The sequence below is a fragment of the Listeria sp. MAN/IMW/UF555 genome (genome assembly GCF_058684075.1).
In genome coordinates this window covers 57,672-173,014 of record NZ_JBZWZS010000003.1, presented here as the reverse complement: position 1 = coordinate 173,014, position 115,343 = coordinate 57,672, and the positions used below count along the sequence as shown (strand labels likewise).

98 protein-coding genes, 1 tRNA gene, 3 pseudogenes and 1 riboswitch (1 of these 103 only partly in view) are annotated in these 115,343 nt (G+C 37.5%); of the genes and pseudogenes, 89 read left to right on the top strand and 13 right to left on the bottom strand.

The annotated features are described in order from the left end of the window. From AC4PG8_RS10625 to AC4PG8_RS10540, 18 genes are all read left to right on the top strand, one after another. Nucleotides 1-380, top strand: partial view of an accessory gene regulator ArgB-like protein gene (locus tag AC4PG8_RS10625; RefSeq protein WP_003764750.1) — the 3' portion only. Its footprint begins 235 nt before the window's first position; only the last 380 of its 615 coding nucleotides appear in the window; the start codon falls outside the window, past its left edge; the stop codon is at nt 378-380. Beyond that, a complete protein-coding gene (locus AC4PG8_RS10620) occupies nt 364-525 on the top strand; it encodes a cyclic lactone autoinducer peptide (protein ID WP_003721672.1) in 162 nt (53 codons plus the stop codon). The genes AC4PG8_RS10625 and AC4PG8_RS10620 overlap by 17 nt, the downstream gene beginning before the upstream one ends. A 95-nt stretch (nt 526-620) precedes the next feature. Beyond that, nucleotides 621-1,916, top strand: a complete 1,296-nt coding sequence (locus AC4PG8_RS10615; protein WP_010990170.1) for a sensor histidine kinase — start codon at nt 621-623, stop codon at nt 1,914-1,916. Nucleotides 1,917-1,934: 18 nt separating this feature from the next. After that, a complete protein-coding gene (locus tag AC4PG8_RS10610; protein ID WP_003759538.1) occupies nt 1,935-2,663 on the top strand; it encodes a LytR/AlgR family response regulator transcription factor in 729 nt (242 codons plus the stop codon). 166 nt (nt 2,664-2,829) lie between these two features. After that, a complete protein-coding gene (gene pdeA / locus AC4PG8_RS10605) occupies nt 2,830-4,803 on the top strand; it encodes a cyclic-di-AMP phosphodiesterase PdeA (RefSeq protein ID WP_003772681.1) in 1,974 nt (657 codons plus the stop codon). Between the two features lie 2 nt (nt 4,804-4,805). Beyond that, complete coding sequence (gene rplI, locus AC4PG8_RS10600) at nt 4,806-5,252, top strand: 50S ribosomal protein L9 (protein ID WP_003772680.1); 447 nt, start codon at nt 4,806-4,808, stop codon at nt 5,250-5,252. Nucleotides 5,253-5,276: 24 nt separating this feature from the next. Next, a complete protein-coding gene (gene dnaB / locus AC4PG8_RS10595; protein WP_003721677.1) occupies nt 5,277-6,629 on the top strand; it encodes a replicative DNA helicase in 1,353 nt (450 codons plus the stop codon). Between the two features lie 258 nt (nt 6,630-6,887). Continuing rightward, the gene (locus AC4PG8_RS10590) at nt 6,888-8,180 is read left to right on the top strand and encodes an adenylosuccinate synthase (RefSeq protein WP_492170344.1); all 1,293 of its coding nucleotides are present in this window, start codon (nt 6,888-6,890) and stop codon (nt 8,178-8,180) included. 325 nt (nt 8,181-8,505) lie between these two features. Next, complete coding sequence (locus AC4PG8_RS10585) at nt 8,506-8,799, top strand: WXG100 family type VII secretion target (protein WP_003759554.1); 294 nt, start codon at nt 8,506-8,508, stop codon at nt 8,797-8,799. Between the two features lie 148 nt (nt 8,800-8,947). Continuing rightward, nucleotides 8,948-12,103, top strand: a complete 3,156-nt coding sequence (gene esaA, locus AC4PG8_RS10580; protein ID WP_492170343.1) for a type VII secretion protein EsaA — start codon at nt 8,948-8,950, stop codon at nt 12,101-12,103. A gap of 37 nt (nt 12,104-12,140) precedes the next feature. Next, on the top strand, nt 12,141-12,653 hold the full coding sequence (gene essA, locus AC4PG8_RS10575; protein WP_010990172.1) for a type VII secretion protein EssA: 513 nt from the start codon (nt 12,141-12,143) through the stop codon (nt 12,651-12,653). 17 nt (nt 12,654-12,670) lie between these two features. Then, nucleotides 12,671-12,922 (top strand): EsaB/YukD family protein, encoded by a 252-nt coding sequence (locus tag AC4PG8_RS10570; RefSeq protein ID WP_003759563.1) that lies wholly within the window; start codon nt 12,671-12,673, stop codon nt 12,920-12,922. Nucleotides 12,923-12,943: 21 nt separating this feature from the next. Next, nucleotides 12,944-14,140 carry a type VII secretion protein EssB gene (gene essB / locus AC4PG8_RS10565; RefSeq protein ID WP_492170342.1) on the top strand — a complete coding sequence of 399 codons (1,197 nt, stop codon included), beginning with the start codon at nt 12,944-12,946 and terminating at the stop codon, nt 14,138-14,140. A 13-nt stretch (nt 14,141-14,153) separates the two neighbouring features. Further along, complete coding sequence (gene essC / locus AC4PG8_RS10560; RefSeq protein WP_492170341.1) at nt 14,154-18,644, top strand: type VII secretion protein EssC; 4,491 nt, start codon at nt 14,154-14,156, stop codon at nt 18,642-18,644. A 25-nt stretch (nt 18,645-18,669) separates the two neighbouring features. Then, on the top strand, nt 18,670-19,539 hold the full coding sequence (locus tag AC4PG8_RS10555; RefSeq protein ID WP_160464682.1) for a DUF1672 family protein: 870 nt from the start codon (nt 18,670-18,672) through the stop codon (nt 19,537-19,539). A gap of 17 nt (nt 19,540-19,556) precedes the next feature. Continuing rightward, entirely contained in the window at nt 19,557-21,545 is a 1,989-nt protein-coding gene (locus AC4PG8_RS10550; RefSeq protein WP_185540995.1) for an SA1320 family protein, read from the top strand. 412 nt (nt 21,546-21,957) lie between these two features. Then, nucleotides 21,958-22,731 (top strand): isocitrate lyase/PEP mutase family protein, encoded by a 774-nt coding sequence (locus AC4PG8_RS10545; RefSeq protein ID WP_185540993.1) that lies wholly within the window; start codon nt 21,958-21,960, stop codon nt 22,729-22,731. Then, nucleotides 22,728-23,780 carry a bifunctional transcriptional activator/DNA repair enzyme AdaA gene (locus AC4PG8_RS10540; protein ID WP_185540991.1) on the top strand — a complete coding sequence of 351 codons (1,053 nt, stop codon included), beginning with the start codon at nt 22,728-22,730 and terminating at the stop codon, nt 23,778-23,780. Before AC4PG8_RS10545 ends, AC4PG8_RS10540 begins: the two co-directional genes overlap by 4 nt. A gap of 21 nt (nt 23,781-23,801) precedes the next feature. Here AC4PG8_RS10540 and AC4PG8_RS10535 read toward each other — a convergent pair whose 3' ends face one another. Next, nucleotides 23,802-24,440, bottom strand: coding sequence for a pentapeptide repeat-containing protein (locus AC4PG8_RS10535; RefSeq protein WP_033838317.1), 639 nt, complete (start codon nt 24,438-24,440; stop codon nt 23,802-23,804). A 131-nt stretch (nt 24,441-24,571) separates the two neighbouring features. Here AC4PG8_RS10535 and AC4PG8_RS10530 point away from each other — a divergent pair, with 131 nt between their 5' ends. The 20 genes and pseudogenes from AC4PG8_RS10530 (at nt 24,572) to AC4PG8_RS10435 (ending at nt 52,404) form a co-directional block, all read left to right on the top strand. Beyond that, nucleotides 24,572-25,528 carry a 2-hydroxyacid dehydrogenase family protein gene (locus AC4PG8_RS10530; RefSeq protein ID WP_185540989.1) on the top strand — a complete coding sequence of 319 codons (957 nt, stop codon included), beginning with the start codon at nt 24,572-24,574 and terminating at the stop codon, nt 25,526-25,528. Between the two features lie 85 nt (nt 25,529-25,613). After that, nucleotides 25,614-25,686 (top strand) — tRNA-Lys (locus AC4PG8_RS10525). Nucleotides 25,687-25,858: 172 nt separating this feature from the next. Continuing rightward, nucleotides 25,859-26,215, top strand: a complete 357-nt coding sequence (locus AC4PG8_RS10520; protein WP_492170340.1) for a hypothetical protein — start codon at nt 25,859-25,861, stop codon at nt 26,213-26,215. 388 nt (nt 26,216-26,603) lie between these two features. Then, nucleotides 26,604-27,263 carry a cyclic nucleotide-binding domain-containing protein gene (locus AC4PG8_RS10515; protein ID WP_010990230.1) on the top strand — a complete coding sequence of 220 codons (660 nt, stop codon included), beginning with the start codon at nt 26,604-26,606 and terminating at the stop codon, nt 27,261-27,263. A gap of 113 nt (nt 27,264-27,376) precedes the next feature. Further along, nucleotides 27,377-33,217, top strand: coding sequence for an ATP phosphoribosyltransferase regulatory subunit (locus AC4PG8_RS10510; protein ID WP_492170339.1), 5,841 nt, complete (start codon nt 27,377-27,379; stop codon nt 33,215-33,217). Then, nucleotides 33,214-35,493, top strand: a complete 2,280-nt coding sequence (locus tag AC4PG8_RS10505; protein ID WP_070752057.1) for a cell envelope integrity TolA family protein — start codon at nt 33,214-33,216, stop codon at nt 35,491-35,493. Before AC4PG8_RS10510 ends, AC4PG8_RS10505 begins: the two co-directional genes overlap by 4 nt. Before the next feature lie 56 nt (nt 35,494-35,549). Next, nucleotides 35,550-35,792 (top strand): ATP synthase subunit c family protein, encoded by a 243-nt coding sequence (locus AC4PG8_RS10500; protein WP_003721714.1) that lies wholly within the window; start codon nt 35,550-35,552, stop codon nt 35,790-35,792. A gap of 11 nt (nt 35,793-35,803) precedes the next feature. Continuing rightward, entirely contained in the window at nt 35,804-36,835 is a 1,032-nt protein-coding gene (locus AC4PG8_RS10495) for a F0F1 ATP synthase subunit delta (RefSeq protein WP_077957545.1), read from the top strand. Beyond that, a complete protein-coding gene (locus AC4PG8_RS10490; RefSeq protein WP_070752053.1) occupies nt 36,832-38,328 on the top strand; it encodes a F0F1 ATP synthase subunit alpha in 1,497 nt (498 codons plus the stop codon). Before AC4PG8_RS10495 ends, AC4PG8_RS10490 begins: the two co-directional genes overlap by 4 nt. Then, nucleotides 38,325-39,197 (top strand): F0F1 ATP synthase subunit gamma, encoded by an 873-nt coding sequence (locus AC4PG8_RS10485; protein ID WP_045553699.1) that lies wholly within the window; start codon nt 38,325-38,327, stop codon nt 39,195-39,197. The genes AC4PG8_RS10490 and AC4PG8_RS10485 overlap by 4 nt, the downstream gene beginning before the upstream one ends. Next, nucleotides 39,198-40,568, top strand: a complete 1,371-nt coding sequence (gene atpD / locus AC4PG8_RS10480) for a F0F1 ATP synthase subunit beta (RefSeq protein ID WP_003772623.1) — start codon at nt 39,198-39,200, stop codon at nt 40,566-40,568. It begins immediately after the preceding gene. Nucleotides 40,569-40,580: 12 nt separating this feature from the next. Beyond that, entirely contained in the window at nt 40,581-40,898 is a 318-nt protein-coding gene (locus tag AC4PG8_RS10475) for a F0F1 ATP synthase subunit epsilon (protein ID WP_070752049.1), read from the top strand. Beyond that, nucleotides 40,895-41,455 carry a hypothetical protein gene (locus AC4PG8_RS10470; protein WP_492170338.1) on the top strand — a complete coding sequence of 187 codons (561 nt, stop codon included), beginning with the start codon at nt 40,895-40,897 and terminating at the stop codon, nt 41,453-41,455. The genes AC4PG8_RS10475 and AC4PG8_RS10470 overlap by 4 nt, the downstream gene beginning before the upstream one ends. Nucleotides 41,456-41,598: 143 nt before the next feature. Beyond that, nucleotides 41,599-47,579 (top strand): annotated as a pseudogene (gene lcp, locus AC4PG8_RS10465) (putative cellulose-binding protein LCP). 161 nt (nt 47,580-47,740) lie between these two features. Next, complete coding sequence (locus AC4PG8_RS10460; protein ID WP_070752043.1) at nt 47,741-48,379, top strand: mpt operon Crp-Fnr family transcription regulator; 639 nt, start codon at nt 47,741-47,743, stop codon at nt 48,377-48,379. A 296-nt stretch (nt 48,380-48,675) separates the two neighbouring features. Beyond that, entirely contained in the window at nt 48,676-49,641 is a 966-nt protein-coding gene (locus AC4PG8_RS10455) for a mannose/fructose/sorbose PTS transporter subunit IIA (protein WP_012582142.1), read from the top strand. Nucleotides 49,642-49,664: 23 nt separating this feature from the next. Further along, nucleotides 49,665-50,471, top strand: coding sequence for a PTS mannose/fructose/sorbose transporter subunit IIC (locus AC4PG8_RS10450; RefSeq protein ID WP_003764836.1), 807 nt, complete (start codon nt 49,665-49,667; stop codon nt 50,469-50,471). 21 nt (nt 50,472-50,492) lie between these two features. After that, nucleotides 50,493-51,404, top strand: coding sequence for a PTS system mannose/fructose/sorbose family transporter subunit IID (locus AC4PG8_RS10445; protein WP_492170337.1), 912 nt, complete (start codon nt 50,493-50,495; stop codon nt 51,402-51,404). Between the two features lie 126 nt (nt 51,405-51,530). Beyond that, the gene (locus AC4PG8_RS10440) at nt 51,531-51,920 is read left to right on the top strand and encodes a DUF956 family protein (protein ID WP_003728941.1); all 390 of its coding nucleotides are present in this window, start codon (nt 51,531-51,533) and stop codon (nt 51,918-51,920) included. 133 nt (nt 51,921-52,053) lie between these two features. Further along, nucleotides 52,054-52,404, top strand: a complete 351-nt coding sequence (locus AC4PG8_RS10435; RefSeq protein ID WP_185323911.1) for a DUF2200 domain-containing protein — start codon at nt 52,054-52,056, stop codon at nt 52,402-52,404. 39 nt (nt 52,405-52,443) lie between these two features. Here AC4PG8_RS10435 and AC4PG8_RS10430 read toward each other — a convergent pair whose 3' ends face one another. Together AC4PG8_RS10430 and AC4PG8_RS10425 are read right to left on the bottom strand one after the other, a co-directional pair. Next, nucleotides 52,444-53,961: a polysaccharide pyruvyl transferase family protein gene (locus tag AC4PG8_RS10430; RefSeq protein ID WP_492170404.1), complete on the bottom strand. Its 1,518-nt coding sequence runs from the start codon at nt 53,959-53,961 to the stop codon at nt 52,444-52,446. A 106-nt stretch (nt 53,962-54,067) separates the two neighbouring features. Further along, nucleotides 54,068-54,361 carry an ArsR/SmtB family transcription factor gene (locus AC4PG8_RS10425; RefSeq protein WP_003759790.1) on the bottom strand — a complete coding sequence of 98 codons (294 nt, stop codon included), beginning with the start codon at nt 54,359-54,361 and terminating at the stop codon, nt 54,068-54,070. A 111-nt stretch (nt 54,362-54,472) separates the two neighbouring features. Between AC4PG8_RS10425 and AC4PG8_RS10420 the strand changes: the two genes are divergently transcribed. The 5 genes from AC4PG8_RS10420 to AC4PG8_RS10400 all read left to right on the top strand — a co-directional run bounded on the left by AC4PG8_RS10420 (nt 54,473) and on the right by AC4PG8_RS10400 (nt 62,032). Continuing rightward, the gene (locus AC4PG8_RS10420; RefSeq protein WP_492170336.1) at nt 54,473-54,763 is read left to right on the top strand and encodes a putative quinol monooxygenase; all 291 of its coding nucleotides are present in this window, start codon (nt 54,473-54,475) and stop codon (nt 54,761-54,763) included. 13 nt (nt 54,764-54,776) lie between these two features. After that, the gene (locus AC4PG8_RS10415; protein ID WP_492170335.1) at nt 54,777-55,409 is read left to right on the top strand and encodes a nitroreductase family protein; all 633 of its coding nucleotides are present in this window, start codon (nt 54,777-54,779) and stop codon (nt 55,407-55,409) included. Nucleotides 55,410-55,503: 94 nt separating this feature from the next. Beyond that, nucleotides 55,504-55,875: a hypothetical protein gene (locus tag AC4PG8_RS10410; protein WP_045553696.1), complete on the top strand. Its 372-nt coding sequence runs from the start codon at nt 55,504-55,506 to the stop codon at nt 55,873-55,875. Between the two features lie 293 nt (nt 55,876-56,168). Beyond that, the gene (chiB, locus tag AC4PG8_RS10405; RefSeq protein WP_492170403.1) at nt 56,169-58,439 is read left to right on the top strand and encodes a chitinase ChiB; all 2,271 of its coding nucleotides are present in this window, start codon (nt 56,169-56,171) and stop codon (nt 58,437-58,439) included. A gap of 638 nt (nt 58,440-59,077) precedes the next feature. Continuing rightward, the gene (locus AC4PG8_RS10400; protein ID WP_492170402.1) at nt 59,078-62,032 is read left to right on the top strand and encodes a MucBP domain-containing protein; all 2,955 of its coding nucleotides are present in this window, start codon (nt 59,078-59,080) and stop codon (nt 62,030-62,032) included. A gap of 136 nt (nt 62,033-62,168) precedes the next feature. Here AC4PG8_RS10400 and AC4PG8_RS10395 read toward each other — a convergent pair whose 3' ends face one another. Both AC4PG8_RS10395 and AC4PG8_RS10390 read right to left on the bottom strand, forming a co-directional pair. Continuing rightward, on the bottom strand, nt 62,169-63,950 hold the full coding sequence (locus AC4PG8_RS10395; protein WP_185570893.1) for an ABC transporter ATP-binding protein: 1,782 nt from the start codon (nt 63,948-63,950) through the stop codon (nt 62,169-62,171). Next, complete coding sequence (locus tag AC4PG8_RS10390; protein WP_492170334.1) at nt 63,943-65,685, bottom strand: ABC transporter ATP-binding protein; 1,743 nt, start codon at nt 65,683-65,685, stop codon at nt 63,943-63,945. Before AC4PG8_RS10390 ends, AC4PG8_RS10395 begins: the two co-directional genes overlap by 8 nt. A gap of 142 nt (nt 65,686-65,827) precedes the next feature. Between AC4PG8_RS10390 and AC4PG8_RS10385 the strand changes: the two genes are divergently transcribed. Continuing rightward, a complete protein-coding gene (locus AC4PG8_RS10385; protein ID WP_003772584.1) occupies nt 65,828-66,661 on the top strand; it encodes an AraC family transcriptional regulator in 834 nt (277 codons plus the stop codon). A 150-nt stretch (nt 66,662-66,811) separates the two neighbouring features. Next, on the top strand, nt 66,812-67,510 hold the full coding sequence (locus AC4PG8_RS10380; RefSeq protein WP_003759821.1) for an EAL domain-containing protein: 699 nt from the start codon (nt 66,812-66,814) through the stop codon (nt 67,508-67,510). On the opposite strand, the gene AC4PG8_RS10375 is transcribed toward AC4PG8_RS10380, so the two are convergent. The 3 genes from AC4PG8_RS10375 to AC4PG8_RS10365 all read right to left on the bottom strand — a co-directional run bounded on the left by AC4PG8_RS10375 (nt 67,480) and on the right by AC4PG8_RS10365 (nt 69,142). Further along, a complete protein-coding gene (locus AC4PG8_RS10375; RefSeq protein ID WP_033838289.1) occupies nt 67,480-68,175 on the bottom strand; it encodes a Crp/Fnr family transcriptional regulator in 696 nt (231 codons plus the stop codon). The genes AC4PG8_RS10380 and AC4PG8_RS10375 overlap by 31 nt on opposite strands. A gap of 173 nt (nt 68,176-68,348) precedes the next feature. After that, a complete protein-coding gene (locus tag AC4PG8_RS10370) occupies nt 68,349-68,801 on the bottom strand; it encodes an ImmA/IrrE family metallo-endopeptidase (RefSeq protein ID WP_003764863.1) in 453 nt (150 codons plus the stop codon). Nucleotides 68,802-68,806: 5 nt separating this feature from the next. Beyond that, the gene (locus tag AC4PG8_RS10365; RefSeq protein WP_003764864.1) at nt 68,807-69,142 is read right to left on the bottom strand and encodes a helix-turn-helix transcriptional regulator; all 336 of its coding nucleotides are present in this window, start codon (nt 69,140-69,142) and stop codon (nt 68,807-68,809) included. 216 nt (nt 69,143-69,358) lie between these two features. On the opposite strand from AC4PG8_RS10365, the gene lmaD reads away from it, so the two are divergent. From lmaD to AC4PG8_RS10290, 15 genes are all read left to right on the top strand, one after another. Beyond that, on the top strand, nt 69,359-69,787 hold the full coding sequence (gene lmaD, locus AC4PG8_RS10360) for a protein LmaD (protein WP_003759825.1): 429 nt from the start codon (nt 69,359-69,361) through the stop codon (nt 69,785-69,787). 11 nt (nt 69,788-69,798) lie between these two features. Further along, a complete protein-coding gene (locus AC4PG8_RS10355; protein WP_003759827.1) occupies nt 69,799-70,215 on the top strand; it encodes an ArpU family phage packaging/lysis transcriptional regulator in 417 nt (138 codons plus the stop codon). Between the two features lie 279 nt (nt 70,216-70,494). Beyond that, nucleotides 70,495-70,884: a DUF5072 family protein gene (locus AC4PG8_RS10350; protein WP_010990245.1), complete on the top strand. Its 390-nt coding sequence runs from the start codon at nt 70,495-70,497 to the stop codon at nt 70,882-70,884. Nucleotides 70,885-70,896: 12 nt separating this feature from the next. Next, nucleotides 70,897-71,409 carry a protein LmaA gene (gene lmaA, locus AC4PG8_RS10345; protein WP_003759830.1) on the top strand — a complete coding sequence of 171 codons (513 nt, stop codon included), beginning with the start codon at nt 70,897-70,899 and terminating at the stop codon, nt 71,407-71,409. A 47-nt stretch (nt 71,410-71,456) separates the two neighbouring features. Then, nucleotides 71,457-71,759 (top strand): hypothetical protein, encoded by a 303-nt coding sequence (locus AC4PG8_RS10340; protein WP_003759832.1) that lies wholly within the window; start codon nt 71,457-71,459, stop codon nt 71,757-71,759. Nucleotides 71,760-71,869: 110 nt separating this feature from the next. Beyond that, entirely contained in the window at nt 71,870-72,205 is a 336-nt protein-coding gene (locus AC4PG8_RS10335; protein WP_003759834.1) for a hypothetical protein, read from the top strand. Beyond that, nucleotides 72,192-74,060, top strand: a complete 1,869-nt coding sequence (locus tag AC4PG8_RS10330; RefSeq protein WP_492170333.1) for a phage tail protein — start codon at nt 72,192-72,194, stop codon at nt 74,058-74,060. The genes AC4PG8_RS10335 and AC4PG8_RS10330 overlap by 14 nt, the downstream gene beginning before the upstream one ends. After that, the gene (locus AC4PG8_RS10325) at nt 74,057-74,875 is read left to right on the top strand and encodes a phage tail family protein (RefSeq protein WP_492170332.1); all 819 of its coding nucleotides are present in this window, start codon (nt 74,057-74,059) and stop codon (nt 74,873-74,875) included. The genes AC4PG8_RS10330 and AC4PG8_RS10325 overlap by 4 nt, the downstream gene beginning before the upstream one ends. 9 nt (nt 74,876-74,884) lie before the next feature. Next, on the top strand, nt 74,885-76,021 hold the full coding sequence (locus tag AC4PG8_RS10320) for a phage tail protein (RefSeq protein ID WP_492170331.1): 1,137 nt from the start codon (nt 74,885-74,887) through the stop codon (nt 76,019-76,021). Next, entirely contained in the window at nt 76,011-76,310 is a 300-nt protein-coding gene (locus tag AC4PG8_RS10315) for a hypothetical protein (RefSeq protein WP_010990249.1), read from the top strand. Before AC4PG8_RS10320 ends, AC4PG8_RS10315 begins: the two co-directional genes overlap by 11 nt. A gap of 14 nt (nt 76,311-76,324) precedes the next feature. Further along, nucleotides 76,325-76,900, top strand: coding sequence for a hypothetical protein (locus tag AC4PG8_RS10310; protein ID WP_010990250.1), 576 nt, complete (start codon nt 76,325-76,327; stop codon nt 76,898-76,900). 14 nt (nt 76,901-76,914) lie between these two features. Continuing rightward, entirely contained in the window at nt 76,915-77,394 is a 480-nt protein-coding gene (locus AC4PG8_RS10305; RefSeq protein ID WP_492170330.1) for a hypothetical protein, read from the top strand. Continuing rightward, nucleotides 77,391-77,927: a hypothetical protein gene (locus AC4PG8_RS10300; protein ID WP_070752025.1), complete on the top strand. Its 537-nt coding sequence runs from the start codon at nt 77,391-77,393 to the stop codon at nt 77,925-77,927. The genes AC4PG8_RS10305 and AC4PG8_RS10300 overlap by 4 nt, the downstream gene beginning before the upstream one ends. Before the next feature lie 18 nt (nt 77,928-77,945). Then, nucleotides 77,946-78,368 carry a phage holin family protein gene (locus AC4PG8_RS10295; protein ID WP_010990253.1) on the top strand — a complete coding sequence of 141 codons (423 nt, stop codon included), beginning with the start codon at nt 77,946-77,948 and terminating at the stop codon, nt 78,366-78,368. Then, the gene (locus AC4PG8_RS10290) at nt 78,349-79,077 is read left to right on the top strand and encodes an N-acetylmuramoyl-L-alanine amidase (protein ID WP_112120335.1); all 729 of its coding nucleotides are present in this window, start codon (nt 78,349-78,351) and stop codon (nt 79,075-79,077) included. Before AC4PG8_RS10295 ends, AC4PG8_RS10290 begins: the two co-directional genes overlap by 20 nt. 34 nt (nt 79,078-79,111) lie before the next feature. Here AC4PG8_RS10290 and AC4PG8_RS10285 read toward each other — a convergent pair whose 3' ends face one another. After that, a complete protein-coding gene (locus tag AC4PG8_RS10285) occupies nt 79,112-81,469 on the bottom strand; it encodes a bifunctional metallophosphatase/5'-nucleotidase (protein ID WP_185540962.1) in 2,358 nt (785 codons plus the stop codon). Between the two features lie 187 nt (nt 81,470-81,656). On the opposite strand from AC4PG8_RS10285, the gene AC4PG8_RS10280 reads away from it, so the two are divergent. Continuing rightward, complete coding sequence (locus AC4PG8_RS10280; RefSeq protein WP_070752019.1) at nt 81,657-82,406, top strand: EAL domain-containing protein; 750 nt, start codon at nt 81,657-81,659, stop codon at nt 82,404-82,406. Between the two features lie 70 nt (nt 82,407-82,476). Here the strand turns inward: AC4PG8_RS10280 and AC4PG8_RS10275 are convergent, their stop codons facing one another. Beyond that, a complete protein-coding gene (locus AC4PG8_RS10275) occupies nt 82,477-83,985 on the bottom strand; it encodes an IMP dehydrogenase (RefSeq protein WP_033533703.1) in 1,509 nt (502 codons plus the stop codon). A 166-nt stretch (nt 83,986-84,151) separates the two neighbouring features. On the opposite strand from AC4PG8_RS10275, the gene AC4PG8_RS10270 reads away from it, so the two are divergent. The 10 genes and pseudogenes from AC4PG8_RS10270 (at nt 84,152) to AC4PG8_RS10225 (ending at nt 91,594) form a co-directional block, all read left to right on the top strand. After that, nucleotides 84,152-84,385 carry a (4Fe-4S)-binding protein gene (locus tag AC4PG8_RS10270; protein ID WP_003772567.1) on the top strand — a complete coding sequence of 78 codons (234 nt, stop codon included), beginning with the start codon at nt 84,152-84,154 and terminating at the stop codon, nt 84,383-84,385. Nucleotides 84,386-84,396: 11 nt separating this feature from the next. Beyond that, nucleotides 84,397-84,675 carry a GNAT family N-acetyltransferase gene (locus AC4PG8_RS10265; RefSeq protein WP_033533702.1) on the top strand — a complete coding sequence of 93 codons (279 nt, stop codon included), beginning with the start codon at nt 84,397-84,399 and terminating at the stop codon, nt 84,673-84,675. A gap of 140 nt (nt 84,676-84,815) precedes the next feature. Continuing rightward, nucleotides 84,816-84,918, top strand: a riboswitch (SAM riboswitch). A gap of 85 nt (nt 84,919-85,003) precedes the next feature. Beyond that, the gene (locus tag AC4PG8_RS10260) at nt 85,004-86,578 is read left to right on the top strand and encodes an ABC transporter substrate-binding protein (protein WP_492170329.1); all 1,575 of its coding nucleotides are present in this window, start codon (nt 85,004-85,006) and stop codon (nt 86,576-86,578) included. Between the two features lie 101 nt (nt 86,579-86,679). Beyond that, nucleotides 86,680-87,630 carry an ABC transporter permease gene (locus AC4PG8_RS10255; RefSeq protein ID WP_003724034.1) on the top strand — a complete coding sequence of 317 codons (951 nt, stop codon included), beginning with the start codon at nt 86,680-86,682 and terminating at the stop codon, nt 87,628-87,630. A 10-nt stretch (nt 87,631-87,640) separates the two neighbouring features. Next, complete coding sequence (locus tag AC4PG8_RS10250; RefSeq protein WP_003724035.1) at nt 87,641-88,534, top strand: ABC transporter permease; 894 nt, start codon at nt 87,641-87,643, stop codon at nt 88,532-88,534. 201 nt (nt 88,535-88,735) lie between these two features. Further along, on the top strand, nt 88,736-89,020 hold the full coding sequence (locus AC4PG8_RS10245; protein WP_492170328.1) for a DUF3130 domain-containing protein: 285 nt from the start codon (nt 88,736-88,738) through the stop codon (nt 89,018-89,020). After that, nucleotides 89,021-89,389, top strand: a complete 369-nt coding sequence (locus tag AC4PG8_RS10240; RefSeq protein ID WP_160464711.1) for a DNA double-strand break repair Rad50 ATPase — start codon at nt 89,021-89,023, stop codon at nt 89,387-89,389. Continuing rightward, a pseudogene (locus AC4PG8_RS10235) lies at nt 89,386-90,822 on the top strand (T7SS effector LXG polymorphic toxin). Before AC4PG8_RS10240 ends, AC4PG8_RS10235 begins: the two are co-directional and overlap by 4 nt. Nucleotides 90,823-90,835: 13 nt before the next feature. Further along, entirely contained in the window at nt 90,836-91,243 is a 408-nt protein-coding gene (locus AC4PG8_RS10230; RefSeq protein WP_160464713.1) for a hypothetical protein, read from the top strand. A gap of 135 nt (nt 91,244-91,378) precedes the next feature. After that, nucleotides 91,379-91,594, top strand: a complete 216-nt coding sequence (locus AC4PG8_RS10225; protein ID WP_492170327.1) for a hypothetical protein — start codon at nt 91,379-91,381, stop codon at nt 91,592-91,594. A gap of 62 nt (nt 91,595-91,656) precedes the next feature. Here the strand turns inward: AC4PG8_RS10225 and AC4PG8_RS10220 are convergent, their stop codons facing one another. Beyond that, the gene (locus tag AC4PG8_RS10220; protein WP_010990264.1) at nt 91,657-93,312 is read right to left on the bottom strand and encodes a peptide ABC transporter substrate-binding protein; all 1,656 of its coding nucleotides are present in this window, start codon (nt 93,310-93,312) and stop codon (nt 91,657-91,659) included. A 440-nt stretch (nt 93,313-93,752) separates the two neighbouring features. On the opposite strand from AC4PG8_RS10220, the gene AC4PG8_RS10215 reads away from it, so the two are divergent. From AC4PG8_RS10215 to AC4PG8_RS10205, 3 genes are read left to right on the top strand one after another with little or no spacing between them, the layout of a single operon-like run. Beyond that, on the top strand, nt 93,753-94,697 hold the full coding sequence (locus tag AC4PG8_RS10215) for a metal ABC transporter substrate-binding protein (RefSeq protein WP_492170326.1): 945 nt from the start codon (nt 93,753-93,755) through the stop codon (nt 94,695-94,697). A gap of 13 nt (nt 94,698-94,710) precedes the next feature. Beyond that, complete coding sequence (locus AC4PG8_RS10210) at nt 94,711-95,415, top strand: metal ABC transporter ATP-binding protein (RefSeq protein WP_003759876.1); 705 nt, start codon at nt 94,711-94,713, stop codon at nt 95,413-95,415. Beyond that, the gene (locus tag AC4PG8_RS10205) at nt 95,364-96,170 is read left to right on the top strand and encodes a metal ABC transporter permease (protein ID WP_160466668.1); all 807 of its coding nucleotides are present in this window, start codon (nt 95,364-95,366) and stop codon (nt 96,168-96,170) included. The genes AC4PG8_RS10210 and AC4PG8_RS10205 overlap by 52 nt, the downstream gene beginning before the upstream one ends. A 3-nt stretch (nt 96,171-96,173) precedes the next feature. Here the strand turns inward: AC4PG8_RS10205 and AC4PG8_RS10200 are convergent, their stop codons facing one another. After that, nucleotides 96,174-96,854, bottom strand: a complete 681-nt coding sequence (locus tag AC4PG8_RS10200; RefSeq protein WP_003759883.1) for a Crp/Fnr family transcriptional regulator — start codon at nt 96,852-96,854, stop codon at nt 96,174-96,176. 272 nt (nt 96,855-97,126) lie between these two features. Between AC4PG8_RS10200 and AC4PG8_RS10195 the strand changes: the two genes are divergently transcribed. The 9 genes and pseudogenes from AC4PG8_RS10195 to AC4PG8_RS10155 all read left to right on the top strand — a co-directional run bounded on the left by AC4PG8_RS10195 (nt 97,127) and on the right by AC4PG8_RS10155 (nt 110,027). Beyond that, nucleotides 97,127-99,466, top strand: a complete 2,340-nt coding sequence (locus tag AC4PG8_RS10195; RefSeq protein ID WP_492170325.1) for an ATP-dependent DNA helicase — start codon at nt 97,127-97,129, stop codon at nt 99,464-99,466. 44 nt (nt 99,467-99,510) lie between these two features. After that, nucleotides 99,511-100,323: a sugar-phosphatase gene (gene yidA, locus AC4PG8_RS10190; RefSeq protein ID WP_003772536.1), complete on the top strand. Its 813-nt coding sequence runs from the start codon at nt 99,511-99,513 to the stop codon at nt 100,321-100,323. Between the two features lie 230 nt (nt 100,324-100,553). After that, nucleotides 100,554-101,636, top strand: a complete 1,083-nt coding sequence (locus tag AC4PG8_RS10185) for a dipeptide epimerase (protein ID WP_492170324.1) — start codon at nt 100,554-100,556, stop codon at nt 101,634-101,636. 16 nt (nt 101,637-101,652) lie between these two features. Next, nucleotides 101,653-102,531 (top strand): C40 family peptidase, encoded by an 879-nt coding sequence (locus AC4PG8_RS10180; protein WP_492170323.1) that lies wholly within the window; start codon nt 101,653-101,655, stop codon nt 102,529-102,531. A 9-nt stretch (nt 102,532-102,540) separates the two neighbouring features. Continuing rightward, complete coding sequence (locus tag AC4PG8_RS10175; protein WP_492170322.1) at nt 102,541-103,320, top strand: serine hydrolase; 780 nt, start codon at nt 102,541-102,543, stop codon at nt 103,318-103,320. 21 nt (nt 103,321-103,341) lie between these two features. After that, a complete protein-coding gene (locus AC4PG8_RS10170; RefSeq protein ID WP_492170321.1) occupies nt 103,342-104,991 on the top strand; it encodes a peptide ABC transporter substrate-binding protein in 1,650 nt (549 codons plus the stop codon). A gap of 14 nt (nt 104,992-105,005) precedes the next feature. Further along, nucleotides 105,006-105,824, top strand: a complete 819-nt coding sequence (gene dppA / locus AC4PG8_RS10165; protein ID WP_492170320.1) for a D-aminopeptidase DppA — start codon at nt 105,006-105,008, stop codon at nt 105,822-105,824. A 210-nt stretch (nt 105,825-106,034) separates the two neighbouring features. Then, a pseudogene (locus AC4PG8_RS10160) lies at nt 106,035-108,079 on the top strand (SpaA isopeptide-forming pilin-related protein). Between the two features lie 187 nt (nt 108,080-108,266). Further along, nucleotides 108,267-110,027: a SpaA isopeptide-forming pilin-related protein gene (locus AC4PG8_RS10155; protein ID WP_492170319.1), complete on the top strand. Its 1,761-nt coding sequence runs from the start codon at nt 108,267-108,269 to the stop codon at nt 110,025-110,027. Nucleotides 110,028-110,074: 47 nt separating this feature from the next. On the opposite strand, the gene AC4PG8_RS10150 is transcribed toward AC4PG8_RS10155, so the two are convergent. Continuing rightward, on the bottom strand, nt 110,075-110,911 hold the full coding sequence (locus tag AC4PG8_RS10150; protein WP_003759910.1) for an STAS domain-containing protein: 837 nt from the start codon (nt 110,909-110,911) through the stop codon (nt 110,075-110,077). Between the two features lie 213 nt (nt 110,912-111,124). Between AC4PG8_RS10150 and holB the strand changes: the two genes are divergently transcribed. Genes holB through rsmI form a run of 6 tightly spaced genes read left to right on the top strand, consistent with a single transcriptional unit; the run spans nt 111,125 to nt 115,300 of the window. Continuing rightward, nucleotides 111,125-112,117: a DNA polymerase III subunit delta' gene (holB, locus tag AC4PG8_RS10145; RefSeq protein ID WP_070751981.1), complete on the top strand. Its 993-nt coding sequence runs from the start codon at nt 111,125-111,127 to the stop codon at nt 112,115-112,117. 5 nt (nt 112,118-112,122) lie between these two features. Next, a complete protein-coding gene (locus tag AC4PG8_RS10140) occupies nt 112,123-112,956 on the top strand; it encodes a PSP1 domain-containing protein (RefSeq protein ID WP_003772526.1) in 834 nt (277 codons plus the stop codon). A gap of 10 nt (nt 112,957-112,966) precedes the next feature. Beyond that, entirely contained in the window at nt 112,967-113,356 is a 390-nt protein-coding gene (yabA, locus tag AC4PG8_RS10135) for a DNA replication initiation control protein YabA (RefSeq protein ID WP_010990275.1), read from the top strand. Between the two features lie 57 nt (nt 113,357-113,413). Next, the gene (locus AC4PG8_RS10130) at nt 113,414-114,166 is read left to right on the top strand and encodes a tRNA1(Val) (adenine(37)-N6)-methyltransferase (RefSeq protein WP_010990276.1); all 753 of its coding nucleotides are present in this window, start codon (nt 113,414-113,416) and stop codon (nt 114,164-114,166) included. After that, entirely contained in the window at nt 114,150-114,422 is a 273-nt protein-coding gene (locus AC4PG8_RS10125; protein WP_003759922.1) for a GIY-YIG nuclease family protein, read from the top strand. Before AC4PG8_RS10130 ends, AC4PG8_RS10125 begins: the two co-directional genes overlap by 17 nt. Then, nucleotides 114,419-115,300: a 16S rRNA (cytidine(1402)-2'-O)-methyltransferase gene (gene rsmI, locus AC4PG8_RS10120; protein ID WP_185547557.1), complete on the top strand. Its 882-nt coding sequence runs from the start codon at nt 114,419-114,421 to the stop codon at nt 115,298-115,300. The genes AC4PG8_RS10125 and rsmI overlap by 4 nt, the downstream gene beginning before the upstream one ends. Nucleotides 115,301-115,343 lie beyond the last annotated feature (43 nt).

Below are 115,343 nucleotides of genomic sequence, written 5' to 3'. Positions count from 1 at the left end.
TTGGATTACATGCGACCAAAACATTGAACTGTACACTAATTAGCTTAACAATGTTTGTGCTTGCACCTTTTATTTTCCAAAATATACCTTCTAATAATTGGATTGTTTTAGGCACATTTGCATTTATACTACTCAACATGTTTTTATTCGCTCCGGCAGACACAGAAAGTTTGCCTTTAATCGGTGAAGAACACCGGAAAAAACTAAAAAGAAAAGCGATGATAGGAACGCTAATTTTAACGGGAATTGCGTTACTAATACCATTCGCAGAGATGAAAACATTAATCATGGTAGGATCTTTGTTTCAGGTGATAAGTATTAATCCACTTACTTACAAACTATTGAAAAGGAGGTATCGGAACTATGAAAAATATGAATAAATCAGTTGGTAAATTCCTTTCTAGAAAGCTAGAAGAACAATCCATGAAAGTTGCGGATTCTTCTATGAGTAAAGCTTGTTTCATGTTTGTATACGAACCAAAAAGTCCATTTGTGAAAATGCAAGAAAAAAACGAAAATAAATAAATTTAAAACTGTATAACATCAAAATTCATGCTAAAATAAAAAGAAGGCAAACTTACATATTTAAACATAGATATTTTAGACAGTGGAGGATTAATATGTTTAGTATTTTGATGGCAATTATACAGATAACGGGTATTTTTATAGCAATCCAGATTTTGACAAACAAAGTTTTTTCAATTAAAGAGGGATTGGTTACTATAGCAATTGCTATGCTAGCCTTCCCTTTATTTACATTAGTTCAATACTGGTCGATGATTTTTGTGTTGATTGTTTTTGTAAGTGCCTTATATTGGAAAAATAAAAATGTGATAGTTTCAGGTTCTATTACGCTTGTGGTCATTATTTTGCTTACTATCAGTGATTCTATAGTAGGTTTTATTTTAGTACCGGGCTTGAACTTTAAATATGATGAAATATTTAATGAATTGTTACCAACACTAATTTACTGTGCGGGAATGCTGGCGAACTTGTTGGTATTTTCGTTTATTCTTAGAAAATTGATTGAAAAAGTTAATATTTCTAGATTTGTTGAACATAGAAAATATGCGTACATTATTTTTTCTATCGTGGCTCTTACTGTCTTAGCGTTCTATATGAACATATATGCAGGGTCAATCGCAGGTTTCGATGGATCAGTTTTGAAAATTAATACGCTTATTTTTACAGGATATACCATTTTGTTAATAGTTATTGTGACGGTTGTGATTAACACTGCAACCAATGAACTTAAAGTACAGAATCAGAAGGAACAGCTAGAACAGTTACAGGATTATGTTACTACATTAGAGTCCCTGCATAGAGAAATGCGCGTTTTTCGTCATGATTATGTGAATATCCTGTCAACGCTTGTAGGATATATTGATAACGATGATATGCCGGGTTTGAAGTATTACTTTGAAAATAATATCGTACCTATAAATAAAACAATTGAATCTAACAACTATAAAATTTCTTTGCTTCAAAATATTCATGTGATTGAACTGAAAGGCTTATTGGCGGTTAAGTTAATACGAGCCCAAGAGTTGAAAATTGATGCAATTTTAGAAGTAGTTGAACCGATTGATAAGATTTCGATGGATAGCATAGATTTATGCAAAGTTGTCGGGATTTTACTGGACAATGCTGTTGAAGCGGCGCTAACTTGTGAAAATCCAGTTATTCGAATCGCGTTTGTGAAGAAGGGTGATAGCATTATTATTGTGTTTGCGAATAGCTTGCCAGTAAATATGCCACCGATTTATAAAATATTTGAAGAAGGTTTTTCCACAAAAGGAGAGGGTCGTGGTTTAGGACTTGCTAGTTTGCGGGAGATTATGAAGAAATATTCGCACGTTGCCTTAGATACAAAAGTGACTAATAGAGAAGTTATTCAAGAATTAGAAATTATGTAGAAGAATGGGGATGATTTTATGCTACCGGTTTTTATATGTGAAGATAATAGGATGCAGCGAGAAAGGTTAACAAAATATATTGAAGACTATATAATGGTTGAACATTTTGATATGAAGTTGGAACTTTCAACAGGTGATCCGTTTGAGTTAGTATCACGAATGCCTAGACATCAAGGTATGGGACTGTATTTTCTTGATATTGATTTAGGTCAACCGGACATGAATGGCTTTGAATTAGCTCAAGAAATCCGGAAATTCGATCCACGCGGTTTCATCATTTTCATTACGACACATGCTGAACTAAGTTATATGACTTTCACGTACAAGGTGGAAGCGCTTGATTACATTATTAAAGATGATATTGATATGTTGCATGACCGTGTTTTAGCTTGTATGAAGCAGGCAGAAGAACGAATCTCTAACGACCAAGATATGCAGAAGTATTTTACCTTTAAAGTTTCCGATAAAAAGATTATTCATGAACTTTTAGACGATATTTTGTTTTTCGAAACAGCGCCTACGATTCATAAAGTGATTTTACATGGCAAAAATCGCCAAGTGGAATTTTATGGTAAGTTGAAAAGTATTGAGAAAATGTTGGATGAATCTTTTTATAGGTGCCATCGCTCGTATATTGTGAATAAGAAAAATATCCACGAACTCGATACGACAAAAGGCGTGGTGAAGATGTCTAACGGAGAAAATTGTTATGCATCATCGAAACTAATTAAAAGTTTGAGTTTATAAAAGTGGCCTTAAGGGTCGCTTTTTTTGTACGAACGTCAGCTTGAATTTGATGAAATGGGGAATTATAGGTAAAATAATAGTGATGAATTGTTAGTTAATTTTATGTTATGATATAGATACTCAAATTCAGACAAAAGGTATGTAAAAAAATGGGGAGCTGGATGAAATGTCAGGCTATTTTCAAAAACGAATGCTTAAATATCCATTATACGGTCTGATTGCAGCGACAATTATTTTGAGCGTAATCACGTTCTTTTTTTCGTGGTGGTTATCGGCGTTAGTAGTTGTTGGCGGAATTATTCTTACAGTTGCGATGTTTTACTTTGAATATCGCCTAAATGAAGACGTTCAATTGTATGTGTCTAATTTAACGTATCGGATTAAGCGCAGTGAAGAAGAAGCGCTAGTTGAAATGCCGATGGGGATACTTCTGTATGATGAACATTATAAAATCGAATGGGTTAACCCGTTCATGTCCAAATACTTTGATAAAACTGAGCTAATTGGTGAATCTTTGGAAGAAGTGGGACCGGAATTTCTGGATGTAATAACTGGAAATGATGAAAAAGGAATTATGTCAATTGCTTGGCGTGAACATCGCTTTGATACGATTGTAAAGCGTAAAGAGCGAATTTTGTACTTATACGACCGAACGGAGTATTATGATTTAAATAAGAAATTTCAAGCGAATAAATCAGTATTTGCGGTTATTTTCTTAGATAATTATGATGAATGGGCGCAGGGTATGGATGATAGACGCCGTAGTGCCCTAAATAACTTAGTGACATCGATGTTGACTAACTGGGCCAGGGAGCACCGTATTTATTTGAAGCGAATTTCGACAGACCGATTTATGGCTTTTTTGACCGAAGAAATGTTGAAGCAATTGGAGGAAGAGAAGTTTCAAATCTTGGACCGAATTCGTGAGCGGACGTCAAAACAAAATATTCCGCTGACTTTAAGTATTGGGATTGGTTATAAGGAAGATGATTTGATTAAGTTGGCAGATTTGGCTCAGTCAAGCTTGGACCTTGCTCTAGGGCGAGGCGGAGATCAGGTCGTAATCAAACAACCTGAAGGAAAAGTTAGATTTTATGGTGGGAAAACGAATCCGATGGAAAAACGGACTCGAGTTCGGGCACGCGTTATCTCGCAAGCTTTGCAAGAACTAATTACGCAAAGTGACCAAGTTTTTGTTATGGGGCATCGCTATCCGGATATGGACGTAATTGGGTCAAGTCTAGGTGTAATGCGAATTGCTGAAATGAACAATCGGAATGCTTATGTGGTCGTTGAACCTGGCAAAATGAGTCCTGATGTGAAGCGACTAATGAATGAAATTGAAGAATATCCAAATGTGATTAAAAACATTGTGACTCCACAAGTTGCGCTGGAAAATATCACAGAGAAGAGTTTGCTTGTCGTAGTTGATACGCACAAACCTTCGATGGTTATTAATAAGGAACTGCTTGATTCTGCTACGAATGTGGTCGTTGTCGATCATCACCGTCGTTCAGAGGAATTTGTTGGTAATCCGGTTCTGGTTTATATTGAGCCATATGCGTCATCTACAGCGGAACTTATTACGGAGCTATTTGAGTACCAGCCTGATTTAGAACAGGTTGGGAAAATTGAAGCGACAGCATTACTTTCGGGAATTGTTGTTGATACGAAAAACTTTACGCTTCGAACTGGTTCAAGAACATTTGATGCGGCGAGTTATTTACGATCGCTTGGAGCAGATACAATTTTAGTGCAACAATTTTTAAAAGAGGATATAACTACTTTTACACAGCGGAGTCGTTTAGTAGAGTCGCTTGAAATTTATCATGATGGTATGGCAATTGCGACTGGACATGAAGACGAGGAATTCGGCACGGTTATTGCAGCTCAGGCAGCAGATACGATGCTTTCAATGGAAGGTGTGCAGGCATCCTTCGTTATCACGCTACGTCCAGATAAATTAATAGGAATTAGTGCAAGGTCGCTTGGACAAATCAATGTGCAAGTCATTATGGAAAAACTAGGCGGTGGTGGACATTTATCGAATGCAGCCACACAGCTTAAAGATGTTACAATTGCAGAAGCAGAAAAACAATTAATTAGCGCCATTGATGCGTATTGGAAGGGAGAAACATAATTATGAAAGTTATTTTCTTAAAAGACGTAAAAGGTAAGGGTAAAAAAGGTGAAACAAAAAATGTTGCAGATGGTTATGCAAACAATTTTTTAATTAAAAATGGTTACGCGGTTGAAGCTAGCAATGCGGCTTTAAGCACACTTTCCGCTCAAAAGAAAAAAGAAGATAAATTAGCTGCTGAAGAATTAGCTGAGGCAAAAGCTTTGAAAGAAAAAATGGAAAAATTAACAGTGGAATTAAAAGCGAAGTCTGGTGAAGGCGGTAGATTGTTTGGTTCCATTACATCTAAACAAATTGCTCAAACACTTGAAAAAACGCATGGTATTAAGGTAGACAAACGCAAAATGGATCTACCAGAAGCAATTCGAGCTTTAGGACACACAAAAGTGCCTGTGAAGCTGCACCACGAAGTAACGGCAACACTTGATGTACATGTAAGTGAAGAATAATTTTTCTTAAGGGAGCGTAAGACAGTGGATAATAATTTCCAGGACAGAACACCACCACAAAATATTGAAGCCGAACAAGCTGTACTGGGCGCGATATTTCTTGAGCCAAATGCGCTGATTACTGCTTCTGAAATTTTAATGCCGGATGATTTTTATCGAACTGGTCACCAAATCATTTTTGAAACGATGCTTGATTTGAATGACCACGGGAAGGCTGTCGATGTTTTAACAGTATATGAGGCACTTGCTGCCAAAGGTAATTTAGAAGATGCGGGCGGTTTGCCTTATTTAACGGAATTATCCGGTGCTGTACCAACTGCGGCTAACTTGGAATACTATGCCCATATTATCGAGGACAAGGCACTTCTGAGACGTTTAATTAGAACTGCTACCCAAATTGCAACAGATGGTTATTCGCGCGAAGACGAGCTGGACATGCTTATGGACGAAGCGGAAAAGAGTATCTTGGAAGTTTCGCAACGTAAAAATGTTGGTGCATTTAAGAATATTAAAGATGTCCTAGTTAAAACTTATGATGATATTGAAATTTTGCATAATCGTAAAGGTGATATTACTGGTATTCCGACTGGATTTAACGAGCTGGATAAAATGACAGCTGGATTTCAGCGGAATGATTTAATTATTGTTGCGGCGCGTCCTTCTGTTGGTAAAACAGCATTCGCCTTAAATATCGCACAAAATGTTGCAACAAAAACAGACGAGAATGTAGCCATTTTTAGTTTGGAAATGGGTGCGGAACAACTTGTTATGCGTATGCTTTGTGCGGAAGGTAATATTAATGCGCAGAATTTGCGGACAGGTGCTTTAACGAGTGATGATTGGCAAAAACTGACAATTGCGATGGGTACACTTTCTAATTCTGGTATTTATATTGATGATACGCCGGGTGTTCGGGTGAATGAGATTCGTTCCAAGTGCCGTCGTTTAAAACAAGAAACAGGTCTTGGTATGATCGTAATCGACTACTTGCAACTTATTGCGGGGAGCGGTCGTGGCGGTGAAAATAGGCAACAAGAGGTTTCTGAGATTTCTCGGTCGTTAAAAGCTTTGGCGCGGGAACTTGAGGTACCAGTAATTGCCCTTTCACAGTTGTCTCGTAGTGTAGAGCAACGTCAAGATAAACGTCCAATGATGTCAGATATTCGTGAATCGGGTTCGATTGAGCAAGATGCGGATATTGTAGCCTTTTTATACCGGGAAGATTACTATGATCGGGAAGGTGAAAATGACGGTACGATTGAGATTATTATTGCAAAACAACGTAATGGTCCGGTCGGTGACGTGAAATTAGCCTTTGTAAAAGAATACAATAAGTTTGTGAATTTAGAAGTGCGTTACGATGACGCAATGGCTTAATAAGGAAACCTTGTGAAATTCTAATTAGATTTGGAGTTCGCAAGGTTTTTATTTTATGCAAAAAGGTATCGTATTACTATTAATGGACTTTGAAATTCCCGTAAAATGATTAAAAAAGCGAACGATAAAATTACCTTACAAATCAATGTTCGTAAATCCATTGACTATTTTGGTGGCAAACGGTACAATGTATAGTGGAAAATGAAGAGGCTATGAAAAAATCATAGCTATCAAAGACCAATTAAATGAGGTGTTTAAATGTCTTCAGTTGTTGTTGTAGGAACACAGTGGGGCGATGAAGGAAAAGGGAAGATTACAGATTTTCTTTCCGAGAATGCAGAAGCGATTGCTAGATATCAAGGTGGGAACAATGCGGGCCATACAATTAAGTTTGATGGCGTAACGTACAAATTGCACTTAATTCCATCAGGTATCTTTTACAAAGAAAAAATTAGTGTTATTGGTAACGGTATGGTTGTTGATCCAAAAGCTTTAGTGGAGGAATTAAAATATCTTCATGACAAAGGCGTGGATACTTCTAATTTGCGTATTTCTAACCGCGCGCACATTATTTTACCGTATCACATTCGGATTGATGAAGCTGACGAAGAACGTAAAGGCGCAAACAAAATCGGTACAACGAAAAAAGGTATCGGGCCGGCATACATGGATAAAGCAGCTCGTGTTGGTATTCGTATTATCGATTTACTAGATAAAGAAACTTTTAAAGAAAAATTAGAGCATAATCTTGGTGAGAAAAACCGTTTACTAGAACGTTTTTATGAGCTAGAAGGCTTTAAATTAGAAGATATTTTAGATGAGTACTACGAATATGGTCAACAATTTAAAAACTATGTTTGTGATACGTCAGTTGTTTTAAATGATGCATTAGATGATGGTAAACGTGTGTTATTTGAAGGAGCGCAAGGGGTTATGCTTGATATTGATCAAGGAACATATCCATTTGTAACTTCAAGTAATCCGATTGCTGGTGGCGTAACAATTGGTAGCGGTGTTGGCCCATCGAAAATCAATCATGTGGTTGGTGTTGCAAAGGCATATACAACTCGTGTTGGAGATGGTCCTTTCCCAACTGAATTATTTGATTCTATTGGTGACACTATCCGTGAAGTTGGCCATGAATATGGTACAACTACTGGTCGTCCGCGTCGTGTAGGTTGGTTTGATAGTGTGGTTGTTCGTCATGCTCGTCGTGTGAGCGGATTAACCGATTTATCCTTAACTCTACTGGACGTTTTGACAGGAATTGAAACACTTAAAATCTGTGTAGCGTACAAGTTAGACGGAAAAACAATTACAGAATTCCCAGCAAGCTTGAAAGACTTAGCTCGTTGTGAACCTGTTTATGAAGAACTTCCTGGTTGGACAGAAGATATTACTGAAGTGCAATCATTAGATGACCTACCAGTAAATTGTCGTCATTACATGGAACGCATTGCTCAACTTACAGGTGTGCAAGTTTCTATGTTCTCTGTAGGTCCTGACCGCGCGCAAACTCACGTTGTTAAAAGCGTGTGGCGTTTAGCTTAATATTACTACAACCTAAACTCTCTGAGGATTTTCCTTGGAGAGTTTTTTTGATGTTATTAATAGGAAATATTGCTCCTGGCAAGGACTTTTTCTTTAAAATCACTGTGTATCATTTGTATATTTAAAAGTTGTAAAAGTTAACAAAAATAAGTTCTGTTTGTGAAAAACGCATCTTTTTATAGAAATAGGATTCCACAAAAATACCTAATAACGTTGAAATGAAGTGGTTTTGTTCGTTTTTATGTCACAATTTCTTTTGTGAATTCATGATATAATTTGATTGTGATAGCTTATTCACAATAGATAATAAGAGGAGATGAAGTGAATGTCAGGTCAAATTCGTATGAGTCCAAGCGAACTACGTGATCGCGCGAAAACTTACGGTCAAAGTGGTCGAGATATTGAGGATATTCTAAGTCGTTTAAGTCAACTACAAGATCAACTACGTAGCGAATGGGAAGGTCAAGCTTTTATGCGTTTTGATGATCAATTTGAGCAATTAAAACCAAAAGTAACTGAATTCGCAAACTTAATGGATCAAATTAACGATCAACTTGAGAAGACAGCAAACGCAGTAGAAGAGCACGATCAACAACTTTCTCAAAACTTCGGATTCTAAAAATCATTAAACAGTAAAGCATACATACAAATACCGTTGGATGCTTTACGAAAAGCCATGCAGTTTTTTGCATGGCTTTTTCTAAAATAGAAAGCTTATGTCTAAAAAGGCATTTATATAAAAAAAGACACAGCGGGAGTGGACATGAATGAAAAAAGTAAAATGGAGTATTTTACTCTTTTTAGTCTTGGCGATTTTTTTATCGGCAGGAATTACTTATTTAGCCTTGAATCAAGGGGCTAGTAAGGGTGATAAAAATAATACGGAAAAAGCGCATAAAATGACTATCGCGCTTGTTAATGAGGACCAAGGAGACACATTCCAAGGAAAACGGGCAGAATTTGGAAATCAATTTGTTAAAAGTGTTGAAAAAGACGAAGAACATGAATGGTACGTTGTAAGTCGCGGTGTTGCGGAGAGCGGCTTAAAACGAGATGTATACAATATGATGATTGTTATTCCGAGTGATTTTTCTAAAAAAGCATTATCTATGACATCAGAGGCGCCAGAAAAAGTAACCATTAGTTACAAAGTAAATGACGTTGGAAATAGCGACCTAAAAGCAGAAGCAGAAAAAACAGCTGCGTCTGTATTGGAAGATTTCAACACGCGTATTATTGATGTTTATTTTGCGAGCATTTTAACCACGTTACAAGAAGCACAAGACAATATTGGCACATTAGTAAAAGAAGAGAAAAAATATGATGCAATTTACAACAAAGATATAAACAATCCCCTTTCAAATTACACAAAACAATTTAAAACAGTAGAAGATTATACCGGAGCCTCCAAAGAGAGTTTTCAGGGTTTCCAAGAGATTATGAAGGCTTTTGAAGAAAGCTTAAATCTCGCTAAAAAAGAAAATGCGGAACATATGAAGAATATGGATGCTTTTACAAAAACGCAAGAGGAAAATGGTCCACTTCGAGCCGGATTCGCGGAAAATTTACAGACATTTGATGGAACTTTGACTGCGGAAGATATTAGAACGCAAACAGTCGCTTTAGAAAGAGCCAATGATCAGATGACTTCAGAATTCCAGATTATAGAAGGAAACAATTCGTTACTCACCCAGACTCAAGCGTTACAAAGCTACATTGCAGAAACGAATGCTCGTATTGAAGCGTTAGATGCTGAGATCATCGGAACGCTCGAAAATGATTTCCGTACAGCAGTATATAACGACTTGTTACGCATTCTACAAGAAAACGAGTACTCTGATAGATTGAATGAAATTGGTCTTAAAGATTTAGCTGGCGAGGATATTAATGCTGGTTTTAACAATATGATTGTGAAAACTATCAAGGCTTTACCGACATACAATACGGACCAATTAGCTTCAATCGGACTTGACGAGGAGTTATATAAAAATATTGTAACCATTTCAAAAAAATATTATAGCAGTCATCGCAATGCTTTTGGTGATAATTTCAGCATCACAAATGAAATGAAAACTCTACCAACAGATACGCTAAAAAGTGACGCTATAAACAAGCTGAAATCAGAAGGCGTGGCGCTAGAAAGTAATGCAATTACTTTAGAAGGAAGTGAATATGCTTCTGAAATTCTCCTAACATTAGATGAAAATTTTTCATTTGAAAATGTTGTTGGGGTTGTAAATGGAGATGCTCAAACGGGATTAGTTCAAGTGGCTCCTTATGGTGAAAATGGCTTAAGACTTACTATTCCAGCTCTAGGGACGCTGGTTGAAATTAAGGTTACGGGGACAGCGAAATTAAAAGAGGGCGCAAGTGTGCCTTTAGTTGGGGCAGTGAATTGGACAGCTTCCTTGCAACAATATGAAAAACAAGAATATCCTCAAATGCCAACGATTCCAATTGGTTTAGATCCCTCTACTCCAGAAAGTTCGCTCGTAGTTAGAAAAGAAGTTGTACCTATTAAAGTCACAGAGCCTACGTATCTTAACGAAACAAAAACCTCTGTAAAAGCTATTACTAATACAGTGAAAGATTATTATAAGTTGCAGGCGTTGTTTGATTTGTATTACGGAATTGACGCAAGTGACTCAGCACAGCTACCGGATTTTAGTAATTATAGTATTACCTTAGAAAACTCTGCGAAAACGTCTTCGTATTACTACATTTTTAATAAGGAAGATGTTATTAGTAATTTTGTAAATCTTACAACAGACCGATTTGTAGCGGATTATAAGAAAAAAATTAATGCATTCAAACAACGGATTGATGATTATAAATATACAATGGCCGAAGCGAATTCGCGCTCAGAAGATGTCACTAACAGGCTCACTGAGACAACCGAACAGGCAATAAATTTAAATACCAATTTAGCGCTAACTTTAGAAAATCTAGAATCTTGGCGAAATGCAAGTAAGGATTTAATAAAAGAAAATGATGTAGTTTTAGATAAAACGGGTGAGGAAGCTACGATGGCGCTTCAACTAAATTCTGAATTTGCCGGACTTTTAGCGGAAAGTGAATCACTTGCTGGGACGTCTGAAGGCAACTTAAAGTCGGCGGAAGTTGTCTATGAAACTTTTGATGCGATTGATAAGGAAGCGAAGAATATTCAGCAAAGCGGTGAAACCCTAGTTAAAGAAGCTTCTACTTTATCGGAGGACTTAGGAGAAAAACTGAAAGATGATGAAACTTTCCAGAAAAATTTCGCTAAAGTTATGGAAAATAGCCGTATTGGCGATCGGCAAAATGAAAATCTCTACAGTTTCTTAAGTAATCCAGTAGATAAAATGAATGCGGGAACTATTGTCGCTGGAGATAAATCAATGCCGTACTTCATGGTTCTAATTTGTACAATTTTGGCGATTTTCACAAGTTATGTTATTTCTCACCAAGAGAAGAAACGCCAGCAACTAAATGAATTTGAAAAAGAAATGTCCATTGTCTTTAAAAATATTCCAATCACGTTTTTGATGATATGTGTTGGAATAATTGAAGGCTTAGTAATCGGCGCTATTTCTGGCTTTATTTTTGATTTAGGCGAAATTGGGATTTTCCTATGGATTGGGGTTTGTTTACTGATTATGATGGCGCTTGTTACTGCATTTTCGTACGTACTACGCCAATTAAACATGATTGGAATGTCGATTGTTTTACTCGTTTTGAGTTTGTATCTATTTTTAACAGATGCGGTTGGACTTAATATCGATAATGAATCAATTTTTGCGACCTTTAGGAAATTTTCGCCACTACAATATATGGAACAGTTGCTGAATGGAATTTTAAGTATGCAACAAGATTACATTATTATTGTATACAGTTTGATTGGCGCGACACTAGTGTTTACGGGGCTTAACCTTTTCGTTTGACACCGTTCTAATAAAGAAGATGCAGAGGAGGATTCAGATGAAATTTAATATTGCAGTATTTATTGTATTGATTTGTTTCGCTTTTTCTCCTAGTGTCCTCGCTGCGGATTCGGATAGTTATCTTGAAAATAGTGGAAAAATGGACATTAAAACAGATCGTCTTCAAAAGACAAATGAAGAAAAGACCAAAGAACTGGAAGACATGGAAGAAACAGAGCTTGATAAACAAGGTATTCCACTTTTTACAGATGAAATGGATGAAAAGATAGCGAAACAAAAAGCAACAGAAAAAGCTGAGTATGACCGGATTAAAGAGTCGTTGTTTGAAGAAGAGCCAACTGCTGGTGAAACGGTTAAAAAGACAAAAGAAAAATTATTTGCTGAAGAATATGAAACGAAGGCTGCAACAAATGAAACGACGGTTACGGAAACAATCACAGAAGATGAAACTAAAAAGACAAAGCAAAAAACAGTTGGTGGAGCAATTGCTGGAACACTTTTGGCTTTAGCTGGCGGAATTTATGTGGCGGCGCGTAATGTATTTGAATAGAAAGCGGGGAAAACGAAATGGCTAAAAATACACATATGAATGTGACGGTTGATTTCACTAATTGGGGTGCGGATAAGTATGATTTACGCATCCCAGTCCATCAACCAATTAAAGCATTAATTATTAATTTGGCAGAAACACTCAAAATAGAATATAAAGATTTATCCAAATGTACGATAAAAACGACGAATAAAGCTATTTTACTAAGCGATGATGATAAATTAACTAATTTTCAAATTGCTGATGGCGACATTTTAGAAATTTTATAGAAAAAAAGGAGAATGAAAACGATGAATAAGACAACAGAAATGGACGGAACAGCTTACGATTTTACTTATGAGGATTTAGCGTGGAGTGTAACGTTTCCTAAATCAAAAACACATGCAAAAGAACTAGCGCAACTAGAATTATTAGAAAAACCAGCTGCTCATTTTGTTCCGGCAAAAATTACGAGCGATAGCGATTCCTATACGATTTCTTATGAGATTGCTCAACATACATATGGCTTTGAGCAAGTTCGCAAAATGGAACGTGAGGACAAGCTACGAGCGTTGCGGAATATTGCGGATTTAAGTGAATTACTGAATACACGCTATACTTTTTTCTTACATCCCGATAATTTGATTTTTGATATAAATTTAGTCCCGAGTGTTGTTCACCGCGGGATTAAGAATATTTTACCACCATATGAATTGACCGAAGAAATGTTCTTTAAGCAATATCAGTGTTTTGCGATTGCGCTGTTTTCCAAGAAGTTTTCTTTTGAAAATTTATATAATGGCTCGCTTTCGGGTGCTAGAGGAACTCAGTTTGAAAAAAGTATTTTAGATGCAAAAACGATTCAAGATATTGCTGATATTTTAGAAGAAGCTTATGTGAAAGAAAATAAAACTGTGAAAAAGAATATGGCAATTGTTCCAAAGAAAAAATACGGAACTTTTCGCGGACTTGCGGTTGGTTTTATTATTGTAGCGATTTTACTTGCCATTCCAGTGAGCTATTTCGCGTTCATCAAAGTGCCTCTTCAAAACGATTTACTCACAGCGAACGAAAATTTTCTTAAAACAGACTACGACAAAGTAATTACGGGGCTTGAGAATGTGGATCCTGAAAAAATGCCGCAATCAGTGCAGTACGAACTTGCTTATTCCTACGTTAACGGCGAAAAAATGAGTGATAAAAAGAAAGAAAACATTATGAATACCATCAGTTTGAAATCAGATCAGAAAAATTTACTTTACTGGATTTATAATGGTCGCGGTGAATTTGGTAAGTCACTAGATATTGCGAAACTTTTAGATGACCCAACACTTGCAATGTACAGCTTAACGAAACAAATTGAACAAGTACAAAGTGATACAAAACTTAGCGGCGATGAAAAAGTAGAAAGACTAAAAACGCTAGAAGAAAATTTAAAAGAATATGATGAAAAAGTAAATGCAAAAACGAAAGAAACAGATGCATCAACAAATACAGAAGCAAAATAAGGGAGACTGAACCATGAATAGAGAGGCTTTATTAATTGTTAGTAACGGGCAGCAATGTCATAAACACCATTTGTCCCCTGAAAAAGTCGTGACAATTGGTAATACAATCGAACACGAAATTACTTATCCAGAACTAGTTGAATCAATGGAAGTTAAATATGACGAAAACTCGTGGAATGTCGGTACAACAGCGCTTCAAGTGAACCAATCCGTGAAAGTGGACAATCTAGCGTTTTATCTTTGCCAAGATTTGGATACGCAAGTGTATGATGTCGTCATGAACATTTCTGTAGCATTTGGCGCGGGAACGGAGAATGATGTTACGATTGATGGCACAAAATCAGACTTTTTACTTTTGCGTGATGCGAAGGAGAAACTGTTTAAATTACAAGTTTTAAATGGCGAAATTTATCATAATTTTTCTTTAGTAACAGAAGACTGCGTTCTAGAACCGGGTGATCAGCTCTATACGGACGGTGTGACGATTACAATCGGAAAAGAAGATATTAGTGTGCTTGCTGTGAAAAATCGCGTGACGAGCAAATTAGCGCCTTTATTCGCTGCGGACAATTCGTTTGGTGAAGACTATCCAGATTATCACCGTTCCCCGCGGATTATTTACCGTGCTCCAGAAGAAAAAATCAGCATGGCGAAACCTTCTAGTAAGCCCTCCAAACCAACAGATGGCTTAATTAAGATAATTTTACCGCCGCTTATCATGGTTGCGATTACTGTGATGATTTCTATTTTCCAACCTCGCGGGCTGTATATTATTATGACCATCGCGATGTCGGCCGTAACGATAACGATGGCGATTATTAATTACGTAAAATCACGCAAAAAATACAAAATTGATTCAAAACAAAGAATCGAGAGCTATGATCTATATTTAAAACGAAAAACAAAAGAATTACACGAAACAAGCGAAAAGCAACGCCATGCCTTAACTTACCATTATCCGGATGTAACTGAACTGGAAAAAATGGCGTTACGCATGGATTCACGTATTTATGAAAAAACAATGTTCCACCATGATTTCTTGACTTTCCGAGTTGGACGTGGCGCCGAAGCAAGTAGTTTTTCCGTCGAATTTCAACAAGAAGAATTTAGTCAGGACAAAGATGAACTTATTGATGAAGCTGTGAAAATCAAAGGACAATATTTATCTATTAATGAAGTGCCAGTTGCGACAGATTTAATGCACGGACCAGTGGGTTACATTGGACCGCGCCGTTTAGTGTTAGAGCAACTTCAAATGTTGGTAATGCAAACATCCCTTTTCCATAGTTATTATGATTTACAATTTATTACCATTTTCCCAGAAGAAGAGAAGGCGGATTGGGACTGGATGCGCTGGTTACCGCATGCGAATATGCGTGATGTGAATGTGCGTGGTTTTGTTTACCATGAACGTTCGCGCGACCAAGTGCTGAACTCGCTTTATCAAATTTTAAAAGAACGTAAACAAGCGCTTACTGAACAAGCGAGTAAGCAGGAAAAATTATATTTCACGCCACATTATGTAGTTTTGATTACCGATGAAAAATTAGTACTCGACCACACAGTGATGGAATTCTTTAATGAAGATCCAAGCGAACTAGGTGTTTCTTTAGTATTCGTGCAGGATGTGATGGAGAGCTTGCCAGAACACGTGAAGACGGTCGTGGATATTCGTGATGCGAAGAGCGGGAACATTATTTTGGAACAAGGCGATCTGGTAAACCGAGCATTCGTGCCTGACCATTTGCCAGCAGATTTTGACAAAGAAGTAATCAGCCGTGCTCTTGCACCACTGAACCATCTACAAAACTTGAAAAACTCTATTCCAGAATCCGTCACTTTCCTTGAAATGTACGGTGTGGAGCGTGTCGAGGAGCTAAACATTGCAGGACGCTGGGCGAAAAATGAAACGTATAAGAGCCTTGCTGTACCACTAGGCTTGCGCGGGAAAGACGACATTGTTCAACTGAATTTACATGAAAAAGCACACGGGCCGCATGGTTTGGTAGCCGGAACAACTGGTTCTGGTAAATCAGAAATCATTCAGTCTTACATTATCTCACTGGGCGTCAATTTCCACCCATATGAAGTCGCATTCTTGCTAATTGACTATAAAGGCGGCGGAATGGCGAACTTATTTAAAAACATGCCCCATTTACTTGGAACAATTACAAACTTGGACGGCGCGCAATCCATGCGTGCACTAGCTTCCATCAAAGCCGAATTGCAAAAAAGGCAACGGTTATTTGGCGAGCACGATGTTAACCACATCAACCAATACCAAAAACTATACAAACAAGGAAAAGCGACCGAACCAATGCCGCATTTATTCCTTATTTCAGATGAGTTCGCCGAGTTAAAATCAGAACAACCAGAATTCATGAAAGAACTCGTTTCGACAGCACGTATTGGGCGTTCACTCGGAATCCATTTAATCCTAGCAACCCAAAAACCAAGCGGCGTCGTGGATGACCAAATCTGGTCCAACTCCAAATTCAAACTGGCCCTAAAAGTACAAAACGCCAGCGATTCAAACGAAATTTTGAAAACACCAGACGCAGCAGAAATTACACTACCAGGTCGTTCATACTTGCAAGTTGGTAATAACGAAATTTACGAATTGTTCCAGAGTGCTTGGAGTGGCGCGGATTATGTGCCAGATAAGGAAAGCACGGATTATATTGATACGACGATTTATGCAATTAATGACTTGGGTCAGTATGATATTTTGACAGAGGATTTGAGCGGATTAGATAAGAAGGATGATTTGACGAAACTGCCGAGTGAACTTGATGCGGTTATTGATCATATTCATGCGTATACGGAGGCTTCTGGGATTGAGGCGTTGCCGAGACCTTGGTTGCCGCCTCTGGAGGAACGTATCTCGTTAGAAAGCATCAGTACTGTTGATTTTGAAGCAAACTGGCGAAAAGATGAAAAGGATTTAGAACTAACATTAGGAGTACTGGACCAACCGCAGTTACAAGCACAAAACGTTCTGCATTGGAATTTAGAAAAAAATGGACATATGGCAGTATTTTCTAGTCCTGGTTTTGGAAAATCAACGTTCATGCAAACAGCTATATTTGATTTAGCAAGAAAAAATACACCAGAATTTTTCCATGCATACCTATTAGATTTTGGCACAAATGGTTTACTTTCACTTAAAGGTTTACCACATGTTGCAGATACATTTTCCATTGATGAATCAGAGAAAACGTTAAAATTAGTAAGGCTTCTTAGTCGAGAAATTAAAGAGAGAAAACAATTACTAAGTAAATTTAGCGTAGCCAGTTTGAAAATGTATGAAGAAATAAGTGGCGATAAAAAGCCAATTATTCTACTAGCAATTGATAACTATGATGCAATTAGAGAAGTGGATGATTTTGTAGCAAACCTTGAACCAACAATCGTTCAGATAGCAAGGGAAGGGGCTAGCTTAGGCATTCATTTAATGATTACAGCTAATAACCAAAATGCTATGCGTCTACAGCTACTGTCTAACATTAAAACGCAAATAGCTTTACACCTGAATGAGAAAAATGAAGTAAGCGGTATTGTAGGTAGAAGTGACTACACCATTGAAGAATTACCAGGTCGAGGTTTAATTAAGGTAGAAGAACCAACATTGTTCCAAATGGCGCTCCCAAATAATGGAGCCGAAGCAATCGAAATAATCAAGAACAATCAAGATGAAGCAGAGAAAATGGCTGAAATTTGGGCAGGCAAAAAACCGCAATGTATACCAATGGTTCCAGAAACATTAAGTTTTACTCACTTTACCGATCATATGCAAACCAAGAAAATGCTTGAAATGAAATCAATACTACCAATTGGTTTAGAGTATGAGTATGCTAGCCCTGTAGAAATATCATTAGAACAGCACAATCTAGCTATCATCATGCCAACCATAGAATTAGTTCAGCAAATTATCACAAACAGTAGTCATCTACTTGTCAAAAAAGAATTAAGAGAGTTAGTTGTCTTTGATATTCCTTCAATGGAATTAATGAAATTAAAAGAGCTGCCACTAACTTACATTACAAATAGTGAACGAATAGAGGGTAAAATTGATCTTCTCTACGGAGCGTTTAAAACGGCAGAACAAGCATATTTAGAAGAATTACAATCAAACAATACAATAACAAAAGAAGAATACTTCAAAAATATGCCACCTGTAGTCGTTGTTATCTATTCAACTGTTCAGCTATACAACCAACTATCATCAAACGCGCAAAAACAATTACTAGAGATGTTAAAATCAGATGGTAAAATGGGAGTACAATTCATTATAGGAAATGACTTGGGAAGTATGGCGAAAGAGTACAGCCCAATTGGAGATACTATTCGCAATTCCAAACAAGTTTTACTAGGCGCTCGATTTGCAGACCAAGCAATTTACAGCCCAACAATCAGAATTGTACAAGAAAAACCACTAGCTCCTCAAGAACTGTATTTACTAATAGAAGGAAATGCAGAAAAACTTAAGATACCAAAAGGATAAAATACCGAAGCAGATAGGAGAACAAATGAAGAGAAAAATCATCGGTTTATTGGCAAGTTTATTATTATTAGGAGGATGTTTCAATATGAATGAGAAAACAGAGCAAGAGAAAGCGCAAGAAGGCACTACGCCCGTGCAGGATTATGTAGGACAGGGATATTCATTTGTAGATGGGGATAAATCGGCAGAAAGAGTGAAGAAGCATGAGGAAGAGATTAAACAAGTAGCTATTGATTACATGAAAACAAAATACAAAACAAATGTAAAAGTAACTAATGTGGTACCAGCTCGCAATGCAGCAGTTGTTATTGTGGAATGCAAGAAACCAATTCAATTTACGACATCTGTTACGGTGGGCTTTATTTTAAACAAGGACGAGGTAGGATTTCCTAAAGAAGAGGAAGGCGAAATTGAGCAGGCTGTTATAGGAGGCTTATATGCAAAGGCGTATGAGACAGAATTTAGACATTTAAATGACTTTGCAGAAGAAGCAGCACAAAAATATAATCTACTTGGAATGACTGATGAGGCTTTAGTTAAAGCATCTCCCTATGGGAATCAAGGAAAGTACTATTTTATTACACTAGCATATCGTGAGTTTTTAAGTGTATATAATGCGTATTTAGAAAATCCTCAAATTTCAGTAGAAGAATTACGAGCTTTATTCAAAAAAGATGATTCGACCAGTGAAAATATAACCATTGCAATGAATTTCTTTTCAGAAGAGGACAAGCTACCTAAACAAGACGTGGTGGATAATTTAGCTAAAGATTTCGAACGAGAATTAGGATTACCCAAAGGTAACTATCCTTTCGTAATATATAAGAATTTTATAGTAAACAGAGTAGGGTTGCCAGATGGAGAGAATATAGAGGCAGAAATATCAGTTAAATGAGAAGGAGTTAATCATAGATGACAACAAATTTAAAAACACCAGATACTGATTTAATTGAATTAAGTGGGAAATGGGTATATACACACCCCAAAAAAAATCGAAAACTATATGTTAATGAGACGGTGTATAAAGTTATAGAAGGTGAATACAACAAATCTTCTGGTCTCGACTACATGGTCGTAGAAAACCTAGCCACAGGCGAAATCAACATGGTCTTCGAAGGCACGCAAGGCACCCAAGATTTCCTAACAGATGGAACACTCCCTGGGTCTATTCCCAACACTCAATTAAGAGAAGCTGACGCAGCATACAAAAAAGAAAGTCAAAAATATAATATTAAAAATGTCGCAGGAAACTCTCTAGGCGGTGGTTTATCTAATTATGTAGCTTCTAAAAATGATGGCATAAGGAGTGTCACATACAATCCAGCTATCCTACCAAAAGGAACGTACGACAAAAATAATTCGAGAATTACTAACTATTTAAGTGAATATGATCCACTAACCTTAGGGGAACGTGGGGCAGGATATGGAGATCGGCTACCAGGAGAATCACACATTCTTCAAAATAATGTCCCTTGGCTGCAAACCATTCTTTCTAATCATACGGGTTATGATGATGCAGGTGTCACTGTTAATGGTAAAAAAATTCCCATTGATGCGGATGCTTATCTTCCAGTCGGTATTTGGAGTGGAAAGGTTTTGACGGGTGGAGGAAAAGGGCAGAAAATCGATATGAATCCGGACAATATTCGAATTTTAGCCAATAGTTTACGGACGCGAATGACAGAGCAAGTAAATGCAGGGCAGTTTTATTTAGATACAGCTGTTGACTTAGTGAATAATGAGGGAAGTCATTTGGATGATAGAACGGTTTCTTTACAGAAATCATTTGAAAACTTGTTGGGGGAAGGAGAATTTGGAGGAATTATTACTTCGTTTGCTAATTATGCTGAGTTTCGAGATGGAATGGAAGAAGCTAATCCAGTATGTTTTGCGGCATTAGATGTGATGCAGAGAGTGAGGACTTTACCAATATTAGGAGAGTTGCTAGATGTGGTTTCAGGTACTTTCTTAAGTGTTGGAGGTTTTTTGAGTGATATTCCGATTCTTGTTGGAGACCTTGCTTTAAAGATAGAGGATACAATGGATCAAGTATCGAAAGTCAAAATGCAGGCTATACCGGAACTGTTTAAAGGAATTGATAATCAGTACTTGAGCGATGGAATGGTGGCAGAACTAAAAGAACATTACAAAATAGTGGACGAAAATAAAGATTTGGTCGTTAAACAAGTATTAACTTTTAGCTCTCAAGTCACGTATGTATCGAATGAACTTGAAAAAGCAGATAAACTTTTAAGCGCAACGCAAAAAGTACAAAGTGTTGGAGCGCCGCCAGCGACTCAAGCGTATGGTTTAAAAGAATCAAAGGCCTTGAAAGACGGGATGGGGAAGAAACAGCGCTTATTAGATAGAAACTATAAAGCATTCACTAATAAAACAACTAGCTTATTAATACCAGCATTAAGTGGGGTTTATAGTATTGTCAATCAATTAAAACAAGCCATTAGATCAGCTATACAGCACTTGAAAAATCTTCAATCGGGCTTTTCAATGGTGAAAATCCCCTTTACAGATGTAGACAATCAAGTAAGAGAGCAAATAAGCGAATATATTAGAAAACTCCAAGAAATCTTATTGACAGTAAAAGGTGTAGGAAGCGCAGTAAAAGATTTGCAATCAAATTTACCAAATGTGTTAGCTGCCTATCGTCCTTATATTGACACGGCATTATTTGATGGCACAAAATTCCGGGATGTTATTTTGTTAAATAAAGCAGCAGCAAATATCTTCCGCAGTGCGGAAATGATTTTTGGGGATATTAAGCATCAATTAAGTGGAAACGATTCAGCAGCTATTTCTGCATTAGATAAGTTAGCTGTAAAAACTAGTAAAAACATGAAAATTTTATTAGAGCAAATAAAGCGTGGGAGTATTAATGTTTAGTAGTTGAGAAATTAAATTGGTAAAAATTTTATTGGGGAAATATTTTCATGCTAAATTCACAAGGGACATGGACGGTATAGTCGCGGGAATTGTGTGTTTAAGCGTTTTATATCAGAAGTTAAAGGGATAGTGGGGCTGGCAAATATAAAGAGCGAAAAAGAGAAGAAATCGAAAGTTAACCGAAAAAATGAAATAGAATTTTTTCGACGAATTTCAAAGAGAGAACAGAAACTAACTATGTGCGGGAACAAGTAGTCTAAGATGAGGGGAAAGAATCTTAGGCTACTTAGCGTATGCAAGAGTTTACAGTTCTACATACATCTACCAAAAAACATCTATGTTAATTTTCCTGGTACCCCCAATCTCCCCACCTGCTATACTAACTCCATCCTAACAAATGGAGTTGAAACCAATGACAAAAAACTTTAAAAAACTAAAATCCCTACACGAACTCCCCGCCCCACTAATCCTCTACAACTGCTGGGACGTCGCTTCCGCCAGAGCAATTCAACAAGGAGGAGCATCAGTAATAGCGACAAGCAGTTATGCAATTGCAGAGTCACTCGGCGTAGTGGACGGGGAGCATTTAACTTTTGACGAGATGTTTTCAGTTATTTCGCGCATTGCCGAGAATGTGAGTTTGCCGCTGACGGTGGATATAGAGACTGGGTATGCTAGAAATTTGGAGGAACTGGCTCAGAATGTGGAGCGGTTGCTGGCGATTGATGTTTGTAGCGTGAACGTGGAAGATCAGCTTATTGGTGCTGCAAATCCGGGGTTATGCAGTACTGAGATGCAATGTGATAAAATCAAGACAATCAAAGAAACGGCAGCGAAAATGAGCACGGAAATTTTTATCAATGCGCGTACAGATGTCTTTTTCCAAGGGCGGGATGAGACGATAGACTTGGTGGAAGAAGCGATTGACAGGGCAAAGGCATACAAGGAGGCTGGGGCAGATGCTATTTTTATTCCGGGTCTGCTATCACCAAAATTAATTCGCGCATTTGTTGAGAAATCACCACTTCCGGTCAATGTCATGAGGATGGATGGGATGCTCTCAAACGAGGACTTACAAAAAATCGGTGTGAAAAGAATCAGTTATGGACCGTTTAGTTTTTTTCAGGCTAATTTAGCGATTCAGCAGGAAGTTGAGCGGATTTTCGAAGGAGGGAAAGTCTTGTGATAACGAATCAGCGGGATATTGATAAATATTACGACATGTTAGTGGAGAAAAATTCGAATTATGAAGGAGTATTCTTTGTCGGAGTAAAAACTACTGGAATACTCTGTCGCCCAACGTGTCCGGCGAAGAAACCTTTAAAAGAGAATTGTGAGTTTTTCAGTACAGCCAAGGAGGCGCTACTTGCATCTTACCGGCCTTGCAAGCGTTGTGAACCGCTCTCCAATCCGACGAAATTGTCGCCAGCTGTGAAGTTACTTGTCGATGCAATTGAGAAAAATCCGGAGAAAAAATGGACTGATAAAGATTTTGATGAATTATCCATTAGTGCAAATACGGCGCGGCGCCAGTTTAAGAAGCAATTTGGGATGACTTTTATTGAGTACGCGCGTTCGCGGCGGCTTGGACTTGCTTTTAAGCATATTCGGAGCGGGGATTCGATTATTAATGCGCAACTTGATAGTGGTTATGAGTCTGGAAATGGGTTCCGAGATGCTTTTTCAAAAACGATGGGAGATGTTCCTCATAAATCAAAAGATATAACCATTTTATACTCCGCTTGGCTTGAAACTAAACTTGGATCAATGCTCGCAATTTCCGATGATGATAGTCTATTGCTTCTGGAATTTGTTGATCGAAAAGGATTGGAAACAGAAATTAAAAAATTACGAATGCGCTTAAACGCGGCTATTACACCTGAAAAAACAGTAATAATTCAACAAATAGAAGCCGAATTAGCGCGATATTTTAATGGAGAGTTGATTGATTTTAAAACACCGATTCGCTATATAGGGTCAGATTTTCAACAAAATGTCTGGAAGGAACTGCGACGAATTCCGGTAGGTGAAACGATTTCGTACAAAAGGTTGGCAGAAAAACTAGGGCGTCCAACAGCGAGTCGAGCCGTGGCAAGAGCAAATGGGGCTAACCAATTATCCATCATCGTCCCGTGCCACCGTGTAATCAATACTAACGGAGCATTAGGAGGTTACGGCGGCGGTCTTGCCCGAAAAGAATGGCTAATTAAACATGAAAAGATGGTTCCAAAGTAACGCGGAACCATCTTTTTTCAATTATTTAACCCGTATTCCAAACAACGGCATCAAGGCAGGAGCATGAGAAAAATCAATGCTCACGCCCTTCAAATCTTGCGGCATCGCAGTAATAGACTCAAAAATGCAAGAACTAAGATCAATCCCATTTAGCGCACAATTCAAAAACTGAGCTTTATTCAAGTCAAGTCGTTCCAAATAGGTGTCGACCAGTTGAGCCCCGCTAAAATCGCTATTCGTATACGCACCCGCTTCAAATGCCACCCATTTCAAGTTAGCATAGCGAAAGGCAACATAATCCGCATAACAATCCACAAAAACGCAATTTCTAAGCGTAGCATCACTGAAATTCACACCAATTAATTTACAATTTTCAAAACGTACCCGATGAATAACGGCGCCCATTAAATCTAAATTCGACAAATCGCAATTTTTAAATACAACATCAGTCAAATTCGCACTTACAAGAGAAACCGAATCAAAAACACAACCATCAAAAATAATTGTTTCTAAATGAAAATGCTCGAAAATTTCCCCAGTTAGCGTCGTTTTTCTAAAGATTTGCTCACTAACTTCTCCAATATCTTCAATAAAATATGTATCATTCGGATAAACCGTCAAATCCCCATCAGGAATCCGCGGCGCAGTAATTTTTTTCATGATTTCAAACCTCGCTTCCGCTTCCATTATATCGTATTTTGCTTGGAAAAGGTGCGTAAAATCGTTTACCTTTCATAAAAAACGGATTACAATGAAATAAGGGTAAAAATGGCACTTGAGGAGTGAAAGAGATGACAGCAAGCGTATTTGTAGCAGGAAAATTACTACCAGAAACGATGGAAGCTCTAGATAAATGGGATGTAAAAACGTACAAAGGCAAAGAAAATATTACGGAGTCTGAGCTAATAAAAAACGTTATGGATGTGGAAGCAATCATTTGCCCACTTTCTTCACCAATTACAGCAAAAGTACTGGAATCTGCTAAAAATCTTAAAATCGTAGCGAATATTGGCGCTGGTTTTGACAATATTGATGTAAAAAAAGCGCAAGAGCTGGGCATCGCGGTAACTAACACACCGGATGTATCCACGGAAGCGACAGCGGAATTAACTCTCGGATTGATTTTAGATGTGGCGCGAAGAATTTCAGCAGGTGACCGTTTATGTCGTGAAACACCTGAGCAATTTAAAGGGTGGGCGCCGACATTCTTTTTAGGCACGGAATTAAGCGGTAAGACACTGGGAATTATAGGTTTAGGGAGAATCGGTCAGGCTGTTGCAAAACGCGCGGCTGCTTTTGGAATGAAAATCATTTACTCTGGGCACCACCCGAAAGATGCAGCGAAACAGTGGGATGCGGAGTTTGTAAGTCAGGATGAACTATTGAAGCGCAGCGATGTTGTGACGATTCACGCAGCATATAGTCCGAGCTTGAAACATTTGTTGAATGAAACAACACTAAATACAATGAAGTCGAGTGCTTTTTTAATCAATGCGGCTCGCGGTCCTGTTGTAGAAGAATCTGCATTAATTAATGCGCTCGAAACAGGTGTTATTGCTGGTGCTGCGCTTGATGTATTTGAATTTGAACCTAAAATTGGAGCTGAACTAGGCAAACTAGAAAATGTCGTTTTAACACCACACATCGGTAATGCGACCGTAGAAACCCGCACAGAAATGGGTCGAATGGCCATTTCGAACGTCGAAGCAGTTTTAGCCGGAAAACAACCATTACATTCCGTTTACTAAGTTAAGAAATACAGTCATGGCAAGGTGCTGTGGCTGTGTTTTTACACCAAATTATGGTATAATGTTTTTTGTCGGAATACGACGAGGGTTGTTAGCTCAGTTGGTAGAGCAGCTGACTCTTAATCAGCGGGTCGGGGGTTCGAAACCCTCACAACCCATATTGGAAAGCCGTTTAAACAATGTGTTTAGGCGGTTTTTTGTTTGCAAACTTTTAAAGTAGCTGGTATATGTCGAAAAACATTCCGTTCATCATATTTTAGTTGTACAGTTCGTCTTCCTGTTATATCCTTATATAAGTACATAAATACATCATAGAAAGAGAGCTAATCCATGAAGATGAAGAAATGGTTCACCGTAATTTTGGTAGTAGTAATTTGCTGTGCAGTAGTATTCGGAATAAAGTGGTTGTTATATAGAGACAACCTTGTAGAAATGATGAAAGTTGACGACGTTCTATATATAGTGACGTACGAGCCGGCACAAAAAGAGGATGCTTTGGAGAAAATTGGTGAGATAGAGCATAGAATTCGCCATTACCGAATACCAAATAAAAATTTCACCTCTAATTATTTAAGTGAAGGAACAGAACTTTATAAAGCGAAAAATGGGGATGAGATTCCAAGGACAATTCTGTTTAAAGAGAACGGAGAATATTACATTGCATCGGAAACTATGGAGCAAAAATAGCAGTTTTTTAGCAAATTTTGATTGAAGTCAAGCTTAAAAATGGGAATTATTAATAAAAATATAACAATATAAACTAATGGAATAGTACAATAGTGATGGTTTTAATAAAAAAAGAAGCGTTATTTGATGAAATTTTATCGAATATCGCTTCTTTTTTAGCTATTTTGATATTGTTTAAGGAAATCGTTTTTTTTTGGTTCTTTTTGTTAATTAAGTTCTATCAATGATTTTGGAGTTTTCTGAGATTTTGTTCAAATGGCAAATGTTACGAAATAGTGTCTAAGAGAGTCTCTTTTCTCGTAAATTAGGTGTAATTGCCTGTACGAAAATATTTTGTTTTCTAAGATAATAAGTTTGTGATGGAATTTCAGAAAGGATGATTACACAAATGAAGTATATTGAATACCATGATTACATTAAAAGAGATGCGATTATTTACGCTTATTTACTTGATAATTTTTCTTATGTCTGCAAGCAAATTAAAGCATGGGAAAGCATTACGATAGATAGAGAACACGTATTGTTAGTAAAAAGCGGAACATTAATTGAAGAAAGTGATGGAAAGAAAAAAGGAATCGTTCGCTGCTTCTTTCAAAAGAATCTCATTTTCCCAACTAGAAATCCAGTGGTATTAAAAGCTCTAGAAACTTCTGAAATTTGTTTAATAAGTGCAGAAGGTGTATTTGGAAAGTTGGAAGAAGATCAAATTTTATCAAACTTCTTCTTACAAATAGCAGAAAAAAATGAACAAGATTTAAAGAGGCAAGCGTTACTTGGTATTGAAAACTCGAAAAATAAAGTTGTCTCTACTCTCAATTTTTTATTAGAAAATAACTTATCTAATACCACATTACCAGTTTTCCCAGAATGGCTTCAAATAAATATTCTGGCCAAATTAGCAAACTGCTCCATTTCCACGATATCTTCTACCGTAAATGAATTACACAACAAAGGAATGCTGGATATTAAATCTTCTCCATGGAAACTTAAAGGACGCGAAATGAGACTTGAATACTTTGAACGAGATGTTCAAAAAGTAGCGGATTAATTTAAAAAGAAAACAAGAAATGAATGTTTTCTAATGGTACAAGACTTGAAGCAACATCTCAAGTTCTTTTCCAAGCATAAAAAATATACACACAAACGAGGTGGAAGTAGGACTTGAAGAAAAATATTTTAGTCGTAATTATTGTTTCAGTACTTGCTATAAGCGCAATTGTTTCAGCATTTTTTCTAACGCGAAATGATGCTTATGCTATTGAAACGGAAGGGTTTACCTACAGCCCTAAAGGAAAACTAGTTACTTTTTCACCGGATGCAAAGTACAACGATGCTTGGCTTAATAACGAAAAAACTATTTCGGATGGAAAAGAAGTAAAGCCGATCAATTTGGCGAGAACATTATTTTTAAAAGATGGACGAATTCAATTTTTAGGTAAAAGTGTAGCTATTAAAAGTGCATCAGACCTAATTGAGATGCCGTCAAAAACATCTGTCACTGAAAGCAAAGGAACGTATAAAGCAACAGACACAAAAGACAAAGCGATTGCACAACTTCCAAAAGGCACAGTAGTTAAGCTTGCTGAAGGACGTTACATTATTTTAGATAATGCCTATTTGAAGAACAAAAAAGGACTTAACAAAAAATTACCCAAAAACACAATAGTTTCCATTGACGAGAATAAGAAAGTTTTATTAATGGGAGAAAAAACTTTAGAAGAGTTAGCTGGCGATGATGCCTATATTGAGATGGAAAATAATCGTTATCAATTTGATTTAAGTAAAGAAATATTAGTTAGTCAAACGGATAATGAAGAAGATATTGATATTCGGTCGATTAAAGTCGAAATAGATGACAAAGCTGAAAACCGTAATCTAAAAGCGACAAAAGAAACAACAGATAAAACAACAAAAGATGAAACGAAAAAACAAGAAGAAAAAAACAACGAACAAACAAAAACAGAAACAAATACAAATCAAGCTACAAATGATAATACAAATAAGGCAGAGGGAGCAAACAGATCTGCTAATGGCGGGGACACTGGAACAACTACTAAGGGTAACGCAAATGAAGGTGGAACCACAAAAGACAACCAAAATACTACAGATGTCGATAAAGCGAATGAAATTATCAAAAAGCTAAACGAGGCTGAAGGACTAAAGACATTCCAAGTACCAATTGTCGATGTTGAATTAGCAGTTGAAGGACAAAAAGCTTCAGCAAAATTAAAGCTAACAGATTCTTCCGAACGACTGCAATCCTTGGAAGCAATTCTTTATGACAGTGAAAATAAAGTTGTGAAGAAAGTAGCATTAAGCTCTTCAAAAGCAAATCAAACTTTTGATTTTAATAGTTTGAAATACGGCGAAAGCTACCAAGTCGTTGTGCAAGGGAAATATAAATCCGCCAGCGACAAAATACAAGAGACGATCTTCTTCCGCCAAACAGTAGAAGCTAAACCAGTTGTATTAACGCCAAAAGTTATCGAACGCGGCGAAAATTATTTAACAGCTGAGCTAACTGCAACAGAGCTATACGGCAAAATAGATGAATTAGTCTTAAGAGTTAAAGAAAACAACAGTAATGTAGCTACTTCGAAAACGGTGAAAGTTGATGCTAATAAGCTAACGCAAAACGGCAAAGTAGACGTTAAATTTGATTCGTTAAATAGTAGTAAAGAATACATTATTGAGATGGAGAAATTAGTAGTTGATGGTAAAGAAGTAACTGATGATAATTGGTATTTCATTGCATCTACACTAAAAGCAAAACCATCAATGGCAGGAATAGACCTTTCATATAGTACTGAAAAAGGTGAATTCACTGCCGTACCAATCAATCTAATCGATACAGATAATTCTATTACTAACATACGCTATGTAGCTTATTTAGAAGAGGATTACAAAGCAAACGGCCAGAATGCAAAAGAATATGCTTATTCTGTTGTCAATGCAAGTCAAAAGAAAACGGCGGTAAAAGTTGGACGTACGGTTGATATGAGCGATGGAAATTACGTTTTTGTAGCGTACATTTCTGGTAATAATAATCAATCTGACTTTACGTTTGCTACACCAGTTTCTAATGCCGTAGTGGTCGGATTGAAAAGTAAACCAACTGTAGAATTTTCTTTGAAAGAAGCAGAGCAGGATAAACTAACAATCAATTATGAAGTTTTTGATGCAGATAATACATTACTTTACGATAATTTGACGCATCCAACCTTAAAACTTTATAAATCTGATGCACAAGGAATGTACGATGGAAGTCCAGTTGCTACTGTAGATCTTAGAAATAAAAACGAGATTACAAACTTACTTGAATTCGGCGGTTTAGAGAGTGAATCTTATTACGTTGTTGTTATGACAGCTTCTTATAACTTAGATGATGGTGCAGGAATTATGGTAGATCAGCTTATTGGTCAATCCGGAGTGTTCCAAACGAAAGAAATCGCGAAAGTTAATGCTACTTTCACGTTGAAATCCGTAACGACTAACCAAGCTGAAGTTAATATCAAATTATCTGAAGCCGCGAAGAAACTAAACTCCGCGAACTTAAAAATCTATGATAAGAAAAATAACACATTAGTAAAAACAGTTCCTCTAAATGATGATTTTAACAAGTTAATGACTGAAGATGGTGTAACCTATCTTTTTGAAGAACTAGCTATTAATAAAGAATATCTAGTAAAAGTAGAAGATGGTTTAGACAGCGGCATGAACCAAGTCCCAGTTGAAGGTCAACTTGTTTTCAAAACGAAAAAGACATCACCAATAACTGATAAAGTGCTACTTGATTATCAACCGAATAAATTGAAAGTAGGCGGACTAGCAGGTATTGAAGCTACAGAAAAACCACTGATTGATGATTATAATGCAGTTAGTTCCATCACTTATCGTATCTATAAAGTAGATGACTTAAATACGCCACTTGTTGAACAAGAAGTTTCAACAGCGGCTGAGTTTGAAAGACACTCTTACTTTGATCTAACAAATAATGCTTTAGGTCGTGGTTTTGATTACGTAATTAAAGCAGAAGTAATTTGGAACGATAATTATGAAGATCATCGTATTGAAATCAGTTCCGAAACAATTCAAATCAAAAAAGAAAAACCAACTGTTGAATATGAAATTTTAAGAAGAACAGCGACAGAAGTAAAACTAAATGTTTATGTAAGAGACATTGAGGGCGCTATTGTACCTGGAAAACTGGAAATTACTAGCTCAACTGGTGGTTCTGAACAACTTAAAAATGGTAAAAATACAGTAACATTGCCGCTTTCAAGTGAAGGCGCGACAACTATTAAAACAACTGGAGACTATGTTATTACAGCGGGCGAACCAGCAGTAACAACTGACTTTATGACAAAAACTTTAGTAGCGATGAATACTACTGCACCAAAAGCTAGTGCGCAAATCGCATTAGATGAAACTGGTCGGTCTCTAAAAATAACACCTGAACCTGATGATGTGGCAAAAAGTAATGTAATGAAAACAACCTACAGTCTTCAAGAAGCAAAAAGTACAAGCCCAGATTATACAGAGGCTAAAATTGGTGACGAGCAATTTGATCCACAAAACCTTAGCTTGCCATTCGGAAATGTGTGGTTTAACAAATCGCATGAGTTAACTCTCGATATGAAAATGAACTACTCAGAAAACCGAATGAACAATGAGAAGTTATTTGAAAACTATTATGTTTCTATTGATAATAGCTCGGCATTTGTAACCTCGTCTAACGGTGGCTTATCTACAACGAGAAACCTAAATCGTGCAGATGTCTACCGAGTAACGAAAGGTCCAACTGACTCAGAAGGTAATATCGCTGGTGTTAAATTCAAAAACATCTGGACAAACAAGTACATCGCATATCGCGGTGGGGTTATGATAAGCAACAGTGAAACAGCCGATCCATTTAGCTTTAGACGTCAAGAAGACGGAAGCTATGTAGCAGAACTAAATGGTCGTTATGTTGACTTCTCGTCAGGGCTTGTTTCTACGGAAGCAGCGGGCTCAAAAATTGATCTTTATACAGCACTAGAAGGCGTTTCACAAGTCTCGCAAGCAATTACTACTAAAGCTTTAGTAGAACCAGATATTACTGCTGAAGAGGTTAGTATTTATGACAGACGAGTTAAGCTAGATGTTGTTGGTGAAGATAAAGATAATACAACAGTTAAAAAAGATAACGAAAATGAGTTATTTGTTAATGCGTACAAAGAAGATGGAGAAACACTTGTCAAATCTGTTCGAATTGACGGCTTACCAACTCGAGACATTTTCGTTACAGACCTCTCTCCTGACAAAAAATATGTCATCAAAGTAGAAGGTAAATATGATTTGTTAGATGGTGAAGGTCCACAAAATAAAGTTTATTATACTGAAACAATAACTACAGAGAAAAGTCTACCGAGCATGGAATCAACAAGCTACTCATGGAGCCCAGCTTATGGAGCGAGAACAATCAAAGGAAATAACAATTTTATCGATGAAAGTAGCGTTTTAACTAATATTGAGTATCGTTTATATGATGCTTCAACAATAAATGCTGATTTATCCGATTTAGTAGCGCTGGAACAAGAATTAGGCACTAAGACGCCAGCTGCAACTTTTGAAAGTTTATCGAAAACGCCAGAATTTAATCTGTATAACAGTCTTGGTGCTCAGAACTATTCTTCCGGAAAAACTTATGTAATTGCAGCCTTTATGAAAACAAGCCTAGCTAAGGCACCAATTTTCTTAAGTAATGCACAAGCAATTTATATTAATCCGCCAAGAGCAGTTTCGGCACCAATCAAGCTAGAGAACGTTTCTACGAGAGAAGCAACATTGAAATTCTCTTATAACGATCCTGACAGTTACTTTGTTGGTGGAACAAATAAACAGTTCCAATATGTATTAAAAGAAACATCGAATGGTAAAACTGTTAAAAGTGGTGCCTTCACAGGTGGGAATACAGCAAGTTGGCTAAACACCTTCGAGAACTTAGAACCCGCAACAGGTTATACATTAACAATCAGTACAAAATACGATAACTTGGGTGGGGATGGAAGTCAGTCATGGAGTAATAGTTTAAACTTTACGACTGATGCTGAATATGTAACCTCGAACTCACTTACTATTCAACTTGATGCAGCAACTAAACAAATCAAGTTACAAGCAAAAGAAGTGAGTCCGGGATCAACAACCATTGAAAAAATCCAAATGGAGTTCTACGAGTTACTTGATTATGGTGGTAACAACGAGCGAACAAGTTTAGTTGAAAGAAAAACAGTTACTTTACCAAGTTCTTATCCTGGAACAGTTTCTGCAAACTTCAGTGTCGCTGGTAAGAAGCAAAATCAAAGTTTCTTAGGTAAAATGATCGTCACTTACCGCACACAATTAAATGAAGTTAAAACTTATGAAAAAATGTCCAACTTTATTACCTTGCAAGAAGATATTGCGGCGAACTTAAAATCGTTTAGAAAAGTACAAACTACTGACGAAAAAGTAAGCGTGGCATTAGATGCGAAGGAAATGGACAAAGAAGACAAACAAACTTACACGTTTGAACTAAAAGATGAAGCTGGCAAAGTACTAGATACAGAAAAAGTTGCAGCGGAAGATATTGCAAAAACAGTTGATTTATCGATTAAACCAATTAGCAATTATGCAATAACTGTTACTGATGAGAAAGATAAGCCAGTTGCTCTTTACCAAGGAAATAACGATGAAAATAACCTTAAAGCTAATATTACTAAAGATAGCTTTACATTGATGACCGAAGATACCGGTGATGCAAAAACAGAACTTACTGTCACTATTGAACCAAAAGAACTTACTACTATGGAGAAAGTGCAGTCATGGTTCGGAAAAGACTTCAAAGAAACAAAAACGATTAAAAAAGAAGATCTAGATGCCGGGGTCGAAATCGATGCAAATTATCATGATTCGAAAGTTACTGTTAAAGAAAAAGAATCAGGAAAAACTTTTGGGATTATCGAACTGGAGGCAAGTAAATGAAACCTACATGGAAAATAGGTCTAATCGTTGCAGCTGTTCCGTTAATCATTATTTCTGTAATCTTATGGGGGTCCTTTAAGGAGGCAAGATACGATCTTGTCTCCCTCCCTAGTAATGGTGTGGTTCTAAATAATGAACAAGAAACATTGCAATTTCAAAAAGGCCACACACTTTACCGAAGCTGGAATGATGACCAGCTAATCGCTAAAAATGATGAAGACGATACACGTAACCAAATTATGCAAAGCACGATCCTTTATTTAGACAAAGATGCATTAATGTTCACTAAAAACGTCCCAGTCATTGATATAAACGGCGTGAGTACTAAGTTAAAAGGAAGACAAGTATATGAACAAAAAGCTGCTTCCTATCTATATAAAAACTCCGAAATCGCTGAAAAAAGTGTTGTTAAACTAGCTAATCGTCAATATTTCTTGAATGCAGATGCAACACTGTACCTTGGTGGAAAAGAAATTAAGAAAGTTTCTAAACCGCTTCTACTAATAGATAAAACTGGTAGTGTCACTATTTATGAAAATAAAAAGAAAAGCCGTTATTTAGGCCATATGACATTAAAAGTTAACGATGAAACGGTTTTAGATGCTAGTAATGAAACTTATACAATTGGCGAACGCAAGATTGACCTTGCTAGTTTTGGTGGAACAGACAATAAAAAAATCGTTGTTAAAAAAGACGAAAAAGAAGCCGAAAATAAAAAAGCTGCTGAAGATAAAACCGAAGCAAGCGATAAAACAGCGGCTAATGACAAAGAATCAACCAATAAAGCAAGTAACCAAAATGGATCATCAAATGGTGGTCTAAATGCAACGAAGAAATACGGAAATGATTTAAAGGCTGGCAGTGGTTCATCAGAAACAGCCTCTAAAGGTAATACGGGTGGTTCACCTGGAAAAGCTCAAAAAGATTTAGAGGAAATTGATAATTACGAAGCAGTCCTTAAAAAAATCGAGGAATTGAACAAGAAATTGGAGCGAAATATTCCAGTACTCAGAATTGGATATATTGCGCCTGGCGTAACTAGTGCGAAAGTTAGCTATAGTTACTCGGATCCAAATAATACCTTGATTGGAGTAACTAAAATCAGTGTTGTAGACGAAAAAACTGGTAAAACAGTTAACACTCGCTATGTATCAGCTGTTGATACAGAAGCAACACTAACAGGTCTTTCTCCAAATGGGAAGTATCATCTTGAATTCACTTATCAGTACGATTTAGGAACAGATAAAGGCATTCAAGAAGTTAAAATGAAGAGCGAATCTTTTACAACCCAATCAGTTTCAGCAGTTTACCAAATGCAAAGTGTTACGAGTACGTCAATGAAAGTAAACATTTCTCTAGATGCACAAATAGAAGATGTTAAACGCGCTCGTATCAAAGTTAAACAAGCAAATGGTGATTCTTTCTATATGAATGTTGGTACAAACTTCATTAACGGCAACGGAGAACTTCTAAATGTAACAGACTTATCTCCAAGTACCGCATATCAATTCCAAGCCATCATTGAAATGAAAAATGGCGAAACAATTGAATTAAATAGCTCAGAAAAATACTACACAATGCAGGCAACTGTATTAAGAAGTTTACGAGCTAATTTATCAGTAAATAAAGTTGTTCAAGTTGAGTATGACTGGAATTCCACAGATTACACGATAAATCAAGCTACTGTTGAATTAAAGGATGAAAAAGATCAATCCAAAGTAGATTACAAAATCGTTAATCAAGAAAAAGGAAATATTCGCTTAGTACCAATTACTGATGAAGAAAAAGTTGATTTAGAAGCTAAATTAGTTCTTAAAACAACCAAAAACAATACAAATGAAACAAAAACTTTTGAATATCCAATTAAACAAGACATTGAATATGACAAAGATGCGAAATTCACTATTTCTCTAACACCGTTCCAAACAGAAGACAATAGTGTAAAACAAACAGAAGAAACGGAACAAGAAAAGGCACAAAATGGCGGCTTAACAACTCCAATAGAAGAAGTTCTGGCCCCGCAAAATGCCACTTATGACATGAAATTTACCATGCAGCGCAAAGCAGGCGAGACTTATCGGATTGCCATTGAAAGACGTGCAGCTGGAACAGAGAATAGTTGGACTGCATTCAGTAGTAAAGAACTGCAAGCTGACGAAGCTGGTCTAGTCAATCACATGGAGACAATCTCGAAAATTGCGAAAGAAAATTTTGATTACCGTGTTGCAGTTTATGACACTAATGGCGCACTGCAACTGTACGTATATCAAGAATAGTAGAGGGGCACATCTTCTTCGTGCCCCAATCTCAAACAGAAAGTAGGAAAATAATAATGGATTTAGTAGTTGCATGTAGCGTAATTGGCGCCGCACTAGCAATTGGGCTTGCGACTTTAGGAGCTGCAATTGGACAGGGAATCGCGGTTAGTAGAGCAACAGAAATTATCGGAAAAAACCCGAATGCAAAAAAAGAAGTTATGGGAGGTCTCTTTTTGGGACTCCTAATGATAGTTGCATTAATGCTTTTTGCACTGGCAATTGCAGTCATCTTGCTTTGGGTTAACCCGTTCATATGATAGGTGAGAGCATGGAAAAATTGATTCAAACAATAGTCCTTTACAGTATTTTTGGAGTGGGTTTCTTATATTTACTATATTTTACCTTGCAAAAACTGGAAAATATTTTAACTAGCTTTTTTTACGAAGTTAGCCAAGATAAGTCACTTGAAAAAGAAAGTTTATTACGTCGACTAAAAAGACAAAAGGTCGCTACAAACAAAGAAGAGCAGAAAAATAGGCAATTAGCTATTGAAGCTGAACAAAAAGAGACTATTTTTCTTGAAGAAATCGATCAGTTAGTTGCTCGAAATAGACAATACGAACAAGAATTACAAATGTGGCAAAATGAAAAACCTAAACAAATTGTTGAAGTTCCTAGTATTGAAACAACTCCACATGCACCGTATAAATCACTAAGTAGCTGTGTTAATGAAATCTTGCAAAAAGTATTTGTTGAGTCAGAAGAAGAGGAAGCGCAATTATTTACAGAAGCAATTCGTGAATTTGATGCACTAGTACGGACCGAAAAAATCCGTCTAGCACTTCCATATAAAGTACTTTTACGTTTGTTCGAATTGCATACTTCAGAAGAGCTACATGCATTTACAAAGTCGTTCGAAATGTTCCATGAGCGTGCAAGTAAGCTTTCTGTTAAACAAATTTATCAAAGTAGTTACTTGTCGCCGGAACAAAAGCTTAAAGTTATGCGTGAAGACGGCACATTAGATGAATTAAATCATGAATTTGTTGAGTTCCTATTCTATATGTTGACACATTTCTCTTATCGTCAAACTCGTGGACTTTACAGAAATTATTTAGAGGTTTATAACATTCACTTTTATACAGGGCTTATTCGTGTAGATGTGGCTAGTGATGATGCAGCAAATCATTTTGACAAGCTGTGGCAGCCAACCCATACAAACTATAAAATCGAATATCAAGTACAAAAAGAATTAATTGGTGGAGTTATTATCAATTATGGAACAAAGTCGATTGATATGAGCTATCAGGAACTAATCAAACGCACAACAGAAAAAATGGAAGCGGAAGTGAGACTTTGAAAAATATTCATTTTGATATAAACAAATACGAAGCCCATGTGGACTTGGAATATTTAAAAGAAAATGGCAGGGTTGAGAAAATCTCTGATGGTGTAATTTTTTCTTCAGGATTAGAAAATGCGGCACTCCACCAAGCCGTTACAATCGATGGCAGACATCGCGGCGTAATCCTAGAACTAAACGAAGAATTTGTTGGTATCGGCTTAATTGATAAAACAAATGACATTTTAGAAGGAATGAGTGTTTCTGTTACAGATCATTTTATAGAAGTAAATCTTTTTGAAGATATGGCTGGTCGTATTATTGATACTACAGGAAAAATGTTATACGACGTAAGCGATGAACAGCCAACTGCTAGCAGCCCGCTATTCTGTGTAACGCCAGCGATTATGACTATTGATAGTGTAACGCGTCCGCTCAATACAGGACTTGCGGTTATTGATTCGATAACACCGATTGGTCGAGGTCAGCGTCAGTTAATCCTTGGAAATCGCCAATCAGGAAAAACGCAGATTGCTGTAGATACAATAATTAATCAACACAATCAAAATGTGCACTGTATTTACGTAGCAATTGGGTTAAAAGCAGCCTATATTGCAGAGGTTATTGAAACCCTTCGTAAGCATGGCGCAATGGATTATTCCACAGTAGTAGCGACAGCAGCAAGTGATTCTCTTACTGCACAGTATTTAACTCCTTATGCTGGAATGGCCGTTGCAGAAGCGCTACGTGATCAAGGAAAAGACGTTTTAATTATTTTTGATGATTTAACTAAACATGCGGATGCTTATCGAGCGATTACGTTGCTCTTTAATCGTCCACCAGGAAGAGAAGCATATCCTGGAGATAGTTTTTATATTCACTCGAGTCTCTTAGAACGAGCGGTACAAATGAATCAGGATCATGGCGGCGGCTCAATCACAGCTATTCCAATGATTGAAACACTATCGGATGATGTAACAGCGTATATTCCAACAAACGTTATTTCTATCACAGATGGTCAGTTATTCTTAAAATCCGATTTGTTCAACCGTGGTCAAAAACCTGCAGTGGATGTCGGTGTATCAGTTTCCAGAATCGGTGGAGACGCGCAACATCCAATTATTCGTAAACTTAGTAAGAATTTAACGCTTATCCTTTCTCAGTACGAGGAATTAAAAGAATTACTTGATTTTGGTAATGCACTTGATGATGGAAGTATGAAAATGGTAACAGATGGCCGTATGCTAACAGAGTTATTTAAACAAAACATTTTGAGCCCACTATCTGTGACTGAATTAATCACCATTTTATATGCTTTCCAAAATGGCTTTTTAACAAAAATGGCGCCTGCTAATGTTCAATCGTTCAAAGGCTTGTTATTAGAAAAAGCTCATGCGCATCAGAATTTTGAAGAATTCTCGAACCAAATAGAGGAAATTAGTGAACTGAATGAATCACATGTCAAAATGTTAGAAGAGATTATTCAGGAAGCGGGGAGGCCTTTCAGTTGAGTAGCATAGATCAAGCGCGAAAAAAGATTAAAGCATTGAACTCAACTTATAAAATTGTCCACGTAACGGAATTAGCAACCCTTGGTAAACTTTCTGGACTACGGACAAAAGCCGAAGCAGCAGTTAGTTATTACGAAACTATCTTGAAAAGTTTGCGTTGGGTTAGAAAAACAATGTACAACGGTAATAATTTACAAACAACCGAAGAGAAGAACGTCACTGCCCTTGCAATTACATCTGAACGAGGACTATGCGGAGCCTACAACAGTGAAGTATTTGCTGAAATAGACCGGCTGATTGAAACACTTGGAAATCAAGTTACAATCAATTGGATCGTAGTGGGCGAACAAGGTCATCGCTATTTAACGAAACTAGGTCAGAATATTAGTGAATACTTGCAGTTCTCACTTGAAAATATTGATTTGGAAACAACTACAGAAGTAACAGCAGATTTTATTGACCAAATCAATAAACAAGAAATGGATGCTTTATACGTTATCTTCACGAAATACTTCAATGCAGTTCATTCAGAAGCAATGTGCGAAAAAATATATCCGGACATTCCTGAAGGACCAGATGCAGAAACCATTGAAGTTGATTATGTGCTAGATATTGAGACAGATGATGAACAAGTAGAGCAATTGTTACTAGAAAATTATCTATGTGGTCTGCTTTATAGTATGTTTCGTTATTCGGTTGCAAGTGAGTACTGTATGCGCCGGATTGCGATGAAACAAGCAAAAGATAATATTCATAAACAGCATGAAGAAGCCGTTTTTGATGCTAGAAAAAAAGCATTGCAACAAAAAACAGGCGAGCTATTAGATATTATCAGTGGCGCACAGACGATCAGGAAGGAAGAAGAATAAATGAAAAAAAACATAGGAACCATTATTAGTATTAGTGGTTTTGTTTTAAAAATCGAATTTAATGAGAGCGAACTACCTGAAATCAGCCATGCGCTTGAATATAAAACACATCAAGGCACCTATTTAGCAGAAGTTGTTCAACATACAGGAATTAACACTGTTTCAGCGATTGCGATTGGTGAAGTTAGTGGTCTAGCCCGAGGAGCAGAAGTTATTAATCTAGGGCATCCTATTGAAGTTCCTGTTGGAGAAACTGTACAAGGTCGTATGTTAAATGTTTATGGGAAGGCAATTGATGGCTTACCAGAACCAGAAGCAGAAGTTAAATGGCCAATTTTTCGGGAACAACCTTTACTTCGCGAACTTGATACAAATAAAGAAATTCTATATACAGGCATTAAAGTTATAGACTTGATTTGCCCCATTTTAAAAGGTGGTAAAACAGGACTTTTCGGTGGTGCTGGTGTAGGAAAATCAGTATTAATGCAAGAGTTAATTAACAATATCAGTATGATGGGCGGAAATTCCGTTTTCACTGGAGTAGGTGAGCGCGTCAGAGAAGGTATTGGTTTATATAATGAATTAGAATCAAGTGGGGTTTTACCTCAAACAACAGTTGTACTCGGGCAAATGAATGAATCGCCTGGCGTACGTATGCGTGTAGCACTTACTGGCCTTACGATAGCGGAATATTTGCGTGATGAAGAGAAAAAAGATGTTCTATTGTTTATCGATAATGTTTTTCGTTTCATTCAAGCGGGTTCTGAAGTATCTTCCTTACAAGGTAAAATCCCAATTACAGGTGGATATCAATCGACCCTTTCAAAAGAAGTTGGTGACTTCCAAGACCGCATCGCGTCGACTAAGAATGGTTCGATTACGTCCATTCAATGTGTATTTTTACCAGCTGATGATATTGATGACCCTTCCGCAGTTGCAACATTTAGCCATTTAGACTCAACGATTGTACTTGAGCGTTCGATAGCAGCATTAGGTATTTTCCCAGCTGTTAACCCGCTTCAATCGTTCTCACGGGCGCTTAATCCAACTTTTGTTGGGGAACGTCATTATCAGTTGGCAGTTCAAGTCAAATTTATTTTACAACGTTACATGGAGTTGCAAGAAATTATCAACGTTCTTGGTATGGCTGAGTTGAGTGATGAGGATAAAAAACTCGTTCATCGCGCAAGGAAAATTCGTAACTTCTTATCACAACCATTTTATGTTTCTGAAAAATTCACTGGTACAGAAGGAATATTTGTGGAAATTGAAGACTTGTTGAGTAGCGTTGAACGTATTTTGAATGGTGAATATGATGAACGTTCTGAGCGGGAATTCTTGTTTATCGGATCCTACAAAGATTTGAAATAGGAGGAGAGGCAAATGAAACTTAAAATCGTCTCGCCGATGGGCCAATTTTTTGAAGGTGATGTTGAGGGCTTTGTTATTAACACTAAAGAAGGCCAGCAAACTGTATTAGAAGAACACATCGATTGTTTAAGTTTTTTCGACTATAGTGAAATCATCATTTTAGATAGTGCAGCTACAGAGCCTATCTTTGTCGCCCTCGGTTATTTACATCTCGTTCAAAATGAAGCGAATATCATGGCTCAGTATGCTTCAAAAGATGCCGATCAAGCTGAACGAATTTTTGAAAGGCTCAACAAACGAAAACAAATGGAGAACAGGAGGATCACATGATAAGCGGATTTTTTGATACACTGCTACAAATTATTGCTCTTCTGTCCGCGTTTTTTCTTATTGTTTTGCTCCTTCTTACTGGTATTCGATATTTTCTATCAAAAGATGAAGTTCCATTAGAAAAAATTCAACGTTACCAATTGTGGCATAACCGCTACCAATTTGATGCAGAGGTGACAGCCTTTCTTGTCGTTATTACTGCGACACTTCTAGTATGTTTATCTGCAGTCCAAATAACCGCCATTCCGTTCCAATTTACATTATTAATGTTTTGGAGTAGCTGGCTGTTTCATCCATTTTCTTATTGGAAAAAAATGCGTACGCCACAAAAACTCAAAAAAGAAATTATGCAGCTACTCGGCTTAGTTTTAATTACAGCTTTGTACTTCGCTGGATACTTTGCACTTAAGTCAGTGTATTTAGTACTTGTGCAGGTAGCAGAAGCCCCTTGGCATATCCAACTCGGAGTAAGAAGTTATTTAATTATATGTAGTTTACTTGTAGCCAGTGGTGCACTAATTGTATGGCAACGAATTTACGCTAATTTACTGAAATAGTTTAATAAAAGTCTCTAAAAATCCTGTGTACAGACCGTTTCTTGCTAATGAAAACTTACGAGATTTAATGGGATTAATTAAAGAGAACGGGACTTATATCACTGGAAAAATGGTCTAAAAAATTTTAAAGGAGATAACTTTATATGATGAAACTTAAAAGCTTGAGGCGTCCATTATTATTTGTCATGGCAGCTTTACTGATTATCGGTCAATTGAATCTTTCGTCCTTCCGAGTATTCGCGGAAGAAAAAGGTAACGAATCAGTTTCTTATGAGATACAAAATGAACTTTCAAGCGACAAGAAAAAAGCTAAATTGAAGATTAAAACAACCCCTAAAAACGAGGAAGTTAAAATCTTAACGATACAAACACCAGATGGTAAAAAAGTAGAAGGTCAAGAAGCAGAATATACAGCTACGAAAAATGGTACTGTGGATTTTGTAATTAACTATCAAGACCAAGATAAAACAGAAAAAACTTATACTGCTTCTTATGAAGTAAATGATATTTCTGAAGAAGTACAAAATACACCGAAACCGACTGTCACGGAAGGAAATACTCCTAAAAAAGGATCTAACTTGCTTAAATCAAGCGCTCCTACCGTGTCAATGAAAATCCCTGATTATAACAAAACAAATTGGAATAATGGAGACATTAAAGACGTTTCTGTAACAGTTGAGTTTAACAACAACAATGCTTCTGGTAAAAAGATTAATTTCACCTTGCCCGACGGAATGCGTTTTGTTTCTCTACCCGTTCCAAGTAGTTATCAAGCACCTAGTAGCGTAGACTCGAATATCTTAAGTTATTTTGGCGCAGGTAATCCAGTTGGAGATTCGATTACTTCAGTAACTGTTCCAAATAAAGAAACAGGCTACAATAAAGCAACTTATGGTACTTTGAGTTATGAACTAGATCCAGCTACTGAAAAACTAACTCTAAACTTCTCTGTACAAGTAGATGCAGCTAAATACTATGGTCCTACTGACTTGAAGTCTCCAATTAAAGTTGATGCTTATATGGGAGAAGGAAGTACTCCAGCAGCATCCGCAGAGCAAAGCATTCGTGCTGAGGGTAAAACTGTTGTCGGTTATGCAAATCAAAAACAGGTAGACACAATGTTTAGAAACTGGTATACATCTTCATTTTTACCAGAAGTAAGTCCAAGTACAGCCACTGAAGATTCTTATAACTACACTAAACCTTATTCAGTTGTAAATGGTATCAGCCAAATGGATGGACGTGGTTCAAAAATCTTTGTTCCTAAAAACGTTAAAACTACTCTTTATTACCCAGAAGGTATGGAGTATGTAGGCGTAGTTAATGAAAACAAGAGTTTATTAACAAACAACGAAAATAGAACAATCACGCATTATCCAAACGAAAATAAAGTAGAAATTGACTTTAAACAAGAAAATTACTACGGTATTATTGAAACTATTTTAGCAGTAAAATACAAGGTACCAGAAGGAACAGAAGAAGGGACTTATACTTCTCCTAAAGTACCGCATGCTGTTATTACGACATATGATGATAAAGTGTTTGAAACAGATGCATTAACTAATGATGCAAGCGATACAACAACACTAGCAGCAAAAGACACATGTAAAGTAGTAGTAAAGCAGCAAATAAAATGGTTATGCTACCAAGAAACTACTATATAAATCCAGAAAACGAATCTTGGGCGGGACTTATTCAAATCAATAATAGGCAAACTGCCGGAGTGAAAACAAACCAAATTTACCAAATTAAATTTGATGAAAACTGGGAAGCCTATACTGTCAACATACCTTTTGATGGAACTTACCCAGGTAATAAAGTAAAAGACGTACAGTATAAAACGAACTTAAATTCGGAATATCGAACTTACGATGGTACTCTTCCGAAAACAAATGGTAATAAAATGCTTACTTTAGATTCGGCAGCAGTTGGACTTCAAGAAGGCGAGTACTTTACAGAAGTAAAAGCTAACGTTGGAGACTTCTCTGTAGGTTTTACTAATATTGACACAGCTGCTCCATTTAAAGCAGCAAATTCTGCTTCATACGGGATTGTTAAACCAGGTATTACATCTGTTCAATTTGATGTGAATGTTTGGGACGCAGATGATGAAGAAAAGACAAAAGTTTCAGGATCATCCACATATACAGTTTCTAACAATATAAGTACGGCAGCAAATGGTACAGCTTCATTCTATAATAGCGAAGGTTCGCCAATTAAAACTGCTCGTGCAGGAGAAACAGTAACAACTAAAGCATCATTAGTTATGCATGATTATCCTTATGGAACAAGATCTGTTCTTAATAATCCGGAAGTTTATCTACGCCAAATAGAAGGAACTACGGTTAAACCATCTTCCATTAAATTGACAGATCAAGATGGCAAAGAAGTTGATTTCACAGTAGAAGCAAAAACAGCTAAAACTGGTGATAAAGTTTATGTCATTAAAACAAAAGATGTAACAGTAGGGGAATTTGTTGGTTACCCATCCAAAAAACAATATTTGAATATCAGCTATAACACCACATTTGATATGACATTAAGTAAAAGCATTCACACTGATATTCAAGAATTACTTGCTTGGGGTGGAAGTAACGTAACTTCTGCACTAGGAGCGAACGTCTTCCCAGATAATGGATTAGATGTAAACCAAAATGGTAGAGATGCGGAACGTTTACTTTCAACTAATACAAGTACTCTAAGTGTTCCGAAACAAGATACAGTTGCCGTAGAGACTTTCTTAAATGTAGCCGGAGAAGGAATTAAAGCTGGTTATGTAGAAGGCGATGACAGTACTGTTTCCTATTTCACACCTGGAACTGACGCTGATTATATGGTTAAAATTACGAATACTTCTAGCGGTAGCGCAAGTAGCTTAGATATTTTTATCCCAATTCCAAAAACTGGACAAGACTTTGGTACAAAATTCCAAAGTGAACCTTTCAAATGGGACATGAAGCTAAACGGAGAAGTTCCTATGACAGCTCAGCAAAAATCTCAGTTTGATTTAACCTATACTGCTGATGCCACTGCAGATAATTATACGTCTGATAGCATTTACAGTAATACACTTACTGATTACGGAAAAGCTAATATGGTTCGCATCAAAGTTAAAACTAAAATTGAGTCAGGCGAATCTCAAACAATCAAAGTACCGCTGAAAGTAGATGAAACATTTGATTCTGCTACAGCTGGTAACAAAATTGGTGAACGTGATATATACAACCCTTACTATACAGTTGAAATTAACACTTATTCTGGTTCAATCGCAGGAACTCGAGTAGGAGCAGAGTTAGTAATTGTAGAAGTAGCAGGTAAGTTATTCAAAGATAAAAACGCGAGTGGTATTTATGAAACCGCACAAGGCGATACACCACTAGCAAATGAAACCGTTGAATTATACAAATGGGATGAAGCTACATCCACCTATGAACCATTCACCAAAGATGGACAAAATGTAACAACGACAACCGATGCTGATGGAAAATATAAGTTCGATTATAATTTAGGAATTGGTTACGGAAAATATGCTGTGAAATTCCCTGAAAAAGCAGGTTACAAGCATACGTTACAAAATGTTGGTAGAGATAAAGACTTAAATAGTGCAACACCAAATATGGGTACTGAAATTGGTTGGGTTAAAGATATTGATCCAGCACAACCAGATGCTCAGCACATTAATGCAGGGTACATTTCTTACGTTCCTGAAACAGATTTAAAAGTTAACTTGAATGAAAAAACAGTTCAAGAAGGTAAGAGCCTGAAAATCACTTTACCAAAAGTAGCTCCTACAAATGGTGAAGCAGCAGAAGATACAATTGAACCAGACATTTTCCAAAAAATCCAAGCTAACACAGATGGGTATAAGTGGACTACAGCTGATGCTTCCGTAGCAACAGCAAAAACACTAACTGATGGTTCTGTCGCAATTGTAGGTGGTTCTACGAATGGAAAAACAATTAGGGTTACAGATTTAACAATTGCTCTTAAAGATATTTTTGGCACAGAGAAAAAATCAACTGCCCCTCTTTATGTAACAACAGCAAACGGTAAAGTTGCTCAAAAAGATGAACTTAAAATTGGAGCAACTAACTTCACATTAGAATACAAAGATGCAGTTGTCCTTAGTGAAGCACAAGCAGTAACTAAAGCCAAAACAGCAGCATTTGAAGAAGTGAAAAACGGTGTGAATTCAGACGCTGAAGATCGCACTGATGTTGTCAAAGTAGACGAAAAACAATTAAAAGCTCTTAAAAACGGTTCTAACCGCGGTGGTACGTATCCACTAACGTTTACTCTTGAAAAAAATAGTAAAGAAGTTGAAACAGTTGTTGATGTAAAAGTAGAAAAAGACCTAACAGAAGTAAATGCTCATGATTCTACTATTTATGTTGGAGATAACTGGCGTGCGGCTGATAACTTTGATAGTGCGCTAAATAAAGAAGGCGAAACGCTTACTTTTGCGGACATCGAGGCTACTGGAACAGTTGATACAACAAAAGCGGGTGAATATCCGGTCACTTATAAATACAATGATACTACTAAAACAGTAACTATCACGGTAAAAGATGATGCGACCGAAATTAACGCGCATGATTCCACAATCTATACAGGCGATACTTGGAGTGCAAAAGATAACTTCGATAGCGCTGCAGATAGAGATGGAAATGAAGTAGCTTTATCAAAAGTAACAGTTACTAATACAGTTAATACAGCACAAGCTGGCACTTACCCAATCACGTATACGTATGGTGGTGTATCAAAAACTATTACAGTAACAGTTAAAGAAAATAAAAAAGGAATTAATGCCCATAACGCTACAATTTATGTAGGAGATAGCTGGACAGCAGAAGATAATTTCGATAATGCTGTTGATAAAGATGGCAATCCAGTAGAATTTTCAAAAGTGAAAGTAACTGAAACACCTAATGTTGATACTAATAAAGCGGGAACTTATCAATTGAAATATACTTTTGATGGAGCTTCCAAAACAGTTACTCTTACAGTTAAAAATATTCAAACTGCTGTTAATGCCCACGACTCCACAGTTTATGTAGGAGAAACATGGGAAGCGAAGGATAACTTCGACAGTGCACGAAATAAAGACGGAGAAACAGTCGCTTTTGCAGATGTAGAAGTAGAAGGAAATGTGGATATGACCGTAGCAGGAACATATTCAATCACATACAAATACGACGGTTTTTCTAAAACAATTAAAGTAACAGTTAAAAATCCACTAACTGCAATAACTGCACATGATTCTGTGGTTTATACAGGAGACAATTGGAGTGCTAAAGATAACTTTGATAGTGCAATTGATAAGGCTGGAAAACCAGTAGCTTATAGGGATATTACGGTGGAAGAAGATCCAACAGTAGACTTAAATACACCAGGAACCTACTCAGTAACGTATAAATATCAAGGTATATCTAAAGTAGTACAAATTACTGTGAAACCAAGACAAACTAAAGTAGAATCTCACGATAGCACGATTTATGCAGGAGCAAGTTGGAACGCCAAAGACAACTTCGATTCAGCGATAGATAAAAAAGGCGATGACGTCAAACTATCTGATGTGACTGTAATTGGCCGTGTTGATAACCAAACACCAGGCACATATGAAATCACTTATCGTTATGACGGTGTAACAAGCGTTTCTCGCGTGACAGTTTTACAAAATCATGCCAAAATCATTGTTAATGATAGTAAGCTGAAAACAAATGCAGATTGGGATGCGAAAGATAATTTCGTTCGCGCAATGTCTAGAGACGGTAGCGAAATTCCAATGTCTAAAGTAAAAGTTGAAGGTAAAGTTAATACGAAAAAAGCTGGGAAATACCAAGTAACTTATACAATTGATCCTAATGAAGGAACAGTAGATGCTGGAAAAGAAGAGCTTTCTGTTACAGCTACAATCGAAGTAGTAGAAGGAAAAGTAGCGATAACTCCATCAGAAAATAGCAATTCAGATGTAAAACCTGGTAAGCAAAAGACAGCAACATACCAACAAGCAATACCAAGAACAGGTGACCAAATGAATTTATGGGTTGTTGTAATGGGCGCTTGCCTAGTAGGATTTGCGTTGTTCTTATGGACGTTTAGACAAAGAAGACGTCACGGATAATTGAAAGAATAGTTTCGGGGAGGTAGGTATGTCAGGTTTAGACTAGCCTACCTTTTCCGGACATTTAAACAAGTTTTTCTATAGAGAGTTAGTTATACAGATAATACGGTTCAACCGATAGCCAAGGGTTTTAGACATCTAGGAGGAAAGGAAGTAGAAAAATGACCTTTTTAGAATTTCATCAACTAATCAGCCAAGATTCACTGATTTATTCATGGATTAGGAAAAATTTTTCTTTTGTTCACCAGGAGTTGGAGGCAGGTAAGGAACTTAAAATGCAACATGAACAACTAATCATCATGGAAAAAGGTCTGCTGATACAAAAAAGCGAAGAAGATAAGAAAAATACGATTCAACGAGTATTCGCGGATCAACGGATTATTTTTACGACAGGTGGAAGCCTTACGCTAGCTGCTCTAGAAGATACGGTTTATAGCGTTATCCCTACAGACGAATTGTTTGAGAAATTGGATGAGGATCAATTGTTACCTAATTTCTTTTTACAAATAGCTGAAGATTTTGAGCTAAGTATCGAATGGCAAAGAAAGTTAATGTCATCTTATCCAGAGGAACGGGTCAGAATGGTTTTGAGAAGAGTAATTGAACGATATAAACTAGATCCTGTGCACAATCCAGTATTTCCAAGATGGCTTAAAATTTATGTTCTAGCAAAGTTCGCAAAATGTTCTGTCTCAACAACTTCTATGATAGTAAATGATTTAGCTGAGAAGGGTGAAATTAATGTTAAAATGACTCCTTGGGTATTAATGCAGAATTCACCAGCATATTGTGTCTCTTAATAAAACTATAAAAAACTACTCAAATTTAATTTTTGAGTAGTTTTTTTGTTTTTTAGTAGGGTTAATATGAAATTAATAACTTTTTTCAATATACTTTGTTCATTTTTTAGATACACTAAAATTTGAGTATCTATTTTCTGTATTAATGAGCGATACACTATTTAATATCTTTATAATTTAGAATGATAAAGTATTGGTAAATAAGGGTTTTGGGTGCAATACTAATAAGTTGGCACAGAACTTGCAATATATTAAGCGGGTAGCAAAATAAATGAATTATATTAGGAGGGAAAAAGATGGTAGGAATTATCCTCGCAACTCACGGTGAATTTGCTGAAGGTATTTTGCAGTCCGGAACAATGATTTTCGGCGAGCAAGAAAACGTTAAAGCAATCACTTTGATGCCAAGCGAAGGTCCAGAAGACATCAAAGCTAAGATGGAAGCTGCAATAGCATCCTTTGATAGCCAAGATGAAGTTTTATTCTTAGTGGATCTTTGGGGAGGCACACCATTCAATCAAGCAAACGGTCTTTATGAATTACATAAAGATAAGTGGGCAATCGTAGCAGGACTTAATTTGCCAATGCTGATTGAAGCTTTCTCATCACGTTTCACAATGGAAAGCGCACACGAAATCGCAGCAAATATCCTTGCGCCAGCTCAAGAAGGTATCCGTGTGAAACCAGAAGAACTTCAGCCGCAAGTAACAGCTACTGAACAACCACAAGCAGAAATCGCTGCAGTTGGTGATGGCAAAATTGAATTCGTTTTAACTCGTGTTGATTCTCGTCTCTTGCATGGTCAAGTAGCCACTGCTTGGACAAAAGCAACACACCCAACAAGAATCATCGTCGTTTCAGATGCAGTTGCAAAAGACGATCTTCGTAAAAAATTAATCGAACAAGCAGCACCACCAGGAGTAAAAGCTAACGTTATCCCAGTCCAAAAAATGATTGAGATTTCAAAAGATCCACGTTTCGGCAATACAAAAGCACTTTTATTATTCGAAAATCCTCAAGATGTTTTACGCGCAATTGAAGGTGGCGTAGAAATCGAACAAGTAAACGTTGGTTCCATGGCTCACTCTGTAGGTAAAGTTGTTGTTAGCAAAGTACTTTCCATGGGGAAAGATGATGTTGCCACTTTTGAGAAATTAAAAGAAAAAGGCGTTAAATTCGATGTGCGTAAAGTCCCTAATGACTCAAGCGCAAACATGGATGAAATCATCAAAAAAGCAAAAAATGAATTAAAGACACAATAAAAAATTAAAATAGGAGGTTTATTATGTCTGTCATATCAATAATTTTAGTAGTACTTATTGCATTTTTAGCAGGTATCGAAGGAATTCTAGATGAATTTCAGTTCCATCAGCCATTAATCGCATGTACATTAATTGGTCTCGTAACAGGTAACTTAACAGCATGTATCATCCTTGGCGGAACTCTACAAATGATCGCACTTGGATGGGCAAACATCGGAGCAGCCGTAGCACCAGATGCCGCGCTTGCCTCAGTAGCTTCAGCAATTATATTAGTTTTAGGTGGACAAGGGGTAGCAGGTATTCCGTCCGCAATCGCAATTGCAATTCCGCTTGCAGTAGCAGGTCTTTTCTTAACAATGATCGTTCGTACATTGGCAGTTCCAATTGTTCACTTGATGGACAGAGCCGCTGAAAAAGGGAATATTCGCACCGTAGAATGGTTACATATTTCAGCAATTTGTATGCAAGGTATTCGTATCGCAATCCCTGCAGCAGCACTTTTATTCATTCCAGCAGACAGCGTTCAATCTTTCTTAGAAGCAATGCCAGCTTGGTTAACAGATGGTATGGCTATCGGCGGAGGAATGGTAGTTGCCGTTGGTTATGCGCTTGTTATTAACATGATGGCTACTAAAGAAGTATGGCCGTTCTTCGTTATCGGTTTCGTAGTAGCTGCAATTTCTCAACTTACACTTATCGCAATTGGTGCTCTAGGTGTTGCACTTGCTCTTATTTACCTTAACCTATCTAAAATGGGTGGCGGTAATTCAAATGGCGGTGGAGGCGGAAACTCACGCGATCCACTCGGCGATATATTAAACGACTATTAATAAAAAAAGGAGGAGAATAGAATGGCAGAAAAAATCGAATTATCAAAGAGAGACCGTCTACGCGTAGCATGGCGCTCTACGTTCATTCAAGGTTCATGGAACTACGAACGTATGCAAAATGGTGGCTGGGCATTCTCTATGATTCCCGCTATTAAAAAATTATATAAAACAAAAGAAGACCGTTCATCTGCGTTAAAACGTCATTTAGAATTCTTTAATACACATCCATATATTGCATCTCCAATTCTTGGGGTAACACTTGCACTTGAAGAAGAACGTGCAAATGGTGCAGAAGTTGATGATGTAGCAATTCAAGGGGTTAAAGTTGGTATGATGGGACCTCTAGCTGGTGTTGGTGACCCAGTATTCTGGTTTACAATTCGTCCAATGTTAGGAGCATTAGGTGCTTCTCTTGCCTTGAGTGGAAACATTCTTGGACCTATCTTATTCTTCGTTGCTTGGAACGTAATCCGTTGGGGCTTCATGTGGTATACACAAGAATTCGGCTACCAAGCTGGTTCTAAAATTACTGATGACCTTTCTGGTGGATTACTGCAAGACATTACAAAAGGTGCTTCGATACTCGGGATGTTCGTCCTCGCCGCCTTGGTGCAGAGATGGGTAAATATCCAGTTTGCGCCAATTATCTCGAAAGTTAAACTTGATGAAGGTGCGTATATTGACTGGAGCCATCTTCCACAAGGTGCACAAGGTATCAAAACTGCTTTAGAACAACAACAAGCAGGATTAGCTCTTTCTGAAATTAAAGTAACAACCTTGCAAAATAACTTGGATAACTTAATCCCAGGACTTGCAGCAGTAGCTCTTACATTCCTATGTATGTGGTTACTTAAGAAAAAAATCAGCCCAATTATCATCATTCTAGGTCTATTCGTAGTTGGTATAGTTGGTCACTTAATCGGGCTTCTGTAAAAATAAGCTGATCGAAAAGAGGCTGGTGCAATATTCACCGAGCCTCTTTTCGTTTAGATATATGACACAGATAAACGAATACGGTATAATAAACAAAACAAGCGAAAAGAAATGGAGCGAATACAGTTGGTTCAATCGATTAATACAAAGGTAGACTTAACAATAGATGCCACCGCGTATACTGGACTTACAGATTACGGGAAAATTATGATTGGCGACAAAGGTTTTGAATTTTTCAACTCACGTGATGTGCGTAAATTCGTTCAAATCCCTTGGGAAGAAGTAGATCAAGTTATTGTATCCGTTATGCTAAAAGGTAAGTGGATCCCTCGCTACGCCATTAAAACAAAGCGCAACGGCACATATACATTTGCTTCTAAAAAGCCTAAAGAAGTTTTACGTAAAATAAGAGTTTATGTCGACCCAGCCAATATGGTGAGCTCGCTAAGTTTCTTTGATGTTATGAAGCGCTCGTTTCGGTCGATATTTAGCAAGAAGAAAAACAAAAATAAATAAGCCGATTTATACCGAAAAGCTTCAATGGACTTATGTCTGTTGATGCTTTTTTTCGTACATAGTAATTGAACAAACAGCACATTTTGGTACAATAGAAAGTGAAATCAAAAGTAAACGAAGGAGGAACACCAACATGAAAAAACCAAGAATCTACACGATGTCATTCGCTAGTGTATACCCTCTTTACATACAAAAAGTGGAGAAAAAAGATCGTACAAGAGAAGAAGTGGACGAAATTATTTTTTGGCTAACCGGTTATGACCAAGCTTCCTTACAAAAAGCCATAGATCAAGAAATCGACTTTGAGACTTTTTTCGAACAAGCACCAAAAATGAATCCTAACGCCTCTTTAATCACCGGAGTTATATGTGGCTACCGAGTGGAAGAAATTGAAGATAAACTTATGCAACAAATCCGTTATCTAGATAAATTAGTTGATGAACTTGCAAAAGGAAAGAAAATGGAGAAAATTTTAAGAAAATAAGTAAAAAGCAGCCGTTTTGAATGGCTGCTTTTTTGTTGGTTAGCTTTTAGAAACTTTCTTTTTTAAAGCTGCTAATGAATTCGCTACTTTTAAAGTCGTTTTCACAGATTTTCGGTTTAATGTACCTTGATAATGTCTGATTTTATTTGTAAGTTCGTGATTTTTCTTTAGCGTCAGCTGTAATTTTTGTGTAGTATCTGTCAGTTGTTTTTCTAATTGCTGATTTTTTTCTTGTGATTCAGTAATTTTCTGTTGGTATTTTTTGTTTTGCTCAGAAGTTGTTTTTTTCAGTTGGGTGAGTTGATTATTTACGAGATTAACGCGGTATCTTGTGCTAAAATCATGTCTTTCTTTTAATAAGTTGGTGGAGATTTTTACTCGGTTTAGCATTTCTTGAGGATTTAATATGGAAATGGGGTCTGGACTTGATGGGAAAGTAATGGAGTTTATAAGTTCATCCATAGGAGCTGATTTTCTGTTTTTATCGTGTTTGTAGATATGATTGAGACCGTTTGTATCTAAGAAATCAATATAGTTATCAAAATTCCTTGCTTGGACTTTTTCGGCTGATTTCAGGTCCACTTTAGTTAGTAATTCTTGGAGGTTGCTTGTTTTTTCCAATTCATCGATGGTGACGTGAGGAAGTGCATGGTAGGAGGCTAGTTCACGCATTCTAGCATCTTGGACAAATGAAATATTAGGTGTTCCGACTATTGTTGGAATGACATTTCCATGTAAGCGAGAGCCAATGCTAAAATCAACATTCTTCACAAAATCGAACCAACTAGGCATGCTAGTGAAATATTTTACTCGACCTTCTTGGTAATACTTATGTTGGATATTTGTTGGGTAGCCATGGATATCACTAGAGATGTCTGGACCGCCAGCATACATTAAATGGAATTCGTCTAGGTGTTGAGGGATAAATTGGTAATCTTTATATGTATTAATCAAGTTGTTTAAGAACTCGATAGCTATATCTGAAGAGGTTGGAGATGCATTGATAGCAATGGAGGATTGTTCTGTTAAGTGGAGTTCTCTGATTTTTATTTCTCGACCAAATGTATAAAGGGAAGGACAGCCAATTACTCGATAGTCTATATCTTCATTAAATCCGAGTTTTTTTAAATAATCTGCTGTAATCTGTCCTCGAACTCCTATTTGAGCCGATTTTTCAAGGACTGCTTTTACAAAATTAGTAACATCTTCATCAAAAGTGAAACCTTCGTCTAACTGAGGTTCATAGTTTGCTCGTAAACCTACCCCTGTGACTACAACCGGGATTTTCAGCTTACGAATCAACTGTGTATAATTACGGAGCACGGGTCGAAAATCTTCACGGAAAGCATCAGCTAGAGGCACAATGTACAAATCGTAATTTTCATTAATTTTTTCTGCTAAATTAGGATTAGAAGATAACCCATCAGCGTGTATTTCTACATTGTCATTCCATAAAGTCCTATAAATGCTGTATTGGTAAGCTAGATTACCATTATTAAATCCTGTTCGATCCTTTAAATAAATATCTTCAGGCATGTATACGTTTGTAGGGCGCATACCGGACCTAATGAGTATTCTTTTCACTAAAAAACCACATCCTTAACCTAGTTAATATTTAAAGTATATCAAAATATTAATTAAGTTAACAATTTCCGGGATGAAGTTATTTAAGTTTATTTTTACACGAATCAAAGAAGAAACCGATTTGTTCCACTAGTCCTTCGTTAACCGAATAAATATGCGTTGTCCCTTCCTTTCTTAAATTAATTAGTTGTGCTTCTTTAAGCAGTTTAATGTGGTGTGACATGGTTGATTTGGAAATATTGTATGTTTCGCCAGAGAAACGTTTTTCTTTACTTTTTAGTAAACATAGGAAAATATCCAGGCGAATTGGATCGCTTAAGGCTTGGAAAATTAATAATAAATCTGATTTTGATAGCTCATTTAACTTTTTCATATGATTATCATATCATAACTTACATTTTAATTGCGCGGAACTTGCTGTTATGTTATATTATGATAGTTCGAAAAAAATCGAACTATCAAATCCGAAAGAAGTTGTTGGTAAATGTTGCATATTGAAGCACAAATGACGATAAAAAAAGAGCAAATAGAAGCTTTTTTGCAGGCAGCTAAGGAAGTTATTGCCGCGTCACAAGCAGAAACAGGAAATCATGGCTATGAATTAGTACAATCTACTGAAAATGAGACAGTTTTTTATATGCTGGAAAAATGGGCGGATATGGATGCTATTCAACAACACAATGAAAGCGAGCATTTCAAAAAATTTCAGAACGCCGCTGCTAATTTTGTTGCAAAACCACTTGAGATTTCAGTTTTAACGCCACATGCGCGATAAGGAGGAGAAAGAGATGACTTATTTAAATAATGATTTTGAAGATTTAATGAAAAACCGTCGTTCGATTCGAGAATACGATGAAACGGTGAAAATTAGCCAAGAAGAAATGAAAGCTATTTTGGAGGATGCGGTAACTGCTCCGTCATCTGTAAATATGCAGCCGTGGCGCTTTGTGGTTGTAGAAAGTGATGCTGGTAAAGAAAAATTAAGTTCATTAGTACGCTTTAACACACGCCAAAACGAAACTTCTTCCGCAATGATCTTAATTTTCGGGGACCTACAAAACTTTGAAAATGGCGAAAAAATTTACGGGGAAGCTGTGAATCGCGGTTTAATGCCCGCCGAAATAAAAGAACAACAAATGGCAAAATTAAGCCAATACTTTGAAACAATTCCGCGTTCGGAAGCAGAACGAGTTGTATTAATTGATGGTGGTCTAGTGGCGATGCAGTTAATGTTGGTTTCACGTGCGCATGGTTATGATACAAATCCAATTGGTGGTTTTGAGCGTAAAGAAGTGGCCGAAGCATTTAACATGGATCCAGAACGCTACGTCCCAGTGATGCTCGTTTCTATCGGAAAAGCTAAAAATTCCGGTTACGAGTCTTATCGTTTACCAATCACAGACGTAACGACTTTCGCTTAAAGGGTGGAACGAGGGAATAGCCGATATTTCCTTGTTCCTTTTTGTTCTTCTTGGTATAATAAAAACAACATAAAGCCGAGGAGGAAAAGCAACTATGACGATCAAAATAACTCGTAAAACAGGTATTGGCGGCGGTATTACTCCAGTGAAAGTTAGAATCGAAAATGAAGAAATTGTAAAACTCGACAATCATCAGTCTCATTTTTTTATGCCTAAGATGGAGAAAACAAAGGTTCGCGTGACTGATTGGTTCTTTGGGAGTCAGGAAGCAGTTTTGGAAAATAGTAATGATGTTATTGTGCGGATTAACCGTAAAGCACTAATATTAAATTATTCAATGTTCCCGTTTCTAATTTACGGTTTAGTTATGACTAGTTTGGCTTCTACGTTAATTGCACTCGGTCTCTTTTTGGCATCAATTTTTTATTCGCGAAAGCATTGGTTTGAATTTGTGAAAATTAAATAATAATTAATCGATAGTATGAGCCAAGTGCTTGTACTATTTTTTTATCTGTGTAAGTTTTTATTCCATCTGTGTATCTTAGGAACAAGCTTGAAACCGCTAAATGACAACGCTTTCTTTTGGCATGATAATTGCATGTTATACAGTTGCTCAGAATGAATCTTTAATTGGAGGGAGGAACTTAGAGAAAAGAAACATTCTGGCAACCACACAAAAAGGGGTACAGAGAGACAAACTTAGAACTGCCGAAATGAGGTTTATAAATCAAAAATCGGGGTGAAGAGATGAATAAGAAGATGAAAAAGCTTTTTAGTATTACTTCTGTTGTGTTGTTAGTATTATCGTTAGTGGTTGTATCAATTGGTGCAGAGTCAAAACGGGCGAAAGCGGCTGAAAATGTACCACAGTATCGAAATGTTATGTATTATGGTGATTGGTCGATTTGGGGAGGAGAAGGGAATTTTTATCCGAAAGATATTCCAGCTGATCAATTAACACATTTAAATTTTGCTTTCTTGGATTTTAATAGTAATGGAGATTTAGTTTTTACTGATAAAGATGCTGCTGTTGGAGCGCCTGTTGGACAAGAGGGAGTTCAGTGGGGCGGAGCGAATGCGGGTGTATTGAATGCGATTCAAGATTTACGTGCTCAAAATCCGAATTTGAAAATAGGGGTTTCGGTTGGAGGATGGTCTAAGTCGGGTGATTTCTCGACAGTTGCAGCAGATCCGACAAAACGGGCTAATTTTGTCAAAAATGTGATGAAATTTGTGAAATATACTAATATGGATTTTGTTGATTTGGACTGGGAATATCCGGCTTCGGTACGGGATGCTGACCTTGTTGATAATAAAAACGATGAGGGTACACCAAATGCAAAACCTGCGGATAAGCAAAACTTTATTACACTTTTACAAGATTTAAGAACAGCTTTGGATAAACAAGGCGTTGATATTAACAAGAAATACGAGTTATCGGTCGCTTTACCAGCTGCAAAATCTACTTTAGAAAATGGAGTGGATGTAGCGAATCTGTTTAAAGTAGTCGATTTTGCGAATGTGATGACCTATGATTTAAATGGTGCTTGGACACCGAATAGTGCGCATCATACAGCGCTTTACGGCAATCCGAAAGACCCGAATTACAATAGTGGTTTTTCTGTTGACCAAACCGTAAAATACTTAAAAGAAAAGGGAGCCGTTTCGAATAAAATTGTTGTTGGGGCAGCATTTTATACTCGAGGTTGGAATAAAGTAGCTGCGGGAACAGACACTGCATTGCCAGGTCTTTTCCAAGCGGCTGAAAAAACGAATAAGGATGCAGATGGCTCGCTCACTTATGGGGCAAACAATGAAAACCCAATTAAAACTGGTGATGGGGGCCGTGCTGGTGGAGTTTGGGCGTATAGAAGTATTGATGCTCTAAAAGCCAAGACGCCAACTTTAAAAGAATATTGGGATGATACTGCCAAAGCGCCGTATCTTTATAGTAAGGAAACTGGGGAGTTTTACACATATGACAATACTCGTTCAATTGGCTATAAGGCACAGTATGTAAAAGATAATAATCTTGGTGGGATGATTTCTTGGATGCAGTCGCAGGATAAAACCACGACTTCAACTAAGCGCGATGAACTTACAAAGGCTATTAAAACCGGATTGTTCGGTACAAGTGCAATCCCGCAAAACGCAATCACATATGCGAATTTAAATGTGGTAGCAACTGTAAAACCTTATAGTGAAAATGGAGTCGGATACGAAATTACGATTACTAATAATGAAAAAGCGGATGAAACAAATGAAGTCTTGAAATCAACAGAGCTATCTTTTGAAACAGTAAAATTACCTAAGTTTTATATTCCCGTAAAAGCTGGCGAAACGCTTACTGCTGGAGATTATAAAGCAGGTACGGTTACTACTTCAGGTGGCAATACAGTAGTTGATTTAGCTTCGGTGTATGATGCACAGCAAATTCCGCAAGGCGTATCTTATACTTTCCGCTTAAAATCGAGTGCATCTAGTGTGGATGTAAATAATATTTCTAAAATTGATTTAACACAACGGATGGTAAAATCGAGTGTCGAATTTGGTAAACAAACTATTTTTGGCGGGGGAACTGTTGTACCTGATCCAAGCGATACAGAAGCGCCAACAGTGCCAAAATCACTCGCATCTTCTAATGTAACAGACAAATCTGCTACTCTAACGTGGACAGCTTCAACAGATAATAAAGCAGTGGTTGGATATAAAGTGTACCGAAATGGGACCGAAGTTGGCTCTGTTTCAGGAACTACTTTTACAGATAGTGGCTTAACTGCAAAAACAGCGTATTCTTATACAGTAAAAGCATACGATGCGGCAGGAAATTTCTCGGCAGCAAGTTCTGCCTTAACTGTAACAACGCTTGATGCGGCAACACCACCAGCAACTCCAGCATGGGACGCTGCAAAAACCTATAATAAGGGAGATAGGGTTTCTTACAAAGGGAAAACATACGAAGCACAGTGGTGGACTCAAGGAAATGAGCCAGGAGCTGAACAGTGGGGTCCTTGGTTGTTAATAAATTAATAGACAAAAACAGAGATTCTCACCTGAGAATCTCTGTTTTTATTTAAAAATGTAGCCATTAATAGAGCGTTTCCCTAGGGCTCCAGTGGATTGCGAATATAATTGGGTGCTTACTGTTAATTAAAAAATTATTTAGAAAAGGAAAATATAACAAAAAACAGCTAAAAAATTAATTTTGGTTGTTTTTTCTATAACCACTTTAACCATGCGCAAGGATGTATTAAGTGTTTTAAAACGCGCGAAACGTTGGCACATCTGAAACTAGCTAGTTGGTGAAAAAATTTCTGTTTGTCCGCGAAACGCGTTAAATTCAACAATATGAAATAAATAAGACACAAATTCGACAAAAATGGTCAACGGATGGTCTGTTTTTAATAGAGCTACTTTTTTACAAGCAGTTATAATATAAAACTGAGGAGTCGGATTGTGAAAAAACTTTTATAACTCCTTTTGTTAGCGCTGTTAATAAAGGTTTTATCCAAAACAACGACCGATTACGTGGTAAAAAAATATGTTAAAGGAGGAAAATTACTATTTTAAAAAAATTGTGGATCATCATGATAGCTACACTAGTTGTAATTAACACGGTTAGTTTTACAACAGTTTCTGCTAGCACACCTACATGGTTAGAGGAAACCATGGATAATAATGAACCGTTTATACAAGCGATTGAAAATGCTACTAGTAAAACGCGAGCGAATATCACACAAACCGATTTAGAAAATATAAAAGAACTAACAGTAATAAAAGCAAGTGAGATTCCTGATAATATCGATTTGCTGAAGAACACAACTAAGTTAATGGTTACAACAGGGACGGTTTCCTCATTACCTGACTCAGTGGGGAATTTAAAGGAGTTAAAAGAATTAAATCTTAGTAATAATAATTTAAGTACATTTCCGATGATTGCTTTTCAACTACCTAAGTTAGAAAGCTTACAACTCAATGGGGGCACGATAGAAGAAATCCCTGAATCAATAACAGAAATGGCTAGTCATTTAAAAATGCTTGGGGTATCGAGGAACCGTTTAGTGAGGCTTCCAGACAAAATTTTCACTACTAAGTGGACAAATGCTGGAGATTACCAAAATTTACTTCTATATTTTGGTGACAATCAAATTACATCGCATATTCCTCCTGGTGCTAGTGCATTTAACAATGGGAACAATATGGCCGAATTTTATGATGGTCAATTCCAAAAACAAGACCAACTAACAACTACTGACGGGTATACTCTCGATGTAACTGTGGGGACTGATTTTAGTCAATTAACACCAGATAAAACAAAACTTGAATTAAAATCTGGCCGAGCTCTATTCGATCATCACGAATTTGAATTTTATGATGATGGTTCCAGCCAGCTTATCCAAAATGGAGTGGCAACAGCACCAGGGCAAACCAGCATTTACGTTAAAAGTAAATTCTCAACGAAATCGAACAAATTTGCCAAAACAAAAGTCACTGTAAATATTGCCGGACCTATTACAGTGAAGTATGAAGATACAGACGGCAAAGAATTAGCGTCACCAGTCATCTTGAATGGTAAAGTGGGAGATTCTTATACATCAACAGAAAAAACTTTCCCAGGATACACATTAGTAGCTGCGCCAACAAATCAGAATGGAACATTTACTTTAAATCCGGCTACAGTCAACTACGTGTATAAACTAGACGATTATACACTCACTTCCACCTACAAAGATACGAATGGTCAAGAACTGAAAGCGCCAGTTGTAGATGCGAAAACATACCATTATCAAGATACTTATACAACAAATCCCGAAGTTTTTCCTGGTTATACATTAATCGAGACACCAACGAACGCTAAGGGAACATTTGATACTTCAAACATCACTGTCGATTATGTATATCAAGCAAATGCCTATCAATTAACTTCCACTTTTAAAGATCAACAAGGGAAGACGATTGCGCCAGATGCTGTCGATACTAAAACGTATCATATAAACGATTCCTATACAACAAAAGCCAAAACTATCCCGGGTTATACATTAGTCGAGACACCCGCTAATGAAAAAGGTGTTTTTGGAGCAAGTGATGAAACCGTCAATTACGTATATAAAGCGAATGATTATACGTTAACAATCACTTACAAAGACGACCAAGGCAAAGAACTAAAAGCACCTAAAGTAGATGCGAAAAAGTATCATATCCACGACGCCTACAAAACTACAGCCCTAGCGATTCCTGGCTACACCTTAGTAGCGACACCCGCTAATGAAGAAGGCACTTTTGGAGCAGGGGATGAAACCGTTAATTACGTATATAAAGTGAATGATTATACGTTAACAACCACTTACAAAGACACAGAAGGCAAAGAACTACAAACACCTAAAGTAGATGCGAAAAAGTATCATATCGAAGACGCCTACAAAACAAATCCCGAAGTTTTCCCGGGTTATACATTAGTCGAGATACCCACTAATGAAGAAGGTACTTTTGGAACAAGTGATGTAACCGTTAAATACGTATATAAAGCGAATGATTATACGTTAACAACCACTTACAAAGATACGGAAGGCGAAGAACTAAAAGCACCTAAAGTAGATACGAAAAAGTATCATATTGAAGACACCTACAAAACAACAGCTCTAGCGATTCCTGGCTACACCTTAGTCGAGAAACCCGCTAATGAAGAAGGTACTTTTGGAGCAAGCGATGTAACCGTTAATTACGTATATAAAGCGAATGATTATACGTTAACAACCATTCACAAAGACACACAAGGCAAAGAACTACAAGAGCCTAAAGTAGATGCGAAAAAATATAACATCCAAGACACCTACAAAACAACTCCCGAAGTTTTTCCAGGTTATACATTAGTAGCCACGCCAACAAATGCTAAAGGAACATTCGGTTCTCAACATGTGACCGTTAATTATGTATATAAAGCTAATAGCTATCAATTAACGTCTACTTTTAAAGATCAACAAGGGAAGAAGATTGCACCAGATAAAGTTGATACTAAAACGTATTATATGAATGATCCCTATACAACAGAAGCCAAAACTATCCCGGGTTACACCTTAGTAACGACACCCGCTAATGAAAAAGGTGTTTTTGGAACAAGTGATGAAACCGTTAATTACGTGTATAAGGCGAATGATTATACGTTAACAACCACTTACAAAGATGCAGAAGGCAAAGAACTACATGCATCTAATTTAGATACGAAAAAGTATCATATTGAAGACACTTACAAAACAACTGCCCTAGCAATTCCTGGTTATACATTAGTTGAGACACCCGCTAATGAAGAAGGTACTTTTGGAGCAAGTGATGTAACTGTGAATTATGTGTATGCAGAGCAAATAATTAGTAAACCGGTTGTTCCCACAACACCAACTATGATTACTATAGAAACGCCTGATGTTTTCACCATAAAAGCACCAGAAACAACACTTGATATTTTTACAATAAAAACACCTGAAAGCCAAGAAAGTATAACTAAAGTAGAGAAGAAAACCCTACCTAAAACGGGGGATGATATTGCCTTATCAAATCTGCTACAAATTATAGGAATAGTACTAATTTTGGAATTATTCTTAATTGTTGGTAGAAGAAAATTAAGGTAGATATTGAATAGGCTTAGATTTAGTAACGCCACAAATCAATTTTGTGGCGTTACTTTTTAATTCAAAATAGAGCTTCTATTCATTGGATGTGGTTTAAGTACAAGAAAGGTAACTAGAATCTCTAGTTACCTTTTTTCTATAGAGCTTGCAACATATCAAATTGTGATTGGTATAAATTATAGTAATAACCATGTTGTGCCATTAGTTCATCGTGGCTGCCTGCTTCTTGAATGCGACCATTATCAATGTAAAAGATGCGCGAACTGTTTTTTATTGTAGAAAGGCGATGCGCGATAATGAAAGAAGTCCGTCCTTCAAGTAGCCGCTCTAGTCCTTCTTGGAGTAGGATTTCTGTTTGTGTATCAATACTTGAAGTCGCCTCATCGAGAATGAGGATTTTTGGATCAGCCAAAAGTGCTCTGGCAAAAGAAATTAGTTGTCGCTGACCCGCAGAAAGAGTGCTACCCCGTTCTTTTACCTCCGTATAATAGCCATCTTTTAATCCGGAAATGAAATCATGGGCGCGGACGACTTTGGCTGCTGCGATAATTTCTTCTTCGGTTGCATCTAGTTTGCCGTAGCGAATATTTTCGATAATTGTTCCGGAGAAAATAAAAGTATCTTGGAGCATGACGCCCATTTGTGACCTAAGCGACCTGAGCGTTACTTCCTCGACATTTTCCCCATCAACTAAAATCTCCCCGGAATTAATATTGTAAAAACGGCTGAGCAAATTAATAATTGTCGTTTTTCCAGCACCAGTCGGCCCAACGAGTGCAATTGACTCGCCCGCGTCAACGTGAAAATTAATTCCTTTTAAAATGTCTACGCCTTCCTCGTAACGGAAATAAACATCTTTAAAGTCAACATTTCCGACGATTGGTGGCATTTTTTTCGCATTTGGAACGTCTTTAATATCTGGTTCGACGTCCATCGTTTCGAAAATCCGCTCCAAATAAGTAGTAGCTGTAATAAGCGAATTATAGAAGTTACCAATATTAATAACGGGATTCCAAAAATTACCCACATAACCGATGAAAGCAATAAGTGTCCCAGTTGAAACATCCACCCCATAGCCTTTAATTCCAACAAAATAAATTAAGCAAGTCGTCATTACGGCAATATTCTGCACACCGGGCCAAAGCAAGAATTGAATTTTCACGGCTTTCATCCAAGAACGACGATATTCATTACTAACTTCGGTGAAAATCTCAAAGTTCTCTTCTTCCCGCGAAAAACTTTGCGTTACTTTAATCCCAGCAATGCTCTCGTGGATATAAGCGTTCATGTTGGATTGTTTATTGCTAAGAACCTGATACGCCTTACGCTGAGCTGTTTTAATAACCATGACAATCACGAAAAGAACTGGAATAAGCGCTAAACTATACAACGTTAAAACGGGATCAATCATCAGCATAAAGCCAAGTGTTACAATGACACTTAAAATATCAGAAATCAAATTAATAAGCCCGTTAGATAATAAATCACTCAGCATATTGATATAATTAACAACCCGAATCAAGATTTTTCCGTGCGGACGACTATCAAAATAAGAAAAAGGAAGTTTTTGCAAATGACCGAAAATTGCCGTTCTCATATCCTTTAAAATATCTTGTCCAATAAGCGTAATCGACCTAATTCGGTATCGCATACAAAGCCCAGTTACAATGACAGAAACAATGAAAATAACCGCAATCCAGAATAGTTGAGTCATGTTTTTATTTGGGATCGTTTCATCAATCACGACTTTGGTTAAATATGGTCCAATCATTGTCGCAACATTTGCCAGTAAGATTACAAAAAGCGTGATATAGATAGATTTTTGATAGGGTTTTACATATACAAGAATACGTTTTAAATGTGCGGCGCTGAATGCTGTTTCTAGTTCTTCATCAATATCAAATTTATTTCTAGCCATTCACATTCGCCTCCGTCCCAAGTTGTTTATTGTAAATATCAAAGTAATAACCTTTTTCCGCTAATAAACTAGCATGCGTTCCACGTTCAATAATTTCACCATGGTTTAAAATTAAAATTTCATCTGCTTCTTTTACAGAAGATATGCGGTGCGCGATAATAAAGGTTGTCGTATTTTCGGTGATTTTCTTTAATTCGCCTTGGATTTTCACTTCTGTTTCCATGTCAACAGCAGAAGTGGTATCATCCAAAATCAAAATAGATGGATTTTTTAAAAGAGCACGAGCTAACGATATACGCTGCTTTTGCCCGCCGGAAAGTCCAACCCCGCGTTCACCGACAATCGTGTCATAACTCTCCGGCATTGTCTCAATAAAGTGATCGGCATCAGCAATTCGCGCCATTTTCCGGACATCTTCCATCGTTGCTTCGGGTGCTCCAAATGCTATATTACCTTCAATCGTATCGGAAAATAGGAAAATATCTTGCATCACCGTAGCAATGTGATTTCGAAGTTCCCGGACATGCCATTTTCGCGCATCAACCCCGTCAATTAAAATTTCACCAGAAGTTGGATCGTAAAAGCGACAAATCAAGTTGACGAGCGTTGATTTCCCTGACCCAGTTTCTCCCAAAATAGCCACCGTTTGACCCGGAGAAGCTTTCAAAGAAATATTTTTCAGAACGTCCGTATTTGGGTCATCTTCAAAATGAAAACTAACATTATTAAACTCAACATGACCTTGTAATGATGGCGCCGGTTTTTCAGCGTGGATAGGGATTTTAGCATTCGTTGCCATCATATCTTGAATTTTGAACGAAGAAGCGATGAAACGTTGTACGTCATTAATAAGCCAGCCACTCATGCGCATCGGGCCATTCAGCATCCATAGAAATCCATTAAAGGCAACTAGATCTCCCAGCGTCATTTGTCCTTTGATTACTAAATAACCACCGAAAATAAGCGTGATAACAACTAGAATTCCAGCGAGCGAGTCAAGCACTGGCAAGTAGGTTCTAGAAACATCGGCTGAATCTAAATTGCGTTTTTTGAAGTCTTCGTTATGCTCGTGGAATTTCTTCATTTCAAAATCTTCCCGCGCGAATGCTTTTACGACGCGGTTTCCACTTATATTTTCTTCTACCATTGAATTAAGCCGCGAAAAGCTTTCCCGAATTTCATAAAAAACTGGTTGTGCTTTACTCGACATTTTCATCGTTAAAATGGCAATGAGTGGCGTGATGATAACTAGTGCGAGCGTTAGTTTCCAGTCAATCGTGGCCATAATAATAATTGCAAAGCTAAACAGGAACACGTTTTCCAAAATATTGTACGATACCCATGAAACAAAATGGCGGATCGCATCTGTATCACCCGTCATCCGCGCCATAATATCTCCAACACGCGTATTGTTGAAAAAATCAAAATCAAGTGACTGCAACTTTTTATACAAATCTTCCCGAATCTGAAAAAGGGAATTTTGCCCAATTCGCTCGCACATAATCTGATAGGAATAACGGCAAATAGTTCGAATAATGGTCGAAACTATCATGATTAAAAGTAGCGGGATAAGCAAATTCGGTTTGTTTTGATAGACAACATCATCAATCACTTTCCCGCCTAGTAACGGATAAATAATGCTAATACCAGAAGCAATAAAAATTAAAATAAATACACCAACCATAAGTAAACGATATTTCCGGACATATTGCCAAATCCATTTCATACTCTCCATTTTTTCACATCCTTTAACATTCATATATCCATTTAGTTTACACTCCTAATTTCGAAAAAGAATGGTTTATATTCGCTGGAAGCATGGACAATGTTATATAATTAAAAGATAATTGTAAGCGTTATATTTAGGAGGTGAAACGATGCTGAAAATAAACACAACCACATTTAACCCGCAAATTTTGTATATAGCTAATTGCTATACCAACGAAGTACGAGTGGGCGAAAATCATCATCATGACTTTTTAGAAATCTCCATTATTTGTGAGGGAAACGTTATTTATGATATTGAAGGGGAGCGAGTGGCGTTAGAAAAAGGGGATATGTTGATTTTTAATCCTGGTGTGAACCATTACGATATAACCGAACCTGGTATGACAAATGCGCAACTTCACATCGGTTTTCGGAATTTTGCACTGGAAGGATACTCGCGAAACACTTTCCCATTTAAAAAAGCCTTTTTACGGAAAAAAGAAGATGAATCTGCTATTTTATCCATTTCTAAACAAATTATAGAAGAAAAAGATGCTGAAAAACCTGGATATGACTTGATTTTGAAAGCTTTTGTCATGCAGTTAATTATCCATGTTTTGCGGGAAGCTACGCCCGAACAACTTGAAAATAATGGCGTGAAATTATCCACCGATGAGCAGCAAAAACAAATGCTCGTCAATGAAATTATTCATTATATGGAAAAACATCACACAGAAGATGTCTCGCTTTCGACACTCTCGCAAACAATGTACATCAGTCCCGCCTATATTTCCAAAGTTTTTAAAGAAGAAACTGGCGAGTCGCCAATTAATTATCTAATCAAAATCCGCCTGACACGTGCGGAAGAGCTACTGAAAAATAAAGATGTAACTGTGAAGCAAGCTGCTAACATGGTCGGCTACAACGATGCCTATTATTTCAGTAAACTTTTCAAAAAATATTATGGCTTCCCACCATCAGAAAACTGGCGCAAATCAAGTTAATTTAAAAATGCTGAATAATAAAAGCGGTATTTTGAAGGAAAATTAGCAGGTGTTTTTCGAAATGCCTGCTTTTTATTGGATTAAATTTTGCGATTAGTACTAAAAATGTATTAGAATAGAAAAGAGAAATGGGAAGGGTGATGGGACGCAATGAAATTTCAACTTTATATTCAACCAAAGTTAGATATTCTTCAAGGTAACATTGTCGAATACGAAATACTTTTACGTGACGATAGTGAAGTTCCTAGATTTCCCTTGTCGGAGTTAGAAGCTGTACTTGCGGACGAAGAATTATACCTTACATTTTGTGAGTGGTTTAGTGACGCTTTCTTTGATGTTCTAAAAAAATATCCAAATGATCGCTTTGCAATAAATATAGCGCCGCAACAACTTTTTTATATGGAAACGCTCCATATGTTAGACAAACTAAGAAGTGAGAGTCACCGTATTACTATAGAAATGACCGAAGATATTTTTGATGTTCCCGCTCATAAGCGACATTTAAATGCTGATGATAAAGATGCTTTTATTTTAAACAAAATTAAAATAATTCACGGCTTAGGTTACCATGTTGCAATAGATGACGTGGGGTGTGGACTCAATAGTTTAGAGCGCGTACTGAGTTATCTCCCTTACATAATCGAGCTCAAGTTCTCTTTGATTCATTTTAATAATATTGATTTAGAGGATTTACTTTTATTCATTAAAGCTTGGGCGAATTTTGCGCATAAAAATAACCTCGATTTTGTGGTCGAGGGCATTGAAACAAAAGAAACCATGGCAATCTTAGAAAGCCATGGCGTCTCCATTTTCCAAGGTTATTTAGTTAATAAACCATTTCCTGTTTGAAAACTATCTATTTGATCAAGGAGTTTTTCGTGTGAGCTAATAGTAATCGGTTTTTTGGATACTAGCAGCCCATTTATGAGTAATTCTTCTAATGATTCAGTGATTCGAGCTCGACTAGAACGGCAATAATCAGCTAAAAATGTTTGTGTGATATAGGAAGGTAAAGCAATCGGGCCTTCTGTTTGATGGAGATTCAGTAGTTCAATAATTTCCACAAAAATACGAGTCACTTTGATTATTGGTGGTTGATTAATATTTTTATAATTTTTGGCAGTAAATAAATATCTAACTATTACATCATCAAGTACCAGATGGAAGAAATGTGGGTTTGCATACAAGTAATTAAGGAAAAACTCACGATCAATGAAAAGCGCCCGCCCGTTTTCTAGTGCGCGAACACGGTATTCAGTAAGCTCTGGAGCCGTTTTTGTTTCGAGTAAACTTTCCATTCCAAAAATTGCGTTCTCAGAAATAAGTGCATTTATCATCCAGCGTCCTTCATTAGTAGGTCCCTCTAAAACAGCAGTACCTTCCAAAATCACGCCTATTTGAGGTGGTTTTTTTTCGTAATCTTTAAACGAATGAATAATATCTCCTTTTTTAAAAGACACCTTGCTAGAGTAATCGCTCGAAAAAATATCAGAAAAATCGGTAGTGTGAAGCATGGTTAAAACTCCTATACGAATGAAATTTTTATCTACCATTTAACTGTACTTCTATTCCTATGAAAAAGAAACTAAATCAAAGCTGCTGTCACAATTTAGACAAAAAAAAGACACTCATTCGCTACATTTGCGCAAAAATATATAATAAAAAGACTCTAGTGGTAGAGTCTTCGTTAAAATTTCTTATAAACATCAATAGAGTTGCCAAAATTGATTAAATAATCGCCGCAATCATACATTGGACCATATTTTTCCGCATAATGAGAAACGGTACGGCGCAAAAATTCCTCGGTCACTTCTAAAAATTCAGCAACCTCGAAATACTCTTTTAAACCAAGATAAAAACAAGTAATGATGTCTTCCAGTGGAATTAATTCTTCGTAACCCTTGCGGCGAGCAAAAAGTTCTTGTTTTTTATCTGAAAGGCTTTCTTGTTTTGTAATATTTCCTACCGTGTACTTATAATGCATCAATTCTTCCACTAAGATGCAGCCTTTTTCAATAGAAGATTTATCTTTACTTATAAAAATCATTCCATTCAAATATAAGCCGGGTAATTTGTAAGGCATTTTTTCTTCTCTAATAGTTACCTCATCTTGGTATTTGTTTACCAATTTTTCGTACAATAAAATCACATCCCGCGATGGAGTTTTTTCTTCATCTCTATATAAGCTAAAATATCTCGCATTTCTTCCTCTGTAACATCGTCATCAATATGGGCCGCAATCGTCACCGAGCGTTCGTCAACAGGTGGTAAATTTCTTTCAGGAAAAAAGTCATCTAATCGCTTGTTGAAGATTTTTGCAAGTTCAAATAAAACATCTTGATTTGCTTTACGGTCGCCATTTTCGTAACGACTAATAGTTTGGCGAGTCGTATGAAGCTTTTCTGCTAGTGCTTCTTGATTTAGGCCTCGTTCCTCGCGATATTGTTTTATTTTATTTCCTACAAATTTATTTAACTCCATAATAATTGTCCTCCACATGTTTATGGCTCCAGTATAGCATTTTTAGCACCAAAATGGAACTTTTTCGAACATATTTGTCGGATAAAGTTTACCTGTAACCAAAACGGTGCTATAATATGTTTAGAGCTAGAAAATAAAAGCGGCTGATTTTGCACCGATAGCACCGAATTGGTGACAAAACTACTATATTAATTTATGAGATGGAAGTGGGAATGGATGGATAGAAAACTTTTAAAAGAAAAGCAAATCCAACTAATTTTTCAACTGGAACAAGAAGAAAATAGATTTATTCGGAAACGTTTAATAGAAGAGTTGGAGTATTTTGAAGCACTAGGGGATAGAGAAAAAGGACTTTTAACGGCGGAACAAAAACTACTTATTTTAACACCAAATGAATACCGCGAACATAAAAAAACAAAGTCAGATGTAGAAATCAGCAAATTAATTGGAGTATCAAGGTCCTCACTTGCCGAATGGAAACGAAAAAACGGCTTGAATAGAAAAAAGCAACGTCCAGTTCAGCAGGAGATGATTGATGTATTGGCTTTTCATTTGGATAAGACGAAAGAAGAGATTGGCTCTTTACCGGCTTCTGCCATTGAGTGCCAGTATGAAGCATTCGTGATTAATGAAGCACACAATTAAGGAGTGATCAAATGCAAGTTTTAGTTTTACCAGAAAATAAAGATATTAATTATATAAAAACTGTCCAAGAAGTGAAACGATTTTTTGCAGACTTTCAGCGTTTCCGCGTGATTACGGGATTATCCCAAAAGCCATTTATAGAAAGTAATGGTTTACTAGAGACGCCACATTTTGGACCGGTGGCATTTTCTGCAAGGCATAACATAGAAGTCATAAAGGAAGCGCGTTTGTTAGTACAAAGATATACAGAAATGTTAAATCAAATGGATGATTTATATCGAAAAATTTTAATAGAGTGTTATGTGGAAAAAGAGAAAGATATAGCAGTAATGATGAGTCTGCCTTATGAAATAGCTCAGTTTAAACGTATAAAAAGACGAGCAGTTCTAGAACTTGCAACAATAATGGGAATTTTAGTAAGGAAATGATGATACTTTTTTGATATTTTACAGTAGCATTTTACCGTTAATATAAAAGTAAGCCAATTGTCCAGCAAGCGGATGACAATAAAAGCTGCGTCAGAATGAAGGTGCACCGATTTTCTGATATACATGAGGTTTTAAAAGAAATTTGTTTTTATTATTGGGTTTTAAATCCGTGGAGATAAACAAATATTCTATTTTTGGAAAGTAAAGTTTGGAGGAATAAATTATTAAAAATGGTCTTGACCGAATTTTACTTTCTATTTTTAAAGGAGTGAGCGCTTGGTGAAGAGTTTGAGCTTCGTGAGAGTTTTGGAAGCAGTGAGAACAATGCTTCAGGAAAAAGGCGGACTAGATGTTTCTATTGTAATGCATGACCAAGTGGAATTGCCTTCAACGATGATGGAGATGATTGATCAAGAGGAAGAAGAGAGCCGCACTTCCTGGAAAGAAAAATACCGCTTTGCCGTTCATCATTATACAAATGAACTGGATTTAGCGGGTGTCGAACAGATTGATAATTTTATCCAAGCGGGTTTTAATTTGCCTGAAGGATACAAATTAATCGCAGTTCGTCATTTCGGAAAACAAAATTTAGTTAAAGAAAATACGTTGATTCATGCAAAAACTAGTTTTGAAGTAAGTATTTGTCGTGAATTAAAAGTAAAAATTTAGGAGGAATTATTAATGGCATTTGAAGAAAATTTATATTGTGATTATACACCGGGAGCTGCTAAAGCGGTCGCGGGGAAAGACGTAATCTTAGCAATTTTTAACGCAGCAGGAGATAAATTATTAGCGGTTGCAGGACAACAGGGTCTAACTGTTAACCGTTCAAAAGATAGTATTGAAATCACATCTAAAGATACAGTAGGTGGATGGAAGTCTAAAATCGGCGGTATGAAAGAATGGTCTATTGAAAATGATGGTTTATACGTTGCTGATGCGGATTCTCATAAAGAATTGGCGAAATATTTCGAAAGTGATAGTCCGGTCTGTGTGAAAGTTATTAACCAAGCATCTAAAAAAGGTCTTTTTGGCGGCTTAGCAATTGTAGCAGACTACAGTTTTGAGGCTCCTTTTGATGAAGCGATGACTTATTCTGTAAAACTAGACGGAATGGGAGCGCTTGTTGATTTAACTATTACTGAGGGCGGAGATCAAATGCCCGGCGAAACACCAGCAGCACCAGCAGAATAAAATAGAAAGCCACTGAAATAAGTGGCTTTCCCTTAGGAGGAAAATAAATGTTTGAAGTGAATGATACTAATTATATTTTACGATTCAATAAACAAAAAGTGAAAACGGTGGAACTAACGTCAGGAATTAGTCTAGTAGCGGCTTTGACTGCAAATAAAGGAATTTTGAGTTACCAAGTGATTGAAACTCTTTTTGCTTCTGGACTAGTGGAAGAAAAAGGTTTAGTGCCAGTAAAACAAAAAGAAGCTTTGGAGATTTTTGATAAGTTAGTGGAAGAACAGGGCTTAATTTCGCTTAATGTAGCAGTTATTGAGAAATTACAAGAGGACATGGGTTTTTTGTTCCGTTAAAGCAGATTGAGTTTGAATATTTTGGCGCAGAGAACGAAGAATCTGATAGTGAAAGCAACCATGATTTTGACCTCGAAAAACAATTCGCGTTTTTCGTTGTTAATTTTCAAATGTCAAAACATGATTTTGAAGCATTAACAGAAGTTGAGAAAAATTTCATCATGAAAGAATGGGAAAACAAGGTCATTTTTGAGTCTACTATGCTTCGAAATGCCGTCTTGAATGCTGAACAAAATCTCAATCGCAAACGAAATTCGCGTTTTATTGATTTGCATAAGAAGCGTCAGAAGAAAGCAGATGTTAATTATACAGTAAATGCACTTCAAGCAATTTCTGAGAATGAAGCGCTTGAAGGTAAAGCGTGGATTGACCGGATTTACGGTGCAAATGGCCTACGCAGACCTAAAAATAAACAAGAAAGGGGGAAAACGAATGGCGGATTCTAAAAAAATTACATTTGAAATGAACGAGAGTGTCTTAACAGCTCAATTTAGTAGGTTAGATGAAATGGCAGGCGTTGTAGAGCGACGATTTTCAGAATTAAAAATGACGATTGAAGATGTTGGAAATGCCGATCCAGGTTCGAAAATTACTGAGTCTTTGGGCGGATTGCAATCTGGTCTCGGCACTATTAGTTCAGCGTTTGGGCAATTAGGTTCTAGTAGCGAGGCAATTACATCAGGATTTGGAACAGCGGTTGGTTCTGTTGGCGGAATTACGGATGCTTTTAAAAACCTAGGTTCAAGTGTCCAAAATGGTACGTTATTTTCAAGCTTGTCCACTGGAATAGGTGGTATGAGTACAATGCTTGGTGGAGTAACTGGTGGAGTTCAAGGAATTACGAATCTAGCTAGTGGTTTTATGGAATTGAAGAATCACTTGGGCGGCTTAATGTCTTCTATTGGCGGTGTCGGAGGAATTATGGGCAAACTGACTTCTCCAATGGGGTTAGTTATTATAGGGATTGTAGCGTTAGTCGCTGCATTTACGTACTTGATGACGACGAATGAATCATTCCGAAATACTGTTATGTCAGTTGTCACGCAGGTAGCTCAGTTGTTTGGTCAGCTAGTGGCTAGTCTGATGCCGATTATCATGCAAATTATCACAGCAGTCATGCAAATTGGTGCGGCTTTAATGCCAATAGTTATGCAATTTATTAGCTTTTTCGCTCAATTGTTAGCTCAATTAATGCCATTTATCAATATGCTCATTGCGATGCTCATGCCAGTAATTATGCAGATTGTTCAAGTTGTTATGTCGCTAGTTTCGGCCCTTTTACCAAGCATTATGACGGTTATCCAAGGCATTATGAGTGTTATACAATTCTTGATTCCTATAATTATGCAAATTGCCACGGTCGTTGTGCAAATTGTTGTAACAATTATTTCTTATATAAGTAAAATTATGCCGATTGTCATGATGATTATAGGTGTTATTATTTCGATTATTACTACAATTATTAGTTATATTGTTGTTATTGCAACGACGATTTCAAATGTTATTGGGAAAATTATTAGCTTTATTGCAAGTGTTATTACGTCGATTATCGGGATTGTACAGCCAATTATTGGTTTCATTACCAATATTTTCAGTTCTATCGTTACAGTTATTGGAGCGGCTTTCCAAATGGTGTTTGCAGTTGCATCAAAAATTTGGAATGCAATAATGGCAACAATTTCAGGTATTATTGATGGAATAAAATCAGTTATTACTGGGATTTCTACGACAGTTTCTTCCGTATTCAATGGAGTCAAACGAATTATTACCGGTGTTTTTGATGGAATTAAAAGCGCTTGGGGTGGTTTAACAGAATTTGTTGGAACTATTTTCGACGGGGTTTCAAATGCAATTCAGACAGTTGTAGATAATGTCAAAGGATTTGTGAACGTGGTAATTCGAGGGATTAATTCAGCGATTAGTTTAATTAATAAAATCCCTGGTGTTGAAATTGGTAAAATCCCGCAATTAATTTCAGGTACTACAAATTTCCAAGGCGGTTTTGCACGAATGAATGAAGGCGGTCGCGGTGAAATGGTGGTGTTACCGTCCGGATCTCAAGTAATCCCGCACGATGCAACGATGAAATATGCAAGAGAAAGTGCGCGTGGTAATAAATCAATGCTTTATACAAATCAAGGGACCGATTTAGCTAGGGTAGAAAACCTTCTAGAACGCTTACTACAAAAAAATCCAGTTATTAAAATGGACGATAAAGTTGTATCTGAGGTAGTTAGTCGTAACCAGGCAAACTCGTTTGATCAATACAATTATACAATGGGAGGTGTGGCTTATTCATGAGTGACTTATTTTTAGAACTAAATGGAAAAATTCATTCGCTTAGTGAAACATTTCCAGGACTTTCCGTTCAAGAAGTAGCGAGGCAAAGTCCACAATTGAGTATGGAAACTGCTGAGATTTCTGGAACGGACGGAGTTATTCCAGGTACTATCCAATTTAAACCTTTTATTTTTTCAGCAAAATGCAATTTACAGGCACTTGATATACCGGATTATCATTTAGCAGTTAGAGAAATTTATGAGTTCTTATTTCAGCGAGATAGTTACTATATTTGGAGTAATCAAATGCCGGGAATTCGGTATGAAGTGCATCCAAAACCATTTGATTTTAGTCGTGAATCAGAACGGGTTGGGCTTCTCAATTTAGAGTTTGATGTTTTTAAGGGCTATGCGGAATCTCGTGGTACAAGTCTGGACCCAATGACTTTTGAAGTGGACTTATGGCAAATGGGCATGAATTTATCTAACCGAGATGATTTGTTTTATGTTTTTAAAGAGAATACATTTCGCGTTTATAATGCAGGAAGCGACCGAGTTAATCCGTTGATGCGACATGAGTTAGACATAGCTATGACAGCAAATGGAATCCCGACTATTAATAATTTAACAACCGGTGATTCATTTCAATATCGTAATGAACTCAAAAAGACTGATGTTTTGCTGTTAAATAATATCTATCCGCTTGTAAATAATCGTCGCGTTGGAAAAGACACAAATCACGGCATTATTACCCTTGAAAAAGGATGGAATGAATTTGAAATTAAAGGTGTAACGGATATAACTATTGCTTTTAATTTTCCGTTCATTTATCGGTAGGTGATAAGTATGGATTATTTGATTATTCAAAGCATGGATAAAGAAGTAGAAGAGATTTTAACAGATATTGATTATGGCTCTTTTTCTTATGATTATGAAAAAAACACGAGTCGTTCCATCTCGTTTACAGTTAATAAAACAAAACAGAATGCTGATGTATTCACTCTGGTTGGAAATGAGGCAATTCTAACTTATCAAGGTCAACAATTTGTCATAAAAAAATGTACTCCTAAGGCTGTTGGAAAAACGATTTCTAAACAAATAACTGCCCAGCATATAAGTTATACAGTGCAAGATCATGTTCAGTATAACGTGAAAACTGGGCGGAAAAAATATTCGATTCAGACGGTAATGGAATTTGCCCTAAAAGACAATGAGCTAGGATTTTCTCATGAAATACAGGGTAGTTTTCCATTAGTCGAGTTAGAAGATTTAGGAAATAAAAATGGATTAGAATTAGTGAATTTATGTTTGGAAGAATTTGGAGCAATACTATTTGCGGATAATAAGAAACTTTATTTTTATGATGAAGCGAGTTGGTATTTGAAAACAGAGAAGCAATTACGCTATTTATACAATACAGAAGATGTTTCAGTGGATACAAATACTGATAATTTAAAAACAGAGATAAAATGTTATGGCAAACAAAAAGAAAATGCCGACAAGCTAACGGGCGATAATAAATATATGGCGGTTGTTACTTATACTTCGCCCAACGTATCTATTTATGGAAAACGAATGGCTAATTCAAAAAACGACGATAAAATTACGAATAATAACGACTTATTGATTTTTGCCAAAAAACAGATTCTGGATGTTCCGGAAACCTCTTTAACGATTACTTATAGAGGAGATGAAGCAGTTACAGAACGAGATATTTGGTACTTTATTCATGAACCAATGGGATTTGAAACGGAAGTGAAGGTTACGAGAATTAAATCAGCTCATCCGTGGAGTAAGAAATTTCAAGAAATCGGTTTTAGTAATTCGCGGCGTGATATGGTACGAATTCAGACTCAAATTGCAAATCAAGTGAAAAAGGCTAGCGTAGATACAAATAAGATTAATTCGTTTTCAAGCATCGCAATGAATGCATATGATTCGCGGATTTTAACGGAAGTAGTAGGTGTTGTAGATGGCGACTGAAATTAGAGTTTTAAAAAATGTGGATGAAACAGTTTTCTATCCGAAAACTCACGTAACTGCTGTCGAGGGTCTGAATGAAGTTTCAACAAACGCTTCTGGATTAATGACTCCAACTGATAAAGTCAAATTAAATGGAATTGAAGCAAATGCAGAAAAAAATAATGTGACTGCAAGCGATATTTCAAATTGGAATAAAAAACAAGATGCGATTTTAGTTTCGGAAAATGGTTCTAATTTCAAAATAACAGTGACGAATACAGGCGAACTAAAGACAACGAAATTGGAATAGGAAGGAGGTTGCATATGAAGTTAGATTTGTGGAAATGGGAAATGCTTCTTCAAGGTCGTGAATTTAGAAATAAAACCAATGATAATTGGCAGAAACTAATGGATTGGTCTAACTTTATTTCTACGGGAATAGATACGATTTATACCTACGTAAACAAAGCAGATGCTACCTTAAATGCCAAAATTGAAACAGTTGATAAAGCAGTGAATGCAAGAGTTAACGAGTTGATTAGTGGGACAGAACAGCTAAGTGAAGTTGTTGATGCCAGAGCAGATGCATTTGGCACTAGGTATCCGGTTTTAAGAGAACGTCTAAACCAAGAACAGCAAATTTTTAACAAGAAAAGTACGGCACATTTTGATGTGGATAATGTTATAGGTATGGATAAACAAGATATTGGTTTGTTGACCAGTAAATCAATTACTGAAGCGCAAACAGTTTGTTTTTTAAATATATCAAGCTTCAATGAGAATGCGGATATTGTTCTTGAAAAGACTAGTGAAACAAGCTTTTCAGAAAGTTTAACCAGTTTAGTTTTTGCGAAGTTAGGGACGAATGAACGTTACCAAATGGAGTCAACTGGTGCGTAAAGGAGGAGTGAATAATGACTGAAATTAAACGAATGCTACAAACAAAAGACGATAATTCAAAAGAACAATTTTATCCAGAGACACATGTAGCGGGAATTGTCGGACTGACAGAATACGTTTCTGGTCAGATTCCGACTGGTGTCATTAGTGTCAATGGAAAGGCAGGCAGAGTATTACTAGAAGCAGAAGACCTTCATGCTGCTAAGAAAATCCATGAACATGAAGTCGCAACGTACACAACAGATGGATTTATGAGTTCTTTTGATAAACAAAAAATAGATCAATTAGTATCTCCGGAAGCAGGCGTAACAAGTGTAAACGGTAAAACAGGAATTGTCGACTTATTTGCAGCTGATGTAGAGGCGGCGGAAATAAACCATACTCATCCGGAAGCATCAGCAAGTGAAAGTGGCTTTTTATCAAAAGAAGATAAAGAAAAACTAGATGCGATGCCAGTAATCGCACTGGAAACTATTAAGGAGGTTATAGAATGACTAAAATTGTAAAAATGTCAGAGAAAAATGAACATGGAACGTTAGAGCAATTCTATCCAGAAACACACGCCGAGGCTGTTAAAGGGCTTGTGAGTGTTACAGAGGAAGAAAAGACGACTTGGAACGAGAAAGAAACTACTGCGGGTGCGGAACAAAAGGCGAATACAGCTTTGAATAGTGCGAAAGAATATGTAGATACGATTGGGAAAGGAACAGTGATTTTTAAGGGAGCAAATATTATGGGTGCGGGTCAAGCCTATACATGGAATCCTGATAAGGTGAAATTAGGAGTGACTTTACTATTCAGCCGTTACGATTCCGCCAATAACACACCGCAAGATTACTATTACCATCCAGTTTTCATATCCAGAGCACAACTTTTGGAGGTAGCAGGTGGAGGAGTTTTAATGCAAATGCCTTCATCAACATATGGGGAACGAAAATATTTCTATATCTCCATAACTGGTCTTTCAGGACATGCTGATAATTCGAAGTATAATTCATGGGCACTTCGTCAAATCACAATCATGTAATCAAAAAGGAGGTTTTCCATGGAAATCATACTAAAAATTGGGATTTTAGGTTTTGGCGCGGTGTTTGGATACTTGTTTGGGGAAGTGGATTTATTGGTAAAAGTGCTGGTGTGCTTTATTGTAGCTGACTATATTTCTGGGCTACTCGCTTCAGGGTATCTTGGGGAACTTAGCAGCAAAATGGGTTTCAAAGGAATCGCGAAAAAAATCGCTATCTTAATTTTAGTGGCTATTGCGCATCAAATAGATTTGATTCTGGGAACGCATAATACGACGCGGGATGCGGTTATCTTTTTCTATTTGGCGAATGAGCTGATTTCTATATTGGAAAATTTCGTTCGAATGGGAATGAAGGTCCCGGAAGTATTGAAAAATTTAATTTTGATTTTTGATGCGAAATCAGGAGACGAGGAGGAAAAGCATGACAAAGATATGGATTGATGCCGGTCATGGCGGCAAGGATTCAGGGGCGACTGGTAACGGACTTGTTGAAAAAAATTGGGTACTATCAGTTGCGAATCAGCTTCAATCAGAATTAGTAAAAGCTGGTTTTGAAGTAGGTATGACTCGAACAAATGATACATTTTATGAATTAAGTGACCGAGCTAAGAAAGCAAATAGTTTTAAGGCCGACTTATTTATTTCGATTCATTTTAATGCTGGTGGTGGCAAAGGTTTTGAAGACTATATTTATACATCAACACCAGCTGGAACAGTAGAAGCACAGAAAATAATTCACAAAAATATTATCGCTAAAATTACCAAACATGGCATGCGTGATCGCGGAATGAAACGAGCTAATTTTGCTGTGCTGCGAGAAACGGCAATGGATGCGATTTTACTAGAGGCAGGGTTTTGTGATAGCAGTGATGCAACTATACTCGCAAAAAAAGCGTATCAAACGGATTATTGTGCAGGAATTGTCTCAGGGGTACAAGAGATTTTTGGTACTACAGTAACGAAATATCGAGCAGGGAAATATTTGACAAGTAATGATGCTATTTCCGGCAAAAATATTAAAGGTTATTTAGAAGCCGGGACAAAAGTTTTTGTTTATAAAGAAACAGCAAAAACACTCAACCTAACTACTACAAAAGGAGTTCCGGGAAGCTGGGTTCTAAAAACGGAAGTAAATACGGGTAAAAGATAAAAAAAGGAGCGACTGATAGGTCGCTCCTTTTTTATTAACTTCTCTTACGCAAAGTATAAAGCGCGGTAGCTGTTAAAATAACTCCAAACACAGTTGCAAGTCCAGCTGTGTCACCAGTTGTTGGTAGGGAAGTGTTGGAAGATGTCCCTGAGTTAGACGCATTTGGTGTAGAGGTTGTTGGGTCTTCGGTAGTTGTAGTTCCACCATTATTTCCGGAGCCATTACCGTTATCTGTACCACTATTTCCATCTGTTCCGCCGTTATTTCCGTTGCCATTGTCCGTTCCGCCATTACCGTTTCCATTATCTGGAGGGGTAGTTGCAGTTGCTTCTTGAACAGTTGCTTGGAAAGTTGTGCTGTAGCCGTTTGTGTCAGTGATTGTTGTTGTTACTTGGTCGCCTTTTTTAAGGTTTAAAGAAGTAACATCTACGGAGAACTTACCGTTTGCATCAGCTGTTGCGTTAGGTCCGGCAGCAAGCGCCATTCTTGCGTTAGCAGTTGCCTTTTGAACAGAAACTGTAGCTCCTGGTAAAGTAGTTCCAGTTAGATTTTTGTCTTTTTCAGCTAATTTATTGATTTTTGTAGCGTCTTTAATTGCTTTGATAGCTGCATCTTCGGTTTCTTTGTCGATCTCAGCTTGGGATTTGTAGACTTTACGTCCTTCTTTTTGAGCTGTAATGACTTTTCCGGCAGCTTTTTGGTCTTTAATGTAGTTGATGAATGTTTCTGTATCTGGATCGATTGCCGTTACTAGGTTTGCTTTTTTGAAGGCTGAGAATCCATCGCCACCGCCAAATAGGAAGTCATTGATTACGACTTTGTATTTTTGGTCAGCTTTTAAAGGAGTTCCGTCTTCTGTCGTAACGCTCGCAACCTTGTAAGCATGGTCTAGATCATCTGTATCTGTGAAAGTATATTTTAGTCCAGAAATTTGTAGGAAATAAGTTTGGTTGCTTAAATATTGTTGGTTTAGAGCTTCCAAAATATCAGCACCAGTCATTTCGACTACTTGAAGAATGTTACCAAATGGTTGAACAGCTTGAGCCGCGCCCCATGTGATTTCGTTTTGGCCATTTGCAAGACGAGTAGTAAGATCAGAACGAATTCCGCCGTTGTTAGTCATAGCAAAGTCGACATCGGCGCCGGCTTTATTTGCCATATAACGTTGCGCATCCGTAATCATGTTACCAAGTTCGGATTCTTTATCATCAATTGCTTTGTTGTCTGGATTTGTGTCACGAGAAATAACGTCTTTGTTTGCTAGTCCGATAGTTTCGTTAATAACACCTTCAATGCGGCTTTTCGCATCTTCGGTTACTGCGGTAATATCGGCATTTGGTGTGACGCTTCTCGAGTTATATGTAATTTTAGCGTCAGGTGGTGAAACGAAATCGCCAGTTGTTTTATCAAGTTCGCCAGTTACATCTGAAAAAGCTTTACCATTGTTGTAACTTTGGACGATACGAGTTTTTCCAACTAATCCGTTTGTGTATTGGTGATTGTGCCCTGCAAGGACTAAATCGACCGAGTTATTTGGGTCTAATTCATTTGCTTTTGTCATCATATTCGCAGCTTCCCCAGCTACATCTTGTTTTGTTCCAGTGTTTGGGTTCCCAGTGGAAAGTGCTGGAACGTGGGATAGAACAACGATTGCGTTAACGCCTTGGCCTCTAAGTTCAGCAGAGTATTTAACGATTGTTTCTGCTTCATCAAGGAAATCGTAGTCTTTAATATGATTTGCAAGAACTAAATTAGGAATTTCTGTTGTAACGATACCGATGAAGCCAACTTTGACGCCATCAATTTCTTTTACATAGTATGGTAAAAAGCCTTCTGCGACTGTGTTTGTTCCTTTGTTGACCACGTTAGCTGCGACGATTTTCATGTCACTTTTAACGCGTGGATAAGCTTCTACGATTGGTCCGAATTTGTTTGTAGAAACTCCGTCCAAAATTCGTTTGTATTCAGGTAATCCTTCATCAAACTCATGGTTACCTAATGTGCCGACTTCGAAATTCATTTTTTGGAGAACTTTCATTGTTGGCTCGTCTTGAAGTAAACCTGATACTGCTGGGCTTGCGCCGACCATGTCGCCCGCTTGGACACGAATGGCATTGTCAGTTGTAGTTCCAGGATTAGCTTGTAAAAATGAGCTAGTAGCGTTGTCCAAGTTAGTAGCTAAGTAATCCGCGCCTCCGATTGGTGAGCCTGATGCATCTTTGGAGGCTGTTTCAAGCGCTCCGTGGAAATCATTTATCCCCAAAATCTGGATAGGAACAGTATCTGCTGCTGCTTGTGCTGTTGTCCCGGTGAATGGTACAGTAAGTCCGATTGTGAGCCCTGCTACGAGTAAAACATGTGTGGTTTTCTTGAAAAATTTGTTCACTTTCACACTCTCCCTTTTTTCGCCAGTGGCAATTTTGTAAGCGCTAACTCAAAGGTGCCTAGCTATAATTGTAGCAAAGAGGAATCACCCTAGCAATAGGAAATGTGGATTTTGTGTAAATGTAACGATAATTTTTGGCTATATTTTCATTTCGATTGAAAAAAGGGTAAACTATAAATAAAGGAGGGATAAGATGGATATCTCTAGTACGGAAATTTGGGATGCGATTAGAAGAAATAGTTTCTTACTGTATTATCAACCAAAAGTAGATGCCAAAACGAATGAGCTTATCGGATTTGAAGGTTTAATTCGACTAAAAACAGCGACGGCGATTCTAGCTCCAGCAGATTTCTTTGAAGATATTGCCCTTTTAAATGCTACGCGAGAAATGCAGGATTTTGTGGCTGAAACAGCAATTGAACAAATTAATCAGCTAGGGGGACGTTTTTCGATTTCGATTAATATTCCGGCACATTATGTTGTAAGTAGTAATTATATGACTTTTTTATATGATTATGTGAAAGAACATTTAAAGTATCCGGAGTGCTTAGAAATAGAAATTATCGAACGGGGCGAAATTACGGAGCTAGCTGTTGCGGATAAAAACTTACGTAAAATTAAAAAACTCGGTGTCACAGTGAGCATGGATGATTTTGGAAAAGGCTACAGCTCGCTGGCATATTTGCGAAGTTTACCAATTGATATTGTAAAAACGGATATGTCATTTATTGCTCTTTTAAAAACGGATCGAAAGCAACAAATTATTATTCAAGCAATTGTTAATTTATGTCATGATTTAGGCGGGAAAGTCGTTACAGAAGGCGTAGAAGACATCGAACAAGTGAAGGCGTTACGCGAAATGAAAGTGGATTATTTCCAAGGCTATTATTTTAGCCGCCCACTACCAATGAAAGAAATTAAAGAAAAATATTCGATTGTCTGAGATGCCTAAATGAAAAAATTGGTTGGTGTGAGAATGGTAATTTACCAAATTCACACCAACCAATTTTATTTTATTTGATTAAATTGTTTGAAGCATCTTTTACAACAACGTCATGCGCGCCACCTTCTACGATAGAAGTAGAAGAAACGAGCGTGATTTTTGCTTTTTGTTGTAATTCAGGGATATTTAGCGCGCCGCAGTTACACATAGTAGAGCGGACTTTGCTAAGGCTGATGGCAACATTGTCTTTCAAGGATCCAGCGTAAGGAACATAAGAATCTACGCCTTCTTCAAAAGATAATTTCTTATCGCCGCCAAGGTCATAACGTTGCCAGTTGCGCGCGCGGTTAGCTCCTTCGCCCCAATATTCTTTCATATATGTGCCATTTAAATTCACTTTGTTAGTAGGACTTTCATCAAAACGAGAGAAATAACGACCAAGCATGATAAAGTCAGCGCCCATTGCTAGAGCTAGCGTCATATGGTAATCATAAACAATGCCGCCATCGGAACAAATCGGAATATATACACCTGTTTCTTCAAAATATTCATCACGTGCTTTAGCAACATCAATTAGGGCGGTTGCTTGTCCGCGGCCGATACCTTTTTGTTCACGTGTGATACAGATGGAGCCACCACCAACGCCAACTTTAACGAAATCTGCGCCAGCTTCTGCAAGATAACGGAAGCCATCTCGGTCAACAACATTCCCTGCGCCGACTTTGACTGTATCGCCGTATTTACCGCGAACGTAGTCAAGTGTGCGTTTTTGCCATTCAGAATAACCTTCAGAAGAATCGATACAAAGAATATCTGCGCCAGCTTCTACTAGAGCGGGAACACGTTCTTCATAGTCGCGTGTGTTAATTCCAGCTCCAACTACATAACGTTTGGAGGAATCAAGTAATTCTAATTTGTTTTCTTTATTTGAGTCGTAGTCTTTGCGGAACACCATGTGAACCAAGTGTTCGTTATCGTCTACAAGTGGTAAAGCATTTAATTTGTGGTCCCAAATAATGTTGTTAGCTTCTTTTAAAGTGGTCGATTTTTTAGCAGTAACTAGTTTTTCAAAAGGCGTCATGAAATCTGCTACTTTTTCATCAGGACTCATACGCGTCACTCGGTAGTCGCGACTTGTCACGATTCCAAGTAATTTACCGTGCGCTGTGCCGTCTTCTGTAACTGCAACTGTAGAATGACCAGTTTTTTCTTTTAAATCAAGAATGTCTTGGAGGGTTTTATCTGGGCTGATATTAGAATCGCTAATGACGAATCCAGCTTTATGATTTTTCACGCGAGAAACCATTGCAGCCTCACTTTCGATTGATTGGGAGCCGAAAATGAAGGATACGCCGCCTTCTTTAGCGAGAGCAATTCCCATGTTATCATCAGAAACAGCTTGCATAATTGCGGAAACAAGCGGAATGTTCATTGTGATAGCAGATTCTTCCCCTTTTTTAAATTTTACAATCGGTGTTTTTAAGCTAACGTTTGTTGGTACACATTCAGCCGATGAGTAGCCTGGAACTAGTAAAAACTCACTAAATGTGCGGGACGGTTCTTCAAAATAAAATGCCATTATTTCCACTCCTTCTTCTATTGTTAAATGTACTTATAAAATATCTTTATTATTTCAATAACTGGCTTGAAAGTCAATGACTGGGATGCTTTTTCGGGACGTTTTCTTTTAGTAGATGAGTGGAATATACTAAACGTAAGGAAATTTTGGCGAAGGAGGTAATCAGATGGAAGAAGAAACACTATTAGAACAAGGCTACCGCAAGTATCGCGGGGCAGATGTAGATATTTATTTTAATACGAATATTTGCGCACATTCCGGTAATTGTGTAAAAGGTAACGCAGAACTTTTTAATTTGGATAGAAAACCATGGATTATGCCAGATAACGTACCAAAAGAAGAGGCAAAACGGGTGATTCATACTTGCCCAAGTGGAGCGCTTCAATATATAGAGAAATAGGAGGATAACAAATGGAATATAAAAACGGTGAAAACAGAATTTATGCAGTAAATGAGGAAGGTGTAGAGGTCGGTGAAGTGACTTTCGTTCCAACTGGAGAAGACATGTTTATTATTGACCATACTGGTGTGGATGATGCTGCTCGTGGTCAGGGGATAGCGCAAGAACTTGTAAAACGCGCTGTCGAGAAAGCAAAAACGGAAGGAAAGAAAATTATTCCGCTTTGCCCGTTTGCAAAAGCTGAGTTTTCTAAGAAGCCAGAATATCAGGAAGTTCAAGCCGATAAATAATTAAGCGTAGACTGGGAACAAACCCAGTCTATTTTTTTATAAAATTATTTTTAAAAATCCAGTTTTCTCTTCTTGACATCTGGTTCTTTTCAGTGTATCTTTAATTCACAGTAAACTTATAGGAATAATAGTATTACAATTTCTTATCCAGAGTGGTGGAGGGAATCGGCCCAGTGAAACCCGGCAGCGGAGCGCAAGTTCTATGCTAATTCCGATCAGAAGTAATATTCTGGCAGATAAGTAGTAGCTTTTAATGAGGCGCTTCGATTCTGACCAAAAAACAGAGGAAGCGTTATTTTTAGCGCTTAAAGAGGGGAGTTTTTGTTAGATGAAGAAATTTTTATTAGTAGCGGTTATCTCGGTTTTTGCCTTGGTGTTAACAGCTTGCGGAGGCTCTGGCGCTAGTTCAGACAAAGCAAACGGTTCAGGCAAAGCGAAAGACGGCGGCTCTCTAATTATCGGCGTTACTGGGGATCCAGAAGTTATCAATCCGAACTACGCTTCTGACCGTGTAACATTAACGATTCAACAAGCTGTATACGCACCGCTATTTTGGGAAGTTGACGGGAAACCGGCACTTGCAAAAAGCTTAGATATTTCAGACGACAACTTAACTTACACTGTGAAACTAAAAGATGGTTTAACTTGGCATGACGGCAAACCTTTGACTGCAGATGACGTAGTATTTACTGTAAATTCTATTTTAGATACAAAACAAAACAGCCCGAACCGTGGGAACTTTGTTTTTGATGATAAACCTGTAAAAGTAGAAGCAGTGGATGACACAACAGTGAAATTCACATTACCAACTGTTGCTCCAGCCTTTGAAAATACAATTAAAACGTTCTTCCCAATTCCAAAACACATTTTTGAAGGGGTAGAAAACATCGAGAAAAGTGATAAAAACAAAAATCCAATCGGCTCAGGTCCGTACAAATTTGTTGAATACAAAACAGGCGAATATGTTTCCCTAGAACGATTCAACGACTATTTTGACGGCAAACCAAAATTGGATAAAGTTACTTTCCGAATCACAAAAGACCAAAACGCAGCTAATTTAGCACTGCAAAATGGCGAAATCAACCTAAAATCCATTCAACCTTCTGATAGAAAAAAAGTAGAAAAAGCGAGCGCGGTAAACATTATCACTTACCCGGAAAACCGCTTAAGCTATGCAACGTTCAACGAAAACCAACCAGCTCTTAAATCAAAAGAACTTCGCCAAGCCCTTTCTTATGCGCTTGACCGTGAAGAAATCATTGATGCAGCTTACGGTTCAGATGAATACGCAAAACCAGCTTCTTCGTTCCTAACAGAAAACACGAAATACTTCACAGATAAAGTAGAAACATACGACCAAGACATTGCTAAAGCGAAAGAATTAGTAAAAGATAGCGGTTTTGATACAAGCCAAAAACTAACTGTTTACTATTTAAACAACAGTAAATCACAAGAAAGTATCGCGCTTTACTTACAACAACAATACAAAGAAATCGGCGTGACACTTGACTTGAAACCAACAGATCCAAATGCACTAAGCAACATCACACTTGACCGCAAAAACGCAGACTACTCTATCGCACTAAATGGTTATATCATGGGGAACGATCCTGATGCATATAAATCTCTATACCTAAGCGATGCGCCATACAACTATTCAAACTACCACAACAAAGACCTAGATGCGCTTTGGGAAAAAGGTGCTGTAACTGCGGACGATAAAGAACGTCAAGAAATCTATGAAAAAATCCAAAACACCATTGCTGACGACGCTGTAATTTATCCGATTTCTTATGATAATGCAGTGCTAGCTCTTGATAGCCGTTACGGTGGTCAAAAAGCTGCAACACCACAACCAGTAACAATGTTCCGTGATCTTTCTAAACTATATTTAACGGAATAATAATTAAAAATCATTCGTAAAAAATCTGGCCTGCCATGCTTGTTTTTGGCAGGTTCAGGTTTTTACTTGTCATTTTTAGTGTTTTAGATAGGAGATAAATTATGCTAAAAACAATCATAAAACGCGTATTGCAAATTATTCCGATGCTGTTTATTATCTCGATTATTTCGTTTGCACTTATAAAATTAGCGCCCGGGGATCCCGTGAATTCGTTTGTTACGCCTGATATGAATCCTGATGATGTCGAGCGGATTAGACAGAGCTTAGGGCTGGATCAACCGATTTATGTACAGTATTTTATTTGGCTTGGAAATTTGCTCCAAGGTAATCTTGGTTATTCGATTGTAAACAGCCAACCAGTTTTACAACAAATTTTAGAGAGAATTCCGGCGACACTTGGTTTGGTTGGGACTTCACTTGTTCTGACGCTATTATTATCGATTCCGCTTGGTTTAGTTGCGGCGAATTACGAAAATACTTGGATTGATAAAGTGTTAAATGGAATTTCATATATTGGGATTTCGATTCCGATTTTTTGGTTTGGGATGATTTTAATAGATGTGTTCTCGATTCAATTAGGGTGGCTTCCAAGTCTAGGGATGCGAACGATTGGGGTCGATTCCTTTTGGGATATGGCGGAGCATGCGATTTTGCCAGTTATAACGCTGACTTTCCAAGGGTGCGCGGCATATTATCGTTACGTCCGCTCGAATACGATTAACCAATTAAAAGAAGAATATGTTTTATTCGGTTATGCGAAAGGGTTATCCAAAGTACAAATTATGGGGCATCATGTCTTGAAAAATTCCTTGTTGCCAGTCATAACACTACTTGGGATGTCACTTCCGCAAGTCATTACAGGCGCTTTTATTACCGAAAGTATTTTTTCATGGCCGGGAATGGGGTCGCTTGGGATTAATGCGATTTTCCAACTAGATTATCCAGTTATTATGGCGATTACACTTTTTTCAGCGCTATTATTAATTATTGGGAACTTGTTGGCCGATTTAGCTTATATGATTGTCGATCCACGGATTAGGGAAATGGGGTGAGGAATTCATGATGCGATTAGATTTTTCGAAAAAAACAATGCAAGATTTCGAGCGGGATGCGGAGGTTGTTCATGCTACCAGAGAGCGGAGTTTTTGGCGTTTTATGCTGGCTGACCGCCGCGCTGTTTTTGCGACGAGTGTGCTGATTCTTATTACAGTCGCTTGTATTTTCGCGTTCCTTTCGCCTTATGACCCTAATGCTCTTTCCGTTCAGGACAAACTGATGCCGCCAAATTCGTCGCACTGGTTTGGGACGGATGACCATGGTCGGGATTACTTGACGCGTGTCTTGTACGGCGGCCGGGTTTCACTACTTGTTGGCGTGTTTGCGATGATGATTGCTGTTGTCGTTGGAACGCTTGCGGGGACAGTTAGTGGCTACTTTGGTGGCTTCATTGACAATATGGTGATGCGTTTTCTAGATATTTTCATGTCAATTCCGTCATTTTTCCTACTAATGATTTTAAATGCGTACTTAAAACCGGGAATTTCGAATATTATTATCATTATCGGATTGCTTTCTTGGATGGAAGTGGCGCGGATTGTTCGAGCAGAGACGTTAACATTAAAAGAACGTGAATTCATTTTGTACTCCAAGTCTTCGGGTGGCGGATTTTTCCACATTATGTTCAAGCATATTATTCCAAACGCGATGCCATCCATCGTCGTTGCAGCTTCATTAAACGTCGCTACAGCCATTTTAACCGAGTCAGCACTGAGTTTCCTTGGCCTCGGTGTTCAACAGCCTAACGCTTCGTGGGGCAGCATGCTGAACAATGCGCAAGGCTACGTCGGCGAAGCAACTTACTTGGCACTTTTCCCTGGATTATTAATTTTAATGACGATTCTTTCATTTAACGTGCTTGGCGATGTACTGAGGAAAGGTTTGTCACGTAGATATTAAATGTAAAAACACTTTGATTTTTTCAGTCAAAGTGTTTTTTTGTTTTTTAAAGAAAAGGTACTTAAAATAGAAACGTAAAAAACGTGTTTAAAGTCTTTTTCAAGAGATCAATTCACAAAATTTTCACAAAAGTCGTTTGCGAACACTGTTATAATTAAAAGGATAGGAATTCCTTAACGTAGACAGAGATGAGGCTGAGAAATGAGTGAAGTAAAAGTCAGAGAGGCAACATTAAAAAAACACGCGACGAAGCTAGAATCTAAAGCAAAAACAATTGAATATTTACCCATGAAAGGCGGGAATATGGCATATAGTCAAGCCAATTCCATCAATCATTTTCGGACAGCATTGTTTGACTTGGTAGACGCGGTGGACAATTTTCAAGGTGTGGTAGGAACGGATGCCAAAAGATTGAAAGAATTAGGCGCATCATTTACTCACAAAGACCAAGAGCTTGAACGAGGCATGGGATTGGGAGGTAAATAAATGGATGCAAAGAGCCAGCAAGGGGAGGCACAACTGCAACTGCTGAAAAAAGAACAATCCGGGGCCGAAGATTTTTTGCAAGATTTACAACGACAACAAAATGAACAAGAGTGGTTAGCGGAAGATGTTGCGCGTGTTCACCAAGAAGAACGGGAGTCGCTGGAGCTTTTGCGCGAAGTTTGGCAAGGCGCGGAATCACGAAGTTTCGGCTACTATTTGGCGGATTTACAGGAAGAAGAAAAACAGAAGTGGCATAAAAAAATCCAAGCGAACCAAGAGGAATGTAAGCAAAAAATCACCGCTTGCCAAAAAAACATCTACCAATTAGAAAATCAACAACAAGATTTACAAAAGGAGTTGTTACAGTGAGCCGAATTGACATCGGAGAAATACAAACCTTTGCGTACCAACTACATACAGCTAATGAAGCCGGAAGAAAAAGCATTAAAGACATCAAAAACGCCGTGAAAAACTATACCGAAGACGGCAGTTTAAAAGGAAAAGCAATTGACGCATCGAAAAATTATTACCAAATGACCTATTTCCCATTATGTGATGCGATAATCGAAGCCATGAACGAGAGCGAAGAACGATTAGCGCAGTATATAGCCGATTTTCACGCCCAAGTGGATGGCTCGGCCGATGCGTAAATTGATGCGGATGGTTTATATGAACTCGGGAAAATGATTGATCGCATCCAAGCTAAGAAAGAAGCATTAGCCCAGCGAATGAATACCGGAACAGAAGGGCAAATGCAAAGTTATCGCTCCCAGCTAAGCATCGCCTACAAACAGGAAAATATCTTAGAAAAATACTTGGCTTTTGAACAAAGTCATGGCGGTTTTTTTGATAATTTAACCGATTTAGTCCGAGGAATTCAGCAAACCATTCGCGAACTCCAGTCGAACATTCAATTTAACAGTAAAACGGGCACCTATGATATGAGCAAACTGAATTTCACCACCGTAACCCGGATGCAAAAAGCCTTAGGAAAAGCGCTAAAAAATAACGAAACAACATTCAATTTTGACGAATATCAAAAAACGTACCGTGGTCAAATGTGGGTGTTAATGAAAAATGGTATAGTAGACATAGAAGCAACGAACGCTTACAATGCCGCCGTGCTTAATGGGGAAATACCACATGAAAGCAATGAAGCACAGGAAGAAGCCGAGTTGTTACAGGCAGTTATTCAATCGGTGAAAGAAGGAATAGACCCGGTTACTGGGCAAGAGATAAGTAAAGCGCAAGGGTTTAGTATTATAAGTGGTCTTATTTTCCGTTATACTGTTGGAGGTTATAAAGGGAAGAAGTTCAAGCTTCCAAAAGATTGGCTACGTAGAAGAATGAAAGCTAGTGGAGCTAATTCGATAATAACACCAGAAATGGAGGAGAAAATTCTTTGGGGACAAAGGATCAATCCAAACAAAAATAAAATTATTGGTGGTCATTCTTCAGAAATTAGCAATAGTCATCCTAATTACGCTGTTGAGGAAATAATTTTGAATCCTGATGGAACAAGAAAATTGAAGTATACGACTCAATTTCCAGACGGTAATTTATCTAAAATAAAAACAAGTACAGTATTTCCAGAGGGATGGAGCGATGCAAAAATTCTTGAAAGTTCAAAAAGCATTGGAAATAATACACCTATAAGCATCAGAGCCAGTGATGGAGCAACTTGGCACAGAAGTATTGTAGATGGTGTAGAAATTGACGTAATTAAGCGAGGAAATGAAATAATTAGTGCTTATCCTACAGGAACAGTTAATGGTCCTCCACCAGTAGGATTTAGTAAATAAGGAGTGTTAAGCTATGTTTGACGAATTAAATAGAATATTATCGGAGGATAGTTCAGAAGATTCTTGGTATGATGATGGATGTATTTATGCTGAGGAATTATTGGGGAATTTCACTGATGATGATTGGAAAAAATTAATGACCACTATAAAAAGTAAAAATGATAAATACAAAATTAGATTAGCTTATTCTGTGGAAGAAGATACAGGTATGAATGGATTTAATTTATTATTAGAGTTACTTGATGAAGATGATGAAGTAGCAGAATATGCGATAGATTCATTGCGGTCATTTGATGGAGAGCCATATAGAAATTTAATTATTTCCGATAAGTCAATAATTGATAAAGCAGAAAACCTACTAAAAAATGCAAGTTTACCAGTAAAACGAATTTTGGAGGTATTTTTACAACAAAATAAATAAAAAATGACTTTATCATAAGAATGAAAATCACGTTTTCCTAGGATTTCACCCGCTATTTTGCTAGATTCTGAGGACGCTACAAAATTAAGTAAACATGCTTACAATTCTCTTTTTAAGACCGGACAAAAAGATATTATGCTTGATGATATAAAGGATGCTCTTAAAGTTGAACCAGTACCTGCTAAATCAGGAAGTGTTGAATACATCAATCCTAATATCAAAACATCAGTTTTTGTTAATTCACCACCAAAAAAACATTTAATATTTTATAAAATAAATTTAGTTAATTTAATTACGAAAGCTGAAGAGGGCAAACCTCTTGTTATTCGTCACAGTTTTTCGAGGATTTAATAACTTTATACAACAAAACCCAGCAATTTTTAAAATTGCTGGGTTTCTTCAAAACTGGCGAATTACTTCTCCACCCGAATAAACTTATAACTATAAGGCGAACCAAAAGCATGTTTCTGCACGCCGGTAATATCCGTACGTTGCAACACTGCTGTTTGATGTTGATAAAGTGGTAAGATCGCCGCGTCATCATCAAGCAGAACTTTCTCAGAAGCTACGAACGCATTCCAACGTTCTTCTGGTTTCGTCGCAAGCGTTGTGTCCGTTGATTTTACAAGTTTATCATAAGCGGGACTATTGTAACTCATATGATTGTTAAAGTAATCGGATAAGAATAAACTACTATATGTCCACGGATCCTTAAAATCAGGCATCCAAGCAGCCAGTGACAAGTCATAATTACCATCAGAAGTTAGCTGTGTCGCGCTCTTCGAAGGCATATTTTTCACTTTAATCGTCACACCTGGTAAATTATCTTCAAACTGCGCTTTCAAATATGCGAAAATGGTTTTCGTTGTTTCTTGGTCATCGCCGAGCAGTTCGATTGTTACTTTATCAGTTCCAAGTTCTTTTTGTGCTTGTTTCCAATATTTTAAAGCTTCTTCTTTGTTATAAACTAAATGGTCGCCACTATCTGTGCGGAAATCAGCGCCCGTTGTTGGATTTTGGACGAAATCTTTTGGAAGAAGTCCGTTCGCTGGGAATGAGCCATCGCCGAGAATGCGGTCTGTTAATTGTTTTTTATCAACGGCTAAATTAAGCGCGTGACGTAAGGAATTGTTCGCAAGCGGAGTCGCTTTACCGTCACGTTTTTGGTTCATGCGCAAGTAACTTATCAGCGCATCTTTTTCCGTTTGAAAATCTTTCTTGTCTTTGTATTGTTTGGCGAAATCGCCTGAAAGTGGCACGCGGTCAGCCTCGTTTGTATTATAAAGGTTTACGCCAGCGTTAATATCTTTCGCGACTTGCACATTGATTTCGTTTACTTTGACATTATCTTTGTCCCAATATTGGTCGTTTTTCGCGTAAGTCCATTTATTCGTAATGTTGCCGCCCCAATCCTTCATGACAAAAGGACCGTTGTACAAAGTGTGCGCACTATCTGTTCCGTATTTGTCGCCTTGTTTTTTCACATAGCTTTCTTTTTGTGGGAAAAATGTTTCAAAAGAAAGAAGTGAAATGAAGTATGGAACTGGTTTTTTAAGTGTGATTTCAAGTGTTGTTGGGTCAGTTGCAACGACTCCAAGGTCAGTTACAGGTAATTTGCCTTCATTGATTTCAGTGGCGTTTTTAATCGAATCTTTAAAGAGCGCGGAATATCCTGGTGCGGTTTTTGGATCAACGGCACGGCGCCACGCATAGACGAAATCATCGGCGGTTACTTGGGAACCATCGGACCATTTCGCGTTTTTCTTTAATTTAATGGTATATTTCGTTTGGTCAGCGCTGATTTCTGGCATTCCATCAGCAACCCCAGGAACAAAGTTATCTTTTTGATCAAGTGTGTATAATCCCTCGAAGACTTGGTTTTGTGCGGTGAAGCTAGCAAAGTCTTCTTCAGCTGTCGTATTTAAAGTCAGTAATTCACTGGTTTCAAGAAATTTAATTTTGTCCGGGGAAGTTTTTGTCGCAGATTTATCATTGTCATTTCCGCAAGCTGTAAGTAAAAGTACTGTCAAAATGGCAAAAATAGGCAATGTTTTCTTTAAAAAATGCATGGTTTTCTCCCCTTCTATCTGTGTATTTATCGTTATTATAAGTATTCCGATAAGATAAGTCAAGTTAATGGTTTCTTGAAAAAACTGCTTGACGCAAAAAAAATCCCATGATAAGATATTTTGTGCAAATAAGAATGATTACGTTTTACGGTGCGTAATCAAAATTTACATAGTATGGCTTTAAGGTTTAAATCGTAATCATTACGAAAAAAGGAGAGATAATATGAAGAAATGGTCGTTTTTAGTTGTAACAGTCTTGGCGTTCGTTTAAGATAAGTCAAGTTAATGGTTTCTTGAAAAAACTGCTTGACGCAAAAAAAATCCCATGATAAGATATTTTGTGCAAATAAGAATGATTACGTTTTACGATGCGTAATCAAAATTTACATAGTATGGCTTTAAGGTTTAAATCGTAATCATTACGAAAAAGGAGAGATAATATGAAGAAATGGTCGTTTTTAGTTGTAACAGTCTTGGCGTTCGTTTTAGTTTTGGCAGGATGTAGCGCGAGTGCTGATAAAGCAAGTGGGGATAAGCTCAAGGTAGTGACAACATTTTATCCAATGTATGATTTTACCAAAAATGTAGCGGGAGATAATGCTTCGATTGATATGTTAATTGATGCCGGAACTGAACCGCATGATTACGAGCCGAGTGCCAAAGATATTGCCAAAATTGAGGCAGCTGATGTTTTTATTTATAACAGTGAAGACATGGAAACGTGGGTACCAAGCGTACTTAAAAGCCTAGATTCGAAAAAATTAACGATAATTGATGCTAGTAAAGGAATTAAACTATTAGAAAGTAGCGAAGAAGAAGAGCACGACCACGACCATGACCACGGCGAAGAAGGTCATCATCATGAACATGATCCGCACGTATGGTTAAGTCCTGTCCTTGCTGAAAAAGAAGTGAAAAACATCCAGAGCGGTTTAAGCAAAGCGGATAAAACAAATGCAGATACATATAAAAAGAATGCAGAAAAATATACGGAAAAATTAAAAACACTCGACAATAAATTTAAAACAGCTTTTGAAGGAGCGAAACAACGCGATTTCGTAACACAACATGCTGCATTCCAATATTTAGCAAACGAATATGATTTGCATCAAATAGCTATCGCGGGTCTTTCACCTGACCAAGAACCTAGCCCAGCACGCTTAGCAGAATTACAAAAATATGTAAAAGAAAACAATATCAGCACAATTTATTTTGAAGAAGTAGCATCACCAAAAGTAGCAGAAACGCTTGCTAACGAAACAGGTGCAAAATTAGAAGTACTAAGCCCAATCGAAGGTATTACCGATAAAGAACAGAAAAAAGGCATGGATTACATCGCTTATATGGAACAAAACTTACAAGCCTTGCAAAAAACAATTAAATAAGGAAGCGATAAAAATGAAATATATTGATATAGCCAATATTGGTTTTAAATACGAATCTGAGCCAGTACTTGAAAATATTTCATTTCAAGTCAGCGCAGGAGAATTTATCATACTAACAGGAGAAAACGGAGCAGCTAAATCAACACTGCTCCGTATTATTTTGGGGATTTTACAACCTGATAAAGGTTCTGTTACTTTCTCAAAGAAGAATACAGATGGCGGACGACTTTTAGTAGGTTATGTACCACAACAAATAGCTTCCTTTAACGCTGGATTTCCTAGTACGGTCCTCGAATTAGTAAGGTCAGGTCGCTTTCCAAATGGTAAGTGGTTCAAACGGCTGACGGAAAAAGATCATGCCCATGTCGAAAAAGCATTAAAATCTGTTGAAATGTGGGATTATCGTCATAAACGTATCGGTGAGCTATCTGGAGGTCAAAAACAGCGGATTTGTTTGGCGCGAATGTTTGCAACTGATCCTGATATATTGATTTTGGATGAACCGCAAACCGCAATGGATAAACAAAGTAAAATTCGTTTTTATGATTTATTAAAACATGAAGCACAAGTGCATGGTAAGGCGATTTTGATGGTGACGCATGATAGTGAAGAGATGGAAGATTATGTTGATAAGCATATTCGCCTCGTTAGAAAGGAGGATGTGTCATGGAAATGTTTCTCTATGGATTTATGCAAAGAGCCTTCCAAGCTTCAATGATTATTGCTATTATTGCTCCTCTGTTAGGAGTTTTCTTAATTATACGAAGACAGTCACTTATGGCGGATACGCTTTCGCATGTGTCGCTTGCGGGAGTTGCTTTTGGGCTGGTTTTAAATGTGAATCCAAGTGTGACAACGCTTATTGTCGTAGTAATCGCAGCACTTGGGATAGAGTATTTACGCGGGGTTTATGCAACTTACTCGGAGTTGTCGATTGCAATCCTCATGGCCGGGGGACTTGCGGTGGCGTTAGTATTGATGAGTTTGGATCAGGGCGGAATTACAACGAGTGTACAGCAATATTTATTTGGTTCCATCGTGACCATCAGCAAAGCTCAAGTACAGCTTTTAGTCATTCTAGGGATTGCTATTGTTGTATTGTTTCTGGTGTTTAAACGATTTATGTTTGTGCTTACTTTTAGTGAAGATGTTGCGGTTGCAGAAGGTGTTCCTGTACGCTTGATTTCTCTTTTGTTTAGCGTTGTTACTGGTATTGCAATTGCGGTTATTATGCCAATAGCTGGGGCGCTACTCGTATCTGCACTTATTATTCTTCCAGCAGCTATTGGTATGCGGATTTCAAAAGGGTTTCTCATGTGTGTAGTTAGCGCAATATTAATTGGTTTAATAGGAATGTTTTCGGGGCTAGTATCTTCTTATCAATTAGGAACCCCACCAGGTGCTACTATTACGCTGATGTTTATCATTCTTTTCATAATAGCGACTGTTATATTAAAAATAGCGCGAAAATAATTTCTATATATAAGTTTCTCCATTTTGCAACATTAGGTTTAGCTCTTTATTATGAATTACCCAGGAATTATCCTGTTTTTCGATTTGATTAGTCGTTTTCAAATATTGTAAATCTTTATAAAAACAGCTTTTTGAAAGGTTGCTATACGAAAGTAAATGACTTGTTTTAATTGCGGGAGGTAAGATAACTGTACCATCCTCAGTAGGAATACCATGAAGTAGAGCAAGATTGGAAAAAGTAAGCATAAGTTTTTCAGAAGCCGGACTACTCGCCATTAAACTTTTAAAGTAAATATGGGTAGTCTGGTTTTTCATGATGAAAAATTGAAAACCGAAATTCTCGGGGAACATAGATAGAAAGTATTCTATATCAAGTTTTGAGTATCTATATAAGAAACATTTCGAGAGTGTTTTATATCGAAAACGATTAATGCTATGGTCTAGTAACGTAAAATAATTTAAAAAAGCTCCTTCACCTTGAATGGAATAAATTTTGGATTGTTCTTTCCCATCATTTAAAAATAAAGCCACATAACCATCAATAATAAGGTAAACATAGTTGTCTAAATCTGCGCTATTGTTTAGTAAAATGGCGTTTTTTGGAACTTCTATTTTTTCAAAGGGTATTCTTCCGTCATGAGATAGGTGAATGAATTCGTGGTAATTATACAATGACTTAGGCATAATGATTACTCCAATCTTTTTTTATGTCTTTACTTTTGTATAAATAATTGTATCAGAAACAAAAAACTCGATTGTATGGAGTAAAGTAGTATTTCACGAATAAATGTTTCTAAAATGTGAATTATTTAAATCGTATAATGCTGATAAGCGCAAAAAAATGTTATTTAATTGATAGTGTTGACTATTTTTGGACTTTTGGGAGAAAAAATTAAAATTGATGCGAACGTAGGTTCTGTGTTATAATTCTACTGGAAAATAGAGGAGGATTATTGATGAAAAACGTACAAATCTCAGTGAGGCGCTTAGTAGAATTTGTCTTAAAAAGCGGCAGTATTGATAGCCGAATGACTAGTTCAGATCGCGCTTTGGAAGGGACGAAAATTCATCAATTACTCCAAAAAGAAGCAGGAGAAGAATACGAATCCGAGGTATCATTAAAGCTTGTACGAGTAATAGATGACATTTCTTTTACACTTGAAGGCCGAGCGGATGGCGTCATAAACGGAGAAATGATAGATGAGATTAAAACTACCGAGGTAGAAATGGATGAAATTACTGAAGACTTTCGCCCGCTGCACTGGGCCCAGCTCATTTGTTATGGATTCATGTTAGCGGAGAAGTCTGATTTAGCAGAAGTCACGCTTCAATTAACGTACTATCAAGTAGCCGATAAAGAAGTGAAACAATTCACTCGAGTCATGAGTCGTAAGGAAATGAGTACTTTTGTGGACGATTTGCTTTCAAAATATGCTATTTGGGCAAAAATGTCTGCAGCTTGGGAAATGAAGCGAAATAAATCTATTCAAGAATTAACTTTCCCATATGACAGCTATAGACGTGGTCAAAGAGAGCTAGCAATTGCCGTTTATCGGACAGCGATGGATGATGAAAAGCTATTTTGTGAAGCGCCTACTGGCATTGGAAAAACAATGTCGACGCTATTTCCCAGTGTAAAAGCAATGGGCGAGGGGAAGGCAGACAAGCTTTTTTATTTTACAGCAAAAACAATTACGAGACAGGTTGCCGAAGATGCTTTAGATGAAATGCGCCGTAAAGGACTAGCGGCAAGAAGTGTCACAATCACAGCAAAAGATAAAATATGCTTTTTAGATGAACGAAAATGTGACCCGGAGCACTGCCAATTTGCGCGTGGCTATTACGATCGCTTGAATGAAGCGTTGTTCGATATGCTGCAAACAGAAGAAACTATAACTCGGTCGGTCGTCGAAGCATTTGCCCGGAAATATACTTTATGTCCGTTTGAGTTATCGCTTGATGTGGCGCTTTTTTGTGATGTAATTGTGTGTGATTATAACTATTTATTTGATCCAGTCGTTTATTTGAAACGTTTTTTTTCGGATGGACCTGGCAGATATACTTTTTTAGTGGATGAAGTGCATAATTTAGTAGACCGAGCTCGTTCGATGTTCTCGGCGACATTAAGTAAATCAATCATCATGCAAGTAAAACGTGAATTAGACAAAAAAACCGATAAAAAACTACTAAATTCAGTAACGGCAATGAATAAAATAATGATTGCCCTAAATAAACAACTAGCCGAAGAAAATAAAACGATCTATGTTAAAAAAGAAGCCTTGTCCGATTGGAACGAAGCTGTTTTAAAATTTAGTTATGTAGCAAAAGACTGGTTGCCAAAAAATACAGAGGCAAAAGCTCAAGCAGATGTACTGGAACTTTATTTTGAAAGTTTAAGGTATTTAAAGATTGCTGAGCTATACGATAAGCGCTATGTCACTCAAATTACGCGAAATCGGTCCGATGTGCTGATAAAACAACTATGCTTAGATCCGGCGTTTTTACTATCAGAGAAATTGAAATTAGGTGCTAGTTCAGTACTTTTTTCGGCGACGCTTAGACCGATTGATTACTATACGAATTTACTTGGTGGAAATAATGATACAAGTCGTCTTACTTTTGCGTCTCCGTTTAAACAGAATAATATGCATTTAATGGTAGCGGATTATATTAGTACAAAGTATCAAAGGCGTGAAAATAGTTTGGAATCAGTTATTGATGCGCTTTATGCGATGCTTTCCGGGAAAAAAGGCAATTATTTGTTTTTCTTTCCATCATTCCAATATTTAGAAACGGCATTTGAATTGTTTAGCGAAAAATATCCCGAAGTGCGAGCGCAAAAACAACAATCTTTTATGAACGAAGCTGAGCGCGAGGAATTTCTAGCAGCTTTTGAAACGGGACGTGAAGAAACGTTCGTCGGTTTTTGTGTCTTAGGAGGCGTTTTTTCTGAGGGTGTTGATCTTCGGGGGGAACGCTTAATTGGAACGGCAATCGTAGGCGTGGGACTTGCGCAGATGAATGTGGAATCGGATTTAATTAAAGATTATTATAATGAAACAATCGGGCGCGGATTTGATTATGCGTATCAGATTCCCGGTATGAACAAAGTCCTTCAAGCGGTAGGACGTGTTATTCGCGGCGAAAAAGATCAAGGCGTTGTCTTACTGATAGAAGAACGTTTTGCAACAGAACGGTATAAAGCTTTGTTTCCGGCTCATTGGAACCATGCCAGGACAGTGAAAAATACGCTGCAAATCGAGCGAGAAGTAAACGAATTTTGGCGGAACAACTGATTTTCTAGTAGAATGGATGTAATGAGTCGATTTAGGAGGAAATTATGTATAAAATTATTGCGATAGACATTGACGGGACGCTATTAAACGATGCGCACGAAATTACCCCAGCTGTACGCGAGGCGATTAAAGCTGCAAAACAAAAAGGGGTCAAAGTAGTGCTTTGCACAGGGCGCCCACTTGCTGGAATTAAAAAAAGCTTGATAGAACTAGATCTTTTAGATATTGGTGATTATGCGATTACCTTTAATGGAGCAGTTATCCTAGAAACAGCGACGGAAGAACCATTAGCAGATATTACTTTAAATAAATCAGAATTAGAGGAAATTTATGCATTTTGTCATGCGCAAGATGTTAATGTAACGTATTTTGACGGAAAAAACATGTATGTACCAAGTCGAAAAATCACCGAAATTACATGCCAGGATGCTTTGTTGCTTCAAACACCACTTTATCATTTGCCTGTAGAAGAAGCACCTGAGTCAATTCATGTCTCCAAAGTGATGTTATTAGATACGCCAGAAAAAATCACGGATGTTATTAAAAACTTACCAGAGACAATTAAAGAGAACTTTTATGTAGTTCGAAGTGTTCCTTACAACCTAGAATTCTTGCAAAAAGGCGTCAATAAAGGTTCTGCACTGGAACTTCTCGTGAACAAACTTGGCATTTCTCAAGGGGAAGTAATGAGTATTGGCGATCAAGAAAATGATATTACGATGATAGAATATGCGGGAATGGGTGTAGCAATGGGAAATGCAACTGAGCATATTAAAGAAATCGCCAATTATACCACAACAACAAATAATGAAGACGGGGTCGCAAACGCAATTCAAATGCTCGTTCTCGACCGTTAAAAGAAAAACATTCCATGTGAGTTTTTCTTTAGAGGTATAAATATTGACAGCGCTTTATTTAATGAGCGAAAATAGAAGATACAAAACTAACGTACTGTGGAAGTTTTTTTGGTAGGGTTGGCAGAAAATCATTTATTCATGGAAGTTTTTCTCTCGAGGCTATCTTGCCAAAAAAACGTTCCTTTGTTATTGTTTTAGGAATAGTTTGACATTTAAATAAAAAGGAGTGAATGTGCTTGAAAATCACAAAAATTAAAACACACATTTTACCGATTCAGCTAAGTGCTACTTTTAAGACGGCGCTTAGGGAAGTTAGTCATGTGAACGTGGTACGAGTTTATATTCATTTTGATAACGGGATTATAGGTATTGGAGAAGCTGCTCCAACGCATGTAATAACAGGGGATACGGAAGTCAGCATTTTGAGTGCAATAAATGATATTTTCGGTCCTTTTTTAATTAATCGCGAACTAGACGAAGAACTTACAATTTTAGATGAAATGAAATCTTTATTAGTACATAATTCAAGTCCAAAAGCCGCCATTGATATTGCTTTACATGATGCGCTGGCAAAAGCTCATTCAAAGCCATTATATGAATTCCTCGGCGGTGGCTTAGCGGGGCTTGAAACAGATTATACCATTAGCATTGGGACGCCAGAAAAAATGGTTCGAGATGCAGAAACCAAAGTAGCGGAAGGATTTCAGTCCCTTAAAGTTAAATTAGGTCTTGATCCAGTTGAAATAGAAGTAGCAAAAATCAGGCAAATGAATGACGCGTTAGGCGGGAAGATTCCTTTTAGAATTGATGCAAACCAAGGATGGACTGCGCATGAAGCCATTCAAATCCTAAATGAGTGGCAAGATATTCCAATTGACTTCATCGAACAACCAGTAAAAAGTTGGGATTTTACCGGTATGGCAAAAGTGACTGCGAACACTAGTATTCCAATCATGGCTGATGAAAGTTTATTTGGCTTTCACGATGCTAAACGACTTTTAGACGAAAAATGCTGTAATTTGCTTAATATTAAATTGATGAAAAGTGCAGGAATCAAAGAAGCGCAAGCGATACATGATTTAGCGGGCAGTTATAATGTGGACTGTATGATTGGTACGATGATTGAAGGGTATGCAAGTTTATCAGCCGCAGCTCATTTCGCCGCAGCATCCAAACAAGTGAAGTTTTATGATTTAGATGTGCCATTTATGTGGGATTTACATGGTAAAAACATAGCAGATATTGGTCTTGAAATTGGCCGTGGACAAGTGCTTTTAACAGAAGCAGATGGGATTGGCATTCCAGCTTATTAAAGAAAGTAGGGATAATATGAACAAATTAGTTAGTCAAAGTAATGCATTTCTTTGGAGGAAAAATGAAATGAACCCGGTTTTAGCCAATATTTTAGAGGCTAGAAAAGAAACTGACTTGGTTCAAATTAACCAAGAAGATGCGATGAAATTATACGAGGATAGCCTTGTTGACTCGGATTTGCTTTATAACGACTTCGTAATTGTCGACGAAATCGAAGGCGACTGGGCAAAAGTAGTCGTTCCTTCCCAACAAAGTTTTCAAGATGAGCGCGGCTATCCTGGTTGGATGCTTCTTTCTGACTTAGAAGATACAGATAAAACTAACGATACTGGTGAAAAAATCGCAGTTGTTGTGCCAAAAGCAGAAATTACATACGAAAATGGGGAAACACGCACTGTTTCATTTGGCACACTTTTCACCAAAATCGCTGAAACTGACTATAGCTACACGATTGAAACACCTCATGGGCTAGCGAGCATTTTACAAAATCAAGTAGATTTACAACATAAACAAGGCGACAACATCGGCGTCAATGTAGTGCAAATGGCGATGCAATTCCTTGACTTACCATACGTTTGGGCGGGAATTAGCAGTGCCGGTTTTGACTGTTCAGGATTTGCGTTTACTCTTTACCGGACATGTGGAAAATATATCGGCCGCGATGCCACAGAGCAATCGTTCACAGGGAAAAAAATTGATTACGCAAACGCTGAACCAGGAGATTTGCTATTTTTTGCTTATGAGGAAGGCAAAGGGGAAGTCCATCACGTGGGAGTTTACATCGGAAATGACGAGATGATTCATTCGCAAACACCAGGATCCAAAGTAATTTTAACTAAAATCGCAGGCAGTAAGTACGAACCAGAACTTTGTGTGACCTCAAGACATCGATAAAGGGGGTGGATGAAACTGACTAATTATCAAGAAATTAATCAAGATTTCAACATAATTGATTCAAAAGCACTTTTTATATCAGATGGAGAAACGGTGCTTTTTGCAGAAAATGAAAACCAGCTTTTTACTGCTGCAAGTGTCATCAAACTACCGATTTATTTATATTTTTTCGAAAAAATTGCCAAAAAAGAGTTAGACTTACAAACGGATTTCCAAATTCCAAGCGAAAAAGTAGTAGCTGGAGCAGGAATCATCCAAATTCTTCCGCAAAAAAGAATTTGGACACTGGAAGAATTACTGCATTTAATGATAGCTGTTTCGGACAATACAGCTACCAACCAATTAATCGAGCTAGCAACTATCACCAAACTACAATTATGGTTACGTGAAAACAACTGGGAAGATGGAATTCAGCTGGAACGGCAAATGATGGATTTCAAGACCGTAAAGCAAAATAAAATCAGCGCTAAGGCAGCCGTGACCATTTTCCAAAAAATAATGATGCTTAGTGAAGCTTATCCAGACTTAAAAGAAACTATCCGGCGTCCGCTACTAAATCAGCAATTTCGATCCAACCTAGCGGGCACGTTGGAAGAAGCCGGAATTTCGGGGCTTCAAATGTTAAATAAAACGGGCGAACTAAAAAATATCCAGCATGATGTGGCCGTTTTTGAGTATAAAGGAAAGACCAGATTTGCAGCCGCCCTGACGAATAACACGGGATTAGAAGCGAATGCGACAGCTTGGATGCAGACAGTCGGCAAACAATTATTTTCTGAGATGACATAAACCAAAATAGGGGGAACTAAAATGAAAAAAAGATTAGCGTTAGTTTGTATTATGATTCTATCTATCTCAACCTTTTTAATGGCATGCGGAGGAAATAAAGACGAAGCGAGCAAATCACAAGGCAAAAAGACACTGAAAATCATGGAAAACGCTGAAGTTTCTTCCATGGACTCAACTTTATCGCAAGACGTTCCAAGTTTCACTGAACAAGGCCAAGTCTTTGAAGGTCTTTATACTTTAAACGACAAAGACCAAGCAGTTCCGGCAATTGCAAAAGATATGCCGAAGTTAAGTGAGGACCAAAAAACATATACAATCAAACTGCGCGACGATGCCAAATGGTCAAACGGCACGAAAGTCACTGCAAATGATTTCATTTTCGCTTGGAAAAAACTAGCAAATCCAGACACCGCCGCCCAGTATTCTTTTCTGCTTGATGGGACAGTTAAAAACGGAACCGACGTTGTAAATGGTAAGAAAAGCGTGGACGAACTAGGATTTAAAGCCCTTGATGACTACACAATTGAAATTCAATTAGAACAACCAGTACCTTATTTCACTTCGCTCCTAGCATTCAACTCCTTTTACCCTCAAAATGAAGATTACGTAAAAGAGCAGGGTGATAAATACGCGCAGAGCAGTGAAAACATGATTTACAACGGTCCTTTTGTTATGAAAGGCTGGACAAACACAGAAAAAGCTTGGACTTTGGAAAAAAATCCCGAGTACTGGGATAAAAAGAACGTGAAATCCGACAAAATCGAAGTGAGCGTAGTAAAAGCTCCGAACACAGCAGTAAATCTATACGACACTGGAAAACTTGATGTAGCAACACTTTCTGGTGACTACGCTTCACAAAAAAGCAACGACAAAGACTACCACTCTGAGCTAGATGCCTACGTGACTCACCTAAAACTAAATCAAGAACTGGATGGGAAGAAAACACCTTTAGCTAACGAAAACTTAAGAAAAGCACTTTCCCTTGCAGTAGATAAAGAATCGCTTACGAAGAAAATCTTGGCTGATGGCTCAAAAGCGATTTATGGCTATGTTCCAGAAAAATTTGTTACGAATCCAGAAACTGGCGAAGATTTCCGGAAAGAAAGTGGCGACTACATGAAGCAAGACAAAGCTGAGGCGAAAAGCTATTTTGATAAAGCAAAACAAGAACTCGGTGGCGGTGAAGTGACTGTAGAACTGCTTAACTCTGATTTAGAATCAAGCAAAAAAGTCGGCGAGTACCTACAAAGTCAACTAGAATCCGCATTACCAGGCTTAAAAGTAAACTTAAAAACCGTCCCTAAAAAGAACTTATTGCAATTAACACGTGAGCAAAAATACGAAATCGTTTTATCAAACTGGGGTCCCGATTTCCAAGATCCACTTACATTCCTAGGAAACTACACAACGGGAAACACATATAATGCGAGCGGATATTCAAGCGCCGATTACGATAAAATGATAAACGCAACTTCAACAACACTCACAACTAAACCAGAAGAACGCTGGGAAACCTTTATCGATGCCGAAAAATTACTAATAGAAACCGATGTAGCCATGATTCCGCTCTATCAAACCGCAGTATGTAATTTGAAAAAAGATACTGTAAAAGGAATCGTTCACCATAATTTTGGAACAAGCTTTTCCTATAAAGGTGCTTACGTAGAATAAAAGGAGAGAGCAAAATGAAACTTTGGATTTCCGTGGATATGGAAGGGATAAATGGCCTTCCTGATGATACTTTTGTTGATTCTAGTATGCGAAATTATACTAGAGGACAAAAAATAATGACAGAAGAAACTAACTGGGTAGTAGAAGAAGCTTTAAAAGCAGGATATGATGATATTATCGTGAATGATAGTCATTCAAAAATGAATAATATATTGATAGAAGATTTACACGAAGAAGCAAGACTCATCACTGGTGACGTAAAACCTTTTTCGATGGTGCAAGGGTTAGATTCAAGCGCGGATGCGGCTGTTTTTATCGGTTATCATTCGCGTGCTGGTCAACCAGGCGTAATGAGCCACTCGATGACCTCAGGCGTTCGTAATTTTTATATTAATGACGTGGTAATTGGCGAATTTGGCTTAAATGCATATGTTGCGGGAGCTTACGGAGTCCCGGTTATTCTCGTTTCTGGCGATGATTATATTGCCCGCGAGGCGAAAGAACTCATACCTGGAATTGAGACAGCTGTTGTAAAAGAAGCAGTATCCCGTTCGTCCGCAGTAGCTTTCTCAAAGTCAAAAGCAGAGAAAATCATCCGCGAAAAAGTGGCGCTTGCTTTAAAACGTAAACAAGCCGCTGTACTGGTACCGCCAGAAAAAACAGTATTAAAAATAGAGTTCTGTAATTACGGTCAAGCGGAGTGGGCAGCGCTTGTCCCGAAAACTAAAATCATTGATGAAACTACCGTTGTGTTCGAAGCGAAAGATGTATTAGAAGCGTACCAAGCGATGGTTGCAATGACGGAGCTTGCTATGAAGTGCGCCTTTTCATAAAACAAAGCCGAAACTTTCTATAGAGGAGTTTCGGCTTTGTTGTTTAATTAATTACAATCTTACAAATCGCCTCCTCAAACTGTCACTAAATCTCCATAAAGTTGTTAATTATAGTGCGATACTTCCGGAAAGTGAGGTAGATTGGAGTTACTCTATTGTCATATGATATTTGATAATAACAAAACTTCAATTGTAAAGGATGAATTTGTAATGAGTAAAAACGGAAATCTTTTAAAAAGAGTAGGGTTAGCATTTCTAAGTGTTTTAATCATAACTAGCACGATTTTCCAGACGACCATTGTAAAAGCAGCAACGAGTTACGGATCTGAATTTTTAAATACCGTAGAACTTTTAGATAAAGATGGTATGCCTCAAACGGATTTTGGCTATTACGATAATATGGATGTGCACTACACTTGGTCGATTCCTAACTCAACAAATGTAAAAGCAGGCGACTCAATGGATTTCGCATTACCAAGCCAGTTAGCACTCGCGACAGATCTTGCTTTTGACGTGAAAGACAGTAAAGGCCAAACAGTCGGAACTGCTACAGTAAAACGAGCAACTAACCAAGTAACAATCGTATTTAGTGATTATGTCGAAAAACATTCAGATATTAAAGGTGAACTTGATTTTTGGACTACATTTAATCAAAAAGTAATTACTGGGAACGAAAAAATTAATTTAGAATTTCCTCTTGAGAACGGCACGATTAATGTAGATATCAATGTTGGTGAAAAAACACCAGTTAGTCCAACAGAAACGATTTTCAAATATGGATGGGTTGATGCTAACAATCCGAGTTTAATTCATTGGGTTGTCCGCGTAAACTATGCTCAAAATAACATTCCTAATGCCGTTTTTACTGATATTATCGGTGCAAAGCAGACGTTGAATTTTGACTCTATCAAAGCTTTTCACGGAACCTATTCAACTGATCGCGTATTTACAGCAGGCACGCCGATTTCAAATACCAATTTTTCTAAGACAAGTGATGGTTTTAGCGTAACATTGGGAAATTTAACGGACTCGGTACAAATTTCATATACAACAACTGCGACAGATGGCGGGAAGTCTACTCAATATGACAACACTGCTAAGTTAGCGGGCGAGGATTTTGTAACGAAACAAACGTCTACTTGGACCCCAGCATCCGGTGGTGGAGGTGGAGCGGACGGCACAACAGGTTCGGTTACACTAACAAAACAAGATGCTAAAACGAAAGCAACCCTTGAAGGTGCAGAATTTAAATTAGTCGATGCAAATGGTACTATTTTACAAGAAAATATCACAACAGATGCAAGCGGCCAATTAAACGTTTCTAACCTCAAATTCGCTACCTACCAATTAATCGAAACAAAAGCCCCGACAGGTTATAAACTGGATAGCACGCCAGTAGAATTTACAATTGGCGAAAATAATAAAGAAATTACGGTAACAAAAGAAAATATCCTTAACACTGGTGCGGTAGAACTTACAAAAGTCGATTCTGCGACAAAAGCCCTACTTGCAGGAGCCACATTCGAATTGCAAGATAAAGACGGCAGCGTTCTTCAAACAGACTTAAAAACAGATGAAAATGGTATTTTAAAGGTAACTGACCTAGTGCCTGGCAATTACCAATTAGTCGAAACAAGTGCCCCTACCGGCTATAAATTAGATAGCAGTCCCGTTCCATTTGAAATTATTGCAGATGAAACAGATCAAATAGTAAAAGTAACAAAAGAAAACATCTTGGAAGTCGGCGCAGTAGAACTTACTAAAGTAGATGCCGCAACAAAAGCAACACTAGCAGGAGCGACATTCGAATTACAAGATAAAGACGGAAAGACTTTACAAACAGGCTTAACCACCGATGAGAATGGCGTGTTAAAAGTCACTGATTTAGTACCGGGCACGTACCAGTTTGTAGAACTAATGCGCCAATTGGTTATGAACTTGATGCTAGTCCCGTCGTGTTCGAAATTCTCTATGGAGAAAATGATCAAGTAGTTAAAGTAACTAAAGAAAATAAAGCGGAAACCACACCGCCTCCAACACCGCTAATACCAACACCTCCAGTGCCGATTGAACCAAAAGTTCCAATTGTCCCTGAAAAGCCAGTGCAATCAGAAAAAAGTGAAGAAAGTCTAAAATTATACAAAATATCCGCAGCTGAAAAGTTACCAAAAACAGGCGATACACAAAACTGGGCGGGATTGGGAATGATTCTTCTAGCCCTGTCAATAAGCGGTTTTCTTATAAAACGAAAATAAAAAAGAAGACCTAGATAAATCATCTAGGTCTTCTTTTTAGGTCAATAATTATTACTAAAGTTCACAAAATGTTCACGAATAGGTGGAATTTTTCCGAAAAAACGTCAATCGAGATAAATTTTACGGTATACTCACAATGAATTAGTAAGAATATTTTATTGGGATTAATTTGAAAAGGATGGTTTTTATGAAAGAGCGCGTCATTTTAAAACGTAATCTAAAGAAAATAGGTTTAGCACTTCTTAGCGTTATCTTACTTGCAAATGTTTTATTTCAAACTAACTTTGTTAAAGCAGCAACTGACTATGGCTCTAGTTTTTTGCAATCAGTTGAATTGTTAGATGCAGATGGTAATCCAACAACTGATTTTGGTTATTATGATAGTGTTCAAGTTCATTATACTTGGGCAATCCCTAATTCGAGTAATGTGAAGGCAGGGGATACAATGCAATTTGTATTACCTCCAGAACTACAAATAGTAACAGATTTAGATTTTTCACTGAAAGACCATAAAGGCAATGTAGTGGGAAATGTAGTCGCAACTAAAGACACCGGCAAAGTAGTCATTACTTTTACAGACTTTGTAGAAAAAAACTCAGACGTTAGCGGTTATCTTGATTTTTGGAGTAACTGGGATAAATCTTTAGTTGAAGGAAACGAAAAAGTTCCATTAGTATTTCCGGTAAATGGCTCTACAGAAACTATTACCGTAGAAGTCGGCGGGAAAAATCAAATCGATCCAACCGAAACTTTATACAAATATGGCTGGGCTAACGCTAAAAACCCAGAACTTATCCAGTGGGTAGTTCGAGTTAATTATGCCAAAGAAAACATTCAAAATGCTGTTTATGAAGATTTTGTTGGACCTAAACAAGTAATTGATTTTAATTCTATCCAAGCAGTACACGGCGAGTTTGACCCTGATGATAATTTCACCCCAGGAGCTGCAGTCCCGTCCTCAGACATCATTCAAACAACAGATGGTTTTAAAGTAAACCTAGGGAATTTAACAGATTCTGTAAAAATTTCTTACTATACTACCTCCACAGATAACGGAGCCTCCCCTAGTTATACAAATAAAGGGCAACTAACTGGCGACAACTATGTTACCCAAGAAATCGAAGTAGCGACCCCGACATCTGGCGGTAGCGGCGGTGGAGAAGGAACAACCGGTTCTGTTGAATTAACTAAAACAGACGATACCGTGGAGAGAAACCCTCTAGCAGGTGCGGAATTTAAATTAGTCAACTCAGCAGGAACAGTAATGCAAGAAAACCTTGCAACTGGTACCGATGGAAAACTAGCTATCACAAGCTTGAAGTACGACACATATCAATTAATCGAAACAAAAGCACCCGCGGGATACGTATTAGATGCGTCACCAGTAGAATTTACAATCGATGCCACCCACCAAGCTATATTTGTTTCAAAAGAAAATAAGGCAATTAAAGGCTCTGTTTCACTCGTAAAAGAAGATAGTGAAACAAAAGCAACTTTAGCAGGCGCTGAATTTGAATTACAAGATAAAGCCGGTAATACGTTGCGCTCGAATTTAATCACGGATAACGCTGGGAAGCTAAATATCACAGATCTTGCGCTTGGGGATTATCAACTTGTAGAAACAAAAGCACCGGTTGGCTATATCCTTGATGCCACCCCGATTAACTTTACTATTAGTGAAGTACAACTTAATTTAACTGTTACAAAAGAAAACACGAAAGAACCTGAAATACCTGGAGTTCCAGAAAAACCTATAATTCCAAATAAACCAGATATTCCGGAAAAACCTACTGTGCCAAAAACACCAGTAGTACCAGATAAAATAGTAAGTTCAGATGAGCAACCAACAATATTACCAAAAACAGGTGACACTTCATTTGCTAGCGGCTTCGGAATCCTGCTCGTAGCGCTTTCTACCGCTGGATTAATTGCATTTAGAAGAAAATAACAAAAAAGGAACCAAAAGCACAGAGATAGTCGCTTTCGGTTCCTTCTTTATATTGTCCGAGTTTGATCTTGTAAAACAGCTTTTAATGAGTGATAAGCTGGAATTGATAAATTTAAATCCACTCGATTTATTTGTTGTGCCATTTTTGGTTGAATGCCAGAGATGAAAGCCTCGACACCTAAAAGTTTGAGAACAGTTACTAAATTATTTAGCATGTCTCCAAGTGCATCGTCAAAGTAAGTTATTCCTGATAAATCAATACAAAGTTGCTCAACACCCAGTTGAACGCATTTCTTAGAAGTGATTTCAGTTAATTTATCTGCTCTTTCGCGGTCAATTCCTCCCATTAAAGGAAGTATCGCCAATTTGTCAGTTATAGAAATAACCGGAGTGCTAATTTCCTCAATTAAACGATGCTGTTGTTCTAAATGTTTCACAATATCGTTATAGTACATTGCAGAAAAAGCTTCATTGATTCGGTCAAATCCGTGATTAACCATCGCTAAGCTGGAAGAAAAATCACATTTAGAAACCTCATCATTATGGATGCAAAAATCGTTAACTGCCGAAACAAATTCACGGCGTAGTTTATCTAGGGTAGTAATTACTTCAGGCAAAGGAACTTCATTTTCCATACGGCGCGCGTACATGTTATCAAGCCATTTATCAAGTTTCAGAAAGAAAGCCTTTTTACCTGTGAAATAAGAAATGATTAGGTCAGCTGTTTGTTCGCTATCTGCGCGAAGTTCATCTTTATATCGCGGGGAATAAACGAAACTCGTATACGTATTTTCATTTTCATAAATTTTCGAAAGCCAGTTGTTAATAATTTCTTCTGTATGGGCCCTTAAATAAAGTTCCATACTTCCATTCGCTTCATTCATACCAGACAACCCCTTTAAGTCTAAGTATAATACTTTTCTTTTATTCTATGCCCAAAAAGGTGTACTGTCCATTTATATTTTGGAAAAAAAGTTAATTTATTGAAAATGTAATATTATTTAACAAATCAGTCGTTATTTTTTTGTTAAAATTCCGAAGCTATTTAAGCCTTGTCATGGTATAATATTACAATATGGATAGAAAGGAAGTTTTTTGTGGGATTACAGGATGAACTTACAATGATGCAACCAGTGGTCATGAAGATTTTTTCAAAAAGTGTCCGCGAAAACCGATTATCTCACGGCTATTTATTAGAAGGGTCAAGAGGTACAGGCAAGAAACGCACAGCACTTTGGTTAGCTCAGAGTCTTTTTTGTTTGGAGCGGACTGAAACCAACCTTGCTTGTGGCGAGTGTGCCAATTGCATGAGAATAGCGAGTCATAATCATCCGGATGTTCATTTGCTAGAGCCAGATGGAGCTAGTATTAAAATAGATCAGGTTCGCGCGCTTAAGCAAGAATTAAGTAAACGCGGGATGGAATCAGATCAAAAAGTAGTTATCATTTACGATGCAGAAAAAATGACTGTGCAATCAGCCAATAGTCTGCTGAAATTTATAGAAGAACCAGAAGGCGGTTTGTTATTACTATTTTTAACGACAAATCCTGGGCAAATTTTGCCAACAATTCAATCAAGACTGCAACCTGTCACGTTTAAATCACTAACTTTTGATAGTCTTGTAGCTTCACTAACGGCAGCGGACATTTCCGAACAAAAAGCGCGGATTTATGCTAGTATTACTGGTAGCGTAGAAGAAGCGAAGACGTTTGAAGAGGGTGACTGGTTTAGTGATGCAAGAAATGTTGTCATCAAGTTATACGAAGGAATACACCATCAAGGAACGAGCCCATTAATTATCATTCAAGAATCATGGATGCCACTATTTAAAGAGAAAGATAAGATGGCGCTTGGACTCGAATTATTGTTACTGCTTTACCGCGATAGGCTGCATCTTACGCTTGATGAGAACTATGAACCTATTTGCACTGCGCAAAAAGAAATGCTCGGACAAGATGCGCTACGTAAGTCGCTGTCCGAAACCACAGGGGAAATCGAGAAGATTCTCGCTGCGAAATCAAAACTGGATTCCAATATGAACACGCAACTTCTAATGGAGCAGTTGGTTCTTGAAATCCAAGGGAGGTAATCGCCATGCTTAAAATTGTAGGCGTCCGTTTTAAAGACGTTGGTAAAATATATTATTTCTCACCTGGAGATCTGGAAATCACAGAAAACCAAGGTGTCATCGTTGAAAATGCACAAGGTATCGAATTTGGGAAAACGGTCATTGAGCCGCGCTATGTGGACGAAGAAGATGTCGTTTTACCGCTAAAAAAAGTACTTCGTGTTGCAACAGAAGCAGATTATAAATGTGTCGCTGAAAATGGCGACTCTTGTCAGAAAGCCTTTTTACTGTGTGATGAAAAAATCCGTGAGCGTGAATTAGACATGAGCTTGGTGGATGTGGATTACACGTTTGATCGAAACAAAATTATTTTTTACTTTACTGCGGAAGGTCGCGTTGATTTTCGGGAACTCGTGAAAGATTTAGCGTCTGTTTTCCGGACTCGTATCGAACTGCGCCAAATCGGCGTTCGTGATGAAGCGAAATTGCTTGGCGGAATTGGCCCATGTGGTCGTATGCTTTGCTGTTCCACTTTCCTAGGCGACTTCGAACCAGTTTCTATCAAAATGGCTAAAGACCAAAACCTGTCCCTTAATCCAACGAAAATCTCTGGTTTATGTGGACGCTTAATGTGCTGTTTGAAATACGAGAATGATGAATATGAGCAAGCAAAACGTGAAATGCCAGATGTTGGTGTAAAAGTAAAAACTCCAGAAGGCGTAGAAGCACGTGTTTCGGGAATCAACTTGCTGTCTAGAATCCTACAAGTGAGTTTGCCCGAAGAAGAGACGGTTATAGAATACGAATTGGATGAGTTACGTCCATATAACGAATTTCTAAAACAACCGGCAAAGTCTTGAGGTGAAAAAATTGGATAAAAAAGCTATTTTTGACTCAGTCAGCAATATGGAGGAGCAAATTGGCGAATTGTATCAGCAACTTGGAGATCTAAAGACAAACTTAGGCGAAATGTTGGAAGAGAATAACCGGTTAAACCTTGAGAATGAGCATTTACGACGCAGACTTTCTTTGACGGATGAAGTGGCTCCTGAACCAGTGGCCGAAGAAGAGGCAGTTCATGGAGTGATGGCGCCGAATCGCAAAGAAGCAATGCAACAAATGATTGAACTCGGGGAAGGTTATGATAATCTTGTCCAACTTTACAAGGAAGGATTTCACGTTTGTAATGTACATTTCGGCAGTCCGCGTGGCAATGATGAAGATTGTTTATTTTGCCTATCCTTGCTTAACAAAAAATAACATGACGGGCCTTTCTCGATTCAGGAGAAGGGCTTTTTGCTAGAAAAGGTGAATCATTTGGAAAAACTCAAATTAATAGGCGATGAAAGGCTCGATTATTTACTAGCAGAAAATTTGCGGATTATTCAAAGTCCATCGGTATTTTCTTTCTCGATAGACGCGGTTCTCCTCGCGAAATTTAGTTATTTACCAATCCGTAAAGGGAAAATAATTGATTTATGTAGCGGAAATGGTATCATTCCTTTACTACTTAGTACGCGGACAAAAGCGCAAATAGTTGGCGTTGAAATTCAAGAGCGGCTTGCAGACATGGCGAAAAGAAGTGTTGCTTATAATCAACTGGAAGACCAAATCGAAATAATCGAATATGATTTGAACCATATTACCGATTTAATTCCAAAAGAGCGCGCAGATATTGTTACGTGCAATCCACCGTATTTTGCAACCCCATCTACAAGCTTGAAAAACGAAAACGAACATTATCGTATCGCCCGTCACGAAATTATGTGCACGCTAGAAGATACAATTCGAGTTGCCGCAAGCCTTTTAAAACAAGGTGGTAAAGCGAATTTTGTTCACAGGCCAGAGCGCTTACTAGATATTATTGATTTAATGCGAAAATACCGCTTAGAACCGAAACGCATCCAGTTTGTCCATCCACGAATTGACCGAGAAGCAAACACGGTTCTCGTAGAAGGCATCAAGGACGGGAAGCCGGGCGTGAAGTATGTCCCCCCTGTTATCGTGTACGATGAGCTAGGTGAGTATACCCCGGTTATTAAGGAGATTTTATATGGCGAAAGCGAATGAACATTTCTTTTACGTATTAAAATGTAGCGATAATTCTTATTATGGTGGCTATACGACGGATGTAACGCGCCGAGAAGCCGAGCATAATGCGGGAATTAGATGTAAATACACTAAAACACGCCGCCCAGTAAAAGTCATTCATTTTGAAAAATTTGAAACGAGAAGTGAAGCCACTAAAGCTGAAGCTGCTTTCAAAAAATTATCGCGCAAAAATAAAGACAGCTACTTAAGCGAACGGGAGGAGGAGTCGAAGTGATACAGAGTCAAAAAAGTTTTAGCGGAGACATTCAAGGGGCGCTATACTTAGTCCCAACACCAATAGGGAATTTAGAAGATATGACATTCCGCGCAATCCGAATGCTAAAAGAAGCAGATATTATTGCAGCGGAAGACACGCGAAACACCGTGAAACTATTAAATCATTTTGAAATTACGACCCGAATGACGAGTTACCATCAGTTTACGAAAGAGAATAAAGAAGATAATATTATTCAGCGGATGCTAGCTGGCGAAGTGGTTGCGCTGGTTAGTGATGCGGGCATGCCTTCTATTTCTGATCCAGGTTATGAACTAGTCCAAAATGCGCTAAATGCAAATATTCCAGTCATTCCATTACCGGGCGCGAACGCTGCTTTAACCGCCTTGATTGCTTCAGGTTTAGCGCCCCAGCCGTTTTATTTTTATGGTTTCCTTCCTCGCCAAAATAAAGAGCGCACGCAGGCAATTGAAAAACTAGCAGCGCGTGAGGAAACTTGGATTTTATATGAATCACCACATCGTTTAAAAGAAACGTTAAAAGCGATCATTAAAATCACTGGAAATGACCGGAAAATGGTTTTATGTCGTGAGCTTACCAAACGTTTTGAAGAGTTTTTACGAGGAACAGTTGAAGATGCGCTTAACTGGGCAACCGACGAAGAAGTTCGCGGGGAATTTTGTATTATTATTGAAGGAAATGCGAACCCGCCTTTAGAGGAAGAACTACTTTGGTGGCAGGAATTGGATATTAAAACACATGTAAGTACCGTGATGGAACAAGAAAATATTAGTTCTAAAGATGCCATTAAAACCGTTATGAAAGCGAGAAATTTACCAAAGCGCGAAGTCTACGCTGCTTATCATGAAATAAAATAAAAAATCATGCGTGAGGTCTTGTTCTAGATCTCTCGCATGATTT

Bases quoted from the DNA above. Each gene is read 5' to 3' on its own strand.
- AC4PG8_RS10620 (WP_003721672.1), top strand. From the start codon at position 364: ATGAAAAATATGAATAAATCAGTTGGTAAATTCCTTTCTAGAAAGCTA.
- AC4PG8_RS10615 (WP_010990170.1), top strand. From the start codon at position 621: ATGTTTAGTATTTTGATGGCAATTATACAGATAACGGGTATTTTTATA.
- AC4PG8_RS10610 (WP_003759538.1), top strand. From the start codon at position 1,935: ATGCTACCGGTTTTTATATGTGAAGATAATAGGATGCAGCGAGAAAGG.
- pdeA (WP_003772681.1), top strand. From the start codon at position 2,830: ATGTCAGGCTATTTTCAAAAACGAATGCTTAAATATCCATTATACGGT.
- rplI (WP_003772680.1), top strand. From the start codon at position 4,806: ATGAAAGTTATTTTCTTAAAAGACGTAAAAGGTAAGGGTAAAAAAGGT.
- AC4PG8_RS10590 (WP_492170344.1), top strand. From the start codon at position 6,888: ATGTCTTCAGTTGTTGTTGTAGGAACACAGTGGGGCGATGAAGGAAAA.
- AC4PG8_RS10585 (WP_003759554.1), top strand. From the start codon at position 8,506: ATGTCAGGTCAAATTCGTATGAGTCCAAGCGAACTACGTGATCGCGCG.
- esaA (WP_492170343.1), top strand. From the start codon at position 8,948: ATGAAAAAAGTAAAATGGAGTATTTTACTCTTTTTAGTCTTGGCGATT.
- essA (WP_010990172.1), top strand. From the start codon at position 12,141: ATGAAATTTAATATTGCAGTATTTATTGTATTGATTTGTTTCGCTTTT.
- AC4PG8_RS10570 (WP_003759563.1), top strand. From the start codon at position 12,671: ATGGCTAAAAATACACATATGAATGTGACGGTTGATTTCACTAATTGG.
- essB (WP_492170342.1), top strand. From the start codon at position 12,944: ATGAATAAGACAACAGAAATGGACGGAACAGCTTACGATTTTACTTAT.
- essC (WP_492170341.1), top strand. From the start codon at position 14,154: ATGAATAGAGAGGCTTTATTAATTGTTAGTAACGGGCAGCAATGTCAT.
- AC4PG8_RS10555 (WP_160464682.1), top strand. From the start codon at position 18,670: ATGAAGAGAAAAATCATCGGTTTATTGGCAAGTTTATTATTATTAGGA.
- AC4PG8_RS10550 (WP_185540995.1), top strand. From the start codon at position 19,557: ATGACAACAAATTTAAAAACACCAGATACTGATTTAATTGAATTAAGT.
- AC4PG8_RS10545 (WP_185540993.1), top strand. From the start codon at position 21,958: ATGACAAAAAACTTTAAAAAACTAAAATCCCTACACGAACTCCCCGCC.
- AC4PG8_RS10535 (WP_033838317.1), bottom strand. From the start codon at position 24,440: ATGAAAAAAATTACTGCGCCGCGGATTCCTGATGGGGATTTGACGGTT.
- AC4PG8_RS10530 (WP_185540989.1), top strand. From the start codon at position 24,572: ATGACAGCAAGCGTATTTGTAGCAGGAAAATTACTACCAGAAACGATG.
- AC4PG8_RS10520 (WP_492170340.1), top strand. From the start codon at position 25,859: ATGAAGATGAAGAAATGGTTCACCGTAATTTTGGTAGTAGTAATTTGC.
- AC4PG8_RS10515 (WP_010990230.1), top strand. From the start codon at position 26,604: ATGAAGTATATTGAATACCATGATTACATTAAAAGAGATGCGATTATT.
- AC4PG8_RS10505 (WP_070752057.1), top strand. From the start codon at position 33,214: ATGAAACCTACATGGAAAATAGGTCTAATCGTTGCAGCTGTTCCGTTA.
- AC4PG8_RS10500 (WP_003721714.1), top strand. From the start codon at position 35,550: ATGGATTTAGTAGTTGCATGTAGCGTAATTGGCGCCGCACTAGCAATT.
- AC4PG8_RS10495 (WP_077957545.1), top strand. From the start codon at position 35,804: ATGGAAAAATTGATTCAAACAATAGTCCTTTACAGTATTTTTGGAGTG.
- atpD (WP_003772623.1), top strand. From the start codon at position 39,198: ATGAAAAAAAACATAGGAACCATTATTAGTATTAGTGGTTTTGTTTTA.
- AC4PG8_RS10475 (WP_070752049.1), top strand. From the start codon at position 40,581: ATGAAACTTAAAATCGTCTCGCCGATGGGCCAATTTTTTGAAGGTGAT.
- AC4PG8_RS10470 (WP_492170338.1), top strand. From the start codon at position 40,895: ATGATAAGCGGATTTTTTGATACACTGCTACAAATTATTGCTCTTCTG.
- AC4PG8_RS10460 (WP_070752043.1), top strand. From the start codon at position 47,741: ATGACCTTTTTAGAATTTCATCAACTAATCAGCCAAGATTCACTGATT.
- AC4PG8_RS10455 (WP_012582142.1), top strand. From the start codon at position 48,676: ATGGTAGGAATTATCCTCGCAACTCACGGTGAATTTGCTGAAGGTATT.
- AC4PG8_RS10450 (WP_003764836.1), top strand. From the start codon at position 49,665: ATGTCTGTCATATCAATAATTTTAGTAGTACTTATTGCATTTTTAGCA.
- AC4PG8_RS10445 (WP_492170337.1), top strand. From the start codon at position 50,493: ATGGCAGAAAAAATCGAATTATCAAAGAGAGACCGTCTACGCGTAGCA.
- AC4PG8_RS10435 (WP_185323911.1), top strand. From the start codon at position 52,054: ATGAAAAAACCAAGAATCTACACGATGTCATTCGCTAGTGTATACCCT.
- AC4PG8_RS10430 (WP_492170404.1), bottom strand. From the start codon at position 53,961: ATGCGCCCTACAAACGTATACATGCCTGAAGATATTTATTTAAAGGAT.
- AC4PG8_RS10425 (WP_003759790.1), bottom strand. From the start codon at position 54,361: ATGAAAAAGTTAAATGAGCTATCAAAATCAGATTTATTATTAATTTTC.
- AC4PG8_RS10420 (WP_492170336.1), top strand. From the start codon at position 54,473: ATGTTGCATATTGAAGCACAAATGACGATAAAAAAAGAGCAAATAGAA.
- AC4PG8_RS10415 (WP_492170335.1), top strand. From the start codon at position 54,777: ATGACTTATTTAAATAATGATTTTGAAGATTTAATGAAAAACCGTCGT.
- AC4PG8_RS10410 (WP_045553696.1), top strand. From the start codon at position 55,504: ATGACGATCAAAATAACTCGTAAAACAGGTATTGGCGGCGGTATTACT.
- chiB (WP_492170403.1), top strand. From the start codon at position 56,169: ATGAAAAAGCTTTTTAGTATTACTTCTGTTGTGTTGTTAGTATTATCG.
- AC4PG8_RS10400 (WP_492170402.1), top strand. From the start codon at position 59,078: ATGGATAATAATGAACCGTTTATACAAGCGATTGAAAATGCTACTAGT.
- AC4PG8_RS10395 (WP_185570893.1), bottom strand. From the start codon at position 63,950: ATGGCTAGAAATAAATTTGATATTGATGAAGAACTAGAAACAGCATTC.
- AC4PG8_RS10390 (WP_492170334.1), bottom strand. From the start codon at position 65,685: ATGGAGAGTATGAAATGGATTTGGCAATATGTCCGGAAATATCGTTTA.
- AC4PG8_RS10385 (WP_003772584.1), top strand. From the start codon at position 65,828: ATGCTGAAAATAAACACAACCACATTTAACCCGCAAATTTTGTATATA.
- AC4PG8_RS10380 (WP_003759821.1), top strand. From the start codon at position 66,812: ATGAAATTTCAACTTTATATTCAACCAAAGTTAGATATTCTTCAAGGT.
- AC4PG8_RS10375 (WP_033838289.1), bottom strand. From the start codon at position 68,175: ATGCTTCACACTACCGATTTTTCTGATATTTTTTCGAGCGATTACTCT.
- AC4PG8_RS10365 (WP_003764864.1), bottom strand. From the start codon at position 69,142: ATGGAGTTAAATAAATTTGTAGGAAATAAAATAAAACAATATCGCGAG.
- lmaD (WP_003759825.1), top strand. From the start codon at position 69,359: ATGGATAGAAAACTTTTAAAAGAAAAGCAAATCCAACTAATTTTTCAA.
- AC4PG8_RS10355 (WP_003759827.1), top strand. From the start codon at position 69,799: ATGCAAGTTTTAGTTTTACCAGAAAATAAAGATATTAATTATATAAAA.
- lmaA (WP_003759830.1), top strand. From the start codon at position 70,897: ATGGCATTTGAAGAAAATTTATATTGTGATTATACACCGGGAGCTGCT.
- AC4PG8_RS10340 (WP_003759832.1), top strand. From the start codon at position 71,457: ATGTTTGAAGTGAATGATACTAATTATATTTTACGATTCAATAAACAA.
- AC4PG8_RS10335 (WP_003759834.1), top strand. From the start codon at position 71,870: ATGTCAAAACATGATTTTGAAGCATTAACAGAAGTTGAGAAAAATTTC.
- AC4PG8_RS10330 (WP_492170333.1), top strand. From the start codon at position 72,192: ATGGCGGATTCTAAAAAAATTACATTTGAAATGAACGAGAGTGTCTTA.
- AC4PG8_RS10325 (WP_492170332.1), top strand. From the start codon at position 74,057: ATGAGTGACTTATTTTTAGAACTAAATGGAAAAATTCATTCGCTTAGT.
- AC4PG8_RS10320 (WP_492170331.1), top strand. From the start codon at position 74,885: ATGGATTATTTGATTATTCAAAGCATGGATAAAGAAGTAGAAGAGATT.
- AC4PG8_RS10315 (WP_010990249.1), top strand. From the start codon at position 76,011: ATGGCGACTGAAATTAGAGTTTTAAAAAATGTGGATGAAACAGTTTTC.
- AC4PG8_RS10310 (WP_010990250.1), top strand. From the start codon at position 76,325: ATGAAGTTAGATTTGTGGAAATGGGAAATGCTTCTTCAAGGTCGTGAA.
- AC4PG8_RS10305 (WP_492170330.1), top strand. From the start codon at position 76,915: ATGACTGAAATTAAACGAATGCTACAAACAAAAGACGATAATTCAAAA.
- AC4PG8_RS10300 (WP_070752025.1), top strand. From the start codon at position 77,391: ATGACTAAAATTGTAAAAATGTCAGAGAAAAATGAACATGGAACGTTA.
- AC4PG8_RS10295 (WP_010990253.1), top strand. From the start codon at position 77,946: ATGGAAATCATACTAAAAATTGGGATTTTAGGTTTTGGCGCGGTGTTT.
- AC4PG8_RS10290 (WP_112120335.1), top strand. From the start codon at position 78,349: ATGACAAAGATATGGATTGATGCCGGTCATGGCGGCAAGGATTCAGGG.
- AC4PG8_RS10280 (WP_070752019.1), top strand. From the start codon at position 81,657: ATGGATATCTCTAGTACGGAAATTTGGGATGCGATTAGAAGAAATAGT.
- AC4PG8_RS10275 (WP_033533703.1), bottom strand. From the start codon at position 83,985: ATGGCATTTTATTTTGAAGAACCGTCCCGCACATTTAGTGAGTTTTTA.
- AC4PG8_RS10270 (WP_003772567.1), top strand. From the start codon at position 84,152: ATGGAAGAAGAAACACTATTAGAACAAGGCTACCGCAAGTATCGCGGG.
- AC4PG8_RS10265 (WP_033533702.1), top strand. From the start codon at position 84,397: ATGGAATATAAAAACGGTGAAAACAGAATTTATGCAGTAAATGAGGAA.
- AC4PG8_RS10260 (WP_492170329.1), top strand. From the start codon at position 85,004: ATGAAGAAATTTTTATTAGTAGCGGTTATCTCGGTTTTTGCCTTGGTG.
- AC4PG8_RS10255 (WP_003724034.1), top strand. From the start codon at position 86,680: ATGCTAAAAACAATCATAAAACGCGTATTGCAAATTATTCCGATGCTG.
- AC4PG8_RS10250 (WP_003724035.1), top strand. From the start codon at position 87,641: ATGCGATTAGATTTTTCGAAAAAAACAATGCAAGATTTCGAGCGGGAT.
- AC4PG8_RS10245 (WP_492170328.1), top strand. From the start codon at position 88,736: ATGAGTGAAGTAAAAGTCAGAGAGGCAACATTAAAAAAACACGCGACG.
- AC4PG8_RS10240 (WP_160464711.1), top strand. From the start codon at position 89,021: ATGGATGCAAAGAGCCAGCAAGGGGAGGCACAACTGCAACTGCTGAAA.
- AC4PG8_RS10230 (WP_160464713.1), top strand. From the start codon at position 90,836: ATGTTTGACGAATTAAATAGAATATTATCGGAGGATAGTTCAGAAGAT.
- AC4PG8_RS10225 (WP_492170327.1), top strand. From the start codon at position 91,379: ATGCTTGATGATATAAAGGATGCTCTTAAAGTTGAACCAGTACCTGCT.
- AC4PG8_RS10220 (WP_010990264.1), bottom strand. From the start codon at position 93,312: ATGCATTTTTTAAAGAAAACATTGCCTATTTTTGCCATTTTGACAGTA.
- AC4PG8_RS10215 (WP_492170326.1), top strand. From the start codon at position 93,753: ATGAAGAAATGGTCGTTTTTAGTTGTAACAGTCTTGGCGTTCGTTTTA.
- AC4PG8_RS10210 (WP_003759876.1), top strand. From the start codon at position 94,711: ATGAAATATATTGATATAGCCAATATTGGTTTTAAATACGAATCTGAG.
- AC4PG8_RS10205 (WP_160466668.1), top strand. From the start codon at position 95,364: ATGGAAATGTTTCTCTATGGATTTATGCAAAGAGCCTTCCAAGCTTCA.
- AC4PG8_RS10200 (WP_003759883.1), bottom strand. From the start codon at position 96,854: ATGCCTAAGTCATTGTATAATTACCACGAATTCATTCACCTATCTCAT.
- AC4PG8_RS10195 (WP_492170325.1), top strand. From the start codon at position 97,127: ATGAAAAACGTACAAATCTCAGTGAGGCGCTTAGTAGAATTTGTCTTA.
- yidA (WP_003772536.1), top strand. From the start codon at position 99,511: ATGTATAAAATTATTGCGATAGACATTGACGGGACGCTATTAAACGAT.
- AC4PG8_RS10185 (WP_492170324.1), top strand. From the start codon at position 100,554: ATGTGCTTGAAAATCACAAAAATTAAAACACACATTTTACCGATTCAG.
- AC4PG8_RS10180 (WP_492170323.1), top strand. From the start codon at position 101,653: ATGAACAAATTAGTTAGTCAAAGTAATGCATTTCTTTGGAGGAAAAAT.
- AC4PG8_RS10175 (WP_492170322.1), top strand. From the start codon at position 102,541: ATGAAACTGACTAATTATCAAGAAATTAATCAAGATTTCAACATAATT.
- AC4PG8_RS10170 (WP_492170321.1), top strand. From the start codon at position 103,342: ATGAAAAAAAGATTAGCGTTAGTTTGTATTATGATTCTATCTATCTCA.
- dppA (WP_492170320.1), top strand. From the start codon at position 105,006: ATGAAACTTTGGATTTCCGTGGATATGGAAGGGATAAATGGCCTTCCT.
- AC4PG8_RS10155 (WP_492170319.1), top strand. From the start codon at position 108,267: ATGAAAGAGCGCGTCATTTTAAAACGTAATCTAAAGAAAATAGGTTTA.
- AC4PG8_RS10150 (WP_003759910.1), bottom strand. From the start codon at position 110,911: ATGAATGAAGCGAATGGAAGTATGGAACTTTATTTAAGGGCCCATACA.
- AC4PG8_RS10140 (WP_003772526.1), top strand. From the start codon at position 112,123: ATGCTTAAAATTGTAGGCGTCCGTTTTAAAGACGTTGGTAAAATATAT.
- AC4PG8_RS10125 (WP_003759922.1), top strand. From the start codon at position 114,150: ATGGCGAAAGCGAATGAACATTTCTTTTACGTATTAAAATGTAGCGAT.